The sequence below is a fragment of the Bradyrhizobium sp. SZCCHNR1098 genome, assembly GCF_032489375.1.
In the GTDB taxonomy this organism is placed as follows: domain Bacteria; phylum Pseudomonadota; class Alphaproteobacteria; order Rhizobiales; family Xanthobacteraceae; genus Bradyrhizobium.
In genome coordinates, this window is record NZ_JAUEXY010000003.1 from 398,998 (window position 1) to 496,556 (window position 97,559).

At 64.8% G+C, this 97,559-nt stretch carries 76 protein-coding genes, 4 tRNA genes and 1 pseudogene (1 of these 81 running past the window's edge); 50 read left to right on the top strand and 31 right to left on the bottom strand.

What is annotated here, in order from left to right:
* The 4 genes from folE to QX135_RS09980 all read left to right on the top strand — a co-directional run.
* A protein-coding gene (gene folE / locus QX135_RS09965; RefSeq protein WP_315737519.1) for a GTP cyclohydrolase I FolE crosses the window boundary here: on the top strand, nt 1–429 show its 3' portion. It extends 279 nt beyond the left edge of the window; 429 of the gene's 708 nt are visible here — the last part of the coding sequence; its start codon lies off the left edge, out of view; it ends in the stop codon at nt 427–429.
* 29 nt (nt 430–458) lie between these two features.
* Nucleotides 459–887 (top strand): phosphoribosyl-AMP cyclohydrolase, encoded by a 429-nt coding sequence (hisI, locus tag QX135_RS09970; protein ID WP_315737520.1) that lies wholly within the window; start codon nt 459–461, stop codon nt 885–887.
* 149 nt (nt 888–1,036) lie between these two features.
* On the top strand, nt 1,037–2,068 hold the full coding sequence (locus tag QX135_RS09975) for a lytic transglycosylase domain-containing protein (RefSeq protein ID WP_316176453.1): 1,032 nt from the start codon (nt 1,037–1,039) through the stop codon (nt 2,066–2,068).
* 290 nt (nt 2,069–2,358) lie between these two features.
* Nucleotides 2,359–3,534: a DUF2336 domain-containing protein gene (locus tag QX135_RS09980; protein ID WP_315754071.1), complete on the top strand. Its 1,176-nt coding sequence runs from the start codon at nt 2,359–2,361 to the stop codon at nt 3,532–3,534.
* 171 nt (nt 3,535–3,705) lie between these two features.
* On the opposite strand, the gene QX135_RS09985 is transcribed toward QX135_RS09980, so the two are convergent.
* From QX135_RS09985 to QX135_RS10005, 5 genes are all read right to left on the bottom strand, one after another.
* The gene (locus QX135_RS09985) at nt 3,706–4,290 is read right to left on the bottom strand and encodes an Hpt domain-containing protein (RefSeq protein ID WP_315754073.1); all 585 of its coding nucleotides are present in this window, start codon (nt 4,288–4,290) and stop codon (nt 3,706–3,708) included.
* A 124-nt stretch (nt 4,291–4,414) separates the two neighbouring features.
* Nucleotides 4,415–4,960 carry a response regulator gene (locus QX135_RS09990; protein WP_172107934.1) on the bottom strand — a complete coding sequence of 182 codons (546 nt, stop codon included), beginning with the start codon at nt 4,958–4,960 and terminating at the stop codon, nt 4,415–4,417.
* A gap of 124 nt (nt 4,961–5,084) precedes the next feature.
* On the bottom strand, nt 5,085–5,864 hold the full coding sequence (locus QX135_RS09995) for an NAD kinase (protein WP_315776673.1): 780 nt from the start codon (nt 5,862–5,864) through the stop codon (nt 5,085–5,087).
* Nucleotides 5,865–6,025: 161 nt separating this feature from the next.
* Entirely contained in the window at nt 6,026–8,173 is a 2,148-nt protein-coding gene (locus QX135_RS10000) for an adenylate/guanylate cyclase domain-containing protein (protein WP_316176452.1), read from the bottom strand.
* A gap of 18 nt (nt 8,174–8,191) precedes the next feature.
* Complete coding sequence (locus QX135_RS10005) at nt 8,192–8,875, bottom strand: hypothetical protein (RefSeq protein ID WP_315811522.1); 684 nt, start codon at nt 8,873–8,875, stop codon at nt 8,192–8,194.
* 251 nt (nt 8,876–9,126) lie between these two features.
* On the opposite strand from QX135_RS10005, the gene QX135_RS10010 reads away from it, so the two are divergent.
* Nucleotides 9,127–10,719: a S10 family serine carboxypeptidase-like protein gene (locus QX135_RS10010; RefSeq protein WP_315780750.1), complete on the top strand. Its 1,593-nt coding sequence runs from the start codon at nt 9,127–9,129 to the stop codon at nt 10,717–10,719.
* Between the two features lie 17 nt (nt 10,720–10,736).
* On the opposite strand, the gene QX135_RS10015 is transcribed toward QX135_RS10010, so the two are convergent.
* Both QX135_RS10015 and QX135_RS10020 read right to left on the bottom strand, forming a co-directional pair.
* Nucleotides 10,737–12,125 carry a serine hydrolase domain-containing protein gene (locus tag QX135_RS10015; RefSeq protein WP_315780751.1) on the bottom strand — a complete coding sequence of 463 codons (1,389 nt, stop codon included), beginning with the start codon at nt 12,123–12,125 and terminating at the stop codon, nt 10,737–10,739.
* A gap of 144 nt (nt 12,126–12,269) precedes the next feature.
* On the bottom strand, nt 12,270–12,815 hold the full coding sequence (locus QX135_RS10020) for a tetratricopeptide repeat protein (RefSeq protein ID WP_315737528.1): 546 nt from the start codon (nt 12,813–12,815) through the stop codon (nt 12,270–12,272).
* Nucleotides 12,816–13,105: 290 nt separating this feature from the next.
* Here QX135_RS10020 and QX135_RS10025 point away from each other — a divergent pair, with 290 nt between their 5' ends.
* The 4 genes from QX135_RS10025 (at nt 13,106) to QX135_RS10040 (ending at nt 15,513) form a co-directional block, all read left to right on the top strand.
* The gene (locus QX135_RS10025; protein WP_315771107.1) at nt 13,106–13,447 is read left to right on the top strand and encodes a hypothetical protein; all 342 of its coding nucleotides are present in this window, start codon (nt 13,106–13,108) and stop codon (nt 13,445–13,447) included.
* Between the two features lie 162 nt (nt 13,448–13,609).
* Nucleotides 13,610–14,056, top strand: a complete 447-nt coding sequence (locus tag QX135_RS10030) for a hypothetical protein (protein WP_315776666.1) — start codon at nt 13,610–13,612, stop codon at nt 14,054–14,056.
* Nucleotides 14,057–14,339: 283 nt separating this feature from the next.
* A complete protein-coding gene (locus QX135_RS10035) occupies nt 14,340–15,053 on the top strand; it encodes a porin family protein (protein ID WP_315771111.1) in 714 nt (237 codons plus the stop codon).
* Between the two features lie 220 nt (nt 15,054–15,273).
* Entirely contained in the window at nt 15,274–15,513 is a 240-nt protein-coding gene (locus QX135_RS10040) for a DUF6719 family protein (protein WP_316176451.1), read from the top strand.
* A 170-nt stretch (nt 15,514–15,683) separates the two neighbouring features.
* Here QX135_RS10040 and QX135_RS10045 read toward each other — a convergent pair whose 3' ends face one another.
* Nucleotides 15,684–15,929: a hypothetical protein gene (locus QX135_RS10045; protein WP_315714645.1), complete on the bottom strand. Its 246-nt coding sequence runs from the start codon at nt 15,927–15,929 to the stop codon at nt 15,684–15,686.
* 169 nt (nt 15,930–16,098) lie between these two features.
* Here QX135_RS10045 and QX135_RS10050 point away from each other — a divergent pair, with 169 nt between their 5' ends.
* The gene (locus QX135_RS10050; protein WP_316176450.1) at nt 16,099–16,218 is read left to right on the top strand and encodes a glucose transporter; all 120 of its coding nucleotides are present in this window, start codon (nt 16,099–16,101) and stop codon (nt 16,216–16,218) included.
* A gap of 72 nt (nt 16,219–16,290) precedes the next feature.
* On the opposite strand, the gene QX135_RS10055 is transcribed toward QX135_RS10050, so the two are convergent.
* Nucleotides 16,291–16,803, bottom strand: a complete 513-nt coding sequence (locus tag QX135_RS10055; RefSeq protein WP_315737534.1) for a hypothetical protein — start codon at nt 16,801–16,803, stop codon at nt 16,291–16,293.
* A gap of 294 nt (nt 16,804–17,097) precedes the next feature.
* Here QX135_RS10055 and QX135_RS10060 point away from each other — a divergent pair, with 294 nt between their 5' ends.
* The 3 genes from QX135_RS10060 (at nt 17,098) to QX135_RS10070 (ending at nt 19,302) form a co-directional block, all read left to right on the top strand.
* The gene (locus QX135_RS10060) at nt 17,098–17,712 is read left to right on the top strand and encodes a TetR/AcrR family transcriptional regulator (protein WP_316176449.1); all 615 of its coding nucleotides are present in this window, start codon (nt 17,098–17,100) and stop codon (nt 17,710–17,712) included.
* A gap of 158 nt (nt 17,713–17,870) precedes the next feature.
* Nucleotides 17,871–18,533, top strand: a complete 663-nt coding sequence (locus tag QX135_RS10065; RefSeq protein WP_315811517.1) for a DUF3313 domain-containing protein — start codon at nt 17,871–17,873, stop codon at nt 18,531–18,533.
* A gap of 172 nt (nt 18,534–18,705) precedes the next feature.
* The gene (locus tag QX135_RS10070) at nt 18,706–19,302 is read left to right on the top strand and encodes a DUF2147 domain-containing protein (RefSeq protein WP_316176448.1); all 597 of its coding nucleotides are present in this window, start codon (nt 18,706–18,708) and stop codon (nt 19,300–19,302) included.
* 49 nt (nt 19,303–19,351) lie between these two features.
* Here the strand turns inward: QX135_RS10070 and QX135_RS10075 are convergent.
* Both QX135_RS10075 and QX135_RS10080 read right to left on the bottom strand, forming a co-directional pair.
* A tRNA-Thr gene (locus QX135_RS10075) sits at nt 19,352–19,426 on the bottom strand.
* A 194-nt stretch (nt 19,427–19,620) separates the two neighbouring features.
* On the bottom strand, nt 19,621–20,118 hold the full coding sequence (locus QX135_RS10080; protein WP_316176447.1) for a hypothetical protein: 498 nt from the start codon (nt 20,116–20,118) through the stop codon (nt 19,621–19,623).
* Between the two features lie 363 nt (nt 20,119–20,481).
* Between QX135_RS10080 and QX135_RS10085 the strand changes: the two genes are divergently transcribed.
* Entirely contained in the window at nt 20,482–20,943 is a 462-nt protein-coding gene (locus tag QX135_RS10085; RefSeq protein ID WP_316176446.1) for a hypothetical protein, read from the top strand.
* 57 nt (nt 20,944–21,000) lie between these two features.
* Nucleotides 21,001–21,513: a hypothetical protein gene (locus QX135_RS10090; RefSeq protein WP_316176445.1), complete on the top strand. Its 513-nt coding sequence runs from the start codon at nt 21,001–21,003 to the stop codon at nt 21,511–21,513.
* Between the two features lie 57 nt (nt 21,514–21,570).
* Here QX135_RS10090 and rlmB read toward each other — a convergent pair whose 3' ends face one another.
* Nucleotides 21,571–22,401: a 23S rRNA (guanosine(2251)-2'-O)-methyltransferase RlmB gene (gene rlmB / locus QX135_RS10095; RefSeq protein WP_316176444.1), complete on the bottom strand. Its 831-nt coding sequence runs from the start codon at nt 22,399–22,401 to the stop codon at nt 21,571–21,573.
* A 216-nt stretch (nt 22,402–22,617) separates the two neighbouring features.
* Here rlmB and QX135_RS10100 point away from each other — a divergent pair.
* From QX135_RS10100 to QX135_RS10130, 7 genes are all read left to right on the top strand, one after another.
* Nucleotides 22,618–22,703: transfer RNA gene (locus tag QX135_RS10100), tRNA-Tyr, on the top strand.
* Between the two features lie 471 nt (nt 22,704–23,174).
* A complete protein-coding gene (locus tag QX135_RS10105; RefSeq protein ID WP_316176443.1) occupies nt 23,175–24,704 on the top strand; it encodes a TolC family outer membrane protein in 1,530 nt (509 codons plus the stop codon).
* Between the two features lie 251 nt (nt 24,705–24,955).
* Nucleotides 24,956–27,151 carry a type I secretion system permease/ATPase gene (locus QX135_RS10110; RefSeq protein WP_316177230.1) on the top strand — a complete coding sequence of 732 codons (2,196 nt, stop codon included), beginning with the start codon at nt 24,956–24,958 and terminating at the stop codon, nt 27,149–27,151.
* A 1-nt stretch (nt 27,152) separates the two neighbouring features.
* A complete protein-coding gene (locus QX135_RS10115; RefSeq protein WP_315737542.1) occupies nt 27,153–28,487 on the top strand; it encodes an HlyD family type I secretion periplasmic adaptor subunit in 1,335 nt (444 codons plus the stop codon).
* Nucleotides 28,488–28,942: 455 nt separating this feature from the next.
* Entirely contained in the window at nt 28,943–29,779 is an 837-nt protein-coding gene (locus QX135_RS10120; protein WP_316176442.1) for a transglutaminase-like cysteine peptidase, read from the top strand.
* Between the two features lie 80 nt (nt 29,780–29,859).
* Nucleotides 29,860–30,210, top strand: a complete 351-nt coding sequence (locus tag QX135_RS10125; RefSeq protein ID WP_316176441.1) for a hypothetical protein — start codon at nt 29,860–29,862, stop codon at nt 30,208–30,210.
* Nucleotides 30,211–30,621: 411 nt separating this feature from the next.
* Nucleotides 30,622–45,660 carry a VCBS domain-containing protein gene (locus QX135_RS10130; protein WP_316234059.1) on the top strand — a complete coding sequence of 5,013 codons (15,039 nt, stop codon included), beginning with the start codon at nt 30,622–30,624 and terminating at the stop codon, nt 45,658–45,660.
* A gap of 88 nt (nt 45,661–45,748) precedes the next feature.
* Here the strand turns inward: QX135_RS10130 and QX135_RS10135 are convergent, their stop codons facing one another.
* The gene (locus QX135_RS10135; RefSeq protein ID WP_316176439.1) at nt 45,749–46,219 is read right to left on the bottom strand and encodes a hypothetical protein; all 471 of its coding nucleotides are present in this window, start codon (nt 46,217–46,219) and stop codon (nt 45,749–45,751) included.
* Nucleotides 46,220–46,453: 234 nt separating this feature from the next.
* On the opposite strand from QX135_RS10135, the gene QX135_RS10140 reads away from it, so the two are divergent.
* A complete protein-coding gene (locus tag QX135_RS10140; RefSeq protein ID WP_316176438.1) occupies nt 46,454–48,352 on the top strand; it encodes an acyltransferase family protein in 1,899 nt (632 codons plus the stop codon).
* Between the two features lie 6 nt (nt 48,353–48,358).
* Here QX135_RS10140 and QX135_RS10145 read toward each other — a convergent pair whose 3' ends face one another.
* Nucleotides 48,359–50,248, bottom strand: a complete 1,890-nt coding sequence (locus tag QX135_RS10145) for an acyltransferase family protein (RefSeq protein ID WP_316176437.1) — start codon at nt 50,246–50,248, stop codon at nt 48,359–48,361.
* A gap of 372 nt (nt 50,249–50,620) precedes the next feature.
* On the opposite strand from QX135_RS10145, the gene QX135_RS10150 reads away from it, so the two are divergent.
* The 3 genes from QX135_RS10150 to QX135_RS10160 all read left to right on the top strand — a co-directional run bounded on the left by QX135_RS10150 (nt 50,621) and on the right by QX135_RS10160 (nt 52,702).
* On the top strand, nt 50,621–51,427 hold the full coding sequence (locus QX135_RS10150) for a hypothetical protein (protein WP_316176436.1): 807 nt from the start codon (nt 50,621–50,623) through the stop codon (nt 51,425–51,427).
* Between the two features lie 158 nt (nt 51,428–51,585).
* Complete coding sequence (locus QX135_RS10155) at nt 51,586–52,206, top strand: TMEM175 family protein (RefSeq protein WP_315754120.1); 621 nt, start codon at nt 51,586–51,588, stop codon at nt 52,204–52,206.
* A gap of 422 nt (nt 52,207–52,628) precedes the next feature.
* Nucleotides 52,629–52,702, top strand: a tRNA-Gly gene (locus QX135_RS10160).
* Between the two features lie 49 nt (nt 52,703–52,751).
* On the opposite strand, the gene QX135_RS10165 is transcribed toward QX135_RS10160, so the two are convergent.
* Nucleotides 52,752–53,075, bottom strand: a complete 324-nt coding sequence (locus QX135_RS10165; protein WP_316176435.1) for a hypothetical protein — start codon at nt 53,073–53,075, stop codon at nt 52,752–52,754.
* An 83-nt stretch (nt 53,076–53,158) separates the two neighbouring features.
* Complete coding sequence (locus tag QX135_RS10170; RefSeq protein ID WP_316176434.1) at nt 53,159–54,115, bottom strand: LysR family transcriptional regulator; 957 nt, start codon at nt 54,113–54,115, stop codon at nt 53,159–53,161.
* A 108-nt stretch (nt 54,116–54,223) separates the two neighbouring features.
* On the opposite strand from QX135_RS10170, the gene QX135_RS10175 reads away from it, so the two are divergent.
* The 8 genes from QX135_RS10175 to QX135_RS10210 all read left to right on the top strand — a co-directional run bounded on the left by QX135_RS10175 (nt 54,224) and on the right by QX135_RS10210 (nt 63,448).
* The gene (locus tag QX135_RS10175; protein WP_316176433.1) at nt 54,224–55,105 is read left to right on the top strand and encodes an NAD(P)-dependent oxidoreductase; all 882 of its coding nucleotides are present in this window, start codon (nt 54,224–54,226) and stop codon (nt 55,103–55,105) included.
* Nucleotides 55,106–55,115: 10 nt separating this feature from the next.
* Complete coding sequence (locus QX135_RS10180) at nt 55,116–56,645, top strand: aldehyde dehydrogenase family protein (protein ID WP_316176432.1); 1,530 nt, start codon at nt 55,116–55,118, stop codon at nt 56,643–56,645.
* Nucleotides 56,646–56,720: 75 nt separating this feature from the next.
* Nucleotides 56,721–57,677, top strand: coding sequence for an N-carbamoyl-D-amino-acid hydrolase (locus QX135_RS10185; protein WP_316176431.1), 957 nt, complete (start codon nt 56,721–56,723; stop codon nt 57,675–57,677).
* 303 nt (nt 57,678–57,980) lie between these two features.
* Nucleotides 57,981–59,582, top strand: a complete 1,602-nt coding sequence (locus QX135_RS10190) for an ABC transporter substrate-binding protein (protein ID WP_316176430.1) — start codon at nt 57,981–57,983, stop codon at nt 59,580–59,582.
* 15 nt (nt 59,583–59,597) lie between these two features.
* A complete protein-coding gene (locus QX135_RS10195) occupies nt 59,598–60,539 on the top strand; it encodes an ABC transporter permease (protein ID WP_315754136.1) in 942 nt (313 codons plus the stop codon).
* Nucleotides 60,536–61,453: an ABC transporter permease gene (locus QX135_RS10200; protein ID WP_316176429.1), complete on the top strand. Its 918-nt coding sequence runs from the start codon at nt 60,536–60,538 to the stop codon at nt 61,451–61,453. The genes QX135_RS10195 and QX135_RS10200 overlap by 4 nt, the downstream gene beginning before the upstream one ends.
* Before the next feature lie 34 nt (nt 61,454–61,487).
* Nucleotides 61,488–62,477: an ABC transporter ATP-binding protein gene (locus QX135_RS10205; protein ID WP_316177228.1), complete on the top strand. Its 990-nt coding sequence runs from the start codon at nt 61,488–61,490 to the stop codon at nt 62,475–62,477.
* Nucleotides 62,474–63,448, top strand: coding sequence for an oligopeptide/dipeptide ABC transporter ATP-binding protein (locus QX135_RS10210; RefSeq protein ID WP_315737560.1), 975 nt, complete (start codon nt 62,474–62,476; stop codon nt 63,446–63,448). Before QX135_RS10205 ends, QX135_RS10210 begins: the two co-directional genes overlap by 4 nt.
* Before the next feature lie 983 nt (nt 63,449–64,431).
* Here the strand turns inward: QX135_RS10210 and QX135_RS10215 are convergent.
* The gene (locus QX135_RS10215; RefSeq protein ID WP_315737561.1) at nt 64,432–64,806 is read right to left on the bottom strand and encodes a hypothetical protein; all 375 of its coding nucleotides are present in this window, start codon (nt 64,804–64,806) and stop codon (nt 64,432–64,434) included.
* Between the two features lie 665 nt (nt 64,807–65,471).
* Between QX135_RS10215 and QX135_RS10220 the strand changes: the two genes are divergently transcribed.
* The 4 genes from QX135_RS10220 (at nt 65,472) to QX135_RS10235 (ending at nt 70,494) form a co-directional block, all read left to right on the top strand.
* On the top strand, nt 65,472–66,464 hold the full coding sequence (locus tag QX135_RS10220) for an AraC family transcriptional regulator (protein WP_315771134.1): 993 nt from the start codon (nt 65,472–65,474) through the stop codon (nt 66,462–66,464).
* A gap of 257 nt (nt 66,465–66,721) precedes the next feature.
* Nucleotides 66,722–67,633 carry an AraC family transcriptional regulator gene (locus QX135_RS10225; RefSeq protein WP_315771135.1) on the top strand — a complete coding sequence of 304 codons (912 nt, stop codon included), beginning with the start codon at nt 66,722–66,724 and terminating at the stop codon, nt 67,631–67,633.
* 505 nt (nt 67,634–68,138) lie between these two features.
* Nucleotides 68,139–68,510, top strand: coding sequence for a tRNA-binding protein (locus QX135_RS10230; protein ID WP_315737564.1), 372 nt, complete (start codon nt 68,139–68,141; stop codon nt 68,508–68,510).
* Nucleotides 68,511–68,532: 22 nt separating this feature from the next.
* Nucleotides 68,533–70,494, top strand: a complete 1,962-nt coding sequence (locus QX135_RS10235; RefSeq protein WP_316176427.1) for an alpha amylase C-terminal domain-containing protein — start codon at nt 68,533–68,535, stop codon at nt 70,492–70,494.
* Between the two features lie 323 nt (nt 70,495–70,817).
* Here QX135_RS10235 and QX135_RS10240 read toward each other — a convergent pair whose 3' ends face one another.
* Both QX135_RS10240 and QX135_RS10245 read right to left on the bottom strand, forming a co-directional pair.
* On the bottom strand, nt 70,818–71,750 hold the full coding sequence (locus QX135_RS10240; protein ID WP_315771138.1) for a sugar kinase: 933 nt from the start codon (nt 71,748–71,750) through the stop codon (nt 70,818–70,820).
* On the bottom strand, nt 71,737–72,774 hold the full coding sequence (locus QX135_RS10245; RefSeq protein ID WP_316176426.1) for an SPFH domain-containing protein: 1,038 nt from the start codon (nt 72,772–72,774) through the stop codon (nt 71,737–71,739). Before QX135_RS10245 ends, QX135_RS10240 begins: the two co-directional genes overlap by 14 nt.
* A 119-nt stretch (nt 72,775–72,893) precedes the next feature.
* Here QX135_RS10245 and QX135_RS10250 point away from each other — a divergent pair, with 119 nt between their 5' ends.
* Nucleotides 72,894–73,643: an NUDIX hydrolase gene (locus QX135_RS10250; RefSeq protein ID WP_315737568.1), complete on the top strand. Its 750-nt coding sequence runs from the start codon at nt 72,894–72,896 to the stop codon at nt 73,641–73,643.
* Between the two features lie 72 nt (nt 73,644–73,715).
* Here QX135_RS10250 and QX135_RS10255 read toward each other — a convergent pair whose 3' ends face one another.
* Complete coding sequence (locus QX135_RS10255) at nt 73,716–74,261, bottom strand: hypothetical protein (protein WP_316176425.1); 546 nt, start codon at nt 74,259–74,261, stop codon at nt 73,716–73,718.
* 329 nt (nt 74,262–74,590) lie between these two features.
* Here QX135_RS10255 and QX135_RS10260 point away from each other — a divergent pair, with 329 nt between their 5' ends.
* Nucleotides 74,591–75,817: a CaiB/BaiF CoA-transferase family protein gene (locus QX135_RS10260; protein WP_316176424.1), complete on the top strand. Its 1,227-nt coding sequence runs from the start codon at nt 74,591–74,593 to the stop codon at nt 75,815–75,817.
* Nucleotides 75,818–75,939: 122 nt separating this feature from the next.
* On the opposite strand, the gene QX135_RS10265 is transcribed toward QX135_RS10260, so the two are convergent.
* Both QX135_RS10265 and QX135_RS10270 read right to left on the bottom strand, forming a co-directional pair.
* A complete protein-coding gene (locus QX135_RS10265; RefSeq protein ID WP_315737571.1) occupies nt 75,940–76,185 on the bottom strand; it encodes a hypothetical protein in 246 nt (81 codons plus the stop codon).
* Between the two features lie 37 nt (nt 76,186–76,222).
* Nucleotides 76,223–76,894 carry a TetR/AcrR family transcriptional regulator gene (locus QX135_RS10270; RefSeq protein WP_315754162.1) on the bottom strand — a complete coding sequence of 224 codons (672 nt, stop codon included), beginning with the start codon at nt 76,892–76,894 and terminating at the stop codon, nt 76,223–76,225.
* Nucleotides 76,895–77,126: 232 nt separating this feature from the next.
* On the opposite strand from QX135_RS10270, the gene QX135_RS10275 reads away from it, so the two are divergent.
* Both QX135_RS10275 and QX135_RS10280 read left to right on the top strand, forming a co-directional pair.
* Complete coding sequence (locus QX135_RS10275) at nt 77,127–78,362, top strand: acyl-CoA dehydrogenase family protein (RefSeq protein WP_315737573.1); 1,236 nt, start codon at nt 77,127–77,129, stop codon at nt 78,360–78,362.
* Nucleotides 78,363–78,640: 278 nt separating this feature from the next.
* Nucleotides 78,641–79,699, top strand: a complete 1,059-nt coding sequence (locus QX135_RS10280; protein ID WP_316176423.1) for a phosphotransferase family protein — start codon at nt 78,641–78,643, stop codon at nt 79,697–79,699.
* Between the two features lie 157 nt (nt 79,700–79,856).
* Here QX135_RS10280 and QX135_RS10285 read toward each other — a convergent pair whose 3' ends face one another.
* Nucleotides 79,857–80,135 carry a hypothetical protein gene (locus QX135_RS10285; RefSeq protein ID WP_315780803.1) on the bottom strand — a complete coding sequence of 93 codons (279 nt, stop codon included), beginning with the start codon at nt 80,133–80,135 and terminating at the stop codon, nt 79,857–79,859.
* Between the two features lie 347 nt (nt 80,136–80,482).
* Here QX135_RS10285 and QX135_RS10290 point away from each other — a divergent pair, with 347 nt between their 5' ends.
* Nucleotides 80,483–80,839, top strand: coding sequence for an NIPSNAP family protein (locus QX135_RS10290; protein ID WP_315780804.1), 357 nt, complete (start codon nt 80,483–80,485; stop codon nt 80,837–80,839).
* Nucleotides 80,840–81,811: 972 nt separating this feature from the next.
* On the opposite strand, the gene QX135_RS10295 is transcribed toward QX135_RS10290, so the two are convergent.
* Nucleotides 81,812–82,597 carry an SDR family oxidoreductase gene (locus QX135_RS10295; RefSeq protein ID WP_316182695.1) on the bottom strand — a complete coding sequence of 262 codons (786 nt, stop codon included), beginning with the start codon at nt 82,595–82,597 and terminating at the stop codon, nt 81,812–81,814.
* A 146-nt stretch (nt 82,598–82,743) separates the two neighbouring features.
* Here QX135_RS10295 and QX135_RS10300 point away from each other — a divergent pair, with 146 nt between their 5' ends.
* Together QX135_RS10300 and QX135_RS10305 are read left to right on the top strand one after the other, a co-directional pair.
* The gene (locus QX135_RS10300) at nt 82,744–83,451 is read left to right on the top strand and encodes a histidine phosphatase family protein (RefSeq protein WP_315737580.1); all 708 of its coding nucleotides are present in this window, start codon (nt 82,744–82,746) and stop codon (nt 83,449–83,451) included.
* A gap of 150 nt (nt 83,452–83,601) precedes the next feature.
* On the top strand, nt 83,602–84,369 hold the full coding sequence (locus QX135_RS10305) for an SDR family oxidoreductase (RefSeq protein WP_316182692.1): 768 nt from the start codon (nt 83,602–83,604) through the stop codon (nt 84,367–84,369).
* A gap of 183 nt (nt 84,370–84,552) precedes the next feature.
* On the opposite strand, the gene QX135_RS10310 is transcribed toward QX135_RS10305, so the two are convergent.
* On the bottom strand, nt 84,553–85,788 hold the full coding sequence (locus tag QX135_RS10310) for a serine hydrolase domain-containing protein (RefSeq protein WP_316182691.1): 1,236 nt from the start codon (nt 85,786–85,788) through the stop codon (nt 84,553–84,555).
* Between the two features lie 150 nt (nt 85,789–85,938).
* On the opposite strand from QX135_RS10310, the gene QX135_RS10315 reads away from it, so the two are divergent.
* The 3 genes from QX135_RS10315 (at nt 85,939) to QX135_RS10325 (ending at nt 87,816) form a co-directional block, all read left to right on the top strand.
* Nucleotides 85,939–86,014: transfer RNA gene (locus tag QX135_RS10315), tRNA-Trp, on the top strand.
* 75 nt (nt 86,015–86,089) lie between these two features.
* Entirely contained in the window at nt 86,090–87,340 is a 1,251-nt protein-coding gene (locus QX135_RS10320) for a phage integrase N-terminal SAM-like domain-containing protein (protein ID WP_316182690.1), read from the top strand.
* Nucleotides 87,259–87,816 (top strand): hypothetical protein, encoded by a 558-nt coding sequence (locus QX135_RS10325; RefSeq protein ID WP_316182688.1) that lies wholly within the window; start codon nt 87,259–87,261, stop codon nt 87,814–87,816. Before QX135_RS10320 ends, QX135_RS10325 begins: the two co-directional genes overlap by 82 nt.
* Nucleotides 87,817–88,442: 626 nt before the next feature.
* On the opposite strand, the gene QX135_RS10330 is transcribed toward QX135_RS10325, so the two are convergent.
* Complete coding sequence (locus QX135_RS10330) at nt 88,443–91,847, bottom strand: phage tail tape measure protein (protein WP_316234060.1); 3,405 nt, start codon at nt 91,845–91,847, stop codon at nt 88,443–88,445.
* Between the two features lie 762 nt (nt 91,848–92,609).
* Between QX135_RS10330 and QX135_RS10335 the strand changes: the two genes are divergently transcribed.
* The gene (locus QX135_RS10335) at nt 92,610–93,236 is read left to right on the top strand and encodes a recombinase family protein (protein WP_316182699.1); all 627 of its coding nucleotides are present in this window, start codon (nt 92,610–92,612) and stop codon (nt 93,234–93,236) included.
* A 409-nt stretch (nt 93,237–93,645) separates the two neighbouring features.
* Here QX135_RS10335 and QX135_RS10340 read toward each other — a convergent pair whose 3' ends face one another.
* The 5 genes from QX135_RS10340 to QX135_RS32435 form a co-directional block, all read right to left on the bottom strand.
* On the bottom strand, nt 93,646–93,906 hold the full coding sequence (locus QX135_RS10340) for a hypothetical protein (RefSeq protein ID WP_316182700.1): 261 nt from the start codon (nt 93,904–93,906) through the stop codon (nt 93,646–93,648).
* Between the two features lies 1 nt (nt 93,907).
* A complete protein-coding gene (locus QX135_RS10345) occupies nt 93,908–94,309 on the bottom strand; it encodes a hypothetical protein (RefSeq protein WP_316182702.1) in 402 nt (133 codons plus the stop codon).
* The gene (locus QX135_RS10350) at nt 94,306–94,497 is read right to left on the bottom strand and encodes a hypothetical protein (protein ID WP_316182704.1); all 192 of its coding nucleotides are present in this window, start codon (nt 94,495–94,497) and stop codon (nt 94,306–94,308) included. The genes QX135_RS10345 and QX135_RS10350 overlap by 4 nt, the downstream gene beginning before the upstream one ends.
* 490 nt (nt 94,498–94,987) lie before the next feature.
* Nucleotides 94,988–96,067: a hypothetical protein gene (locus tag QX135_RS10355; protein ID WP_316234061.1), complete on the bottom strand. Its 1,080-nt coding sequence runs from the start codon at nt 96,065–96,067 to the stop codon at nt 94,988–94,990.
* A 28-nt stretch (nt 96,068–96,095) separates the two neighbouring features.
* On the bottom strand, nt 96,096–96,278 hold the full coding sequence (locus QX135_RS32435; protein ID WP_410053221.1) for a ribbon-helix-helix protein, CopG family: 183 nt from the start codon (nt 96,276–96,278) through the stop codon (nt 96,096–96,098).
* A gap of 593 nt (nt 96,279–96,871) precedes the next feature.
* Between QX135_RS32435 and QX135_RS32440 the strand changes: the two are divergent.
* Nucleotides 96,872–97,474: pseudogene (locus QX135_RS32440) on the top strand (AAA family ATPase).
* The last annotated feature ends 85 nt before the right edge of the window (nt 97,475–97,559 follow it).

Genomic DNA, 97,559 nt, shown 5'->3' on the forward strand with positions numbered 1-97,559 from the left:
CCGGCCGAGGTGCTCGACCGCACCTTCGGCGAGACCGCCGGCTATGACGACTTCGTGCTGATTCGCGACATCGAGTTCACGTCGCAATGCGAGCATCACATGATGCCCTTCTACGGTCGCGCGCATATCGCCTATACGCCGGTCGAGCGGGTGGTCGGCCTGTCCAAGCTGGCGCGCCTGACCGACATCTTCGCCCGCCGCCTGCAGACCCAGGAGCATCTGACCGCCCAGATCGCGGCTGCGATCGACGAGGTGCTGAAGCCGCGCGGCGTCGCCGTCATGATCGAGGCCGAGCACACCTGCATGTCGGTGCGGGGCGTCGCCAAGCACGGCGCCATCACCTTCACCAGCCGCTTCACCGGCATGTTCAGGGACAATCCGGCCGAGCAGTCGCGCTTCCTGTCCATGGTGCGGTCGCCGCAACGGTAAGCCTGCCAACCCGTTGAGCAGAGAGTTTCGTGTCTTCATCCTCAGTTGAGCGCGAGGAGGGCTTGGCCTTCCTGCCCAAGTTCGACGCGGCCGGCCTCGTCACCTGTGTGACGACCGATGCCGTGAGCGGCGACGTGCTGATGGTCGCCCACATGAACGAGGAGGCCCTGCGTAAGACGGTGGCGACCGGCGAAGCCTGGTATTTCAGCCGCTCGCGCAATGCGTTGTGGCGCAAGGGTGAGAGCTCGGGCCAGACCCAGCGCGTGGTCGAGATGCGCACCGATTGCGACCAGGACGCGGTCTGGCTGCGCGTCGAGCAGGCCGGCGCGGCGTGCCACACCGGCCGCCGTTCCTGCTTCTATCGCAAGGTCGAGCGATCGGATGACGGCAGTGGCGCGCGGCTCGTGTTCGTCGATGCCGACAGGCTGTTCGATCCCGCCGAGGTCTATCGCAAGTAGGCCAGCGACCTGCGTCCTGACGTGCCCGGTCGTTCATTGGCCCGGTCGGGCCCTGCGAATTAACCCGCCATTAACCATACCCGCCGCATTTTGCCGGACGTTTCCGGCGCGTTCGTCTGCCAGCGAATCTGCAAACAGCGGGTCTTCCCATGTCGGTCGACGCATCCAACTCCTCGTCCACCGGTTTCCTCGATGGCGTCCGGGCGAAGGTCGCCGGCGCGATCAAGCAGGCCGCTGACAGCGTCGGCACCAGCTTCGAATATCTGTTGTCGACCGCCAAGATGGAGTCGGACTTCAATCCGACCGCCGGCGCCTCGACGTCATCAGCGCGCGGGCTCTACCAGTTCATCGACCAGACCTGGCTCGGCACCGTGAAGGAAGCCGGCTCCGATCTCGGCTATGGCCAATATGCCGACGCGATCACCCGGACATCGTCGGGCGACTACACGGTCAGCGATCCCGGAATGCGGCAGGCGATCATGAAGCTGCGCGACGACCCGCAGGCGTCGTCCGCGATGGCCGCTGCGCTCACGCAATCGAACAGTTTCCAGCTCGCCGGCAAGATCGGCCGTCGGCCGACCGATGCCGAGCTCTACATGGCGCACTTCATGGGTGTCGGCGGCGCCGCAAAGCTGATCACCAGCACCCAGGAGACGCCGAATGCGTCGGCCGCGCGGATGTTTCCCAGCGCCGCCGCGGCCAACCGGCCGATCTTCTACGATCGCGACGGACAAGCCCGCAGCGTGTCCCAGGTTTATGCGGTGCTGAACACGCGCTATGCCGGCGCCGCCAACTCCTCGGCGACGCGCGGGGCGCTCGCCCTTTATGGAGGGGCATCGGCGAATGTCGCGGCCAATGCGGCCGGCGGTGGTGCGCTGCCGACGACGGACACCGCCACCTTCCTGTCGATGTTTCCGGATGCGCGCGGCTCGTCGCAAGCCGCATCTTTGACGACGGCCGACGCATCGGCCGCCAACCGGCCGGCGGACCCGATGTTTCGCTCGCTATTCCAGGTTGACGGCCAGTCGAGCCAGGCGGTCTCGCCGACCGTCCGCGAATTGTGGGGCCGCTCATCAGTCGCTAGCGCGGCCTCGCCGGAGGGCGGCGGTAACGATGGCGGCGGCAATGGCCAGCGCAGACTCGACCTGTTCAGCGATCCCCACGGCACCTTTTCGGGCTGATGTGCCGGCTAAGGCGGTCCGCACTCGTCGCTGAACCATTGATCAAAAAGAACTATTTTCGACCTTTCGCCACGGCTTGCACTGCCGGCGGCGGCCGCATTTCGCCCGTTGGACTACGGCCAAATGAGACATCCAGAGGTAGCATAATATAGTTTTGATTTACCTCCTTAACAAAACATCAACAAAACCAGCTACTTATGGTGAACGCTTTGTTAAGCGTCGTGGTTTATTTTCGGTGCTGTTGAGGCCCTCGTGGCCTTTGTCTGCAAGTTGCGTAAGCCGGAAAGACCATGATCGTTCGGCAGTTTCTCAGTTGGGTCAGAACCGCACCCGCCGGTGAGCGGGCAGAGGCCACCAGGGCGCTCGCGCGGGCGTGGTTGTTGTCGGATCTCTGCGATGAGGATCGCGGCGCCGCGGAGGGCGCGCTCCTCATGCTGCTGGACGATCCGTCGCCGTTGGTGCGTCAGGCCATGGCGGAGGTGTTCGCCCGCTCGGAGGAGGCGCCGGCCGCCATCGTCCAGGCGCTCGCCACGGACCAGGCTTCTGTCGCCGCCATCATCCTCGAACATTCGCCGCTGCTGATCGATGCCGACCTCGTCGACATCGTCGCGACCGGCAACTCCGACACACAATGCGCGATCGCGCGCCGCGTCGGCCTGCCGGCGCCGGTCTGCGCCGCGATCGCCGAAGTCGGCAGCGCCGCCGCCGCGCTCGAGCTGATCGAGAACGCCTATGCCGAGCTAGCGCCGTTCTCCTGGGACCGCATCGTCGAGCGCCACGGCCATCTCGCCGCCATCCGCGAAGCGATGCTGGTCCTGGACGACCTGCCGGCCGCGACGCGGGCGGCGCTGGTCGACAAGCTCTCCGAGACACTGGCGCAGTTCGTCGTCGCCAGGAATTGGCTCAGTGCCGACAAAGCAGGGCGCATCACCAATGAGGCGCGCGACCGCTCGACCATCACCATCGCGGCGCGGTCGCGCGGCGAGGAGCTGCGCGGGCTGGTCCAGCATCTGCGTGCAACCTCGCAACTCACCGCGGGCCTGATCCTGCGCGCACTTCTCTCCGGCAACGTCGAATTGTTCGAGATCGCTCTGTCGGAGCTCGCCGACATGCCGCGGGCCCGGGTGTCGGCGCTGCTCAACGATCGCGGCCGCGCCAGCCTGCAGGGGCTGCTGCGCAAGGCGGGCATTCCCGACACCACCTTCGAGGCCTTCAGCATCGCGCTCGAAGTCTGCCGCGAGAACGGATTTGCCGACACCTTGAGCGGAGCAGCGATCCTGCGCCGCAAGATGGTGGAGCGCGTGCTCACCCATTGCGCCACCGACCGTGATGCCGCCGAGCCGTTGCTGATCCTGCTGCGCCGCTTCGCCACCGAATCCGCCCGCGACGAGGCCCGCGAGTTCTGCGACGAGGTGATGGCGGAGGATTTCGTGGCCGGGCTGGAGTTTGGACTGATCGCGGCGTGAGCCGCGTCCGCTGCCGTAGGGTGGGCAAAGGCGCGTCGCAGATATCGCCACGTTCGAGCGCGCGGTGGCGCCGTGCCCACCGACTTGCCGCAGAGATTGCTGATCCATGGTGGGCACGCTGCCGCCGCTTTGCGGCGGCGGCTTTGCCCACCCTACGTGATCGCCATCCGATTACGGCTGATCGCTCGGCACCAGGCTCGGCGCCAGGATCGCTTCGAGATGCTCCGGCCGGTTGCGGTTGACCTGGAGCAGGTAGTCGTCGGCGACGCGGCGCAGCCGGCGGCTCAATTCGGCAGCGACGGTCGGGCTGTGGTACTTCGTATGATCATGCACGATCGCCTGAATGGCGTTGACGTGATGCTCGAACAGCTCGACGGGGACCTTTTCGAGATCGGGCGCGTGCTCGATGATCCGGCACAGGCTGTCGGCGACCTCGGCGGCGGCGGGATAGCCGAAGGTCGCGGCATCGCCCTTGATGTCGTGGGCGGCGCGGAACATTTCCTCGCAGGCGTCGTCGTCGAAGCCATTGTTCAGAACGGCACCGTAAGCCTTCGTCAGGCGATCGGCCTCGGTGTCCATCCACGACTTGAACTCGCCGGACAGCCCGGCAAGCGCGGCTTCCGCGCGCGCGATCGGATCGTCGAGATCCTTCTCCTCGGCGCGGCGCAGCACCTGCTTCAGCGGATTGGGCTGGGTGATGACGTGATGCGAGGCGTAGGTCTTGACCTGGATCGCCGGGGCCTTGTCTTTCGCCATCTCGATATCCCCTGATGATGCCGACCAACGCAAATCGACTCATTGCCCCGATTCATAGCCGAGGAACTGGGCGCTCTGGGCGTCGATCCCCGGATTGCGTTAACGCGGGCTCACTGCCGCGCTCCTAAACCGCGGAGCGCGCCTTATCCAGAAGTGACGGTTGCTGGAAGATCTCGGCCTCGCCGCCGATCCGGCGCTCCGGCCCGATATAAGCGGTGTTGGTGTTGCGGCGCCGGTCCGGACCGAAGTAGGTCTTGGTCTTGATGAACGGGCGCGGATTGGCGACCACGTTGAGGATGCGCTGATACAGGCCCTTCGCCGAGATCGGCTTGGCGAGGAATTCCGTCACGCCGGCATCGCGCGCGACGGTGACGCGGCGCTTCTCCGAATGTCCCGTCAGCATGATGATCGGTGCGTAGGGGTTGCCCTTGGCTTCGGGCTGCCGGATCATCTGCGCAAGCTCGAGCCCGTCGAAGATCGGCATCGCCCAGTCGGTGATGACGATGTCCGGGGAGAAATGAGTATACATCTCGAGTGCGGTCGCGCCGTCCTCGGCCTCGTTGACCTCGCGGGCGCCGAACGAATGCAGCAGCGTGCGCAGGATGCGGCGCATGTGCGGATTGTCGTCGCAGACGAGAAAGCGCAGCTTGTTGAAGTCGATGCGGTACATTTGGCCGGCCTGAAAGGATCACCGGTGATGGCGGTATACCCGCATTAACCATACGGAGCCGCGGGTTAACAAAGCGTTGCCCGGGGCGGCGAAGGAGGAAAAAGGCGCGGAAAAGCGCCCGATGTCAGTAGCCGAACTGCTCGCTCAGGATCCGCTCTTCCAGGCTGTGGCCGGCGTCGAACAGCATCCGCATCGAGATCGTCTTGTCGGAGAGCACCTCGACTCGCTGGACATTGCGGACCTCGTCATGATCCGCCACCGCCGCGACTGGGCGCTTGTCGCCTTCGAGCACCTCGATGATCACATAGGCCGTGTTCGGAAGCAGGGCGCCGCGCCAGCGCCGCGGCCGGAAGGCGCTGATCGGCGTCAGCGCCAGCAGGGCGGCGTTGATCGGCAGGATCGGGCCCTGCACCGAGAGATTATAGGCCGTGGAGCCGGCGGGCGTCGCCACCAGCACGCCGTCGGCGATCAGCTCCGGCATGCGCTCGCGCTCATCGATCAGGATGCGCAGCCGCGCGGTCTGTGCCGTCTGGCGAAACAGGTAGACCTCGTTGATGGCGTGGTGGATGTGAACGACGCCAGCGGCATCGGTCGCCCGCATCAGCAGCGGATGGATTACCGATTCCTGCGCCGCTTCGAGCCGCCCGTGCAGATCGATCGTGCTGAACTCGTTCATCAGGAAGCCGACCGTGCCGCGATGCATGCCGTAGATCGGCTTTCCCGAGCGCATGTGGTCGTGCAGCGTCTGCAGCATCAGGCCATCGCCGCCGAGCGCGACCACGACGTCCGCCAGGTCCGGATCGGAGTTGCCGTACAGCGCGGAGAGCTGCGCCAGTGCGGCCTGGGCTTCGGCACTCGGACTCGCGACGAAGGCGATCCGCTCATATCGCTTGGACGTGGTCATGCGTCGCAGGGCTCGCTGGTCGGTTGGCCGGTGACAGGCGCCGTGTCGTCTAGCCGACCTTGCCCGTGCTTGTCCATCGCGGCCGGTATCCCGGGGCAATGGGGCCGGGATGAGGCTGATATGGCCCGGAAGTGCGCGCACGCGCGGCCGTCATCGCCGCGTCATTTTTCCTGCAGGCTGCGCACGGGGTCCCAGGCCAAGGAGCCGGTCCCAAAGGTTGCTTTCACCCGCTCCGCGAAGAAGTGGCTTGGAGCATCGCTCGGTGCGCCCCGCGCGAAGCAGTCGACCGCTTGCGGCAGTTCGCCGGCGCGCCAATGCGCGAGGCCTGCGGCGTAGCCGGTGAGGAGAGCCTGTTCCTCCGGCGTGAGCTCGGCTGCGCGGCCATGCAGCTCGTAGATCTTCAACGACTGCTCGCGCCCCTTGACCCGGATGGTGTCGAGCTCGCGCCAGGCAAACTCGTTTCCGGCGAGCGTCACCGTGCTCTCGGAGGCAATGATCGTGGTGCCGTAGAACTTGTTGGCGCCCTCGAGCCGCGAGGCCACGTTCACGGCGTCGCTCATGACGGAATAGTTGAAGCGACGTTGTGAGCCGAAATTGCCGACCAGCGCGGCGCCGCTGTTGATGCCGATGCGCTGCGCCACCTTGATGCCCTGGAATGCCGTCGACATCAGGTTGAGCTCGGCGAGCTTCGCCTTGCAGTCGAGCGCCGCACGCGCCGCGCTGCGTGCATGGTCGGGATCGTCGAGCGGAGCGCCGAACACGGCGACCACGGAGTCGCCGATGTATTTGTCGACATAGCCGTCGTGGCTTTCGATGACGTCGGTCATGGCCGAGAGATATTCATTGGTGAGCGCCATGAGCTGCTCCGGCGTCATCTGCTCGGCGAGGCGCGAGAAGCCCTCGATGTCGGAGAAGAATACGGTGACCTCGCGGGTCTCGCCGCCGAGCTGCGGCAGCCGGCGCGAGGCCAGCATGCGGTCGATCTCGTGCGGTGCGAGATAATAGGCAAAGCTCTTCTGCAGCAGCCTCCGGTCCTTGTCGGTGACCATGAAGCGATAGCCGGTGGTCGCAGCCAGCGCGAGCACGCCGGCCGCGAGCGGCTCCACCAAGGGCAGCGCGTAGGCATGGTCGAAGAGGGCGGTGGCGAGCGCGGTGTAGAGCAGCGCGAGCCCTGCCAGGATGGCCGCTGCAGAGGCGGGGCGCAGCAATCGCGCGAGCAGCGCAGCCAACAGGGCGATGGTTGCGGCGATGGCGAAGATCGCTGGGCGTCCGAGCTCGGTGGCCGCGTCCTGCCGCACCAGATTGTTCACCGCCGTGGCGTGGATGTAGACGCCGGCAATGGTGCTGCGGGCGAACGTCTCGTTGATCCTGCGCTCGTCCAGCACGCAGCGCGGCCGGCGCGCGCCCTCGGCGCGGGTCGCGAAGCGCTTCGAGGTGAGCCGCCGATCCTCGATCCCGACGGTGCCAAGCAGGACGACCTTGCCGGCGAACTCGCGGCGGAAATAGTCCTTGTCGCCCTTGAGCGCGCAGGCGCGCAAATCGGCGAACGAGTACGTCGGGATGTCCTGGGCGCCGCCGGCGAAATTCAGGGTCATGGTGCCCGGCACGCTGCCGGGCACCTTGTACTCACCGAGTGTGACGCCATCAGCGGCAATGACCGGCGCGGTGCCGGTTGCGCGCCCCGCCAATTCCAGCGCCATGCTCGGAACTGCCTTGCCATCGACCGACAGCGTCAACGGATGGCGGCGGACGACATCATCGCTGTCGGTATAGGTGTTGAGCGGACGAAGGTTCTGCTGCTGGCGCACCGCGATGCGCTGGCCGGGCGCGGGCAGGATCGGCGGCTCGGCAAAAATCTCGCCCAGCACCACCTTGCCGCCGGCGGCCGCGGCAGCGAGCGCGCGCAGGAAGTCGCGATCGAAGCCGCGCGTCTTCTCGCCGAGAGTGCTGTCGCCGAGCGGAATCTCCGACTGCTCGATCGAAGTCTGGAACACGATGTCGAAGCCGACCACCTTGGCGCCGCCGTCGAGGACGGCCGTCAGCACGCGCCCGATCTCGCCGGTCCAGGTCAACAGCGGCGCGCCCTTGAAGGGGGGCGCCTGGTAGCTCTCCTCGTCGACCGCGATCACCACCGCCGGACTCGCTGCTGCATCGTGGCGGTTGCCGAAGGTCTCGAAGCGCAGCCATGTCAGCGCATCCAGCGACAGGCCGCGGCCGCGCTCGAAGAGGGGCGACACGAACAGGCCCGCGCACGCCAGCGCGATGGCGATGACGGCAAGCGCGTCGCGCGTCCGACGTCCGATCGCCACCGACGGGAGCCTTCGGTCTCAGTTGAACCGGATCAATCGCCCGACCGCAGGGCCTGGGCCCGCCTTGGCCTGTGCGTCGACCTTGAACACGATGCGCAAGTTGCTGAAGCTCGCGACATAGGTGCCGCCGGGAGTGAGCGGGTGACTGGTGCCGGCGAAATCGTAGAATCGTCCCTTGTATTGCCGGCCCGAGAGCTCGACCTGCTGGCGCTCGCCGGGCTGGTCGAGGCGTTCGACGGTCAGCGTGCCGCGCCCTTTGGCCTCGAAGATGGGCGACGCGCTGTAGATGATCGCTTGCGCCACCGGCGCGCTGTCCGGCCCGACGCTGCGCACGATCGTGGCCGCGACCTCGCTGGTCTCACGCGAGGTGGCCTGCGCATGGCTGGCGTCGCAATTGACGATGTCGCTCTTGAGCGTCGCGCCGTCGACCGTGCTTTCGCCGGGTCCGACGGTGACACTGCCGGAGCCGTTGACCGTCTCGCGCCGGCAGGATTTGAGGTAGCTCATCACCACGGCGCCATCCGGGCCGAGCTTGATCACCTGGCCGGGCGCGACATAGTCCATCAGCTCGGCGCCGGCCACATCCCCCTGGACGTCCTCGACCAGCGCCGCCGGCGGACCGGCCCAGGCCGCCGGCGGTCCAATCATGGCCGGTCCGGCGAGCCCGATGAGGGCTGCGATGATGAGCGTCGGCAACTTCATGATGAACTCCGTGATCGCAATCGGCGGCGCGCCTCTTGGCCCAAACCTGGGTGTCCCAGTGGTGGGACGCCGGAGGCGATGGAGAGGTTCGAGCCCATAACACACCTTACGAAGAACGGGCACTGCTCCGGATGTGACCTGGATCACGGAAGAGTTGGTTGAGCTTGGTCCCAAGCCGCGGTTCATGCGTTTGTAAAGCAAGCGATAAAGGGTAGCGCGTTGCGCCAATCCATCGTCCAGGGAGTGAGTTGATGGCAGGTTCGAGATCGTCCGTCGTGTGGTCCCGTGTGATGGCCCTGACCTTGACGGCGCTGCTCGCCGGCCAAGCCGTATACGCGCAGGACGCGCCGCCGGCGGCGCAGGACACCACGGCTCCCGGCGCGCACCGAACCGGATCGGCCGGCAATCGCGCCGCAAGCCCGCCGAGCTCGCCATCGGCAGCCGAGCAGCACAAGCTCCCGGCGGATTCCACCACGACCCAAAAGGTCGAGCTGCCCGATCGCACGCTGTCGTTCACGGCGACTGCCGGTTCGATCCGCCTGTTCGACGACAAGAGCGAGCCGCAGGCCGACATCGCCTACACCTCCTATCAGCTCGATGGTGCTGATCGCGCCAGCCGCCCGGTGACCTTCTTCTTCAACGGTGGGCCGGGTGCCTCGTCCGCCTATCTGCAGCTCGGCAATGCCGGTCCGTGGCGGATCGGAATCGATGCGGCCAGCGTGACGCCCTCGTCGAAGCCGGAGCTGATGCCCAATGCCGACACCTGGCTCGACTTTACCGATCTCGTGTTCATCGATCCTGTCGGGACCGGCTACAGCCGTTTCGTCGCGACCGGCGACGAGGTGCGCAAACGGTTCTTCTCGGTCGACGGCGACGTACGTTCGCTGTCGCTCGTGGTGCGTCGCTGGCTGGAGAAGCACGACCGGCTCGCCTCGCCCAAATTCATCACGGCCGAGAGCTATGGCGGCATTCGCGGTCCGAAGATCGTCAACAACCTTCAACATGACCAGGGGATCGGCGTCAGCGGCCTGATCCTGCTCTCACCACTGATGGACTTTCGCGATTATTCCGGCTCGAGCCTGATGCAATATGTCGCGAGCCTGCCAAGCTATGCCGCCGTCGCGAAGCAGATGAAGGGGCCGGTCACCCGCGCCGATCTTGCCGACGTCGAGCGCTACGCCAGCGGCGACTTCCTGCTCGACCTCGTCAAGGGCGAGGCCGATACGGAAGCGACCAACCGGCTCGCCGACAGGGTCGCGAGCCTCACCGGCATCGACCAGGCGGTCAGCCGCAGGCTGGCCGGCCGGTTCGACGTCTCGGAGTTTCGCCGCGAGTTCGACCGCAAGAACGGCCGCATCGCCGGACGCTATGACGGCTCGGTGCTGGGCATCGATCCCTATCCGGATTCGAGTCGCTCGCGCAGCTCCGATCCATCCGGGGATGTGCTGACCGCGCCGCTGACCAGTGCCGCGGTCGAGCTGACGACACGCAAGCTGAACTGGCACCCCGACGGCTCCTACGAGCTGTTGAGCGGGGCGGTGAACCGGTCATGGGATTTCGGAAAGGGCATCAGCCCGCCGGAGTCCACCGGCGAGCTCCGGCAGATCCTCGCGCTCGATCCCAAGCTCAAGCTCCTGGTCGGCCACGGTCTGTTCGATCTCGCCACGCCGTATTACGGCTCGAAGATCCTGCTCGACCAATTGCCGGCCTTCGCGCGACCGCCGCGGGTCAAGCTCGTGGTCTATCCGGGCGGGCACATGTTCTATTCCCGCGACGATGCGCGGAAAGCGTTCCGCGGCGAGGCCGAGGCGTTGATGAAGGAGGGCAGGGAGGAGGCCCGATGAGTGCAGCGACACCCGGGCTATGAGTCCTTCTTGCGCCGGCCCTTCGGATACTTCCGCTCCATCTCGGCCTTCACCACGCGCTCGGGCCGTATCCGCGCGCCGGCGAGCCAGATCTCGCTGACGCCGGACTTGGTGCGCACGCGCCGGACGGGCTCGCCGTGGCTCGCATAGCCGGTCGCCTGGACGATGCGGCCGGTGTCGCGGCCGGTCACCTCGATGCGGGCGGCATCGATGAACGGGTTGATGAAGACCGGATTGGCGACCATCACCTGCGCGCCGAAGGGGACGAGATCGACGGCGCCCCACAGCGTCCACCAGCGCCCGGTCCAGTCGCGCGTCTTGCGCGACGGCGCGCCATGGGTGGCGAAGGCCTGCAGGATGAACTTGACACCGTTGGCCCAGCCCGGCGCCCAGCCGTCGACGGCATTGGTCAGCACGGTGATCGTGATCTCGCGCGAGGGGATGACTGACGTCCGCGAGATGTAGCCCTGGAAGCCGCCGCCATGGCCGAACCAGTCGAAGCCGGCCGTCGTCCCGCTCATCAGGGCCAGGCCGTAATAGGCCTCTTCGATGTCCTGTGGGACGCGCCATTGCCTCCGGACCATCTCGCGGCGGCTCGCGACCGACAGCAGGCTCTTCTTTGCGTTCGGCGCGAGCTGGGCGAAGAAGCGGGCAGTGTCCGCGGCGGTCGCAACGATGCCGGCGGCCGCCATCATGGCGTGGGTCGGATTGTCGCCGGGAATCACGACTCGGCGGCCCACGGGCACGATGCGCGAATGCCCGCGCGCGAACGGGACACCCTTGCCGAGCAGCGTCATGTCGGGCGCGCTTTCGCGCAAGGCCAGCGGCGTCATGATCTCGCGCTGCAGCCAGGCCGGGTAGGGCTCGCCGGTGATCGCCTCGATGACCAGGCCGAGCAGGCCGTAGCCATGGTTGGAATATTTGAACCGGCTGTTGGGATCGATCGCCGGCGGCTGCTTCAGCTCGGCCAGCAGCTCGTCCTTGTCGAGATAGGATCGGCCGTCGGTGAACTGGCCGGAATCCTTGCCGTCGCGGATCAGGCCTGCCGTGTGCGACAGCAGCTGGTTCAATGTTGCTGCGGCGACATCCGGATGCAGATCCTTGACGTAGCCGCCGACCGGATCGTCCAGCTTCAACCGCTTCTGCTCGCGCAGGCGCATGATTCCGGCGGCGGTGAACGCCTTGGTGTGCGAGGCGATACGGAAGCGGTGCCGCGGCGTCAGCTTCTCGCCGCTGTCGAGATTGGCGTGGCCATAGGCCGCCTCCAGGACGATCTCACCGCGATGGGCAATCGCAAGGATGCAGCCGGGTTGCTCCGAAACGGCGACCTGAAAGGCCAGCCAATCCTTGATGTAATCGAGTGCTGCGCCCAGCCAGGACTCCACGAGGCAATCTCCCGTTCAAAAGACGTGATGAAAATGGACTGCACGACATCCCATCCATAGCGGACGAAGGGCAGCGGACAAAGAAAATGGCGCAACCCCTTCGGGTTGCGCCACTGTCGAGATCGGATCTGGTCCGATCGCGTCTTAGTAGACGAGGCCGGTGCCCGGCTGCTTCTCGAGCGCGTCGGCCAGCGAGCGATATTCGGCGCTGTTGGTGCCGGCGAGCTGCGCCACCTTGTCGAGGTGGTACTTGGCCTGCTCGCGGTTGCCCTGTTCGAGCTGCCACAGGCCGTAATACTGCCAGGTGCGCACGTGGTTCGGATCATCCGCCAGGGCCTGCTCGTAGTACTGCTTGGAGGCCTGGTAGTTGCCGAGCTTGCGGTAGGAGTAGCCGATCAGGTTGGCAACGTCGGCGACGTCCTCGCGGTTCAGCGCCTTGAGCTGCTGGATCGCGGTGGCGTAGTCGCCGCGATCGTAGATCGAGGTGTAGGCAGTGCGATAGGCCGCCAGGAACTTCGGATCTTCGATGCTCGAGCTCTTGTCCTTCTTCTTCTTGCCTGAATCCGACGCCGGCGGCGACGACGGGGTATCGCTGCCCGCGGCATAGGCCTTCGACAGAAGCAGCGGCCCGGAGGCCACGGCCATCGAGAACAGAGCCAGCGTGGCAATCCTGATCGCAGACTTTTTCATTCGTATCTCCCGAGTTGTCGATCCAACAGGTGACTGCGTACGGAGAAGAACTCCCGCAGCTGCGAAATATTCCCGGCCATTTGCGCGGATTTTGCGCCGCGATCGGTTCATTATACGGACGACATGATGACAGACCAGTCACCTCGATGACTATCCCTTCATGTCCATGAACTGAAAACACCACTTTACTTCAGGGGCGGTTCAGTGCCGGTTCCCTATCGTCGCCTTCATGATCACGAGCCCATCCAGACTGGATGGTGCCTCCAGATCTTCACATCACGGAGACGACCATGCTGAAGTCAATGTCTGTTGCTCTGCTCGCCGCGTCGATCCTGGCTGCGCCCGCGTTCGCTGCTGGTCCTGCAAAAACCGACACGTCCGCGAAGTCCAGCCAGACCACTGGCACCGCGAAGACCGATGTGAGCAAGACCGATGCGGCCAAGACCGACGCCACCAAGCCGGGCGCGACGCAGGCCGGCGACAAGGCCAACGAGATGAAGCCCACCGTCGGCAAGACGAAGACCAAGCCGCATGCCTCGCTTGTCCGCCACAAGCATCGCCACGTGGCGCATCTCAGCCATCACAACAAGGTGAGCTTCAAGCGCGTGACGCCGGCGACCCGCCGCGGCTGATCCGGCCAAGGTCACGCAGAGCCGATCTGGTCGTTGGCCGCCGGAGCGCGCCAGAGCGCTCCGGCGGCAGCGGCTTGACGAAGGCGTGAGCCGGGACGGATTTCCCGGCCTCCGGCTTTGAGCTAGAACGGCCGCGGGATTGGCTTTCAAGAGTTGGGCGCCTTGGGGATGGGGAGAACGAGCTGGTGGCCGGCAACCGCGCTGGCGCTGCTGTTGGCGGGGTGCGCCAGCGGAGGTCCCGCCGCGTTCATGAGCGAGGACAATCGCGGCATCTCCTACACCGGCGATCGTGGCGTCGGCAGCCAGCCGTTTCCGGCCAACCACCGCAGCGAGATCCTGTCCTATCTCAGGACCTACCTGAACAATCCGGTCGGGGTGCGCGACGGCGTCATGGCGGAGCCGGTGCAACGGACGGTCGGTGGCCGGCTGCGCTATGTGAGCTGCCTCCGCTATGCGGCGCGCGAGTCCGACGGCAGCTACCGTCCGGCGCAGGAGCGCGCGGCGGTGTTCGTCGACGGCCGGTTCGATCGTCTGGTCGAGGATGCAGGCGAGCTCTGTGCCGGGTCGACCTACGCGCCATTCCCGGAGCTTGCCGGCCTCACGCGTTAGGCCGCGACGTCTTCGGCCGCCTGCCACGTCGTCGCAGCACCTTGCCAAGCGGCTTGCCCGATCACAAATCGGGGATGGCCCGAACGCTTTGCTGCCTCGCGGCGACCAAATATCGGGCGCGGCGTCAGCTTCACGAAATATTCGGGAAGCCTATGGAACAAAAGGCCTTTGTTGCCCTCTGGTGACACCGCAGCAGCAATCACAGCTGTGTCACCGCCGCCGGGCAACCGAAATGCGGCCATGATGTTCGATAGATGTCGCAGACGAATAACGGGGACGTCCCATGAAGCGGTTTTTATTCAGTGCAGTGGCCCTGACCACATTGGCTGCCCCGGCTTTCGCCGCCGACATGCCTCCGCGCACCTACACCAAGGCGCCCGTCTACACGCCGCCCCAGGCGATCTACAACTGGACCGGCTTCTATCTCGGTGGTCACCTTGGTGGCGCCTTCGCGGGCAATAACAGCCTGGAAGGCAACAACGGCCGCTTCCTCGGCGGCGTGCAGGGCGGCTTCGACTACCAGTTTGCCCCGAACTGGGTGCTCGGCATCGAAGCCCAGTACAGCTGGATGGATCGCAATACGACCAATTTCGGCTTCCCGGGGGCTGCGGTCGTGACCTCGACCGGTGCCAACCAGCTCGGCTCGGTCACCGGCCGTCTGGGCTACACCTGGGGACCGGCCTTGCTCTATGCCAAGGGCGGCTACGCCTGGCGGGACGGTAACAATCTCGGGGTGAGCGTCGCCGGCGTGCCGACGGGCTTCACCACGTCGGGCAATACCAAGGATGGCTACACCGTCGGTGCCGGCCTCGAATACATGTTCGCACCGAACTGGTCGGCCAAGGCCGAGTATCAATATTACAATTTCGGCAATACGACCTTCACGGCTGGGCCGGCTCCGGTTGTGGGCAGCCGCTTCAACAGCGACGAGCATACGGTCAAGGTCGGCGTGAACTACCGCTTCGGCTGGGGCGGACCGGCCGCCAGCAAGTACTAAGCGAGGTCACCGAGCCCGCGGCCGGCGGCTTCCGGCGGGGACCGGATCGCGCCTCACTTCCAACACGCCCGCGCCATCTGGTGCGGGTGTATTGCTATCCGGCGGTTGGCCGTCGATGGTTTCGGGATCGCTCACGCAGTGCAAAAAAATTTTCAAACCTTCGTGAAACTTTCGCCATCAGTTGATATTATCAGTCCGCTGGTTTGATGGATCATCCCACATGCGTATCTTGGTGTCCGTGCTGTTGTTGTCGGCGGCTGTTTTGCCGTGCTCCGCCCAGACCGTTCTGAAGTCCGAACCGTTGATGCTGGCCCCCTACGAGGTGGCGCTGGTGCAAGCCGCGTCCTGCCCGTCGGGCAAGGTCCTGAAGGTGACCGGTGCGATCCGCGGTGTCAGCCGCAAGCGCGCCTGTGTCGCCCTTCCGGCCGAGACGGTATCGCTGGCGACGGCGACGCCCTGAGAACGGGCTTCATGGCGACCTTCCAGCGGCAGCTCCGGCTGCTCGCTGATCGCGGGTCTGTCTGTCGAAAGATCTTTGATGAAAGCAAGCCGTCCGCGGGAGCGGACGGGCATACCGGCGTGCATCTCTTCTGCCGCGTGTGACCCAAGGCGGGCTTTCGCCGCAGCCGGTCAGGATGCGAACGGGATGTTGAACTCCTGCTCGGCTTCGGCACGGTTCTGCCAGGGATCTTCCTCGGGCTCGGCGGCGCAGGGTCTGATCTCGTAATCATTGTCGAGCTGCAGATGCGCGGTCGATCGCGCATTGATCATCACGTCCACCACAAGCCCGCTCTGCCGCGCCAGCCGCCAGACATCCCCCTCGGTCGGATAGGCTTTGCTCAACTTGGCGTCGTTGCAAAATAGCGCGTAGGGCATTCCAAGCAGCTCCAGAGAAGCGAAGGATGAACCGAGAATGAACGGCACGTGTAGCGAGACACTGGCGCGCCTGGGGCAGGAAAGGGGCCTTTTCGGCGCGGCCGAGTCGTAAACGAGTCCTAAATTTTTGAAAAAAGAATCCGTGGGACTCCGGGGCTAGAATCGCCAGATGGTTAAGCTCATGGGAACCGATCTCCACATCTTTTGCGGGCGGATCCAGCTGACGCTCGCCTTTGGGCTGCTGCTCGCCTTCGTCGCCAATGTGGCGCTGCTGTGCGTCTGGCTGTGAGCGGGCGCGTCGATTGCGGGATTCGTTCTTCTGTGCACTCGCGGCCGTTGTGCACCTCTGGCGCGGCCGGCTTTAGTCCTCAGGGAGGGCGCTCCGTTCGGCCGATGCTTTCAGGCGCGCGAGTGTCGCGCTGAAATATTCCTGGCGCTCCCGGTTGAAGCGCTCCTGGTGGGCCCGGAAGCGAGCAACCCGGGCACGAATCTCTGCCTGCATGTCGCGCTGCAGATCGAGCTGCGAGGCGATGCTCGTGAAACGCTCCGGGGGGGCTGGGCTCAGGGCTGAGGACGAAGCCTCGGACGCGATGGAGTGGGGCGCACTCGGCCTTGCAGCCTCCGCGACCGCGCCGGGGATCTCGCCTTGCGCGTTGCCGCCGCGCCATGCCCCGATTTCGGCTCGGGCGGCGAGCACACGCTCCAAGGTGACATGCGTCGGTCGCTCGACCGCAGCCTGCTGCGGCGTAGCGGGGGTGTCGGCTGGAACGGCAGGCAGCTCGAACTGGGCGAAGTCGGCAGGCTTTCCGGTGACCGACTGCACGAAGGCCATGGTCTGCGCGATCAGTGCATCACGCTCTTCCTTCCACGTCATGACGCTTGTCCCCCGATGCCTCAATTGCAACAAAAGCGGCTGACGAAATCAAGTTGAAGACCAGTGACTTCTGGGGATAAGCAGGAGTTCTAGATGAGATGTGACAACAATGTTGCCACAGTCTGAACTCGTTTCGTCCCCCACCCGCGGAAGGTGATAGCAGAAATTCAATCCCGCGCAGATGGTTCCTGAGGCGCGGCGGTTTTTTCCGGAGCTCTTCTTGACAGAGGAGGGTGGCTCGCCCCTATGACGGAGCCGCCTCGGTGTCGGGGCATCTTCCTGCTCGCAACCTTCGTGCGCCGCCCGGGCACTTCGCAGTCTTCGATGGACAACCCTTCACGCTCCGAGCGGTCGCGCAAGGCCGCGCTCACCGCCGCCCTTACCATCATCGCCCGCGATGGTCCGGGGCGGCTGACGCTCGACGCGATCGCCCGCGAGAGCGGGCTGAGCAAGGGCGGGCTGATGCACCAGTTCCCCAACAAGGAAGCGGTGCTCAAGGCTCTGCTGGAACAGCAATTCCTGCATTTCGACGAATTCGCCAGCAGGTACAGGGCTGAAGGCGGCAAAGCGGCTGATCAGCCCGAGCTCGCGACGCAGATCGCGATCTCGCGGGAGCTGATCGCCCAGCAATATTCGGTGGCGCAGGCCATGCTCGGCGCGCTCGCCCAGGAGCCGGGATTGCTGGCCGATGCCCGTGCCAAGGATGCCGAGAGAGTAGCCGAGATCCGCGGCGAGGCCGAGGACGCCGATCTCGCGGTCCTAAGATGGGCGGCGGCCCGTGGGCTTGCGTTGATGACGATGCTGCGCGTCTCGCCGCTGGAGCAGCCGGACCTGGACCGCCTGTTTGCCCGCCTGCTCGACGACCGCCAATGGACGGGGTTCGAGCACCGCGTCCCGTCCGACCGCTGATCTGCCTCGAAAGCCGCTTCTTCGGCAGGCGCCGGGTCGCATCCCACCGAGACATTAACGCAATCTTCACCGAGCTTCTTTACAGACCGTCTGGTCGGTTTTATTGATTGGGCGCTGGTTGTGCTTCGCAACAAGCCGCGCAGGTGAGGAGAAAGGGAATGACGGTTCGACTCCGGGTGTCCGGCTTTGCGGCGATTGCCGCGGCGGGTCTTTGCGCCGGCTGCAATACGGTGACGCCGGTGGCTTATTCCGAGGTGGCCTCGGCGCGTTATCTGGCGCCGAATTCCGCCGATCCTTCGGGGCGGGTGCCGTACCGCTACGCGGTTGCCGCGGACTGGCGCAGCTATGACAAGGTGATGCTCGATCCGGTCGTGATCTATCGCGGCAGGGATCACCAGTTCGGCGACATGTCCGAGCAGGACAAGGCGAGGCTCGCCGCCTACATGCGGTCGCGCTTCCTGGAAAGTCTGTCGGCGCGCTTCCGGGTCGTGAGCCAGCGAGGGCCGGCCACGTTGCGCGTGCGGCTCACCCTGACCGGCGCCGTCGCCAACACGCCGGTGCTCGGCACCGCCTCGCGCTTTGATCTCGCCGGCGCCGTCTACAACGGTGTGCAGAGCGCCCGCGACGGCGAGGGGCTGCTGACCGGCTCGGTGTTCTACGCGGCCGAGATCTTCGATGCCGCGAGCGGGCGGCTGCTGAACGCTTTCGTCAGCAAGCAATATCCCTCTCCCTACGACATCAAGGCCAGCGTCGGCGCGCTCGCGGCCGCAGAAGCCGGGATCGACAAGGGGGCCGATGCCCTGGTCGCGCAGCTCCAGTGAGCGGGCAGTGCAGACGCATGCGAAGGGACCCCAGAAGGCGGCCCGCCGCGCAGCCGTCTTTCGCGTGCTTTCGCATCGAGGGCACCGGCAAATGTCCGGCAGCCATTGGCGACGTCAATCTCGCCGTACGAGCGCGTGGCTCGAGGCCGTGGAGACAACGGGGTCCCTGGACATGACATTGAGATTCGTTCTGCGCGTCGGCCTGCGCATCGTCGTCAGCCTGCTGCTGTCGATGGCGGAGGGCCGCGGTCACGCCGCTCCCATCAGCGATCCGCTCGGCACATGGTTGACCGAGGACGGCCGCGCCCGCGTCCGCATCGAGCGTTGTGGCGCCATGGCCGATCGCGTCTGCGGCTACATCGTCTGGATGAAAGAGACGGCGGATGCCAAGGGGCAGCCGTTCCGTGACGGGCTGAATCCGGATCCGGCCAGGCGCGGCCGTCTGCTGCTCGGCCACCAGATGCTGCTCGGCCTGAAGCTGAACGCCGACGGCCGTCACAGCGGCGAGGTCTACAACGCTGAGGACGGCAAGACCTATGCCGTCTCGATCTGGCGCGAGGGCCCGAAGATGCTGGCGGTCAAGGGCTGTCTGCTCGGGCTGTTCTGCGCGACGCAAGGCTGGGTGCTGGTGACGGATCAGGTGCCCGGCCAACTCATCGGAGCGACCGGCGAGGGCGGCGGGCCGTTGCCGGATCCAGAGTGGACTGCGCCCAAGCCGCCGTCGGCGACCGGCATCGCCAAGCCAGCGGTCAGGACGAGGGCGAATTGACGCCTAAGGCGATAGCGATTGCCGCAGCAAATCCCAACTTCACGGAAGCTGGTGCCGGCTGAGGGGATTGAACCCCCGACCTTCGGTTTACAAAACCGCTGCTCTACCGCTGAGCTAAGCCGGCGAATGCACATTTGGTGGCGAAGATCTCGTCCTCAGATTGGGACGAGGTCTCGCGAAGCGCGGTGTTCCTACCAGAGTTGATGCAGTCCGGCTACTCCCCGCGTGAGGGCCGCCTCTCCCATCAACCCAGCAAAAAGGGCGGCCGTTGGGCCGCCCCTGTCGGAGCCGATCATCGAAGCCGCTCCGGCGCGATCTTTACTGGCAGATGTGCATCAGCCCGTCGCTGCCCTTGAACATGGTGCCGGGGCGGCAGACCAGGCCGTTGCGGGTCGCGTAGCTGTTCCAGTCGCCATAGTAGCCGTTCGGGCCGCGATCATAGCTCGGTTGGCCGTAAGAGGGGCCGGGACTGTAGGCATAGGCATCCGCGGTCCGGAACGGCGCCGTGGCGATGGCGCCGGCGGTTCCGATGGCTGCGCCTGCGATGCCAGCAGCGGTGTCGACCGCTCCAGCGGCGACGTCAGCCGGCCAGAAGCCGCTGTTGCGGCGATCCCAGCCGTTGTTGTTCCATCCGGTATTCCACCCGGCATCGGTGCGCTGCTGCATCATCGCCCCGTCCTGGCGGGCCATGTGCCGATGCTGCATCATTCCTTCCTGCTGGCGGTTCATATGCCGGTGGTGCATGTCGCGCGCCATGGCCGGGCCGGCGAGCGCCGTTGCGAGTACAGCAGCCCCAAGAATAGCAAATCGTGTCATGGAATACTCCGTCGTTGCGCCACCACCTGCTAAGCGCAAGCTGGTCCCGTCGTTCCCGCCGCGCCGGGAATGTTTTGGAACGACATGAGGCCATTGCTTTGCGAGGCCGGAGCAGCGGTTGCGGTCCGGCTTGCTCCGACCCGAAGGCTGTTAGTCTCGCGGACAGGGCAGGCGGGGTTGATGCTGGCAGTATTGTCGCTCTCGGCTGATGATCAGCCATTAACCCTCGCGCTCGAACCCCACCGGGGCTTTAACCCGGAATGGTGGCTCGCGCGTTAGTCTTACCAGCAGATTGATGTGCGCGTTTAACCCATCGGGGCGCGCGTTGCGGTATTGGTAGGATGGCAACCGGGGCGTGAATTCATGCGTACTACAACGGCTCTTGTGATTCTGATTGGAGCGTCTTCCGCCGCGCTCGCCAGCGAAGGCTTCGAGATCGTCATTCCGCAGCGGCCCGGCGTGCCCGTCGTCATCAACGGCATCGATGCGTCCTACGCCGTCGTCGAAGGCCAGTACGGTCTTGGCAGGGGCAACTACATGCAGCCGACGATCTATGGCGGCCGGCCGGTCGAGCCCGAGCCCCATGTCGGCCATTACTATCCGACCCTCGGAGCGAGGCCTGGCTATGGCCGCATGGAGATCGAGCCGCCGGCCGATCGCAAGCTGCCGAAGCCGGCCGAGAGCTATTCGCGCTCATGGGGTGCCCAGTCGCAGATGCAGCCGCCGGAGCCGGCGGTGCCGATGTATCCGCCTGCCGTCATCCTGGCTCCGCCTGATGGCGGCCCGCGCGGGTATTCTAATTCACCGCCGGCCTACCGCCGCTAGCGAGCAGCTCGCCATCAACAGTCAAATCAAGCAAAAATAGATCAACAGGAGAGAGTTATGCGTGGAATAATTTCAGGACTTGTCGCCATTGCCGGTCTGGCCGTCGCTGGCAGCGCGCCGGCCGCCGCCTGCGGCGCCTCCGCCTGCGCGCCGTGCGGCTACGCCACGCCGTGCGCGCCGCAGGTCGCCTATCAGCCGACGGTCACTTATCAGCCGACCGTGACCTACCAGCCCACGGTGACGTATCAGCCGCAATACTTCTATCAGCCCGGCTACACCTATGGTCACGGCTGCGGCGCCTGCGGCGCGAGCTATGAGCGGCTGCCCGAGCCGACGCGGCAGTACTACTATGTCAACCAGGGTCCGACCTACAGCGGTCCCGGCGCCTTCGCGCCGTATCCGGCCTATGAGGAGCAGGCGCTCCCGGTCTATCGCTATCACCACCGCCGGCATGCTTATGAGGCGACCCGCGTCGCCCCCGAAGTGGTATATGCCCAGCCCCGCCACGCCTATCGCTGGGGCGCCTCGCCTTATTATCACGGCCAGCGCGTGCTGCGCCGCTACTACTGATCAGCCGCACCTTCGTTCACGCCAGCGCCCGCGCGCCGCATGCGCGCGGGCGCTTCGTCATTTCGGCATCAATCCGATGCGGGTCGCGCCGACATAGAGTGCGAGCACGGCGGCATTGGAGACGTTGAGGCTCTTGATGGCGCCGGGCATGTCGAGCCGTGCCACGACGCTGCAGGTCTCGCGCGTCAACTGCCGCAGGCCCTTGCCCTCGGCGCCCAGCACCAGCGCGAGCGGCTCGCGCAAGGCGACCGCCGCGATGTCCTCCTCGCCCGCGCTGTCCAGCCCCACTGTCTGAAAGCCGCGCTCACTCAGCCGCGTCAGCGCGCGGGCGAGGTTCTGCACCGTGACGATCGGCACCAGCTCCAGCGCGCCGGAGGCGGACTTGGCCAGCACGCCGGTGGCCTCGGGGCTGTGGCGCCCGGTGGTGACGACGGCCTTCACGCCGAACGCCGCCGCCGAGCGCAGGATGGCGCCGACATTGTGCGGATCGGTGATCTGGTCGAGCACCAGGATCAGCCCCTCGGCCGCGAGCGTGTCGATGTCCGGCGAGGGCAGGGGATCGGCCTCCGCCAACAGGCCCTGGTGCACAGCGTCCGGACCGAGCCGCTGGTCGATCTGGCTGGGACGCACGATCTCGGGCGTCACCCTTGTCTCGATCCGCTCGTCGGCGAGCCGGCGGGCAGCGTTCTCGGTCAGGTAAAGCTTGCGAATCCTCCGCTTCGGATTGGCCAGCGCCAGGGTCACGGTGTGCCAGCCATAGAGAATGACGGGGCCATCCGAGTCCTGACCGCGCTCCCGCCACGGCTGGGGGCGCTCGAATCCGCGCGGTTTGCCGGAGAATTTACCGCCCGGACGGCGAAAAGGTGGCTTTCGGTCGCGTTCGCTCATGGCCCGAGCTTCTGTCACGGCCTGCGGATTCTGGCAATTTGGCACCGCTGAGACGGGAAAATTCGTCGTCCCTTGGTTGACTTCGAGGGGCGGGTTCGATCATAACGACCCCGGCCGCGCGCGCCCACTCATCCGGGCCCCGCGGTCTTACCGTCTCCATGGCGCTGATGGTCCCGACGCTGCTGTTCCGCGGCCGGCCCGAATTGCCGTCGATACGGGGGAGTGTCCCGAGTGGCAAAGGGAGCTGACTGTAAATCAGCCGCCTCATGGCTTCGCAGGTTCGAGTCCTGCCTCCCCCACCAACTTACTGCCTCTCAGCTCCGTGAGATTTTGCAAGGATCGGGGACCCCCTGGGCATTGCCGCCGCATTCCCTGCAGACGGAGCGGTGGGCTACTGATCGCTTGTTGCCGGTCCGCCCTCGCGGGGTGACGTTCCGGTTGCCACAGCCGAGTTAATGCCGCGAGAGCGATCGATATATTGAAGCAATCACGGAAAACGCGACATTCTCTGTCGCGAGATTTTCTTTATGAAAGAAAAATAGCTGGCTTTAAATCAACCGCGTCGGCTTCGCGTCATCCCCATCGCATTGATTTTTCTTCAGAATCATGAATCCTTCGCCTCGAAGAATATGGCGGAGCGTAGCTATTCTGCCACAACCGGGCGGTTTTTCGTCGCAACTGTGGCGAGTCGCGTTGCGAGCTGATCTCACGTTTGTTATCGGTTCCATATGTTCAAGAGCATATATACACCGATTTTGATATGTGTTGTGGGAATGAGCTTTAGCCCGGCATTGGGCGCTGAGCCGTTCACCATCCAGGACGCCATCAACCAGGCGGTGAAGACCAATCCCGGTGTCGGGGAGGCCGCCGCCAGTCGGCGGGCCACCGAAGCCGAGCTTCGCCAGTCCCAGGGGACGCTGCTGCCGCAGGTCCGGCTCGATGCGAGCGCCGGGCCCGAGATGCTCAAGCAGTATGTTTCACCGGCGCCGGCCAATAATGGCCGCTACCTGCGCGGCCGCGAGGCCGGCGTGGTGGTCCGTCAGTTGCTGTTCGATGGCTTTTCCTCGATCAATGAAGTGTGGCGCCAGGCCGCGCGGGTCGATGCCGCCGCGTACCGCGTGCTGGAGCGAACCGAGCTGATCGGTCTCGATGCCGCCGAGGCCTATGTCGACGTGGTGCGCTACTCCAGGCTGGTCGCGCTGGCCGAGAAGAACCTCAAGGTTCATCTCGAGCTGCGCAGGAACGTGCTGGCCCGTTTCCAGGGCGGCCGGGCCGGCGAGGGCGACACCCAGCAGGCCGAGGAGCGGGTCGCTGCAGCGCAGGCCGTGCTCGAAGAATTCCGTCTCAGCCTGGAAGTGGCGCGGGCGAAGTACCGCAAGGTCATCGGCGTCGAGCCCTATAACCTGCGTTTCCCGGGCCGGCTGTCCGACATGCCGAGAGACAAGGCGGAATCGCTCGACATCGCCTACAAGTTCAATCCGACCCTGCGCGCCGCCGCGGCGGATGTGACGGCTGCCAAGCGGGGCTTCGATGCGACGACCGGCACCTTCCTGCCGACGCTTTCGCTCGAAGGCCGCGCGACGACCGGCAAGGAATCGATCACCTACACCAATCGCTACGACGAGGTCAGCGGCAAGGTCGTTGCGTCCTGGGATATCTTCAACGGCGGTCAGAACAGCTGGCGCCGTGAGGAAGCCGCGCAGCGGATGATCCAGGAGCAGCAGAAGCACGCTCGGCTGCAGCGCGATGCGCTGGAGTCGATCGACAAGGCCTGGGCGGCCCGGATCATCACCGCCGATCGCGTCGCCGCCCTCGTGCGCGATGTCGAAGCAGCCCGTCGCACCTTCGTCGCCTACAACAAGGAATACGAACTCGGCCAGCGCACGCTGATCGATCTCCTGAACTCGCAGAACCAGTACTTCAATGCCAACGTGTCGCTGGTGTCGGCGCGCGGTGTGGTTGTGTTCGCTGACTATCAGCTGCTCGCCGCGATGGGCCAGATGCTCAACTACCTGAAGACCGGGCATCCTCCGGAGACCGAGCCGGTGGACACGCCGAGCGGCTTCATCGGCTATAGCTTGGCGCCTGTTCGGCTGAGCGCGCCTGCGCCCGGACCGCAGCCGCTGAACTCCGCCGGTCCGGTGCCGATGTTCGGCCTGCATGCTGGTACGCCGAAGCATCCTGCGCCGATTACCTTTGGCGATCGGTGGGCCTCGAGCGATCCTGAGGATACGACACTGTTCGTCGCGTCCGGAAAGTACGGCGGATTCGCTCAGAGCCCCAACGGGCGCGCGCCGAAATAGGTGAGACTAACAAAGCCGGTGCATGTCGCGCCGGCTTTTCACCATACGCATTTACTTTGCGCCGAGATTGTCGAGAAGCACCTGTAAAAATCTTGAAAAAGCCAGGTGCGAGCCAAAGAATTGGGCTAAGGCAAATTATTAGCAAGAAGCAATGGGTGCAGGTCCGCGCTGCTCGGTGGGCCAGATGGGTTTTCGAGGCGTCGTTGAATATTCGTCCGACAAGGTTCGAGCTCGAAGAGACGGCCCACGTGATGCCGCAGATGAGCGCAGCCGCAGCAGCAACTGATCCTCTCAGCGACAGTCTGCTTTACCTCGCAGCTCATCATGGCCGCGCATTGAGCCGCAGCGCGCTGCTATCCGGACTGCCGCTCGACAGCGGCGTGCTCAGCATCGCGCTCTACGAGCGCGCCGCGCAGCGGGCCGGGCTCGAGGCGCAACTGGTCGAACGGCCGCTGAGCGAGATCCCCGCGCTGGTGCTGCCTTGCGTGCTGATGTTTCACGACGGCACCACGCGCATCCTGCTGACGATCGACGAGGCCGCCGGCCGCCTCACCATCGTCGATCCCTCGCGTCGTGAACAGCCGGCGATCGAGCGCTTCGAGGCGGTCGCGGCGCGATATGTCGGCTTCGCCTATCTGGTGCGGCCCGCCACAGTCGCCGATCCGCGCGTGGCGGCAGCCGGCGAGGTGCCGAAGACGCACTGGTTCTGGTCGGTGGTCAGCCGCTTCGGCGCCAATTACGGCCATGTCGCGATCGCCGCGTTCATCGTCAACATCCTGGCGCTGGCCGCGCCGCTGTTCACGATGAGCGTCTACGACCGCGTGATCCCGAACGGCGCGATCCCCTCATTGGTCGCACTCGGCATCGGCCTTCTCCTCGCCATCGGATTCGACTTCCTGCTCAAGGTGGTGCGCAGCCGCATCATCGACATGACAGGCAAGAAGATCGACGTGGTGCTTGCCGCCAACATCTTCGAGCACGTGATGTCGCTGAAGATGGACAAGCGGCCGCCGTCGGTCGGCATCCTCGCCAACCAGCTGCGCGACTTTGATTCGGTTCGCGAGTTCTTCACCTCCGGCACCGTGGTGTCGGCGACCGACATGCTGTTCGCGGTCGTGTTCATCATCGTGCTGTTCATCATCGCGGGTCCCATCGCCTGGATTCCGCTGCTGATGCTGCCGGTGATGATCGCCGTCGGGCTGCTGATCCAGCGGCCGCTCGAACGCGCGATGCGGCAGATGCAGGCGCAGTCCGCCGCGCGTCACGGCATTCTGGTGGAATCGCTGAACGGAATGGAGACGGTCCGCGCGGTGGCCGGCGAGAGCCGGGTGCAGACGGTGTGGGAGCGCTCGGTGGCGGCGCAGGCGCGCTCCAGCGAGGACGTCCAGTTCTGGGCGTCGATGGCCATGACCGCGGCGAGCGTCGCCAGCCAGTTCTGCAGCCTGCTGCTGGTCGTGGTCGGCGTGTTCCTGATCCTCGACGGCAAGCTCTCGGTCGGCGCGCTGGTGGCGGCCAACATGCTGTCGGGTCGCGTGCTCGGTCCGATCGCAGGCATCGCCGGCCTGATGACGCGCTTCACACAGACGACGTCGGCGCTGCGCTCGATCGACCGGCTGATGTCCCTGGACCGTGAGCGTCCGCCGGAAAAGATCTACGTCGCGCGTGAGATCAACCAGGGCCGCATCCAGTTCAAGAACGTCAGCTTCTCCTATCCGGGAAGCCAGACCAAGGCGCTCGACAACGTCTCCTTCGATATCAAGCCGGGCGAGAAGATCGGCATCATCGGTCGGGTCGGCTCGGGCAAGACCACCGTCGGCCGCCTCGCCACTGCGTTCTATCCGCCGACCGAAGGCAGCATCCTGATCGACGGGATCGACATCCAGCAGTACGACCCGGCCGATCTGCGCGCCGGCATCGGCTTCGTGCTGCAGGACACCGACCTGTTCTACGGCAAGCTGCGCGACAACATCACGCTCGGCCGTCCGGCGGCGACCGATGAGGAGGTGCTCGAGGCAGCGCGGCTCGCCGGCGTCGAAACCTTCATCGCCGGCCACCCGCAGGGCTATGAGATGATGATCGCCGAAGGCGGCCGCAGCCTGTCGGGCGGGCAGAAGCAGGCGATCGGGCTTGCGCGCGTCCTGATCCGCAAGCCGCGCGTGCTGTTCCTCGACGAGCCGACTGCGCATTTCGACGTCCGCAGCGAGGGCGAATTCCTCGAGCGCCTGAAGGTCCTGGCCAAGGGCGATAAGGCGGGCGAGATGTCCATCATCGTCTCGACCCACCGGCCTTCGTTGTTGTCGCTGGTCGACCGCATCCTGGTGTTCGACTCCGGCAAGATCGTCGCCGACGGTCCGACCGCGCAGATCCTCACCATGCTGCGTCCGCAGCAGTCCGCGGCGGCGCCGGCCGCGAGCCCCGCGATGAAGCCGGTCCAGGGGACGCGGTGACATGGCGCTCAGCGATTTCGCGTTCTCCAACGACATCAGGGCTGCCGTCGAACTGCGCACGCCGAAGACGGCGCGGATGCTGCTGCTGGCCTCGCTCGGCCTGTTCTTCACCTTCCTGATCTGGGCGCATTTCGCCGTGCTCGATGAGGTCAAGCGCGGCAATGGCAAGGTCGTGCCGTCGCGCCAGACCCAGGTGGTTCAATCGCTGGAAGGCGGCATCATCGCCGATCTCCTAGTGCAGGAAGGCGCAATCGTCGAAAAGGATCAGCCCCTGGCGCGGATCGAGGACACCAATTTTGCGTCGCAGTTCGGCGAGATCCGCGAGCGCCGCGGCGCGATGGCGGCGCGGGTGATCCGGCTGGCGGCGGAAACCGAGGGCCGCAGCCCGGTCGAGTTTCCCGAGGAGCTCGTCGCGGACGCCCCGCGCGCGGTGCAGACCGAGCGCGCCGTGTTCGACGCCCATGCGCGCAAGCTCGCGCAGGACATCGACGTCGTGCAGCAGCAGGAGCAGCAGAAGAGCAAGGAGATCGACGAGCTCAGGGCCACCGAGAAGCGCTTCTCGGAGACGTTGGCACTGCTCAATCGCGAATTGGGGCTGACCCGCAAGCTGTTCGACCAGAAGGTGGTGCCGGAGATCGAGATGCTCCGCGCCGACCGCCAGGCCACCGACATGCGGGGGCAGCTCGCGGTGGTGCAGGCGAGCATCGTGAAGACCGAGGCCGCCGTGCAGGAGGCGCGCGCGCGCCGGCTCAACATCGTCACGGCGTTTCGCGCCCAGGCCGAGGACGATCTCGCCAAGTCGCGCGGCGATCTCGCCGTGCTCGACGAGAACATCAAGTCGGCCCAGGACCGGGTGCGGCGGACCGAACTGCGCTCGCCCGTGCGCGGCATAGTCAACAGGCTCAACGTCACCACCATCGGCGCCGTGGTCGCGCCAGGCGCCAGCCTGATGGAGATCACGCCGCTCGATGACACGCTGCTGGTCGAAGGCCGCATCCGTCCGCAGGACATCGCCTTCATCCGTCCCAACCACGAGGCGGTGGTCAAGCTCAGCGCCTATGATTCCTCGGTGTACGGCTCCTTGCACGGGCGCGTCGAGCGCATAAGCGCCGATACCATCACCGACGAGAAGGGCGACAAGAACGAGCGTGGCGAGACCTTCTATCGGGTGATGGTGCGCACCGAGAAGAACCACCTCGGCACCGCCCAGCAGCCGCTTCCGATCATCCCGGGCATGGTCGCGACCGTCGAGATCCTGACGGGCAAGAAATCGGTGCTGGACTATCTGGTCAAGCCTGCCCGCATGCTGCGCGACGAGGCGCTGCGCGAGCGCTGAGCGCAGGCGCGGCCAGCTCGTGTGAGTGCAGCGATACCCGGTTCTCCGCGAAAAGTATGTGAGATCCCAGAAGTCGCTGCGCTGATCCGCGGCTGAGCGAGCCGGCCTGCGTTACCAAATTCTGAATCGTTCAAATGCGACGCGATTTGGTCGGCCGCGATTAGTCGCGTTCGCAGCTTGGCCGCGAACATCACCGCGGTTTAACCGGCCCGAAGCCGCGCCGGCCCTATCCCTGATCCGACAACAACCGGGACAGGGATCGACGCGATGACGTCGGCCGATGCCCCGGAGCATACGGGGCGTCACTGATGTTGCGGATCGATCGGCCGCGGGCTCTCCCGCGCGCGCTGGGGCTTGCGCTTGTGTTGTCGGTCGTGGCCGGTTGTGCCGGCGCTGCGTTTGCCGAGACTTCAAATCGTAGATCTCCGCAGGGCACTGCGGATAGCGCGCTGCCGGTGCCGCCGCCCGTCCGTTTCTTCACCATCAATGCCGTGCTCGCCAAGCACGACGGCCTGCGTCGCGCGGCCTCCGGGCCTGTGGAAGTGGCATCGACCGACCCGGCCGGCCGCGCCGGATCAGTCAGCGACGCCCCGCAGGGGCCGGCGGTCGCTAATCCCAGCGACGAGCCGTTCGGCCTGATGACGTTCCGCGCACCCGAAGGCGTGCTGTGGGTGAAATGGCGCGGCATCCAGGCTGCGATGGCGAGCGAGCGGATGTCGACCGACCGCTGCAACGGCGATGACGCGCGTTGCTCGGCGTCGGAGCGCTTCTTCGTTGCGCTGATGCGGTCGGCGGCTGCCGCCAGCGCAGGTCGTGCACGCGCGGAAATCATCAATCGCGGCGTCAACCAGGCGGTGCGCTACGTCAGCGACGATCAGCAACACGGCCTGCCGGACGTCTGGAGTTCGCCACTGCAGACCTTGCGCAGCGGCCTCGGTGACTGCGAGGACTACGCGATCGCGAAATACGCGTTGTTGCTGGCGGCGGGAACGCCGGAATCCGATCTCAAGCTGCTGCTGGTCCGGGACCTCGCCGTAAGGCAGGATCACGCCGTCGTCGCAGTCCGGCTCGAGGGCAAGTGGTTCGTGCTCGACAATCGGCGGGCCGCTCTGATGGAAGGACGAGATCTGCAGTCCTTCATGCCGCTGTTTGCAATCGATCACCGCGGCGTCAGCCTGTTCGCGGCGCCCTATGCCGAGCGGCCGCACCACGAAAGCGAGAGCGACGTCACGCCGGCGGCCGAAGCCGACATCGGCGGCGGCCGTGATCCGGGCCGGCCGTTGCTGCTCTGAATGTCGCAGCCGAACGACTTGTAGCCGGCGCCGTTTGCGGTCTTAATGCACGCTGGGAAGCTGGCGAGCAGGGGGCCGCGGTGAATATCAAGCAAGTCATGGTTTGCGGGGCAGTGGTCCTGTCGGCGATCGGTGGGATGATCGGCAGCGCGCGGGCCGACGCCGTGGTGCTGCCGGGCGCGGCGTTTGCGATCGCCTGCGAGAATGGCGGCAGTTACGTGCTGCGCTCTCGTCCCGTGCTCGCGCCGGGCGAGATCGTCACCGCGCAACTCTACCTCCATCCTCGCCACGCGATTCCGGTCCGTCTCGTTCCGATGGGCGACGGCTATCGCTACGCGGGCCGCGGCGTGTGGCTCGATGGCATCGGTGACCAGGCGCTGTTGTATTTGCGCAAATATGAACCGGTCGCCTGCGTGGTCAGCCGCATCTGAGGCATTCTGCCGCTGCACAACCTCTTTCAAGAATAGGCTCCGCCTTTCGCAAATAATTCGCGAGAGGCGGAGTTCCATTTCGGCCATTTCATGGCGCTCAGCTCATATTCACGACAGCGTGCGTGGTGTTCCGCAAGTATTGCGCGCGGAACAACTGCGGATCAGTAGTAATTCTCCAGGCCAAAACCCGATTTAATCTTGTCTTTCCGGCTGCGCCATGCGTAGCGCGGAAGCATAGGCGCGGACTAATTTACCTTCATAAATGCCGCTGCACTTGACTGCATTTACCCAAAGTCCCTAAAGTCTGATTAACAAGAACCGGTAATATTGACCCGTATTCTCGTTTAATAATAGTTTAACGATAGAAATGGGAGCGCCACCAAAGCGCCCCATATTTGGAGGTTTTGGCGCATGAATGCTCCTGTCCTGCTGGCCCAGTTGACCGGCACGTCCTCGCAGCCATCCAGCGCCTCTGCAAAGCACCTCAAGATCGGCAAACCGCCGGGCAACCAAGCCATTACGGTTCACCTCGACGGTCAGAGCCAGATCGATTTCAGCGACATCGCCAGCGAGCGGCTGACCTTCGTCAAGATCGGCAACCGCCTCATCATCCTGTTCGACAATCAGTCGACGGTGTCCATCGACCCGGTTTTCGATACCAACGGCGCCGCGCTGAAGGACGTCAGCTTCGAGGTCGGCCCCGACCGAATCATCAATGGCGATCAGTTCGCCGAGCTGTTTCCCATCACCACCGACCAGTCGGTGCTGCCCGCCGCGGGAACGCCCGGTGCGCCGGGCGTGCCTGCCGGAGCGAACTTCGGGACGTTCAAGATCGATGCGCTGATCGGCGGCACGCCGCTTGGGCTGCTGGGAGCCGAGGACACCACCACCAAATTCGGCGACAATCCGGTCACGCCGAATCCGACGCCGATTGCCGGCGTCGCCGACAGCGTGGTGCTCAATGAGGACGGCCTGTCCGAAGGCCGGCCCGGCGGCAGCGGCGACATCGGCGGCGTGGCGACGAGCTTTACCGGTTCGCTGAACGTCGACTTCGGCACCGACGTGATCGGCCGCGCCTTTGCGTTTGCGGCGTCACAGCCTGGTCTTGCCGGGCTGACGTCCGGCGGCCAGGAGGTGCATTTTGCGATCACCACCGTCAACGGCCAGCCGGAGCTGATCGGCTATATCGGCAGTGATCCCTCGATCGTCGCCAACCAGGTCTTCACCGTCACGCTCGACGCCAACGCGACGATCGCGGGGACCTATACGGTCACGCTGCTGCAGCCGCTCGATCATCCGGTCTTCGGGACCGAAGACACGCTGAACCTCACCATCAACGTCATCGCCATCGACGGCAGCGGCGACACCGCGCCGGTGACGATCGTGATCGGCGTCAACGACGATTCGCCGGTCGCCGGCACCGTCGAGGCGATCAATGTCGCCGAGCACACCGGCGGCGCCAGTGAAGGCGGCGGCGAGAGCGAGCCCGTCGCCAAGGTCGTGGGCGGCGACGGCTTCGAGCCGACCACGGCGAGCGTGGATCTCCACATCGGCTGGGGCGCCGACAACGGCAACAGCAAGGTCGATGGCGGCTCCAACGGGACCGTGGTCGACGGCGACCGCTCGCTGGTGTTCGACGCGTCCGAGATCGCGACCTTGCAGGCGCTGGGCCTGACCTCGAACGGCGAGGCCATCTCCTACACGCTGTCGGCTAACGGCACCGAGATCATCGCGACCGCAGGTGAGGGTGAGGGCGCGCGCACCATCTTCACCGTGTCGCTGTCCGACACCGGCTCCGGCAGCGCCACCTTCACCCTGTCCGACAATATCGACCACAACGGCGCCAACGACGCGTCGCTGCCGCTGACCTTCAAGGTGGTCGCGACCGACGCCGACGGCGACCCCGTCAACAGCGCCTTCACCGTCAATGTCGCCGATGACGGCCCGAGCTTCGGCGAGAAGCCGAGCTATTCGGTGGTCGACGAAGACGGTCTCGGCAATGCCGGCAACAGCTACGCCGATGGCAGCGACGCCTATGGCGAAGACCTGACGGTCACCGATACGCTCGGAATCCGCTGGGGCTCCGACGACGCCAACAACAATGTCGACGGCGGCATCAACGCAACGCCGGTCAACGGCGACCGCGCCGTCACCTTCGCCGCAAACGTGGTGGCCTCGCTCGAGGCGCAGGATCTGACCTCCGACGGCTTTGCCCTGCGCTACGAAGTGTCGGGGAACGGCACCGTGCTGACCGCCTATCGCTATGATGCCGCGCACGAGACCTATGTCGATGCCAACGGCAAGCCGCTGGAAGGCGAGGGGCTGTCGGGCGCCGTGGTGTTCACGGTGTCGCTGTCCGACCAGGGTCATGGCTCCTATACCTTCGCGCTGTCGGGCAACCTGGATCACCCGGTGCACGGCACCGAGGATGACATCACCCTCAACATCGGTTTCGTCGCCACCGATTCCGATGGCGATGCGATCACCGACACCTTCACGGTGAAGGTCAATGACGACGCCCCGAGCTTCGGCGAGAAGCCGAGCTATTCGGTGGTCGACGAGGACGGCCTCGGCAACGCCGGCAACAGCTACAAGGATGACGGCGACGCCTATGGCGAAGACCTGAAGGTCACCGATACGCTCGGCATTCGCTGGGGCGCCGACAGCGCCAACAGCCATGTCGATGGCGGCATCGATGGCACGCCGGTCAACGGCGACCGCGCCGTGACCTTCGCGGCCGACGTGGTCGCGACGCTCGACGCCCAGAATCTCGCCTCGAACGGCTTCGGTCTCACCTACGTCGTGTCCGACAACGGAACGCTGCTCACGGCCTATCGCTACGACGCCGAGCATGAGACCTATGTCGGCGCCGACGGCAAGCCGACGGATTCGGCCCACGCGACGGTGTTCACCGTGGCGCTGTCCGATCAGGATCACGGCTCCTACACGTTCGAGCTGAAGGGCAATCTCGATCACCCGGTGCACGGCACCGAGGACGACATCACGCTCAACATCGGCTTCGTCGCCACGGATTCCGACGGTGACGCGGTGACCGACAGCTTCACCCTGAAAGTCAACGACGACGCGCCGGTGTTCGGCGATGCGCCGAGCGCCGGTGTGGTCGACGAGGACGGCCTCGGCAATGCCGGCGACAGCTACGTGGAAGGCAGCGACGTCGCCGGCGCCGATCTGACGGTGACCAAGACGCTCGCCATCCTGTGGGGCGCCGATAGCGCCAACAGCCATGTCGACGGCGGCATTGATGGCGCGTCGGTCAAGGGCGATCGCGCCGTCACTTTCGCCGCGGACACGGTTCCCTCGCTCGAGGAGCTGGGGCTGACGTCGAACGGGATTGCGCTGAGCTATCAGGTCTCCGAGAACGGCACGCTGCTGACCGCCTATCGCTACGATGCCGCCCACGAGACCTATGTCGACGCGAACGGCAAGCCGACGGAGGACCTCGCCAGCGCCACGGTGTTCACCGTCTCGCTGTCGGATCTGGACAACGGCTCCTACACCTTCAACCTTACCGGCAATCTCGACCATTCGGTCCACGGCAGCGAGGATAATCAAGGGCTGTATTTCGGCTTCGTTGCCACCGATTCCGACGGCGACGCAATCCACGGCAGCTTCAATGTCGAGGTCAATGACGACGCCCCGGTGTTTGGCGAGCGCGTCAGCTACTCCGTGGTCGACGAGGATGGTCTCGGCAATCCCGGCAATTCCTACGCGGATGGCAACGACGCTGCGGGCGCCAATCTGACGGTGACCGACTTTCTCGGCATCCGTTGGGGCGCCGGCAGCGCCAACAGCCATGTCGACGGCGGCATCAACGGTGCGCCGGTCAACGGCGACCGCGCCGTCACCTTCGCCGTCGACGTGGTCTCGACGCTTACCGCCCAGCATCTGACGTCGAACGGCGTCGCGCTGACCTACACCGTGTCCGCCGGCGGCACGATGCTGACCGCCTACCGCTACGATGAAGCGCATCACACCTACGTCGACGGCGAGGGCCATGCCACCGGTGATCCGGCCACGGCTGCGGTGTTCACGGTGTCGCTGTCCGACCAGGGGCAGGGGTCCTACAGCTTCACGCTGATCGACAACGTCGATCATCCGGCCCACAACACCGAGGACGACGTCACGCTCACCCTCGGCTTCGTCGCCACGGATTCGGATGGCGATGCGGTCTCCGACACCTTCAAGGTCAAGATCAACGACGACGCGCCAGTGCTGAACCGGGAGATGGCCACCGGCGTGGTCGATGAGGACGGGCTAGCCACCGGGCTCGCCGGCGGACCTGGCGATGTTCCCGGCCAGAACACGGTCGCAACGGGCGATCTCGGCATCTCCTGGGGCAGCGACAGCGCCAACAATCTCGGCAATGTCGGGATCACCGGTGCGTCATCGGTGAACGGCGACCGCGCCGTCACCTTCGCATCCGACGCCACCACGACGCTCGCCGCGCAGCACCTGACCTCGAACGGCGTCGCGTTGACCTACGGCGTCAGCGAAGGCGGCACGTTGATCACGGCCTACCGCTTCGACGGACAGCACTACATCGACGGCAACGGCAACTGGACCAGCAACAAGGCCAATGCCGCCGTGTTCACTGTGAAGCTGTCCGACCTCGATTCCGGGTCCTACAGCTTCACGCTGCTCGACAATCTCGACCACCCGGTGCCCAACACCGAGGACAGCATCGCGCTGACGTTGAAATACGTCGCCACCGATTCCGACGGCGATCAGGTCAGCGGCACGTTCAAGGTCAGCGTCAACGACGACAGCCCGGAGGCGCATACCGGGGCGGCCAAGAGCATCAGCGAAGCCGATCTCAACTCCGGTGGCGGCGATTGCGGCCCCGATTTCGGCGGCCACGATGGCGGCAGCCGCGATCCCCAGGTGACCGGCGCGCTCAACATCAAATGGGGTGCCGACAACAACGACAGCGGCGCCGCCGATCGCTCGGTCCGCTTCGCCAACACGTCCAACGCTGCCGCCGACGTCCATGTGACCAACGGCAGCGATGTCGGCCTCAGCGGCCTGACCTCGGACGGTCAGCAGGTGAAATACGCCTTCGATCATGGCGTGCTGGTCGGCTACACCGGCAACAGCCTCAATTTCGGGCAGCGCGTGTTCGAAGTCTCGCTCGATGACGACGGTACCGGCACCTACACCTTCAAGCTGCTCGGCAATCTCGATCATCCGGCCGGGCAGGGCAGCAACGTCGTCAAGCTGACGTTCGACTACACCGCGACCGATTCCGACGGCGATTCGAGCAGCAGCACGTTCACCGTCACCGTGGTCGACGACGTCCCGACGATCGGGCACGCCGAGAGCGAGACCGTCAGCGAAGCCAACCTTCCGACCGATCTCTACGACGTCCTGTTCCCGGATTCGCCGTACTCCACCGTGCAGACCGGCCGCCTCGCGATTTCCTGGGGCGCCGACGACAATGATTCCGGCGCGACCAACAACCGCTCGGTGGCGTTCTTCGACACGACCGCACCGGAAGGGCTGACGTCCAACGGCTATGCGATCAGCTATGTGGTCTCGTCCGACGGCACCACGCTGAGCGCGGTCACCACCGATCACCGCACCGTTTTCACCGTCACGCTGAGCGATGACGGCGACGGCAGCTACAAGTTCACGCTGCTCGACAACCTCGACCATGGCAAGTCGGGCACCGACAGCCTGGCGCTGAGCTTCGGCTTCAAGGCCACCGATTCCGACGGCGACAGCTCCGCGAGCAGCTTCACGGTGGCGGTGACCGACGACGTGCCGACCGTCGGCTGCGCCGAGGACGAGACCGTCAGCGAGGCCAGCCTGCCGACCGACGGCTACGACACCAGCCATCCGGATGCATCGAACTCGACGGTCCAGACCGGCAGCCTCGACATTTCCTGGGGGGCCGACGACAACAATACGGGCGTGGGGCACAACCGCGCGGTGGCCTTCACCACTGCCGCCGGCGCCACGGGCCTGACCTCCGACGGCTCGGCGATCAGCTACACGATCTCCAGCGACGGCACCTTGCTGACGGCCGTCACCGCGGATCACCGCACCGTCTTCACCATCCAGTTGTCCGACAGCGGTGATGGCAGCTACAAGTTCACGCTGTACGACAACATCGACCACCCGGCGTCCGGCCAGAACGACGACAGCCTGCCGCTGACGTTCGGCTTCAAGGCCACGGATTCCGACGGCGACAGCGTCACCAGCAGCTTCAAGGTCACGGTGCTCGACACCACGCCGGTCGCTGCGGCCGGCGACGCCAAGACCGTCGATGAGGACGATCTGCCGGGCGGCACCGATGCCTCCAAGGAGCCGACCGCGGTCAGCGGCGACCTCAACATCAGCTGGGGCTCCGACGACAGCAACAAGACCTCGGGCGGCGGGCTCGGCGACCGCTCGGTCACCTTCCGCTACACGAGCGCGGGCGCGAATGTCGACGCCGAGGACAGTTCGGGCCGCAATCTGACGCTGACGTCGGATGGCCAGACGGTGAAGTACACCTTCGAGAACGGCGTGCTCGTCGGCTACACCGGCGGCGATCTCGCCCACGGCGCCCGCGTGTTCGAAGTGTCGCTGAGCGACCAGAACGACGGCTCCTACAACTTCAAGCTGCTCGGCACTCTGGACCATCCCGCCGGCAGCGGCGAGAACATCGTCAAGCTGTCGTTCAGCTTCACGGCGACTGATGGCGACGGCGACACGTCCAGCAACAGCTTCGTCGTCTCGGTCAAGGACGACGTGCCGGTGCTCGGTTCGCCGACCGCCGCGACGCTGACCGAGAACGCCACCGGCTCTGCTGGCGCGGAGGTGTTTCAGACCCAGACCGCGGCCGATGTCGCGCTCAACATCAATTGGGGTGCCGACGACAGCAATTCGGGCGCGGCCAATCGCAGCGTCGCATTCGATAGCGCGATCCATACCGGCGACGTGGTCAAGACCGCCGGCGCAGGCAGCCCGACGCTGACGTCGAACGGCACGGCGGTGCAGTTCATCCGCGTGTCGGACACCGAGATCTGGGGCGTCGCCAACGACAATGGCGGCCAGCTCACGACGAATGACCGCAAGGTGTTCCACATCACGCTGTCCGACGATGGCTCCGGCAGCTACACCTTCGAGCTCCTGGACAATGTCGATCACGTCGGCTCGGGCCAGACCAATGCACTGTCGCTGAAGCTCGGCTTCACCGCGACCGATGCCGATGGCGATACCGCCTCCGGCGGCAACTTCACCGTTACCATCAATGACGACAACGGCCGGCCCGCGATCGGCACGTCTGATGCCGGGACCGTCGACGAGGATGGGCTTTCCGGCGGCAACACCGGAGCGGCCACCGGCGACGTCGCCGGTGCCAATGTCGCGGCCAACGGCTCGCTGGCGATCTCCTGGGGCGCCGACGACAACAACAGCGGCGGCGTGAACCGCGCGGTCGCGTTCAGCGGCATCACCAACGGCCAGAGCGCCACGTCGGACGCGGGCGCGCTGACGGTCGAGGGCGTCCAGGTGAAGCTCTGGGTCGTCGGCAATACGGTCTATGGTTACACCGGCAGCAATCCGACCAACGGCAACCCGCCGTCGGTGGCCAGCCAGGTGTTCAAGGTCTCGCTCGATGATTCCGGTGCAGGCAGCTACAGCTTCACGCTGCTGAAGCACGTCGATCATCCGGCCGGCCAGAACGAGAACGACGTCAAGCTGACCTTCAGCTTCACCGCCACCGATGCGGATGGCGATAGCGCCAGCTCGTCATTCGCGGTGACGATCGACGACGATACCCCCGTTGCGACCGCGACGGTGTTGAGAGCCGCGGTCTACGAGAGCGAGCTGCCGAACGGAACGGTGGTGACCGCGACCGGCAACCATGGCGGCGACCTCAACGGCGACGGCAACGGCAACGATTCCTACTTCACCGGCAATCTGAGCTCGCTGGTGTCGTTCGGCGCCGACAAGCCCGGCACCTATACGGTCGAGAAGACCAACCTCGCGCCCGAGCTGCTGTCGCTGACGTCGGGCGGCGTGGCGCTGACCTACAGCATGGGGGTCGACAACACGCTGATCGCCAAGGCTGGCAGCGTCACGATCTTCGAATTCCAGGTCGATGCCAACACCGGCCAGTATTCGTTCCGTCTGAAGGGCGCGCTGGACCACGTCGGCACCGGCCATGACAACACGCTGACGCTCGACCTGTCGACGGCGGTGACCGCCACCGATTCCGACGGCGATTCCGTTGCGCTGCACGATCAGATCATCATCACCGTCAACGATGACAGCCCGCAGTCGCAGGACGTCGACACCGTCGCGATCTCGGAGGCAGCCGGCAGCGTCTCGACCGGCGCGGTCGATCTGCGCATCACCTATGGGGCCGATGGCGACAGCCCCGGGCCGTCGGTGACGTTCTTCGGCGCGTCGCCGGTGCGCGTCTACGATGCAGCCGACCACCAGCTCTCCGGACTGACATCGCTCGGCTTCGGCCTGACCTATGTGATGTCGGCGGATCACACGACGCTGACCGCCTATCGCATGAGCGGTGGCAGCTACATCGGCCAGAATGGTCTGGTGACCGGCAACGCGGCTGATGCCGCGGTCTTCACGGTGACGCTGTCGGAGGCCGGCACCGGCTCCTACAACTTCACCTTGCTACAGCCGCTCGATCACCCCGCGCCGATCGGGACCTCGAGCGCCGCCGACCAGTATCTCGACCTCAATTTCGCCTTCGCGGTCGAGGACCGCGATCACGACGTCTTCACCAACAATTTCACCGTCCGGGTCGATGCCGCCGGCACCGTGACCACGACGCGTTATGACGCGCCGAATTCGCCGGTGTTCGTCAATCTCGGCGACAGCGCGGCGACGGTCGTCGGCGAGACGGTCGGGGCTCACAGCGTGACCGACCGCGCCGCGGTGACCGACAAGGTGGTCGGCATCGACAAGCTCGGCGGCGTGACCGAGGCCCACGCCTCAAATGGCGACGACATTCTGGTCGGCGGCAACGGCGTGGGCGGCGATGCCCTGTTTGGCGGCGCCGGCAACGACATCATCATCGGCGGAGGAGGTGGCGACCGGCTGTTCGGCGGCGCTGGCAACGACACCTTCCTCTACACGGTGGGCGACGGCAGCGACGTCATCGACGGCGGCTCGGAGTCTGGCACGACCTTTCCGAACTACGACGTACTCGCGATCACGGGCGATGGAAATGCGCGCAACTTCACCATCGGTAAGACCTCGACCGGTACCGAGATCAATCCGACGCTGAACGATCCGTCCGCTAGCAACGCCACCGACATTCTGGTGCGCTATGACGGTCCGAACGGCGCGACGATCCGCGCCGACGAGATCGAGCGCATCACCATCACCGGCGGCACCGCCAGCGACTCGGTGACGATCACCGATATCAGCGGCACGGCGATCGCGCCGTCGACCATCGTGTTCAACGGCGGCTCCGGCAACGACACGCTGGATCTCGTTCGGTTTGCCGGCAACACCAGCGTTGTGTCCGACGGCGGCTCTGACAGCGACACGGTGAAGTTCGGCTTCAAGTTCGCCGAGGCGACCTACACCAAGGTGTTCGCGACGGACGGCGTGACGCTGATCGGCGTGCAGGTCACCCACAACGGCCTGACCGATACGTTCACGAATTACGAGAGCTTTGCCTTCACCGACGGCACCCGTTCGCTCGCGGGTGTCTTCAACACGCCGCCGGTGGCTCATGACGACGCGGTCCAGGCGAGTGAGGATAGCCCGCTCACCGTCAACGCGCTGCTCAGCCTGCTCAACAACGACACCGACGTCGACAACAACACCTTAACCGTCACCGGCGTGTCGAACGCGACGCACGGCACCGTTTCGCTCTCCAACGGCAATCCGGTGTTCACGCCGGACAAGAACTTCTCGGGCGTCGCCGGCTTCGATTACACGGTCAGCGACGGCGATGGCGGGACCGCGACCGCGCACGTCACGGTCGACGTCGCACCGAAGGCCGACGCGCTGACGCTGGGCTTCATGGATCTCGGCCCGGCCTCGGGTGCCGAGGACACCACGATCAACCTGAAGCTCATCAGTGCCGCCGTCACCGATACCGACGGCTCCGAAAGCCTGCGGCTGCTGATTTCGGGCTATCCGGCCGGTGCGACCTTCTCGGTCGGCCATGCCGGAACCGGCGCTGACGCCGGCAAGTGGGTGATCGATAGCGCCGCCGCGATCGCCGCGTTCGACAGCCACCCGCTGCAGATCACGCCGCCCGCGAACTACAACGGCACGTTCTCGTTGTCGGTGGTCGCGGAGGTCACCGACCAGGCTACGTTGTCGGACGGCAACGTCCACACCGACGTCGTCAACACCGCACTGCAGACGATCGATGTCACGGTGACCCCGGTCAACGACGCGCCGCAGATCCATGCGCCGACGCAGGTGACGACGAACGAGGATACGCCATTCGCCTTCACCGGCGCGAACGCGTTCTCCTTCTCCGATGCGGACGGCGATGTCGTCGAGTCCGTGAGGTTCGACATCTCCGGCGGCACGTTCGCGATCCCGTCTCTCGGCGTCTACAACGCCAGCCAGACGCTCGCGATGAGCGGGTTCAAGATCAGCGATCTGAACGCCATTCTGGCGTCGGCGGTGTTCACGCCATCAGCCGATAACGATGCGACGGGATCGGTCACGATCACCATCAACGACAACGGCAATGTCGGCGGTGGCAATCTGAGCGCGACGCAGACGATCACGATCAACATCAACCCGATCGAGGATGCTCCCACGGCCGTGGATGACACGGCCAGTGTGAACGAGGACACGACGTTGACCGTGTCCGATCCGACGCAGGGCGTTCTGCACAACGACCGCGACCCGGACACCGGCGACACGTTGAGCGTGGTGGCGGGCGACTTCGCGACGGCCAAGGGCGGCACGATTCACTTCAATGCCGACGGCACCTATGTCTACAAGCCTAAGGCCGACTTCTATGGCGCGGATACCGTGGATTACACGGTGCGTGATGCGGCCGGACAGACGGACATCGGCACGCTGACGGTCAACGTGGTGCCGGTCAACGATGCACCGGAGATCCATGCCCCGACGCACGTGACCGCCGATGAAGGCGCGTCGTTCGCTTTCACTGGCGCGAACGCGATCACCTTCTCCGACGCGGACGGCAATGTCGTCGAGTCCGTGAGGTTCGACATCTCCGGCGGCACGCTGTCCATTCCGTCGCTCGGCGTCTTCAACGCCGAGCAGACGCTCGCGATGAGCGGGTTCAAGATCAACGATCTGAATACCTATCTGGCATCGGCGGTGTTCACGCCGAACAGCGACCAGCCGGGGTCGGTCACGATCACCATCAACGACAACGGCAATGTCGGCGGCGGCAATCTGAGTGCCACCCAGACGGTCAGCGTCGAGGTCATCCCCGCCAACCACCCGCCGGTGGCGAACTCCGACACCCATGCGGTGCTCGAGGATGACACGCTCAACGTCTCAGTTGCGAATGGCGTCATCCGCGGCTCGACCGGCGGCTCGGTGGCCGACACCGACGTCGACAACCCCGTCAGCTCGCTCGTCGTGTCCGGCGCCGTGGCCGGCACCGGCAGCGTGACGCAGGGGGCGGGCGTCGGCACCTCGATCGAGGGCGCCTACGGCCATCTGACGCTGAATTCGGACGGCTCCTACACCTATGTCGCCGACAAGGCCGATGCGCTGGCGGCGGGCGTGCCCGCGGTGGACACCTTCACCTATACCGACAAGGATCCGTCGGGCGCGGTGTCGAACACGGCGACGCTCAAGATCACGGTCACCGGCGTCAACGACGCGGCCGTGATCAGCGGCGACGCCACCGGCACCATCGCCGAGGAGGGCGGCATCGCCAACAGCCAGAGCAGCCCGCTCTACGGCATCGCCCGCGGCGACCTCAATGCGACCGACGTCGACGGGCACAACGATGTGTGGCAGGCGACGTCCTCGAACACGGCCAACGGCTACGGCTGGTACGATATCGGCAGCGATGGCAGGTGGACCTACGGCATCTATAACAACGACCCGAGAATCCAGGCGCTGAAGGAAGGCGAAACCACGCTGACCGACAGCTTCACGGTCTACACGGAGGACGGCACCGCCAAGACGGTGACGATCCAGATCCTCGGCAACAATGATGCGCCGGTCCTGCAGAACGCGCTGACCGACCGCAGCTCGGCGGAGGATCAGCCGTTCAGCTTCACCATCCCGTCGAACACGTTTGCCGATGTTGATGGCCGCTTCGATGGCACCGCGAACCCGCTGACGCTGTCGGCGAACCTCAGCGACGGCAGCAACCTGCCGACGTGGTTGCACTTCGACGCCACGACCGGCACCTTCAGCGGCACCCCGCCGGCCAATTTCGCGGGCACGGTCAACGTCACGGTCTACGCCAGCGACGGCGAATATGCCGTCTCGGACGCCTTCACGCTGACCATCACGCCGGTCAATGACGGCGCTGCGAGCGTGACGGTGTCGGGCACGGCGACGCAGGGCCAGACGCTGACCGCCAATCTCGGCAGCGATCCGGATGGCGCCGCGTCGAACGTCGTCTATCACTGGCTGCGGGACGGCGCCGTCATCAACGGCGCAACCGGCTCGACCTACACGCTGGGGTCCAACGACGTCGGCCACAAGATCTCGGCCAACGTCACCTATACCGACGGCCAGGGCTTTGCCGAGAACGTGACCAGCGGCCAGACCGGCTCGGTCACGGCGCCGAACCACGCGCCGACCTTCGGAGCCGGAACGACCACGGCAGGCGTCACCGAGGACGCCTCCTATGCGGCGCCGAGCGGCAACCTGATCCAGAACGGCTCGTTCGGCTACTACAACGGCAACTTCTACACGCTGGATGCGTGGACGGTCGGGGGCGCCCATGCCGTCACCGTCGTGGGCGGCCGCACCGACGGCGGCTCGGCCGATTTCTACGGCGCATCGAGCTCGATGAGCCAGACCATCAGCACCGTCGTCGGCATGACCTATACCGTCGACTTCTACGTGATGACCTACGGTACGGCCGTGACATCGGGTGTCGACGGAACGACCCTTCTGACGACCAGCGCCTGGAACTTTGGCTGGACGGAGCAGACCTACCAGTTCACGGCGACCTCGACGTCGACGACGATCAAGTTCGCGAGCGCAGGTGGTGCCGTCATCGACGACATCTCGGTGCAACCCAGCACGGTCGTGACACCGGGCGTGGAGCGGGCATCCGGCGCGATCGCCTTCACCGACGTGGACGGCGATGCCCAGACCGTGACCTACACGACACCGGCCGGCAGCAACTACTACGGCTCGTTCAACGCCACGGTCGACAATACCGGCCACAAGGTGAACTGGACGTTCACCGTCAATGACGCCGACATCCAGTCGCTGCGCGCCGGCGACCATATCGATCAGACCTACACGGTGAAGATCGATGACGGTCACGGCGGGACGACGACGCAGACCGTCACCGTCACGGTGAACGGCGTCAACGATGCGGCGTCGATCGCGGGCACGGCAAGCGGGACGGTCAAGGAGGACGGCACGCTGACGGCCGGCGGGACCCTGACGGTTACCGACGTCGATAGTGGGGAAGCCCAGTTCCAGACGCCCGCTTCACTGGCGGGGACGTATGGCACCTTCACCTTCAACGCGGTGACCGGGGCCTGGGGCTATACGCTGAACAATTCGGCCGCCAACGTCCAGGCGCTCAACAATGGCGACGTCAAGCACGACACGCTGACCGTGAAGTCGGTCGACGGCACGGCCAGCCAGGTCATCGACGTGACCATCAACGGCACGAACGAGCCGGCGCCGTTGGCCGTCGTGGACACCACGAGCGCCGACGGACGCTATGCGCTGTCGCAGAACACCGACTCGCCGAACGTGATCAGCCTGAATGCGGCAACGCTGTTCTCAGGTGGAACGGGGACGGTCACCTACACCTACAGCCTCGTCTACAGCTCGACCGGCGACGACAGCTGGATCCATCGGACCGGAAACCAGTTCACCGGCGATCCGAACAACAGCGATGCGGGCCTGTACGTCTACAAGGTGACGGCGACCGATTCGGTGTCGTCTGTGTCGACCTATCTCGCCTTCAACGCGCTCGACAATGGTGCGCTCAATCTCACCATCAACTCGCTGTCGGACAAGTCGTGGGTGGTCGGCTCGGCACCGTGGCTGTCCGGCTACAGTGCCAACGACGGCGACGCGATCGCCGCCACTGTCGACAACCCGCTCGAGGCCAATGCCAACAACGGCTACGACGTGATGATCGGGTCGAGCGGCGGCAACAACTTCAACGGCGGCGCCGACGATGACGGCATCTACGGCCTCGGCGGCAACGACACGCTGCTCGGCGGCGCCGGCAACGACTACATCAACGGCGGCGCCGGCAACGACTCCATCCGGGGCGGCATCGGCAACGACGTCACCATCGGCGGCTCCGGCAACGACGCCTTCTATTGGGGCGTCAACGACGGCGTCGACACGGTCGACGGCGGCATCGGCACCGACACGTTCGTCATCGAGGGGACGTCGTCGCAGGATCTGATCTATGTCACGGTTGCCGGCGGCGTGATCACCGACGTCAACGGAACCAAGCTCAGCAATATCGAGGCCGTGACCGCCGATCTCGGCAGCAGCAGCGATACGCTGACCTACATCACCAGCGAGGACGTGACGGTCAATCTCGGCGCCGGCACGGCCACCGGCTTCAGCTCGATCGCCAATATCGAGCGCGTGACCGGCGGCTCGGGCGACGACATCCTGATCGGCAGCAACGTTGCCAACACGATCAATGGCGGCGATGGCGACGACATCATCCGCGGCGGTGGCGGCAACGACACCATCGATGGCGGCGTCGGCATCGACCTGCTCGACTTCTCGGATGCCACGGCCGGTTTTACGTTGACGCTGACTCAGAGCTCGACCGCAACGAATGTGTCCATTCCTGGTCTCGGCACGGACAGCTACAAGAATATGGAAGGAGTGATCGGTTCGAACTACAATGATACGATCAATGGGTCGGGCAGCGCTGACGTTCTCATCGGCGGCGCCGGCTCCGACCAGCTCACGGGCAACGGCGGGTCCGACACGTTCAAGTGGAACGCCGGCGATCTCGCCGGCGGCGGGCTCGACACCATCCTGGATTTCCAGACCGGGACCTCCGGCGACGTCATCGACCTCTCGGGCCTCTTGGCCAGCGTGTCCGGCAACCATGCCGACGCGGTGCGCTTCGTCGACAGCGGCGGGCACACCAGCCTGGCCTCGGCCAACGGCAGTGGCGTTCTGAACAACGGCGACCTGACGCTGCAGATCAACGCCGGCTCCGGCTGGACCAACGTCGCGACGATCAAGGACACCGGCGGCAACCTCACGGCCGGCGACGACGTGATCAAGATGATCATCGACAACAGCCACGCCCAGACGCAGGTCCACGTCTGACCCGGCCGGCTTGGGACAAGCAGAAGCAAAGGGCCGCCCATGAGGTGGCCCTTTTCTCATGGAGGCGGCGTCGCCGATGCGCTGCGGCTCAGATCTTCTGCCCCGCCGGCCCGACGCCGACGTTGATCATGATCCGCTGCACTTCGGTGCGGCCCTGCGGGAACTTGACCTCGAGCGTCACCGTGTCGGTGCCGGCGAAGTCGGCCCTCGACTGATAGAAGGCGATGAAGCCCGGCACCTCCAGGGCGAGGCACTGCTTGTAGTTGGTCGCGCTGACCTTGCCGCGCTTGATCGTGACGGTGCCGTTGCCCGGCGCCGTCAGCAGACGGATGGAGGGAAGGGGGCCGGACGAGCAGTCGGGCTGGACGTTGAGATAGATCCCGACCTGGATCGGCTTGCCGGCGACGCCCTTGGCGTTGCGTTCGACCGTGGTCTGAGCGGGACCGGGCGCGGGAGCAGGCGTCTGGGCTTGCGCCGCGGCTGCGGTGGCTGCCGCCAGCAGCGCCGAGACGGCTATTCCCGCGAACGCTGCCCGCCATTCTCCTCGCAACAGTTTCATCACCGTCCTCAGCCCCGCATGGTCCCTCAGCGCCGCCAGATTGCCGTATTCGAGCTGATCGTTCAACGGATTGCCGAACTTGCGGCCGACTTCAGCAAACTTCCTTCACGTCCGCCACGGCATCGCCGGCGCGGTGTCATCGGATGGGTCCGATGACGTCATGACTGTTTCCCGCTGTTGCCATTCGTGTCTGCGCAACTCGTCCGCCTCGAGGAATGCGCGGAGTGGACGACATTGGAACGCAGTCATCGGGCTGACATCGATGCCCTTCGGGCGATCGCTGTCGTCATCGTCATTCTCTTTCATCTGAAGATCACGGGTTTCGAGGCCGGCTATGCCGGCGTCGACATCTTCTTCGTCATCTCCGGCTATCTCATCACCGGGCAGATCCTGCGCGACGTCGCTGCGCAGCGCTTCTCGCTGTCGGACTTCTATCTGCGGCGGGCGCGGCGCATCCTGCCGGCGCTGGTCACGACGACAGCGGCGACGTTCGCGGTCGGCTGGCTGTTTCTGTCGCCGGAAGCCCTGCGCCAGCTCGCCAAGGAGGCGACGCACGGGCTGCTCTCGATCGCCAACATCCAGTATTGGCGCGAGGCCAGCGCCTATTTCGCACCGAGCGCGGATCAGTTGCCGCTGCTGCATTTGTGGTCGCTGTCTGCGGAGGTCCAATTCTACGCGCTGGCGCCGCTGCTCCTGATGTGGGTCGGTACGCGTCGGCATGTGTTCCGTGCCATTGCGGCGATCGGGTTGTTGTCCTTTGCCGCGGCCGCACTCTGGTTGCCGCGCGACCCAGAGGCCGTGTTCTTCCTGACGCCGTTCCGGGTGTTCGAATTCGCGCTCGGCGCGCTCGCCATTCCGCTCGAGGCCCGCCTGGCAGCGTCGCCGCGCGCACGCCTGCTCGCCGCCGCCTGTGGCGATGTCGTCCTGGCCGGCAGCCTCCTCGTGATCGGCCGCTATCAGTCCCTTGCGGGCGTCGCCGCGCTGCTGCCCTGCATCGCCACCGCTGTCATCATCGCGGCCAACGCGCCGACATCGCTGGTGATGGTCCGCCCGGTTCGCGTCGTCGGCGCCGCCTCCTATTCGCTGTATCTCGTGCACTGGCCAGTGATCTTCTTCGTCCGTTTCATCTTTGGCGATGCGGCGCAGACCGCGGCGGGACAGGCGGCGCAGCTCGCGCTGATGGCGGTGCTGACCACGCTGATGTTCGTCATCGTCGAGCGGCCGCTGCGGCGGCTGCCGTGGCCGAGGGGCGCGCAGGTGGCGAGCTTTGCGACCGTGCTCATCGTGGGTGCCGCGCTCACCCATGTGACGTTCCGTGCCAACGGCGTCGTGTCGCGGCTGCCGGACGACCAGCTCGCGCTGTTCCAGCTGCAGGGCTTCGGCCTCAACAAATGCGGCCGCACCTTCGGCCGTCTCTGCGCGTTCGGCGATCTCGACGGCACGCGCGGCGTCGAGCTGCTCGGCGATTCCTATGTCCAGCAATATGTCGCCGCGCTCGATGCGACGCTGAAGGCGCGCGGCATGATCGGGCACGTCTCCACCATGAGCGGATGTCCCACGCTCGCCGGGCTCACCGCGGAGGGACCGCGCGCCCAGGTCTGCGCCGAGCTGCGCGACAGCGAGCTGCCGCGGATCCGGCAGTCGCAGGCCGATTTCGTGGTGATCGGGCAGGCGTGGCAGCATTATCTCGATCTCGGCGATGGGCCGGCAGCGCAGGCCCGCAACGCCGCGGTCGCCGCTCATCTTGCCGAGACGATCCGTCTGCTCGACCGGCCGGGCCGGCATTTCCTCGTCGTCGGCGGCCAGGTCCGTCCGGTGAATTGCGCCTTCGATCAGCTACGCATGCTGCCGGGGCCGCGCTGGCATGCGCCCGCCAAGCCGTGCGATGCCGTGCCGAAGAGCGAGGCGGTGGCGACCAACCGCATCATCGATGCCGTCCTGTCGGAGGCGATCAGGCCGTTGGCCAAGGTGACGCTGCTCAGGCCCTCGGAGGTCTATTGCGACCAGGATTGCCCGGTCGTGGAGGGGGGCGTGTGGCTGTTCCAGGATGCCGGCCATTTCACCGTGGCAGGGGCCCAGCGCATGGGCGAGCGCGCCGCGCCGGTGTTCGCGAGGTTCCTGTCGGACGATTAGGTGGCGCTATTCGCTATCGGTTGCGGCGCTTGCGGCCGCGGCCAATGCCGGCGACGCCGCGACGATCCGTGCGCCTGCGAGCTCCGAGCCCTGCGCCGTGAGGTGACCGTCGTCCCAGGCGAGCGGCGCGCCGTCGGAGGTCTGGAGCACGCAATCTCCTGCCGGACACAGCAGCGCGAGCAGCGAAACGTATTCGGTCTGCGCCACGTCCGTCAGCAGCGTGCGCATGAAGTCGTCGACCTCGCCGAGCAGATCCAGCATGTGCCCGTCGGTACCGACGCCGAACCGCTTCGCCGCGATCAGCAGATGCGGCAGCGGACGATCGAATTGCGGGCTCGGCCCGACCACCACCACCTTGCTGCCGGTGTCCGCAATCGCCTTGATCGTGGCGAGCAGGCTCGCCTGTGCGGCCGGCGTCGTCGCGGTGCGCGTCCAATTGCCCGAGAGCACGACGATGTCGGGCGTGAGCTCGCGCACCAGCCGAGGCAGCCGGCGGTTGAAATTCGTGCAGGCGGCGGACTGGCCCGCTTCGGCGTGAGGGACGCATTGCGCAAGGCTGGCGCGCAGTAGCGAGGCCTGGGGCATGGCTCGCGTCAGGCCATGGATGAGGTGAGCGGCGTGACTGTCGCCCCACACTAGGATGCGCGGGCGCGCGCCTTTGGCAAGGCATGACGGCTGCAGCGCCTCGAACGTCTGGCCCGGATCGAGGAAGCAGGTGCCGCTCTCATAGACGGACTTATGATCGTAGCTGATGAATTCCGCTATCGCCCGCTCCCGCGGCGAGAAGCGGGCGGGAAAGCCGGCAAGTCCGATGATCGAGAGTGAGGCCAGCAGCACGACCGATGCGCTCGCGACCAGCGCGCGCGCCGTGATCGGCGACTGCGCGCGCCTCGCCGGCTGCTCGATCAGATAGAAGCTCGTCAGCGCCAGCACGGTGCAGGCTCCGAGCAGCGCCAGCTTGTCCGCGATCGAGCTCGGCGGACCCCAGACGGCCGTCGCCAGCGAGACGACGGGCCAGTGCCAGAGATAGAGCGAGTAGGACCACAGCCCGATCGCGATCATCGGTTTGACCGCGGTCAGCACGGCCTTGCTCGGGGTCGGATTGGCCCAGATCACGGCGGCGGCGCCGAGGCACGGCAGCAGCGCGGCCGTGCCGGGATAGGGCGTGTGCGGCGAGAACAGGTTGACGGCGGCGGCGAGTGCGATCCAGCCCAGTGCTGCCACCGCAATCCTGAGCCGTTGGCTTTGCGGCGCCGGCAGGGCTTCCACGGCCAGCAGCGCGCCTAGCGCGAGCTCCCAGACCCGGGCCGGCAACAAAAAGAACGCGGCGGCGGGTTGCAGCCGGGTCTGGATCACACAGAGCAGGAACGAGGTCGCGCAGACCGCGGCGAAGCTCGCAAGCATCAGCGACCGCCGCAGCGCGAAGGCGGCGAGCGCCAGCGTGGGGAACAGCAGATAGTACTGCTCCTCGACCCCGAGCGACCAGGTGTGCAGCAGCGGCTTGGTGATGGCGGCGGCGTCGAAATAGCCCTGCTGCGACCACAGCAGGATGTTGGAGCAGAAGACGAGGACGGCCAACGCTTGGTGCGCCACGGACACTGCATCTCGCGGCAACAGGATCACGCTGGCGCCGAGCAGGGTGACGCACAGCATCGCGAGGGCGGCGGGCAGGATGCGCCGGGCACGGCGCCGGTAGAACGCCGCGAACGAGAACGTTCCGGTCCGCGCCTCCGCATGAATGATCCGCGTGATGAGGAAGCCCGAGATGACGAAGAAGATGTCGACGCCGACATAGCCGCTGCGAAACGGCGAGATGTCGTAGTGGAACGCGATCACCGAGATCACTGCGAAGCCGCGCAGGCAGTCGATGTCGGGACGATAGTCGGTTGCGCTCAAGGGGGCTGTCCGGACGCTCGCATCTGGCGGCGGCCGTCAATGCCCGACGGTCACCGCACGCGGGCGACCCTGTTAGGCTCCGATTGCAACCGCATTGAGGGATTCCTGCGGCACGGTTGATCGTGCAAACAGGACACAATGCCATCGAATTGACATCGCAGCGGGAATCCGCGACGTGCCTTCACAGACTTGCCTCAATGGCGTGATGGCCTTGTCGGAGTTCATGCGTCGAGCGAGCGTGTCATGCGTACATTGGGGCGGAAGGCCGGCCGGGCCGGATTGTTGTGCGGCGTTGTTCTATTTCAGATTGTAGTTGGCGGTTCGCTTGCGCGAAGCGCCGAGCCGGGCGGCTCCTCACCATCCGCAGGCGAGGTGGCCAAGGATCAGGGCAAGGACAGCGGGCCGTTCGGCGGATGCGAGCCGATCGGGTTGACGGCGTCGGGCGAGCTGGTGTTCCCGCTGGAATGCAAGAAGCTGATCAAGAAGCCGGCCGAGGCGCCCGTTGCCGAGGACAAGATCCCTGCAGACGACAAGACCGCGTCGGTCAATCCCGGACCGTCCGTTCCGAGCCAGGCTGCCAGCGCCGACATTTCGGCCGGTCCCGAGGTCAAGCCTGCCGCGGCTGCGGAGGCGGCAGCGACGACATCCACCGCCTCGGCTGAGCCGAAGCAGGCCGCAGTTACGGACAAGCAGGATGCGGCTCCGAAGGCCGCCGCAGCAGAGCCAGTCGCCAGCAAGCCGTCCCTGACCAAGCCGTCCGTGAAATCGCCGTCGACGGCGGCAGCAGCGACCAAGCCGTCCTCTGCCAAGCCGTCCTCTGCCAAGCCGTCCTCCGCCAAGACGGCCGCGGCCAATCCGCCCGCGACGACGCCATCCCCAGCCAGGGCCTCATCGGGCAAGCCGTCATCCGGCAAGGCGGCCCAGGCGCAGGCCGTTGTGGTCGCCGTCAGGGATGCAGCGGTCAAGGATGGCGGCAGGACATCGCGCATGGTCGCCAGCCGGCCGATGATCGTGATGGCGAGGCCTGCGGCCGCAACCCCGACCGCGGCCCGGCTGCATCCGGAGGACAAGCCACGGCTGCGCACAGCGGGTGTGCCGGCCTGCGTCCAGTTCCGCAGCTACAACCCGGCGACGCGCAGCTATCGCGGCTTCGATGGCCATATCTATGCGTGCCGGTGAGGGCTGACGCTCGATCGCCGGTTGTGGTCTGGAGGGTGGCGAGTGACGTGACCGCTGCCGCCCAAGGGCGGCAGCGAGGTCGGGCGGTGCGGCGCCGGAGCTGCTATAGAACGTGAGTCTTCATCTCCGTTCCCCGCCGCGGTCGCTTCCGATTCGACATGACAGAGCCTCAGTCCCACCTGTTCGAGATGCGCCGGCTGGAATCGCTGTCCAACACCATCTTCGGTGTGGCGATGACGCTTCTCGCCTACGACCTGCCGAAGCCCAATTTCGCGCATATGCCCGGCTGGATCGACTTGGCGCATACCTATTCCGGCCGTCTCGCCGGGCTGGTCCTCAGCTTCATCATCGCCGGCGTGTTCTGGATCAGCCACCACCGGCGGCTGGCCCGGCAGCCGTTCGCGGGCCGGCCCGTGGTCATCCTGAATCTGTTCTTCCTGTTGTCGATCGTGCTGCTGCCGGTGACCAACGGGCTCTACGGCGGCTACAGGCTGAGCAGCGCGGTGGCCGTCCTCTATGGCTTGCATCTGACGATCATTGCGTCGCTGAACGCCGCGCTGTGGTGGCTCGCGCTTCCAAGCGGCCGCCATGCCGAGATCGCCGGCGCGATCTTTCCCGTCATCGTGTTCGTGCCGGGCATCGTGATCGCAGCGCTTGCACCGGAGTATGTGCAGTATTTCTGGATGCTCGGCTTCGGCGGCTTCCTGGCGCGGCGGTTCATCCGCAGTGAGCCGGCGCCCCCGGCACCGTCCGCCGGGGAACGGGCGGAGGTGCCATAAAAAACGCGGCGAGCCGTAAGACCCGCCGCGCTTCCGTTCTTGAACTCGCTGGTCCAGGGCCGAGACCGCCCCGTTGCCAAGCCGCGATGGCGCAATCCGCTGACGAATCACGCCCTCAAACGTCGCTCATGAAGAGCCGCTCAGCGGGCGATCCCAGCGAGGTGACAGCGCTTGGTGAAAGACACTGGATCACCTCCTTTCGTTGTTGATGGTCACGCCAATATAGGACGGTCCGGCCGGCGAGGGTAGGGGGCAGATTACGGAACCGGGCCGCCGCCGGCGTGCCGCGCCGCGGTCTCGGTGTCGTGCGCTGCCATCGCTTCGGTCCGTTCCATCAGGCCCGATCCGGGACCCATCCGCTTCGAAACCCCGCCCCGAAGAGGTTGAGACCCGCCGCGGACCATGTTAGGGAACGCCCTGATGCGGGTGTAGCTCAATGGTAGAGCAGCAGCCTTCCAAGCTGAATACGAGGGTTCGATTCCCTTCACCCGCTCCAGCGCCCTTCTGCCGAAAATCTGTTGCAGCGGTCCGGTCGGGGCGGCTGACTAGTCGCAATGGATCTGATTGCCCATCCGCCGGCACGTCCTGCCGTCGCTGAAGTAGGTCGTGCTTCCGATCGTATGCGCCGACGTGCCGTCGCTGTAGTAGGTGTGATTGCCGATCTGCTGCGAGCTACTGCCGTCGTTGTTGTAGGTGAAGCGCCCGATCTGCTGTGACGAGGAGCCGTCGTTCCAATAGGTGTTGTTGCCGATCCGCTGCCCCGAGGTCCCGTCGTCGCACAGGATCTGGTTGCCGATGAACTGGCAGGTCTCGGCCTGGGCCGCTGTCGCCGCCCACAGGCCGAACGCGATCGCGAGAACGTTGCGCATGAGGTCGATTCCCGAGGTTGCAACATCCAATCGCAACCCACGTGCGAGCGCAACGGAAAACGATCCGCGGTGATCTGCGCGGATCAACGTCCGGCGCCGCGCGTCCTGGTCTTGCCGGCGGCTCCGCCGACCCGGAACGCCCGCATCTGACCACTCAGGAAGCGCAGCAGGTGACCGGCGGCATGCGGCAGCTCGCGGCCGCGCCGGGTGATGACGCAGGCTTCGCTTGAGGCCAGCAGGCGGTTGTCGACCGGCACGGCAGCGAGTGAGCCGTCGGCAAGATCGGCGGCGATCGAGAAGGCGGGCAAGAGCGTCAGGCCGAGGCCGCTCCTGACGAAGTGGCGGAGCACGTTGATGGAGCTGGTGGTCAGCTTCGGCGACAGAGCGATGCGTTCGGCCGCCTCCGCCATCGCCACGATCTGGCGCGTGCCGTAGCTCGGATGCATCAGTCCGAGCGGGTGGTCGGCGAGCTCGCGCAGGCGCAAGGGACGGCCGAGCCGCGCCAGCGCGTGATCCGGCGGCATGATCGCGCACAGCGGCTGCCGGCTCGCGGTGGCGATCCGGATGCGGGGATCGGCGCCCGGATTGAACACCAGCCCGATGTGATGGCGATCCTCGGCAACGGCATTGACGACCTCGTTGGTGCCGGCGAGATCGAACGCCATGGTGAGGTCGGGATGGCGCTGCCAGAACCGGCCGAGCGGGCCGGACATCAGGTCGCTGACGAAACCCTCGCCGAGCACGATGTCGACATGGCCGCGCTTGAGGCCCTGCAATTCGCGAAGCTTGGCGACGGTGTCGGTCTGGTCGGCCTGCCATTGTCGGAAGCGCTCGACCAGCAGCGCGCCGGCCTCGGTGGCGCGGATGCCGCGGCTGAGCCGCTCGAGCAGGGTCAGGCCGAGCTCCTTCTCCAGCAGTGCGATCTGCCGGCTGATCACCGACGCGTTGACGTCGAGCGCTTCCGCGGCGGCGCGCACCGAGCCGAGGCGGATCGCCTCGTGCAGATAGTGCAGGCGGTGGTGATCGAGCAGGGCGGACATGGCTTCGGAAACTGTTGACCTCAGGGCAACACTAGCGGCGGAGGGCGCTGATGTCTGCCCCGGAATCGTGCGGCTACGCTGCCGAGGCAAATCCTGGCAGGAGGCCTCGTGACCCCGATCGGCATCATCGGACTTGGCAAGATGGGGCGCGGCATGGCGCTGACGCTGAACGGTGCCGGCTTTGCCGTCACCGGCTATGACGCGCTCGCCGCGACGCGCGCGGCGCTGGCGGCCGAGGGCATCGCGATTGCCGACGGCATTGGCGGCGTGATCGCCGCCGCCGACATCGTCATCCTGTCGCTGCCGACCGCCGGCATCGTCGCCGATGTCGTGGAGGGCGCCGGCGGCATCCTCGCGCAGGCCAGGCCCGGCGTCGTCATCGTCGACACCTCGACCTCGCATCCCGAGACCTCGCGCCGGCTCGCAGCCCTTCTCAAGGCGCGCGGCATGGGCTTCGTCGATGCGCCCGTCAGCGGCGGACCGAAGGGCGCGGCGAGCGGCACGATGACCATGGTGATCGGCGCCGACGACGCGGATCTGGCGCGTGTGATGCCGGTGCTGGATCGCATGAGCGCCAAGCGCGTCCATGTCGGCGGCGTCGGCGCCGGCAACGTCGCCAAGATCGTCAACAATCTCCTCTGCGCCGCGCACCTGCTCACCGCCGCGGAGGCGCTGCGCATCGCCGATGCGGCGGGCGTCGATGCCGAGCGGCTGCTGGAAGGTCTGAATGCCGGCTCGGGCCGCTCCGGCGTCACGCTCGTCAACGTGCCCAATTGGATTCTCAACGGCGCCTTCGATTCCGGCTTCACCATGCAGCTGATGCGCAAGGACGTCAGGCTCGCGGCGCAGCTCATCGGTGAGCTCGGACTGTCGCTGCCGATGGCCGCCGACACCGCGCGCATCTGGGCGGACAGCGCCGCCAGCATTGCCGACACTGATGATTTCAACCGCATCGTCGAGCTGCAGCTCGGTTCGATGGCGAAGCCGTGAGCCTGCCGCCATGACCCATTTCATCGATCCCCGCCTGCGCGCCGCGACGCTACCGTTCTGGCCTGACTTGGAGGCCGTTGGCTCCCATGTCGGCGGTGACCTCATCGTCGGCGATGGCGCGACGGTCTCGGTGAATGATCCGGCCACCGGCAGATTGCTGTTCACCTATGCCGATGCCGGCGCCGATGTGGCGGCCAAGGCGGCGGCAGCTGCTGTGGCGGGGCAGGCGGAGTGGGCGAATCTGACCGCCGCGGGCCGCGGCCGCGTGATGCAGGCGGTGGCACGGGCGATCCTCGCAGCGGCCGAGCCGCTGGCGCATCTGGAATCACTGTCAGCCGGCAAGCCGATCCGCGACACCAGGGGCGAGGTCGCCAAGGTCGCGGAGATGTTCGAGTACTATGCCGGCTGGGCCGACAAATTCCACGGCGACGTCATCCCGGTGCCTTCGAGCCATCTCAACTACACGCGTCGCGAGCCGATGGGCGTGGCGCTGCAGATCACGCCGTGGAACGCGCCAATCTTCACCGCGGGATGGCAGATCGCACCGGCGATCAGCATGGGCAATGCGGTGCTGCTCAAGCCGTCGGAGCTGACGCCGCTGACCTCGCTGGCGCTCGCATTCATCGCCGAACGCGCGGGCCTGCCGAAGGGCGTCGTCAACGTGCTCGCCGGCTTCGGCCACACCACGGGCCAGGCGGCGCTGGCGCAGCCTGCGGTCAAGAAGGTCGTGTTCGTCGGTTCGGTACCGACCGGGCGGCTGATCGGCGAGGCTGCGGCGCGCAGGCTGTTGCCGTCGGTGCTCGAGCTCGGCGGCAAGTCCGCCAACATCGTGTTCGCCGATGCCGATCTCGAACGCGCCGCCGTCGGCGCGCAGGCCGCGATCTTCGGCGGCGCCGGACAGAGCTGCGTCGCCGGCTCCAGGCTGCTGGTGCAGGGCGCGGTCTATGACCGCTTCGTCGATCTGGTCGCGAAAGGCGCGGCGAAGATCAGATGCGGCGATCCGCTGTCGGCGGACACCGAGATCGGTCCGATCAACAACGCCAGGCAATATGATCACGTGCTGTCGTTGATCCGCGAAGGCGCGGCGGAGGGGGCCGAGATCGTCGCTGGCGCAAATGGCGTGGCGCAGGACGGCGGATATTTCGTCAAGCCGACCGTGCTCAAGAACGTCACCAACGCCATGGGCATCGCGCGCAAGGAGGTGTTCGGTCCGGTCGTCGCCGCGATCCGCTTCGACACCGAGGCGGAGGCGATCGTGATCGCCAATGACAGCGAGTTCGGCCTCGCGGGCGCGGTGTGGACCAGGGATGTCGCGCGCGCGCATCGCGTCGCAGCACAGGTCAAGGCCGGGACGTTCTGGATCAACGCCTACAAGACCATCAACGTCGCCTCGCCGTTCGGCGGCTACAACAACAGCGGCCATGGCCGCTCCTCCGGCGTCGAGGCGCTCTACGAATACACGCAGGTGAAGAGCGTGTGGGTCGAGACCGCGGCCGAGCCGGCCGTGGCGTTCGGCTACGCGCCGGGCTTGCGCGATTGAGCGGGCATGGCATGATCGGTGCAAGAGCTGCGCGCCACGGAACGATCACTTAGTTCCGAAATAAGGAACGGAAACATGCCGCGCTTCGTCAACGTCGCCATTGGTCAGCTCGGCCCGATTGCCAAGAGCGAAACACGGACCGCGGTGGTTGCGCGACTGATGGCGTTGATGCGGCAGGCGCACGCCAATGGCTGCGACCTGATCGTTTATCCCGAGCTGGCGCTGACGACGTTCTTCCCGCGCTGGTACATGGCCGATCAGGCCGAGATCGACCTCTATTTCGAGCGCGAGATGCCGGGGCCGGAGACGCAGGCCTTGTTCGCGCTCGCAAAGGATCTGCGCATCGGCTTCTGCCTGGGTTATGCCGAGCTGACGGTCGAAGACGACATCGTGCACCGCTACAACACGGCCATTCTCGTCGACAAGACCGGCGCGATCGTCTCGAAATACCGCAAGGTGCATCTGCCGGGACATGCCGAGCACGAGCCGTGGCGCAAGTTCCAACATCTGGAAAAGCGCTATTTCGAGCCGGGCAAAAGTTTCGGCGTCGCCAGCGCCTTTGGCGGCGTGATCGGCATGGCGATCTGCAACGACCGCCGCTGGCCCGAGACCTATCGCGTGATGGGGCTGCAGGGCGTCGAGATGGTGCTGATCGGCTACAACACGCCGGTGCACAATCCGCCCGCACCGGAGCATGACGACCTTTCGCTGTTCCACAACCGCCTCGTGATGCAGTCCGGTGCCTATCAGAACGGCACCTGGGTCATCGGCGTCGCCAAGGGCGGCATCGAGGAGGGCATCGACCACATCGCCGGCAGCTGCATCATCGCACCCTCGGGCGAGATCGTGGCGGCCTGCGCCACCAAGGGCGACGAGATCGCGCTGGCGCGCTGTGACCTCGATTTGTGCAGATCCTATAAGCAGACGATCTTCAATTTCGACGTCCACCGCCAGCCGCAAGCCTATGGCATGATCGTCGAACGCAAGGGCGAGCGGCTGATGGCGGATGGCTCGCCGGTGCGCAAGCCGTGATGCGGCCAGCTGGCACACTGCGTAGGGTGGGCAAAGGCGCAGCCGTGCTGTTTCCAAATGTGAGACCGCAATGGCGCCGTGCCCACCGTCTTGCGGCGGAGTGTGCGGCGCGATGGTGGGCACGGCGCCACGGTGACCTCGGACGCGGAGAGATTATCGCATCGCCTTTGCCCACCCTACGGCACCTGCGCGCTTGCGCCTCATGCCTCATTTGCGTTCAAATGAATCCCCTTCGCGCGCATGGCATGGGCCTTGCTTACAATTTCGGCAATTGAACTCAGGCAAGTTGCATCAGGAGAGAACATGGATCGCAGAACGGTATTGAAGGGTTTGGCGGGCGCGGGTGGCTTGGCGCTGACGGGGTTTGCGGCGCCGGCGATCGCACAAGGCGCTGCCGCACGCACCTTGCGTTTTGTTCCACAGGCCAATCTCGCCAATTTCGATCCGATCTGGGGCACGCAATATGTCGTGCGCAACGCGGCCGCGATGGTGTGGGATACGCTGTACGGCATCGACGACCAGTTCGTGCCGCAGCGCCAGATGGTGGAATCCGAGCAGGTGTCCGACGACGGCCTGACCTGGACCTTCAAGCTGCGTCCTGGCCTGAAATTCCACGACGGCGAGCCGGTGCTCGCCAAGGACGTCGTCGCCAGCCTCACGCGCTGGTCGGCGCGCGATCCGATGGGGCTGATGCTGAAGGCGCTGCAGAACGAGCTCACGGCCGTCGACGACAAGACCTTCAAATGGGTGTTGAAGCAGCCCTATCCGAAGATGCTGTTCGCGCTCGGCAAGGGCAATGCGCCCTGCGCCTTCATCATGCCCGAGCGCATTGCGCAGACCGACCCGTTCAAGCAGATGGCGGAATATGTCGGCTCTGGCCCGTTCAAGTTCGTCAAGGGCGAGTGGGTGCCGGGCGCCAAGGCCGTGTTCGAGAAGTTCACCGACTACGTGCCGCGCCAGGAGAAGCCGGTTTGGCTCGCCGGCGGCAAGCAGGTGCTGGTCGATCGCGTCGAATGGGTGATCATGCCGGATCCCGCGACCGCGGCCGCCGCGTTGCAGAACGGCGAGGTCGACTGGTGGGAGAACCCGATCACCGATCTCGTGCCGGTGCTGAAGGGCAACAAGAACATCGGCGTCGACATCGGCGATCCCCTGGGCAATGTCGGCTCGTTCCGCATGAACCACCTGCATGCGCCGTTCAACAACGTGAAGGCGCGCCAGGCGATCCTGATGGCGATGAGCCAGGAAGATTATATGCGCGCGCTGGTCGGCGACGACAACGCGCTGTGGAAGCCGCTGCCCGGATTCTTCACGCCGGACACGCCGCTCTATACCGAGGCGGGCGGCGACATCCTCAAAGGCAAGCGCGATTTCGCGGCGGCCAAGAAGCTGCTCGAGGAGGCCGGCTATAAGGGTGAGCCGATCACCTGCGTCGTCGCGCAGGACCAGCCGATCACCAAGGCGTTCGGCGACGTTACCGCCGATCTCCTGAAGAAGCTCGGCATGACCGTCGACTTCGTCGCCACCGATTGGGGCACCGTCGGCGCCCGCCGCGCGCAGAAGACGCCGCCTTCGCAAGGCGGCTGGCACATGTTCCACACCTGGCACGCAGGCGCCGACTGCATCAACCCGGCCGCCTACACCGCGCTGCGCGCCAATGGCGACAAGGCCTGGTTCGGCTGGCCGACCAGCGAGCCCGTGGAAAAGGAGATCACCAACTGGTTCGCCGCCAAGTCGCTCGACGAGGAGAAGGCGGTTGCCGCGCGCATCAACAAGGCCGCGCTCGACGACGTCGTGTTCGCGCCGACCGGCTTCTTCCTCGGCTACACCGCGTGGCGCAAGAACGTCTCCGGCGTGACCAAGGGGCCGATCCCGCTGTTCTGGGGCGTGTCGAAGACGGCGTAAAGCGAAAGACGTCTCATGCTCGCTTATGCGCTCCGACGAGTCCTGTCGACGCTGCCGGTGATGGCGATCGTCGCGCTGTTCGTCTTCAGCCTGCTGTACATCGCGCCGGGCGATCCGGCCGTTGTCATTGCAGGCGACCAGGCGAGTCCGGCCGACGTCGAGCGCATCCGCGCCAATCTCGGACTGGACCAGCCATTTCTGGTCCAGTTCGGCAGTTGGGTGTGGCGTCTGCTGCACTTCGATCTGGGCACCTCGATCTTCACCAACCTGCCGGTGTCGGCCCTGATCGCCCAGCGGATCGAGCCGACCTTGTCACTGATGATGGTGACGCTGGTCCTCACCATCATCGTCGCGGTGCCGCTCGGCGTCATCGCGGCGTGGAAGGCAGGGACCTGGATCGACCGCATCATCATGGCCTTTGCCGTGTTCGGCTTCTCGGTGCCGGTGTTCGTGGTCGGCTACATCCTGGCCTATGTGTTCGCGCTGAAGTTCGACTGGCTTCCGGTGCAGGGCTACACGCCGCTGGCCCAAGGCGTCTGGCCGTGGCTGCAGAACCTGATCCTGCCCGCGGTCGCGCTCGGCTGCGTCTACATCGCGCTGATCGCGCGCATCACCCGCGCCGCCATGCTCGAGGTGCTGCAGCAGGACTATATCCGCACCGCCCGCGCCAAGGGGCTGGGGCAGGGCGGCATCCTGTTCATTCATGCGCTGAAGAATGCCGCGGTGCCGATCGTCACCGTGGTCGGCATCGGCATTGCGCTTCTGATCGGCGGCGCCGTCGTCACCGAGAGCGTGTTTGCGATTCCCGGATTGGGCCGGCTCACCATCGATGCCATCCTGCGCCGTGACTACCCGGTGATCCAGGGCATCGTGCTGCTGTTCAGCTTCGTCTACGTGCTCGTCAATCTCCTGATCGACATCACCTACACCCTGGTCGACCCGAGGATCCGCTATTGACCGCCACGACATCCATTTCGCCGCCGCCGGGCCTCGTCGTCGCGCCCGTTCTGCCGGACCTGATGGTCGCGCCGAAGATCCGGCGCGGCGCCATCGGCTTCCTGCGCAACCATCCGACGGTGGCGATCGGCGGCGCGCTGCTGCTCTTGCTCGTCATCATCGGCGTGTTCGCGCCGTTCCTCTTCACCGTCGATCCCACCGCGATCGCGCCGGCCAAGCGCACGCGGCTGCCGTCGGCGGATTTCTGGTTTGGCACCGATGCGCTCGGCCGCGACATCTATTCGCGCGTGCTCTACGGCACCCGCGTCTCGCTGACGGTTGGCCTCGCGGTGGCGCTTGGCGCCTCCTTGATCGGGCTCACCATCGGCCTCGTCGCCGGCTTCGTGCGCTGGGCCGACGGCGTGCTGATGCGCTGCATGGACGGGCTGATGTCGATCCCGCCGATCTTGCTGGCGGTGGCGCTGATGGCGCTGACGCGCGGCAGCGTCGGCAACGTCATCCTCGCCATCACCATCGCCGAGATCCCGCGCGTGGCGCGGCTGGTGCGCGGCGTCGTGCTGTCGTTGCGAGAGCAGCCCTATGTCGATGGCGCCGTCGCCTCGGGCACGCGCACGCCGATGGTCATCCTGCGCCACATCCTGCCGAACACGACCGCGCCGATGCTGGTGCAGGCGACCTACATCTGCGCCAGCGCCATGATCACCGAGGCGATCCTCTCCTTCATCGGCGCCGGCACGCCGCCGACCATCCCGTCCTGGGGCAACATCATGGCCGAGGGCCGCGCGCTGTGGCAGGTCAAGCCCTACATCGTGTTCTTCCCGGCGGCGTTCCTGTCGGTCACCGTGCTCGCGGTGAACCTGGTCGGCGACGGCCTGCGCGACGCGCTCGACCCGCGCATGGCGAAGAACCCATGAGCAGCGCAGTCAGAGATCGCCGGGAGCTCAAATGATGCCATTGCTCGAGGTCGAGAACCTGCAGGTGCATTTCCGCACGCCCACCGGCATCAACCGCGCCGTCGACGGCGTGTCGTTCCACGTCAATCCCGGCGAGACGCTCGCCATCGTCGGCGAATCCGGCTGCGGCAAATCCGTCACCTCGATGTCGATGATGCGGCTGATCCCGGAGCCGCCCGGCAAGATCGCCGGCTCCATCCGCCTCGAGGGCCGCGAGATCCTGACGCTCTCCGACCGCGAAATGCGCAGCCTTCGCGGCAACGACATCTCGATGATCTTCCAGGAGCCGATGACCAGCCTCAACCCTGTGCTCACCGTCGGCCGCCAGATCGGCGAGACCTTGCGGCTGCATCAGGGGCTCGACCAGGCGCAGGCGGAAGCGCGCGCGGTGGAGATGCTGACCCTGGTCGGCATCCCTGAGCCGGCACGGCGCGTGCGCGAATATCCGCACCAGCTGTCGGGCGGCATGCGCCAGCGTGTGATGATCGCGATGGCGCTGGCCTGCAATCCAAAGCTCCTGATCGCGGACGAGCCGACCACCGCGCTCGACGTCACCATCCAGGCGCAGATCCTCAAGCTGATGCTGGAACTGAAGCAGCGCGTCGGCGCCGCGATCATCCTGATCACCCATGATCTCGGCGTCGTCGCCGAGGTCGCCGAGCGGGTGATGGTGATGTATGCCGGCCGCAAGGTCGAAGAAGCGCCGGTGAGGGAGCTGTTCCGCAGCCCCCGCCATCCCTACACGCAGGGCCTGCTAGGCGCGCTGCCCAAGCTCGGCTCGTCGCTATCGGGCGAGATCAAGCGGCTCGCGGAGATTCCCGGCCAGGTGCCGGACCTCAAGCAGCGCATCGAGGGCTGCGTGTTCGCCGGCCGCTGCGCGCTCGCCACCGATGTGTGCCGGCAATATGCGCCGGGGCTGGAGCAGAAGGCGCCGCACCACATCGCTGCCTGTCACTTCGCCGCCAAGGAGCAGGCCGCCGCATGAGCGCTCCGTTGCTGCAGGTCAACGACCTCAAGAAGCATTTTCCGATCCGCAGCGGCCTGTTCGGCCGAGCCAAGAGCCGGGTGCACGCCGTCGACGGCGTGTCGTTCGAGATCGCGCGCGGCGAGACCCTGTCGCTGGTCGGCGAATCCGGCTGCGGCAAGTCGACCGTCGGCCGCGCCATCCTGCGGCTGTTCGACATCACGGCCGGACAGATCGTGCTCGACGGCCTGCGCATCGACGATCTCGGCCCGCACCGCCTGCGCGAGATGCGCCGCCGCGTGCAGGTCGTGTTCCAGGATCCGTTCTCCAGCCTCAATCCGCGGATGCGCATCCGCGACATCCTCGCCGAGCCGATCAACAATTTCGGCCTCGCCAAGACTGCGGCCGAGCGCGATGCGCGCATTGCCGAGCTGATGGAGATCGTCCGGCTGCCGCGCGACGCCGTGAACCGCCGCCCGCACGAATTCTCCGGCGGCCAGCGCCAGCGCATCGGCATTGCACGCGCGCTCGCCGCCAAGCCCGACCTGATCGTTTGTGACGAGGCGGTGTCGGCGCTCGACGTCTCCGTCAAGGCGCAGATCGTCAACCTGCTGCAGGATTTGCAGCGCGAGTTCGGCCTCGCGCTCCTCTTCATCAGCCACGACCTCGCCATCGTCGAGCACATGACGCACCGCGTCGCCGTGATGTATCTCGGCCGCATCGTCGAGCTCGCCCCGCGCCGCCAGATCTTCGCGTCCCCCGGCCATCCCTACACCAGGGCGCTTCTCTCAGCCGTCCCAATTCCCGAGCCCGGCGCCGAGCGCACCCCGATCATTCTCAAGGGCGATGTTCCCAGCCCCGTCAACCCGCCCAAGGGCTGCCGCTTCAACACCCGCTGCCCGCTCGCATTCGACCGCTGCCGAGTGGAGGCGCCCGAGCTGCGTCTGAAGGGCGAGGACCAGTGGGTGGCGTGCCATCTGGAGAATGTGTAGTTGTAGTCGTGTAGGCGCTACGCGGCGAAAGCCGCGCAGCGACGTGCCCACCGCCCGGTGCGAATGACAGCTTGATGCACGGGACCGTCGCGCCAATCGTCGTTGCAAGCGCAGCGAAGCAATCCAGAATCGTTCCGCGGCGGCAGTCTGGATTGCTTCATTGCGCTCGCCATGACGGGGGAGAGATGGTGCGCTTCTCGCGCGGATCTGGCGGATCTGTCTGGGTGCGGCGCGTAGCCCGCATGAGCGATAGCCGGCGCGCGGGACGCGCGTCGGCGCCAGCGACATGCGGGGTCTCACGTGCCGTGTCGGTGAACCCGGATGTCGCTGCGCTCATCCGGGCTACGTGACGACTGATCCGCGTCTCCGCTCTCCCGCCAACCTCCGTTGTCGTCCCGAGCAAGCCACGACGGCGCGAAGCGGCGGCGGGGCGCCGACCCGGGACCTATACTCCGCAAAGGCCATTGGGCTGCGGACGTCGAGCCATCTCATGTCACCAATCCCCCGTGGTTATGGGTCCCTGCGTACGCCGGGAAGACAGCGGAGTTTTGGGAGGCTGCGAGACTCTGCGGCGAGCGGCCGCGATGCGCGTGGGGAACCCTGGGACCCATCGGCCGCACCGGCCTCGTCAATCGACGGCACGCGGCCCCGTCTCCAGCGGTGGAAGGCGGCATCGCTGCGCCGCGTGCCGGCGCTGCACCCCATGTTTGAGGAACGGTACCACAGCCGTGCCCGGTTCCGACCAGCCGTCGGCTCACCGGGGTACGGCCTCGGCCGCTTTAGGCTGCAAGCGATCGACTGAATTTCGTCCAATAGAACGTCGCAAAGCGCGATCTGCGACAACAGGGTGGCCTCTGTCGATTGGAGCGACGTCGGCCGATCGAGGCGCAGCTTTGCTGCGCGGAGTCTACTTAGCGATTTCAATACAGCCTGATTGGACAGGTCGCCGCTTCGAATATCGGTCATTTTTTTCTGCACCACGACTACACCAGACCCGTCGCATCAGGACCGATTTGGTTCAAAGCAATCGGTATGCCACGAAGGGGGCCGGGAGCGGACAACGCGACCTTGCGGATCCCTTCGGCGTCTGCAAAGCAGCGCCCAGGGACATCAATTGGCGGTTTGCAGTCGGTTCCGAATTTAGAACCTGGCACGTTGAGTTGACGATTTGCGTGCCTGATTGGCAACTTATCGCTTTTGGTCGAGCGATTGGCGACCTGCTGATAACGTATTGCAGTCGTGCCAGACTGGAAGATGATCGCTGTGCCCGGCGAGGGGATGACTTGGTGCACTGCCACTGAACTGGTAATCCCTACAAGATAAGTAATAGAATGCAACGTGACCGTCTTGATAAGCATGATAAGGACTCACTTCATATCGCCTCATATCGACAGGCGTGTGGACGTTGCCAGGCTCGCGTTGTGACAAGGTCATAAGTTCATCGCTTCGGTGACCTGCTTCGCAATATCGAGTATCTCAAGCGCCCAGCGTCGACGGTTGGGGGCGCTTGTCTTGATCACCTGATCCCCATTCCCTCAAAGCCGTCGAGCGGCACGCGAACGACGCCCGCTCAGGCTTGAGAGCCAATCATGAGGACTGTGTCCCATAGGAAACGTGAGACACTGGCGGTGTGTCAGTGGGCAGGATGATCACCGCCTCGTCCAGCACGGACCTCATGAGTTCCACGTCGTCGGGCTGAAATACTGGTCCCGTGCCGCCACGTTCGTCTCCTCTCTTGCGGCCGCAGAGAAGACCTGCGGCCTGTTCATCTCAACGAGATTGAAGCGCGTCGCGCAGCGATTTTGAAGTCATTCTCAAGTCCAGTCTCTGCAAACTTTGCTCAGAATTAGCTGCATCACTAGCCAATTACCCTTTCGAATTAACATGTGAGAAACGGGAACCTGATGGAACTGAGGCGCCTGCCGCCTGACGAAAGTGTTCGGAGGTTGACTTGGATCAGCCCGGAAGACGTACGCTCCAATATTTTGGCAAAAGCCATATAAGAGTGGGGACCGATCCTCCGATGAACCTCGACCGATCCGTGAGCCTGCTGAGCCGCGCTCCCGTCATTCGTACAGACGATCCGGAGGCGATGGAGCACGCGTTGCGTACGGTGTACGGGGCAACTGGATTCGCAGTCTCCAACGCAGATGGCTTCCAGGGGGTGGGCAACTACCTTCAGCTTGCGAGCATCGGCCTCGGCTTTTGTGCATATGGCGGCGCAAGGTCAGTCGTCGAGTTCCCGGAGAGCGACTTCGCGCGCCTGCAAATTGCCCTCAAAGGCAGCGCTGTGACCATTCTAAATGGCACGGCGATCGCGGTAACCGAGCGGCAGTCCTGCATAGTTGCGCCGGGCGAGCCCAACAAGATTGTGTTCGAGCCAGGTTATGAGCAGCTCATTCTTCGAATAAGCGCGAGGGCGTTGGAGCAGACATTGACGACGCTGCTCGGCGCAAAGCCAGCCGGTGTCCTCAAGTTTGATCCCATAGCGGCTGCGGTGCAGCCGAACGCTCTGGTTTTGCGCGATCTGGCGATGTTTCTCGCTCATCAGTTGGATGCGACGGCGACAGAGCTGCCACGCACGGTGCTCGTCGAACTGGAGCAGGCTCTCATCGTTTCCTTCCTGTCGGCTCACCGCCACAATTTCAGCGAGCTGTTGGAGCGAGCCGAAAAGGACGTCGCGCCGCAGATCGTTCGGCTGACCGAAGAGTATATCGAGGCCTCTTGGGGGCGCGCCATCACGATCGAGGAGCTGGCATCGCAGACAGGCGTCAGCATCCGCGCGCTCTCTGCTGCGTTTAAGAAGAGCCGCGGATACTCGCCGACGGCGTTTGCAAAAACGGTGCGATTGCGACAGGCAAAACAGATGCTCTCGGGGCCAGATCAGCGCACCTCCGTCTCTGCAGTCGCCTTCAATTGCGGCTTCGGAAATCTCGGACACTTCGCAAGAGACTATCGCGACATGTTCGGTGAGCTTCCATCCGAAACTCTGTCGCGCGGGCGGCGCGCCGCCTAGCTCGCCTGATAGAAGCGTCGGCCAGGACCATTCCCAAGAGCGCTGGGGCAGCAGCAAAGGTCGCTCAGAAACTGGAACCTCAAGCTATATCGGCGATGAAGGGAGCTGCGGCACCTCGCCGCTGACCGGGTTTTTCCCAGGTTTGAGTCCGGTCAAACCTGAGATACCATCCTTCGATGAACTTGGACCGATCCGTAAGCCTCCTGAGCCGCGCTCCCGTCATTCGTACAGACGATCCGGAGGCGATGGAGCACGCGTTGCGTACGGTCTACGGGGCAACTGGCTTCGCAGTCACCAAGGCAGATGGCTTCCTGGGGGTGGGCAACTACCTTCAGCTTACGAATATCGGCCTGGGCTTTTGTGCATATGGCGGGGCGAGGGCGGTCGTCAAGTTCCCGGAGAGCGACTTCGCGCGCCTGCAAATTGGCCTCAAAGGCAGCGCTTTGACCATTCTGAATCGCACGGCGATCGCGATAACCGAGCGGCAGTCCTGCATAGTTGCGCCTGGCGAACCCAACAGGATTGTGTTCGAGCCAGGTTATGAGCAGCTCATTCTTCGAATAAGCGCGAGGGCGTTGGAGCAGACATTGACGACGCTGCTCGGTGCAAAGCCAGCCGGTGTCCTCAAGTTTGATCCCATAGCGGCTGCGGTGCAGCCGAACGCTCTGGTCTTGCGCGATCTGGCGATGTTCCTCGCTCATCAGTTGGATGCGGCGGCGACAGAGCTGCCACGCACGGTGCTCGTTGAACTGGAGCAGGCTCTCATCGTTTCCTTCCTGTCGGCTCACCGCCACAATTTCAGCGAGCTGTTGGAGAGAGCCGAAAAGGACGTCGTGCCGCGGATCGTCCGGCTGGCCGAAGAGTATATCGAGGCCTCTTGGGACCGCGCCATCACGATCGAGGCGCTGGCATCACAGACAGGCGTCAGCATCCGCGCGCTCTATACAGCTTTCAAGAAGAGCCGCGGATACTCGCCGATGGCGTTTGCGAAAACGGTGCGATTGCGACGGGCAAAGCAGATGCTCTCGGGGGCAGATCAGCGCACCTCCGTCTCTGCAGTCGCCTTCAATTGCGGCTTCGGAAATCTCGGACACTTCGCAAGAGACTATCGCGACATGTTCGGTGAGCTTCCATCCGAAACTCTGTCGCGCGGGCGGCGCGCCGCCTAGCTCGCCTGACAGAAGCGCCGGCCAGGACCATTCCCAAGAGCGCCGGGGCCGGCAACGCGCGGTGGGCAGGTTGTGCCCGGCGAAGCTTGCTGATGATGTCCAGTAGTCGCAGCCAGGCTGGGCCTCCGTGCTGTGTCTGGAGGCAAAGCGACCGAACTGCGACAATACGGGCGACGTGTCATAATCATTGCGCTCGGCGGCGGACATGCTGCAGGGCGGGTCAAGGCGTGCACGCGACGATTCGCCGGATAGCGACATTCCATGGCGATTCACGCACCTCCCGCTCGGCGATGCGGGGCAGCGGCACCCCCGCTTGCCCAGCCTGCGATTGAAGGCTTCGCACCCTGCGACCGGCCTGCCACACCAATACAGCCAATCGTCCATATGCCGTGCCGTCGCCGGGCGGGTGCATTGTCAGGAGCCCTTATGGCGATTAAAGATTCCGACCCAGACCGCGTCGGCACCGCAAGCCTTCCCGCGCGGTCATGCGTTCGATGAGGCCGCCATGCATCTTGCCCATGATCCCACAGCGCCGGCGGCAGCAGGGATCAGCTTCGACCAGTTCTTGGTCGTCGACATCCGCGTCGGCACCATCGTCGCGGCCGAGCCCTATCCGGAGGCGCGCAAACCGTCGCTGAAGCTGACGATCGATTTCGGGCCCGGCATCGGCACCAGGCGCTCCAGCGCCCAGATCGCCACGCTCTACGATCCAGCCACCCTGATCGGCCGCCAGGTCGCCGGCGTCGTCAATTTCCCGCCGCGCCAGATCGGCAAGTTCATGTCCGAGGTGCTGACGCTCGGCTTCCCGGACGAGGCCGGCAACGTCGTGCTGTTCCAGCCGGACAAGCCCGTGCCGAATGGCGCGCGGCTGTTCTGAGCGCCGGGGAGAGCCGACCATCATGGATATGCTGCTCGAACCTGTTACGCTGCCGCCATTCCCCGAAGGATTGAGGATTTCGCTGCGGCAGATGCATCTTCTCCAGGCTCCCATGGGCGGCACCCTGGTGACCGGCGGCGCTACCTTCCGCGTGTTCGCGCCGCATGCCAAGGCGGTCTACGTCTCCGGCCCGTTCAACGACTGGGCGCAGGACGCGAGCTGCCGCCTGGCGCCGATCGGCAACGGCCATTGGGCGATCTTCATCCCCGGCCTGAAGGACGGCGACGCCTACATGTACTTCGTCGAAGGCGAGGGCACCTCGGGTTACAAGCGCGATCCGCATGCGCGGCTCTTGACCGTCGATCCGCCGTTCCCGCAATCGCATTCGGTGCTGCGTAATCCCAACGCGTTTCCCTGGCACGACACCGCGTTCACACCGCCGCCTTATAGCGAGCTCGTGATCTACCAGCTCCACGTCGGCACCTTCGACATGAAGGCGGGCAATCCCGACGGCTGCTTCTTCGACGTGATCGAGCGCGTGCCGCACCTGGCGAAGCTCGGCATCAACGCCATCGAGCTGCTGCCGGTGCAGGAATTCCCGACCATGTTCAGCATGGGCTACAACGGCACCGACCTGTTCAGCCCGGAAACCGACTATGGCGAGGCCGAGGAGGCGCATCTCGCCGCCTATGTCGCCCGCACCAATGAGATCCTGGTCGCGGCTGGCGCGGCGCCTTACGCCGGCGTCGACACCGTGCGTCATTGCGACGACCAACTGCGCGCCTTGATCGACGTCTGTCATGTCCATGGCATCGCGGTGCTGTTCGACGTCGTCTACAACCACGCCGGCGGCGGTTTTGACGAGAACAGCATCTGGTTCTTCGACCGTCAGGCCTATGGCGATCCCAACCGCAGCCTGTACTTCACCGACCAGGGCTGGGCCGGCGGCCAGGTGTTCGCCTATTGGAACGCCGACGTTCGGCAGTACCTCGTCGACAATGCCGTGATGCTGTACCGCGAGTACCACGCCGACGGCCTGCGCTTCGACGAGGTCAGCGTGATGGACCGCTTCGGCGGCTGGGCGACCTGCCAGCAGCTCACCGAGGCGCTGCGCGCCGAGAAGCCCGACGCGTTCCAGATCGCCGAATATTGGCCGGTGAACCCGTGGGTGGTGCGGGACATCGCACAAGGTGGCGCCGGCTTCGACGCGACCTGGAGCGACGGCCTGCGCCTTGCTGTGCGCGGCGCCATCGCCAGCGCGGCCGGAGGCGCCGGCGCTGCCGTTGCGATGCAGCCGATCGCCGCGGCGATCGCCGATCTCAGCCTCGACAAGCGCTGGCGCGCGGTGAACTCGATCGAGAACCACGACATCGTCTATGCCGGCCGCGAGCCGCGCATCCCGCGCCTCGCCGATCCCGTCGACAGCCGCTGCTGGTATGCGCGCAGCCGCAGCCGCGTCGCCACGGGCCTGTTGCTGACCGCGCCGGGCATCCCGATGCTGTTCATGGGCCAGGAACTGTTCGAGGACAGACCATGGAGCGACACGCCGAACCCCGACACAACGATCAGTTGGGCGCTGCTTGACGGCGAGGACAAGATCACCGCCGATGCGATGCGCTTTACCAGCGAACTGATCGCGATCCGCCGCACCCATCCGGCGCTGACCGCCGAAGGCTGCGCCATCGTCCACGTCCATGACGGCAACCGCGTGCTCGCCTTTCACCGCTGGGATGGCCAGGGCGACGACGACGTCGTAATCGTGAGCCTGAGCGAGACGCCATGGCGCGACTACGCCATCGGCTTTCCGGCGGCCGGGCAGTGGAAAGAGGTGTTCAACAGCGACGTCTACGACAATTGGGTCAATCCGGGCGTGGTCGGCAACAATGGCGCTGTGATCGCAGGCGGCCCGGCGCTGCACAGCCAGCCGTGCTCGGCGATGGTGACGATCCCGGCGAACGGCGTGCTGGTGTTTGCGCGGGCGTAACGGCCGTAGGGTGGGCAAGGGCGCAGCCGTGCTCTGTCCACGACCCAGATCGGGATTGCGCCGTGCGCACCATCTTCGCCGTAGAGCTCGCCGATCCACGATGGGCACGCTGCCGCCTTCGGCGGCCGCTTTGCTCACCCTACGGCCGCGCGCCCGCAGCGACGACATGTGGAAGATGGACGCTTGGTCTTTCCTCCGTCATTGCGAGCGAAGCGACGCAATCCAGAATCTTTCCGCAGAGACAGTCTGGATTGCTTCGCTGCGCTCGCAATGACGCGGCAAGAGCACGTTACGCTGCCAACCACGCGACCTGCGGGACCGAACTACACGATCAGCCGGCCGTGCCGCTCCGCGATTCCGATCACCGCCTCGGTCCCGGCATTGAAGTCGAGATGGTCGGCCTCGATGCCGTCGGAGAAGATGACGCCGTTCTCGGGCATCAGCGAGCGCAGCCGCAAGGTCTCCGCGCCCACGAGGCCGCCGCAGACCAGCGAGGTCTGTGAGGTCTTGCTCGGGAACGGCTCGCGCACGGCGAAACGCAAGCTTCGGGCGTCCCAGGGCAGGGGGGTGTAGTCGCCGCCCGTCGTGCGGCCACCGAAGCTGCCGGCGATGGCGAGCGCGCCGGTGACGATGCTCTTGAACCAGGCGGTCGAGCCGAGCCCCGTTGCCACGATCAGACCGCTGGAGGACTGCCGCTCATGGCTGTCGCGCGTCGCGATCTCGTAACGGGCCGAGACATGGGTGCGCGCGCCGATGAAGAGGTCGTTGACGGCGTGCAGCACCTGGCCGTCGGCGAGGCTTGCGCGTGCCATGGTCACCGCCTTGGCGGCGCGCTTGTCGGCGGCGACCTCGGGCAGCAGGCTCGCGAGGTTCTCCGGCGCGAACGGCAGCAGCACGCCGTCATGCCGGGCCGCGTCCGGGTTGAGGCCGAGCAACGGCTGGCCGTCGAGATATTTCATCGTGTTGGCGACGAGGCCGTCCGGGCCGAGCGCCGCGACGATGTCGGCCGGGCCGAACAGGAAGTTCGGCAGGAAGCTGCGGTCGACGATCTGGTAGCGGCCCCAGCGTTCCAGCGTCTGGACGCTGGTCAAGCGCGCGGCCTGGTAGGCCGCGTGCTCGCGCTCATAGTCGGAGAAGTCGGCGCCGAGATGCTCGACATAGAAGCGGGCCTGGTCCGCGGTGAGGAACCTTGCGATCAGCTCCTCGAGCCGCGTCCTTCGCGTGACCAGCACCACCTTGCGGTCATTGCCGGACACGGGCAGCCTCCGCGGGTTTCTGCATCAGGCTGTTCAGCAGCTCGGGCGAGACGTTGAGCTGCCCGATCTTCTCGGCCTTCTCGGCGAGACCCGAAAACGCCTGTGCGATCAACTGGCCCGGCTGCATGCCGGTGGCGGCCAGCGCCTGGATCACGCGGGTGTCGACGCCCTCGAAGATCTTCATCAGCGCGCCGACGCGATAGGCCTCGGCATCGGCCAAGGTGCGGGTATTGGCCGCGTTCAGCGCCACGAAATCCTTGCGCCTCGCCTCCAGCCCGATGTCGGCGACCATGCCGGCCTCGCGCAGCTCGTTCTTCTTCGCCGCGACGCTGGCCTCCGCGTCCATCTGCGTCTCGCGGATCGAGCGCTTCTTCTGTTCGACCGCAATCTCGGTATCGAGTTCGCTCTCGCGGATCGCCCGCTCGCGCTCCACGGCAAAGTTGCGCCGCGCGAAGATCGCTTCATCGGCGGTCTTCAGAATCGCCTCGCGCGCTTCGGCCTCGAGCGCCTTGGCGGTCTCCGGCGTCGGCTTCACCGCGCGCACGGCGACGCCGAGGATCTCCAGCCCCAGCGCATCGATGTCGGCGCGGCTCTTCAGTCCCTCCGCAATCGCCTCGGCAATGCGGTCGGAGGCGCGCAGTGCCTCCTTCAGGGTCATGTCCTTGACCGCCTGCTGTGCCAGCACCTCGACCGCGCCGAGCACGCGCTGCGGCAGCTCCTCCGGGTCGTCCGACTCGTACGTCTTGCCGTCGCGCTTGAGGGTGAAGTTCAGCATCGCCGCTGCCTTCCTCGGCTCACCGATGCGGTAGGTGACCTGGCCCTGGATCGTCAGCGTCTGAAAGTCGCGGGCGATCTGCTGGAAGATGAAGGCGGCGTCGCGGCTGCCGATGGGGATCGCGACCAGCGAGGTCGCGGGCCCGTAATAGAAGGTGGAGAGCCCGGCGCCTTCCTCGACCACGGCGCCGGCGCGGTATTTGAGGAGGTAGGTGGTGGGTTGGGCCTTGATGAAGCGAATGCCGAACATGGCGGCCTCCTGACGTCTGATGGCATAAGTGTGTTACGCCAACTAAGTAAGTTGGACAGTACAACTAAGCGTGCTAGTGTCAAGGGGCAAAATTCGGCAAGGCGGTCAAGGGGGGCGGCATGGCGGGACGGCAAGAACCAGGCGGCGGCGCGGGCGAGATCGGGCGAGGCGGGGCCGGGCTTAATTTCCCGCGCCCGTTGACAACGGTCGACGTCGTCATCTTCACGATCCGCCTGGAGGCGCTGCACGTGCTGCTGGTGCGCCGCGGTCACGGCGAGGGTGAGCCGTTCCCGGACGCTTTCGCGCTGCCGGGCGGCTTCGTCGATGTCGACACGGATCGCGATCTCGAAGCCTGCGCCCGGCGCAAGCTCGTGGAGAAGACCGGCGTCGTCAGCCCGTATCTGGAGCAACTCGGCAGCTGGGGCAGCGCGAACCGCGATCCCCGCGGCTGGTCGGCGACCCACGCGTATTTTGCGCTGGTCCCGGCGTCAGCGGCGGAGACGGCGCTCGCCGCGGACGCGCAATGGTTTCCGCTCGACGGGACCGGCGTGAAGCCGAAGCTCGCTTTCGATCATGCGGAGATCCTGCGCGCTGCGGTGCAACGACTGCGCAACAAGGTCGAGTACACCTCGCTGCCGGCCTATCTGATGCCCGAGGAATTCACCTTGCCCGAACTGCAGCGGACCTACGAGGTCGTGCTGGATCGTGCGCTGGAAAAGAGCGCGTTCCGGACCCGCATGCTGTCGGCCGACCTCATCGAACCGATCGCCAAGATGCGCAAGGGGCCGAACCGGCCGGCGCAGCTCTACCGCCTGAAAAAGACGGCTGCGCCGGTGTATTTCGCGCGGACGTTCAATGCGCCGGAGTGACGCCGCCGGTTTCTCCACGTAGCCCGCATGAGCGCTGCGATAGACCGCAGGCACAAAGGTGAGACCGCCGGATCATGCCGAGAAGTCGACCACCAGCGACTTGCTGGACGAGCTCGACGAGCTGGTGCCGCTGGCGCTGTAGGACGAGGTCTTGCTGCTGTTCGAGCTCTGCAACGCCTCGAGCAGCTTCTTCAACAGCTCCTCGACCTGGGACGAAGACGACGAGGAGGAGCTGCTCGACGTGGTGTCGCTGCTGGCATCGTCGCTCGGGGCCGGCGGCGGACCGCCGGCGCCGCCGCCGGAGAACGCATTGGCGAATACGTTCTTCAATTCGGTCGCCTGGTCGGAGGTGAGCTTGCCGCTGTCGACCTCGCTCTGGATGAGATCGTCAATCTTCGACTGCATCTCCTCGGGCGAGGGCGGCGTGCTGGAGGTCGACGACGAGGACGAGCTGTTGCCGCCGCTCTTCAATGCGGAGTCGATGTCGTCGAGCGCCGACGACAAGGCGGTCTGGTCGGTCGAGCTGACCTTGCCGGCCGAGACTTCCTTGGTGAGCTCCTGCTTGAGCAGGTCGAGCGGCGAAAAGCCGCTCATTGAGGAGGCAGAGATCGACGTCATGGTGTGCTCCGGGTAAGACATCAAACCTGTCTCCAGCTGTGGTTGTAACGCTTAACGGCTCCTTGTTCCCTGTGTCCGGATGTGTCTGGACTCCCGTCGCACACAAAACGAAGCAAGAAAGTCGGCGCGTGCCCCGGGTGATTGCGGGCGCATTCCCATGGGAGCTACCGGTTCGGTGAGCGTCGCGAATCCGGGTGACATCCTGTGCCGGGCAAGGCCGCATGCCGCCAGCGCAGTGCTCCGGGGCACGAAATGGTGTATCCGCGGGTGACAGGCGGTGCCTCGCAGAGCAAATCCGCCACAAGGAATAAATCTCCCGGAGGAACTCCATGTCGGCCCTGCCGCTTTCTGGCATCAAGATTCTCGATCTGACGCGCGTGCTCGCCGGACCTCTGTCCGCACAGATGCTGGCCGATCTCGGCGCCGAGGTGATCAAGATCGAGCGGCCTGGCACGGGAGACGACGCGCGCGCCTTCGGCCCGCCCTACCTCAAGGACCCCGAGGGCAAGGCCAACAATAACAACTCCTTCTACATCTGCGCCAACCGCAACAAGAAGTCCGTCACGGTCAACATCGCCTCGCCGGAGGGGCAGGAGATCATCCGCGCGCTCGCCAAGGACTGCGACGTCTTCATGGAGAACTACAAGGTCGGCGATCTCAAGCGCTATGGCCTCGACTATGAGGCGATCCGCGCCGTCAATCCGGACGTCATTTATTGCTCCGTCACCGGCTTCGGCCAGACCGGGCCGTATGCCCCGCGCGCCGGCTACGACGCGATCTTCCAGGCCATGGGCGGGCTGATGAGCGTCACCGGCCACATGGACGGCGAGCCGGGGGCGGGGCCGATGAAGGTCGGCCCCTCGATCGTCGATTACATGACCGGCATGAATACCTCGATCGGCATCCTCTCGGCGCTCTATCATCGCGACGTCAATGGCGGTGGTGGCCAGCACATCGACGTCTGCCTGTTCGACACCGTGATCGCCTCGCTGTCGCACTACGCCCAGATCTTCCTGGTCAACGGCAAGTCGCCGCCGCGCCGCGGCACCTGGGGCAATGGCGGCATGCCGGCCGGCGTGTTCCGCTGCACCGACGGCGAATTGATGCTGGTGGTCGGCAACGACGCGCAATTCGCGCGCACCTGCGCCGTGTTAGGGGCGCCGGAGCTCGCCACCGATCCGAAATTCGTCAAGAACAACGACCGCGTCGTTAATGGCAAGGAGATTATGGCGATCTTTGCCGGCCTGTTCCTGAAGAACTCGGTGGCGCATTGGCTGGAAGATCTGGAGAAGGCCGGCGTACCCTGTGGCCCCGTCAACGATTTTGCCCACGTCTTCGCCGATCCGCATGTGCGCTCGCGCGGCATGGAGGTGAAGGTCGGGCACCCGTTCGAGCCGCAGCTGTCGCTGATCCGCAACGCACTGACCTTCTCGGGCACGCCGATCAGCGAGTATCGCGCGCCGCCGCTGCTCGGTGAGCACACGACGGACGTTCTGGCGCAGCTCGGCTACGACGAGACGAAGATCGCGGTGTTGAAGCAGCAGGGCGTGGTGTAGCCGCGTAGCCGGCATGAGCGAAAGCGACATGCGGGATCGCCACTACCGCCGGTGAGGACCCCGGATGTCGCTGCGCTCATCCGGGCCGCAGTTTGAAGCAGAGGACGTGGTGTAGCGTACGATCAGTGGGCGTGGCGGTGATGCCGGTGCCGCTTCGCCTTCCACGGAGAATAAGAGTGCGGCGCTTCGAACAACGGGGCCCGCGGCGGCGCGCCCAGCTGCTGCCGCGATTCCTGCAGGCGGCGCTGATAGCCCGGCGAGTTCATGATGCTGGCGGCGGCGCCACGGGCCAGCACCGGCTCGCTGGCGGTCACCATCGCGAGCGCCGTGGCGGCGACGGCCATGATCAATCGCAGGCGCTGCGTCATCAGGCGAGCTTCCTTCTCATCCAGCGGAGCACGAGGTCTAGCGCGCCTCGCGCGCTGCGACCTTGGCCTGTGACTTTGCCGCCGGCACGCGCGTCGTCAAGCCGAGCACGGCACCGCGCACCACCCGCGCGATCACATCCTCGACATCGTCGAGGTCGCATCGGCCGTCGGAGAGCTTGGTCAGCCGCTCGCTCTCGCGGATGGTGTGATGCGCCATGGCGAGCGCAAAATGCAGGCCCCAGAACAGGTCGACCTCGGAGCTCTCCGGCAAAGCGCGCTTCATCGCCGCGGCGAACTTCCGCAGATGGTCGATTTCCTTGTTCTTGATGCGGCGGATTGGCGGCACCGATTCGATCGAGGCGCGGATCATGAATTGCGCCACCGCCGAACGCTGGTTCTCCGGCCCCAGGCAGCCGCGCAGGATCGGGCCGACCAGCGCGCGCAGGATGTCGCTGATGTCGGCGCGGCCGCCGCCCGCATCCTCCGCTGCGCGCAATTCGCGCAGCCGCTCGCGGTTGAGCGCGATCGAGCGGGTCACGAACAGTTCGGCGATCAGCTCGTCCTTGGAGCCGAAATGATAGTTCACCGCGGCGAGGTTGACGTTCGCCTCCGCCACGATGTCGCGCAAGGTCACGTCGGAGAAGCCGCGCTCGGCATAGAGCCGCTCGGCGGCGATCAGGATCGCAGTCCGGGTCTGGTCGGTCGCCATGCTGGTCCTCCCGAACGACGAAGCGGGGTGGGCAGTTGCGTTTCAAACAATTGTATGAAACTATTGTTTGAGACGGCCGGAATGTCAATCGCGGTGCTTCCGCGGGACGAGATTTCGGCGCTGCAGCGACGGTTCGCGCGGTCGTGTCGCGCAAGATCACACTTGCACGGACGCATCCGGCGGGCCGACACTGCGAGCAAAACAATCTCGAGGAAACCCTGAGGAGAGTCCCATGGACTTCACGATGTCGGCGAAGCAGCAGGAATGGCTGGAGCGCGTGCGCAGCTTCATGACCAAGCATGTCCGCCCGGCGGTGCCGATCTACAAGCAGCAGGACGCCGAGGGCGATCGCTGGAAGGTGATCCCGATCCTGGAGGACCTCAAGGCCAAGGCCAAGGCCGAAGGCCTGTGGAACATGTTCATGCCGCCGTCGGAGCACGAGGACGACGAGTTCCGTGGTGCGGGCCTGACCAATCTCGAATATGCGCTGCTGTCCGAGGAGATGGGCCGCATCTCCTGGGCCTCGGAGGTGTTCAACTGCTCGGCGCCGGACACCGGCAACATGGAGGTGTTCATCCGCTACGGCTCCAAGGAGCAGAAGCGCAAATGGCTGCGCCCGCTGATGGACGGCGAGATCCGCTCGGCCTTCCTGATGACGGAGCCCGCGGTGGCCTCGTCCGATGCCACCAACATCGAAACCCGCATTACGCGTGACGGCGATCATTACGTCATCAACGGCCGCAAATGGTGGTCGTCGGGCGTCGGCGATCCCCGCTGCAAGATCGCGATCCTGATGGGCAAGACCGATCCGTCGGCCGCCAAGCATCAGCAGCAGTCGCAGATCCTGGTGCCGCTCGACACCCCCGGCATCAAGGTCGAGAAGATGCTGCCGGTGTTCGGCTTCGACGACGCGCCGCACGGCCACGCCCAGGTGCTGCTCGAGAACGTCCGGGTGCCCAAAGAGAACATCCTGCTCGGCGAGGGCCGCGGCTTCGAGATTGCGCAAGGGAGGCTCGGTCCGGGCCGCATCCATCACTGCATGCGCACCATCGGCAAGGCCGAGGAGTCGCTGGAGAAGATGGTGCGCCGGCTGATGACGCGCCAGGCCTTCGGCAAGAAGATCATCGAGCATTCGGTGTGGGAGCAGCGCATCGGCGAGGCCCGCACCAACATCGAGATGACGCGCCTGCTGTGTCTCAAGGCCGCCGACATGATGGACAAGGTCGGCAACAAGACCGCGCAGGGCGAGATCGCGATGATCAAGGTCGCTGCCCCCAACATGGCGCTGAAGATCATCGACGACGCCATCCAGGCGTTCGGCGGCGCCGGCGTGTCAGATGATGCGGGTCTCGCCAAGGACTACGCCAACATCCGCACGCTCCGTCTTGCCGACGGCCCCGACGAGGTGCACAACCGCGCCATCGCCCGGCTCGAGATGAAGAAATACGCCAACGAGCCCCGGCACTGACGTGATCTTGTAGGGTGGGCAAAGCGTCGGCCCGGGCGCGAAAGCGCGCGGGCAGGCGCGTGCCCACCATTCCAGTCTCCGAGAAAAGCGGTGGGCACGCTTCGCTTTGCCCACCCTACGAATTCTAATGCCGAGCGGTGACGCACCACTTGCGTCATTCCGGGGCGACGCGCAGCGTCGAACCCGGAATCCAGAGATGGGTCCGCCAAGATAAAGATTCCGGGTTCAGCCCTGCGGGCTGCCCCGGAATGACGAACACGTGAGAAGGGAGCCTCGTCGTGGCTGACGGCGTCAAGAAGGACGAAGAATTCTCCGGCACCAAGCCGGTCGAGGAGCGGCATCGCTTCGACGAGGCCAAGCTCGCGGCGTGGATGGCCGAGCATGTCGAGGGCTATGCCGGCCCGCTCACCGTCGAGCAGTTCAAGGGCGGCCAGTCCAATCCGACCTATCGGCTGAACACGCCGGCGCGCTCCTACGTGCTCAGGCGCAAGCCGTTCGGCAAGCTCTTGCCGTCAGCGCACGCGGTCGATCGCGAATTCCGCGTCATCGCCGCGCTCGGCAAGCAGGGCTTTCCCGTCGCCAAGGCCTACGCGCTGTGCAACGACGACAGCGTCATTGGAGCTGCCTTCTACATCATGTCGATGGAGGAGGGCCGGGTGTTCTGGGATCCGACCCTGCCGCATGTCGCAGCGCCTGAGCGGCGCGCGATCTTCACCAGCAAGATCGAGACGCTGGCGAAGTTGCACACCTACGATCCCGCCGCAATCGGCCTCGCCGACTTCGGCAAGCCCGGCAATTACTTTGCGCGTCAGGTCGACCGCTGGACCAAGCAGTATCGTGCGTCCGAGACCGAGCATCTGCCGGAAATGGAGAAGCTGATCGAGTGGCTGCCGCGCACCTTGCCGGCGCAGCAGCGCGTCTCGATCGTGCATGGCGACTACCGGCTCGACAACATGATCTTCCACGCGACCGAGCCGCGCGTCATCGCGGTGCTCGACTGGGAGCTGTCGACGCTCGGGGATCCCATGGCGGACTTCACCTATCTGCTGATGCAGTGGATCATGCCGGGCCTCGACGGCGTCGACCTCAAGGCCAAGAACATCCCGACCATGGAGGAGGCGGCCGCGATCTATTGCGGCGTCACCGGCGTGAAGCTGCCGGACCTCAACTGGTACTTCGCCTACAACCTGTTCCGGCTCGCCGGCATTTTGCAGGGGATCATCGGCCGCATCCGCGACGGCACCGCTGCCAACGACAAGGCGATCGAGTCGGTCAAGCGCATGGTGCCGATGACCAAGCAGGCCTGGGCCTATGCACAGAAGGCGGGGGCAGCGTAAGGCGCGGGCGGTTCGGCAGCCCGCATGAGCGCAGCGACATGCGGGCCAGCACTCCTGCCGGTGAAGACTCCGGATGTCGCTTCCGCCTTCGCCCGTTGGGCTTCGGCGGACGAACCGCTCATCCAGGCTACACAGCGACCACCCACCAGCTTCGGGCTCAGCGGCCGCCGCCGCCACCACCGCCCCCGCCGCCGCCTCCGGCCGCGGTCATGGCGCTGCTGTAGCGCGGGTCGGTCTGCTTCATGTAGGTCGGCGAGGTGTCGGAGGTGCGGTGCCGCGAGGGCTGCGGCAGCAGCTCATAGGTTCCGCAGGAGCCCCAAGAGCTCAGCTCGCAAGGCGGCAAATTGAGCTGACGTGCATGGGCGCCGGTCGCCCCCGCGCCGGCCGCAATGGCCCCGATCGTGGTGAGCAGCCGCAGTTTCGACATCCTCGACATCTGATCCATCCTTCGGTTTTGCGAAGCCGAAATGGTCCGCTTGCGAGGTTCGACGGCGCCTCGGAGCAGCCGGTTCGAAGATGCGACCGGAAAAAACGCGGCTAGCGGCGACCTCCTCGCTTGAACCCGAACGCCGCTCACGGCGACGTTGCGCTTTCCGTAGCCCCCATGAGCGCGAGCGACATGCGGGGACACACGAGCTGCACGCGAGACCCCGGGTGTCGCTTGCGCTCATCCGGGCTACGCCTTCGTACCCGCGACGATGGCGCCGACCGCCGCGCGACCATGATGTGACGCGCCTTGCTGCTTGGCGTGCAACGCCCATATCCACGTGAAGGAGAGCCGTCATGATCCATCAGCTTCGCATCTACGAAATCTTCGAGCACAACAAGGCGGCGTTTCATGCCCGTTTTCGCGATCACGCCGCCCGCATCATGCGCATGCGCCATGGCTTCCAGATCGTCGCGATGTGGGAGAGCCGGTTCGGCGAGCGGACCGAGTTCGTCTACGTTCTGGAATGGCCGGACGAGGCCACCAAGATAGCGGGGTGGGCAGCCTTCATGGCGGATGCGGAATGGTCCGAGATCAAGCGCATCACCCATGCCGAGCATGGTCTGATGGTCGGCCAGATTGAGGATCGCCTGCTGACGTCGGTCGACTACTCGCCGGCTGTCCGGCGAAGCCTGTTGCCGCCGGATCGATGATCCCAGGTAGGCGCCGGCGGTGCCCGCCGGGCAACTCGGATGCGCGACGTCAGGGCGGAGCGATGATGAGTGCGATCCGACGATGTGAAAGGGCTGCGCCTACAAAGAAAGTTTGTGTGGTTCTTCAGCGCGATGAGCGCCGTCGTCGGCCCATGCTTAAATTTTTCACTTTCGCTTTTTCGGAATTTGTGATTTGATTGCCGCTATCCCGCCTCAACGAGAGGGGCGTTGCGCGCGATCGTCACGACACGCGAGGCGGGGAGGCGGTGGCCGCGGAGATGCCGCAGCGTAGTTTGCTACGCGGACGAACGGCAGTTCGCGGACGTGAAGTCGCAGCGTGCTGGCACCCCGATGCTGGTGCTACGTTCGCGACGGCGCTTGCGCGCCGCGCGGGCAATGGTGGCCAACAAGCCCGGCGCACCAGGCAGACTGCGTATAAGCGTGAAGACCATCGCGCAGGGAAGGCCGGGCGTTATCCGGCTGCACCTGTGGTACCTGCCGCCTGCATTTTTTCTCGCAGGCGGGCCGCAGGCGTCAGCCGACGCCTGGCCTTCCCTGCGCCCTCGATGCGAGAGGGCGGTGAAATTCGGGATCACTCGGGCGCGAAGGCGTCGCGGGAAGAATTTTGCATGATTGCACGCGGTCATCATGATTGAACTCCGTCGCTGCGCTCGCAATGACGGCTGCAGAAAGGAACGTCGCCTGACGGACAGCCGGCAGCCACGTTGCTCGCGCGATTCCGCGGCATGGGTTCCCGCGTTCGCGGGAACGACAGCGGAGTGTGTTGCGCGCAGCTGTGCTGAACGGGCCGCAGTAGCGCGGCAACAACAGCTGTCGTCCCGGCGGACGCCGGGACCCATACCGCGTGATCTGGCGAGGGACGTCGCTGTCAGTTGCGGGCTTCATTCCGGCCAGGGGATATGGGTCCCGGCGTTCTCCGGGAGGACACCGGTGTTTGGCGCGGCAACCCGGCTAAATCGGTTTCCCCGCATACGGCATCGACGCCGTGAGGCCGCCATCGACCGGAAACGCCTGGCCGTTGACATACGACGCCTCGTCGCTGGCAAGGAACAGGGCCATGGCGGCGATCTCGTGCGGCTGGCCGGCGCGCTTCAGCGGATTGAGCTGGCCGATCTTGCCTTCGGTGCCGCGCTCCTTGGCGCCGTCGAAGATCGGCTTGGTCATGCCGGTCTCGATCAGGCCGGGACAGACCGCATTGATGCGCACGCCGGTGCCGGACAGCGAATAGGCGGTGGTCTGCACCAGGCTGATGACGCCGGCCTTGCTTGCGGCATAGGGATGGCCCGAGGCGCCCGACTTCAGGCCCGCAACGGAGGCCGTGCAGACGATGGCGCCGCGCTGCTGCCGCACCATGTGCGGCATCGCGTGTTTGACCGCGAGGAACGGGCCGATCAGGTTGATGCGCAGGATCTCCTGCCAGTGCTCGACGGTCTGCTCGGCGATCGGGATCAAGCCGCCGGAGATTCCGGCATTGGCCCAGATGACGTCGAGCTTGCCGTAGGTCGCAACGGCGCGATCGATGAAGCCGCTGACGTCGGCCTCGGAGCCGGCGTCGGCCATCACGGCGTCCGCGATGCCGCCCTGCTGCTTGACGAGCTCGACGGTCTCCTTGACGCCTTCGCTGCGGTCGACCGCGATCAGCCGCGCGCCTTCCCTGGTGAACATCAGCGATGCGGCGCGGCCGATGCCGCTGCCGGCGCCGGTGATGATGACGGATTTGCCTTCGAGGCGGCCCATGTTTCCTCCTGCTTCAATTGTAATCAGTTGCGTGCCGCGCAACGGAATTCAAACGCCGTTTCAAACGTGCTGAGATCGCCAAGCGGCTTGAGACGATCTAGGCCTTCACGTACAGCGAGAGACGAGCGGAGGGAAGGGTTTGAGCGATGTCGGCTGATGGAACGAAACCTTCTGTCGTCACCACGCGCTGGTGGTGGGTGCGTCACGCGCCGGTGCGCAGCGACGGCGGCAACATCTATGGCCAGTCCGACATCGCCTGCGATACCTCCGATCGCGAGGTGTTCGAGGCGGTCGCGAAAATCCTGCCGCGCAGCGCGGTGTGGTATGCGAGCAGTCTGATGCGCACGCATCAGACTGCGGAGGCGATCTGGGCCGCCGGATTCCCGCGTCCCGCAGCGATGATCAGGGAGACCGCTTTTGCCGAGCAGCATCTCGGGCAATGGCAGGGCATGAACCGCGCCGCGTTCCTGGCGAGCCGGCCGGCGGGCAGCCACTGGTTCGCCGACATCGATGAGCCGGCGCCGGGCGGCGAGAGCTACATGGATCTGTACACCCGCGTGACAGCGGCGATTGCGCGCATCACGGTTTCGGAAGCCGGCCGCGACGTCATCGCCGTCGGCCATGGCGGCACCATCAAGGCGGCTGTTGGCCTGGCGCTCGGCGGCCTGGTCGAGAAGGGGCTGGCCTTCGACATCGACAATTGCTCGGTGACCCGGCTCGACCACATCGTGGCCGGCGAGACCAGCACATGGCGCCTGCCAATGGTCAATCAGCAGCCGTGGATCGCGGATGCAAGGCACAAGGCGATGCATCAGCCGGCCGGGCCGGAGCTGACGACGAGCAAGCTGGCGTGAGGCGTCCCGTAGCCCGGATGAGCGCAGCGACATGCGGGTTCACCGGGACAGCACGTGAGACCCCGGATGTCGCTGCGCTCATCCGGGCTACGGGACTTACAATGAGCCGTCGGAGCCGACGACATTCCAACAAGCCAAGGAGGACTCCCAATGACCCTGTTCGACATGACCGGCAAGGTCGCTGTCATCACCGGATCGACCCGTGGCATCGGGCTCGCCATTGCCGAACGCATGGCCGAGCACGGCGCCAAGGTGGTGATCTCTTCGCGCAAGGCGGATGTCTGCGATGCTGTCGCCAAGGAGCTCAATGAGCGATTTGGAGCGGGTACCGCGGCCGCGGTCGCCGCCAACATCTCCAGCAAGGAGAACCTGCAGAACCTCGTCGACGAGGCCAACCGCATCTACGGCAAGATCGACGTGCTGGTCTGCAACGCCGCGTCGAACCCGTATTACGGGCCGCTGGCCGGCATCTCCGACGATCAGTTCCGGAAGATTCTCGACAACAACATCGTGGCCAACAACTGGCTGATCAGCATGGTCGTGCCGCAGATGATCGCGCGCAAGGACGGCTCGATCATCATCGTCTCCTCGATCGGCGGCCTGAAGGGCTCGACCATCCTCGGTGCCTACGCGATCTCCAAGGCCGCCGACATGCAGCTCGCGCGCAACCTCGCCTGCGAATACGGCCCGCACAATGTGCGCGTGAACTGCATCGCGCCCGGCCTGATCAAAACCGACTTTGCCAAAGCGCTGTGGGACAATCCGGAGAACCTGAAGGCCTCGACCGCCCGCTCGCCGCTGCTCCGCATCGGCATCCCCGACGAAATCGCCGGCGCCGCCGTCTTCCTGGGCTCCGCCGCGGGCAACTTCATGACCGGCCAGACCATGGTGATCGACGGCGGCGCGACGATCAGTTGAGGGGGACATACGGGTGTGGTGCGCGATGATGCCGCCACACTCGCAACTGTCGTCCCGGCGAACGCCGGGACCCATAACCACCGGCCGCCATGAGGCAGGCAACTGGCAGTGATGACCTTCGAAAGATCACGCGGTATGGGTCCGGACGTTCGCCGGGGCGACAGCATTTGCTGGGCGCCGCCCTCACTCCACCGCCGCGTACACCACGTCGCGCACCAGCGTGCGCAGATAGTCCCGCTGTCCGGGGGCCTGGGCCATGAACACGCAGAACAGCTCCTCCTTCGGATCGATCCAGAAGAACGTGCCGGCGATGCCGCTCCAGAAGAAGGTGCCGGGCGAGCCGGGGAAGGGCGCGATGCCGGCCTCGCGGCGCACCGCGAAGCCGAGGCCGAAGCCGTGACCGGGCGACAGCAGCGTGCCCTGCGTCTTCACATGTGGACCGAGATGGTCGGAGGCCATCAGCTCCAGCGTCTTGCGGCCGACCAGCCGGGTGCCGTCGAGGCTGCCCTTGCCGAGCAGCATCGCGCAGAACCGGGCGTAGTCCATGGTGGTCGCGACCAGGCCGCCGCCGCCGGATTCCATCAGCGGCTGTTCGGTCATCTTGAACAGGTTGACGGCCTCGCCGGTCCACGGGTCCTTGGCGAACGGCTCGGCCAGCCGGCCAGCATTCGCCTCGGCGGTGGAGAAGCCGGTCTCCTTCATGCAGAGCGGCTCGAGGATGCGCTCGGAGAGGAAGGGGCCGAGCGTCTGGCCCGAGACGACCTCGATGATGCGTCCGAGGATGTCGGTCGAGCGGCTGTAGTTGAACTCGGCGCCCGGCTGGCAGATCAGCGGCAGGCCGGCGACGATCGTCGCGTGCTCGGCATTGGTGATCTTGCGGCTGCGCACCCGCGATTGCTGGTAGAGCCGGTGCACCGGCCCGGTGCCGGTGTGCTCATACGCCAGGCCCGAGGTGTGGCGCAGCAGGTCCTGGACCGTCATCGGCTGGGCGATCGGCACCAGCTCCAGCTTGCCGCCGGTCTCGACGCCCACTTTCTGCTCGCCGAATTCCGGGATGAACTTGGCGACCGGGTCGGACAGCAGCAGCTCGCCGTCCTCGACCAGCATCATGATCCCGAGCGAGACGATCGGCTTGGTCATCGAGAAGATGCGGAAGATCGAATCCGGCCGCATCGGCGTGTCGGCGTCGGGCGCTTGCCGGCCGATGGCGTCGAACCAGCCGATCCGGCCGCGGCGGCCGACCAGCAGGGTGGCGCCGGGGATGGTTCCCTTGTCGGCCTCGCGCTTGAACGCATCCGAAGCTCGCTGCAGCCCCGCCTGGGACAGGCCCAGCGCCTCGGGGCGGTCATCCGGCAGCGGCGGCGTCAGCGAGCGGAGCGCGGAAAGGTGCGCGCTGGATGCGGCAGTCGGCGGGGTCATGGGCTCTCCCTGAAGTCCTGTTGTCGGTTTGCATCAAGTCTGGCGCGGAAGTTGTGGTCTGACCAGTCGATTTGCCCCATTGCACCCTTGCATTCGGGGGGAGGTCTATGCTTCAAAGCGCGCGAACCGGCGACACTGTCCCGGCTCGCTAGGAGTGTAGCTCAATTGGTAGAGCACCGGTCTCCAAAACCGGGGGTTGGGAGTTCGAGCCTCTCCACTCCTGCCAGCTAAGTGCTTGAAATCCTTAAATTCTGGGCTATTTGTTTGATAAACCGGTGCACAAAACCGGTGTACATCGATCATGAGCCTCAGAAAGACCTACGTGGCCAAGCGCGCTGATTCCACGAAAGCCCAATTTCGCATGCGGGTACCGACCCGGGTCTTGGACCGGGTCCGGGGACGGCGCGTCATCCTGCCGCTCGGCGACCTCACGGTCACCACGACCTTGAGTAATGTCGTCAGTTTCTCGCTCCGGACGGACGACCAGAAGCTGACCCAGCGCCGCGAGCGGGCCGCGCGGGAGGCTCTCCAGAACATTTTTGATGCCGCCGAGCAGGGGCCGCAGCGTCTCGATCATCGGCAACTCGTCGCGCTCTCGGGCGACGTTTACCGGCTGTATGTCGAAATCTACGAGCGGGATCCCGGCACGACCTTCCAATGGGCCGCTCACAAGGCATTTCATCGTGCCGCGATGGAAGGGCGAATCAATGCGTTTCCGGTGGTCCCCGGCCAGGTCGATCGAGGCGAGATCGCCCAGGCCGCAGCCGCCTTTGGTGACGATCTCACCGCGGGGGTGAACGCTCTGCCGCCCGGCGAGCCGCACGAGGCGCTGGAAGCGCGCTTTGGCCTGCTCGCGGATTGGGTGCTCGCTGAACGTGGCCTTGAGCTGGATCCTGAAACTCGCCGGCAGTTCATGGTTCAGGTCGGGTCTGCGTCCATCGACGCCGGCTGGCGCCTGAAACGCGCTGCGGCAGGCGATTACACCCCCGATCCCAAAGCTCAACGCTTTCCTCCCTTCGAAGCTGGGAGTGCCACTGTGACTCTCCAATCGTTGCTTGACGGATGGTGGACGGAGGCAGTCGCCGTTGGCCGCAAGCGATCAACCCATGAGGCCTACTTGGGCACGATCCAGACATTGGCGACATTCCTGAAGCATGACGATGCTTGCCGGATCACCGAGGCCGACATTCTGAGGTTCAAGGCACACCGGCTCACGGAAGTGAGTCCGAAGACGGTGAGGGACAAGGACTTGGCCGGACTCAAGAGCCTGTTTAGATGGGGTGTATCCAATCGCAAGTTGATGTCCAACCCGGCTGAGAATGTCACGGTGCTCCGCGGCAAGCGGCGTCGCTCACGATCACCACCCGGTCGTTCAACTATCGTCCTGAAGGAAATGAGCGCACAAACTCGGTGGCAGCCAAGCGGTGGTTGCCATGGCTCTGCGCCTACACCGGTGCCAGGATCGGCGAGTTGGCGCAGCTTCGGAAGCAGGACGTATTCCAAGAAGCGGGAGCGTGGTGTCTGCGGATCACGCCAGAAGCCGGAACGGTAAAGACCGATCAGGCCCGCGTCGTCCCGATTCACCGACATCTGGTAGAGCAGGGCTTTCTACGGTTCGTGACCGAGCGCGGCGATGGTCCTCTTTTCGCGGACAAGACGCGCAACGATGGCATGCCCGTCGGCGCAGAAAGCTTGGTTAACCGCCTGAGGGACTGGATCCGCGAGATCGTGCCTGATCTAAATGTCGCTCCCAACCATGCCTGGCGACACCGCGTAAAGACGCAGTTCCGCGATCTTCGTATCGAGCAGCGGGTCGCAGACGTCATTCAAGGTTGGTCGGAGGAAGATGCGAACAACGCCGGCAGCAGCTACGGCGAGGTCAGCCTGAAGGCGAAGATCGACGCCATAGCTGCCATTCCATGCTACGAACTCCAGCGGGTCACCACATCTGGGACTCATCTGCTCGGACACGACACTACATCCGCCAGAATCAATGCCGACGAGTCTCAGCGGTCTAACCTGTCGTGATTGACGACGGCTCTACAATGGGGTGCGGAACTTTGGGCGGCGCGTTTTACCAGAGTTCTTGCGCCGCTCACTTGCTCTTGGATGAAGATGGGCGGGGTTTCCCCTTCGTCTTACGTTCAACTCTACGATTTTGTATCAACAGTCTCAGTCGTTCCTGCGGGGAAAGACCTCCATCTTCCTCGGATGACCCTGACTGAGATCTCAGCAGGGCCAACGAGATGTTTAAGTGCGTTTGTGGCTGAGCTTGGCGCCGGCACAGCTGTCTCATAGCCTCTATATCGGCCAAGGTTGTGTACTGCTTGTTCGCGATCATCTCGTAAGCTAACCGGCCGCGCGATATTTCTCGTCGCAGGCTTGCCAGCTTTATCGATCCGTCCGGAAAAGCGAGCCGAGCGGCGACAGTCAACCGTAGGGGAGTGTTGCGACCAACGCTGCTCGCGTCGGGTAGATGTAGCTCTTTTTTCGACATTGTTGTTCCTCTCGTAGGCTCCACGGTGAAACCACCGATGCTTTTCAGATCGCGGCGATGGTCGGTTCCGTCGCTAGTCTACGAGAGATTGGGTCGCCTGCCTATTTGCATTGATGCAAATCCGAAGCAGACGGTCCGAATTGGACCGTCCTCGGCGTCACGTGTATTCAGTCTCACGGTCGTGAGCACGCCAGTTCATCGACTCATCGATGCGTCGCTGTACCAGGGTCGCCAGCGCTTCCGGATTGTGCGAACCGCCGTTGATGTGGATCGCGACATTTCCGGGGACCGAGCGGGCATCCCCTCCGCCGGCTCCAGAAGTCGTTGTTGGAGGTACGTTCTTCACCGAATCTGCCGGAGCAGGAACCTTGTCTAACCAAGGCTTCTTTCCGGTCCATTCGAAGTGCATGGGATCGCGGTAGCGCCGCGACCAATCGCCTCCCCACGACAGGCCGTACTTAGCAGCCATGTCGCGAACGTTCGCCGGCATGTCAGTGCCGCCGTACTGCGGGTTAGCTGCCGGGTTGATATCGATCGCATTGCCGTAGGCATGCTGAGACCAACCGGATGCGCCCTTCTTCTTGCGCGGGCTGTATCCTCCTAGCGACTTGATCTTGTAGCCCGAGGATTCGAGGTCATCGACAAATCCTTTGAAGGACTCGGCCGCAGCGGCGTTGACCGTGAACCTCTTGCCGGTGGCAGTGACGATTGAAACTTGGTTTTCGCCAATACCGCCATACTGACCGTGCATGAAGTTGGCTGCACCCTTAATCCCGAGCTTCTCAGCCAAGCCGGCCGAAGCGCCGGGCGCAATGTTGGAGCTACCAGACTGGCCTTCAGCCATCTGGCTCATGAATTTGCCCACACCGCCGACCCAATGCTTATTCAGTCCATTCGGATCGTTCGCGGCTCCAATCGGCGCGTAGATATGGCCCATACGACCGAGATCGCCACCAGCCCTGGACCAGTTTCTGGCGACAATCGATGCCGTCTTCTCAATACCGGCTTCGAGGCTACCAAACCGCATCTTGCCGGCCGACGTCATGAGACCACCGGGGTTGTTCCATTTCAGGTTCTTACCCTGACCAGTCTCATGGGCCATGATGCCCGCCAAAAGCGCGGGACTGATGCCGTTCGCCTTCGCTGCGAATACGACCTGATCGTACTTGTCTGCCATCGCAGTGCCGGCGAACACCCGGGCGAATGCCGACCTGTTTAGGCCGTTTGCCATGCTGCCACCCGTTCCGGAGAACGAAGGCACTCGATCGCGGCGGATTTTGCCGCCAGACCCAACACCAAAATTCGGCAGGATGTTGCCGGGCGTGCTCTTAAACAGAGCAGTGGGGCCGGCGCCAACAAGTGCCGGCTGGATTGGAACGGCCGATACACCCGAACTACCTGAGAGGAGCGAAGAACGCTCCACGATGGCACCATACTTTGTAAGCTGATCCTTCAACTCATCGACGGCAGAGGGCGTTCTGCGGCGGCCGGAAAAATCGGTCGGTGTACCATTGTTGTCCTTGCCCTGTTCTTTCCTAAGGCGCTTCTCTCTTTCCTTTTTGAACTCCTCTTGCAGCGCCTTGAAATCTTCGGGGCTGTTGTTCGACCTGCCATCGCCGTAGAGCAGCATGCCGAGCCAGCCGGTCAATGGGGCGGCTACACGTCCGGCCACCTTTGGGGCTGCTTTCTTGATGAACTCCTTACCAGGAACCAAGCTGGCGATCCATTCGACCCACTTGCCGATGCGCCATAGGAACGCGGTAACGGCTCCGAGCACAGTAACGAGCGGCGCGAGGAAGCGAAGCACCAACGTGAAGCCGAGTAGTTCGGTCGCGAACTTCGCCATGGCCTTTGTGTCCCCGACGTTGACGCCGGAAATCTTCGCGATGCTGGTAAAAGCGTCTTTCATGACGGACCAGACGGCCTTGATGCCTTCGGCAATGCCCTGGCCTATCTCGCTGTACTTCTTAGCATCGCCTGCCGACGCACCGCCGAACGCATCATCAAGCAGTTGTGTCCATGAACCGTATCCGAGTCCGGTCCGGATGCCAGCAACGAAGCTCCGGACGTTCTCGGTCAGGCGGCTGTAGTCGAATGCATTGCTGAAATCGCGGAACCAGTCGCTGATTTCTTCGAACGCATCGGTGAAGCCGCTCCCGATGTGCTCGAATGCCAGCGCGAAGCTCTGAACGATGCTGTTCCATCGACCTTGGAGCGAGTTGGTTTTGAATTTCGACGCTTCAGCGATCTTGTATGTCTTTTGTTCAACGGCTTTCCGGGTTGAGATGATCTGATCGACGGCGTTCCCGATCTGTAAGATTTCATCGTCCCAAGACTCGCCTCCAAGTAGCCGAGCAACATGGGTTCTCTTCTGGTCAGAAAGCGACTTCATGCGCTTGAACATGTCGATTAGAAGATTCATGGGATCGTCCGCGGCACGTCGCGACATTGCAGACTTGCTGCCAAGCCCGAGGAGTCTCGCTGCTTGATCAAGATCCTTCGCCTTCTGCCCTCGCGCTGTGCTACCGCCGACCAAGGTCGAAATCAGGTTGCTGATCGCATTGCCGGCCTTACTAGGTTGCACGCCGCTGGAAACGGCGACGGAGAGCAGCGTTGCAAGGTCACGTTCGTTGAGCTTGCTCATCGAAAGCGCAGCATTGCCCTTTTTGAAGCCCTGGACAATTTCATCAGGATCGGCGGCCGTTTCTGCGGCGGCTACGCCGATCGCGTTCATCATGGCGAGAACGCGCCTCGGATCGACGTTCCTGACATCTCCGCCGAAGATGGTGGCCACCTTGCCGCTGAGCTTGATCAGCTGATTGACGTCCAACTCAAGCGCAGACGTCGCCTCTAGCGCGCCCTGCGTGATCTGGCGAGCAGCGCCCCTGCCGAATCCCGCTTTCAACGACTCGGTGAAGCTGTCGATGATCTTGCTGGCGGACTCGCCGAACTTGATCGAAGACTTGTTGATCCAGTCCCTTCGCTCGCTCTTGATCTCATCGCGGCTAAGGTCACCGAAGATCGAGGCCTTCACCTCGCTCAGATCAGATTGCATGCGGCGCTTGAGTGCCGCTCCGATGCCGCCGGCTGTGGCTACGCCACCGATCGCGAGTTGACGCGCAGTCGGTCCGGGAATGCGGCCAACACCACCATATCCAAATCGGCCGCCACCACGTCCGGCCGATCGTTCGGCCCTGCGCTCTGCAGCAGCGCGACGCTCGACCTGACGCAGATAGCCGGCTTCCATCCGCTCAAGTGACTGAAACATGCGGCGCGTATCGCTGACACGCTGGTCCGCCGCCTTGCGCCAGTCGTCAGACATGGAGCGGGCGGCGGACTTTCCGGTGTTCGTGAGGCCTCGCATTTGTTGCGCCGCTGCCTGCGCTGCTCGGTTAAAGGCGTCCATTGGCGACAAGCCGGCGCGTCCCACGCCGGAAAGCTGATTGTTGATCCGCTTGGCGATGTGTTCGAACTGCTTAAAGTCCGCGATCACTCGCTTGAGGACCGGAGACATTTCGTTGACGGCCGTCAGGCGGGCGTGAAGGTCCAGGTTTTCTGCCATATGTTTTTCTTGCTTGTGTTGCGCCCAGGTAGTTGGGCGATAAGGGGCCTTTGGAGAGGTCGCCACCGAAAACGGATCGAAACGGGCCGCCCGCTTTTTCGGGTGTGACAGGTAGCGGGGCGTAAATCGTCTTTTCGAAAATCGATCGACCTTGCCATCGAAAATGCCGGCGGCATGTCGTCACAAAAAACTCTGCTCAGCCCCCGTCGTTTCCAGTGCTGGGAAACGGGTTGGACACGTGAGTGGCATTGGTGGCGAAGGCGGCGGATCACATCATCCGAGCGACGCAGGATGCAAAACCCGGTGGGTACGAAACGAAGAAAGTTGCGGAGGCAGACCGACGACTGACACGGCACCGAGGCGAGGGTCAGCCACCATGCCGAGACCGCGTATCACCCGGTTAGCAGGCAGGAACAGCGCACGGGCCGGCCTAATCATAATCACGGACACCCCCGGACCGACGCGAGCCACTGGATCACGGCGCGGCCTGCCAGTCGCGGCGCAGCGCATGGCAAGCCCTCCCCCCTATCGAAGGAGCGCAGTGGTGCTGCCGAGCAGCACCAACCCTGCTAGGCGTCGCACCGGCCGAGAGCTGAGGAAAGCAGCCGGACGGTTGCCGGAGCCGCCCGATATGGCCGAAGGCTGGTTCAAATAGGGTATATGCCAAGGGCACTAGCCCAATGGGCCTTTAAATAAATTATTGAACCAGTCTAACGGAACTGATATTAGGGAACCAGTCTAACGAAACTGATGGGGTCTTCAATGTTCGTTCGCACCTACCTTCGCGCCAGCACTCAAGATCAGGATGCCAACCGAGCGGAAGACGATCTGAAGAACTTCGCCAAAGATCGCGGGCTCAAGATCGCTGCGTGGTATCGCGAGAACGAGTCCGGCACGAAGCTCGACCGACCGGAACTGTTCAAGCTTCTCTCTGACGCTCAGGAAGGCGACGTGCTTCTGATTGAGCAAGTGGATCGGCTGAGCCGACTGGACGAGTCCGATTGGAAGAAACTCCGGGCCATGATCGATGCCAAGGGCGTTCGCATAGTCGCTCTTGATCTGCCGACTTCGCACCAATTCATAGGCGGCGACGCGGACAGCTTCACTGGCCGGGTCCTAGCGGCTGTGAACGGCATGGTGCTCGATATTCTGGCCGCGACTGCGCGGAAAGATTACGAAGACAGACGCCGTCGCCAGGCGCAAGGGATCGCCAAGGCCAAGACGGAAGGGAAGTTTAAGGGACGCCCTGAGAACGTCGACAGGAATGCTGGTATTGAGGGTATGCTCAAATCCGGCATGTCTTGGAGCGACATCGAAGCTGCTGCGGGATGCGGCCGGGCTACAATCGCTAAGATCTCTAGGCGAATGAAGGATCAGGCAGCCACTTGAGAACCCTGCTAGATCAGCGGAACGCAGCGCAGGCGCCACCACTACGGAAGGTCCCGGCCGGACACGTTCTGCCGGGGATCACGGGATAGGCGCGCGGCGTGCCCCGGTGCAGCGCCACGCAGAAGGCACCTAGACCTACCTATCCGGTAGGGCAGCTACCAGTTCGCGGGATGCGGTCTCGGCCATCGTGAGTCGGCGTCGGGTACGGCCCCGCCGTTGCCGTGCCTATCAACATGGCGAGGGAGAGCATTGCCGCAATCGGTTTCATCTTTCCTCCGGTGTCACCGGGCGGATGGGGCGGAGGCGCAGCGACGACAGCCCCCGCGCTTGAGAGTCGCGAGTGTCCTCAATCACCTACGCCTCCAGAGAACGACGGTCCCCGGAGACCGCCGTCAGTTCAGCTTGCTCGTCAGGTAGCCGCCTCCGCTTCGATCTCTGCCAGCTTCGTCAATGCTGCATCTAGCGCGGCTTGCTCTGCGGCGGTGTCCCTGACACGGTTCAGCGCCCCGCGAGCGGCCTCAACTTCCTGCTGTGCCGCTGCAAGGGACCGACGCCGGTCAAAGTCCTCAATAGCCTGAGCCCGCAGCTTCCGAACATCGGACGGCACGTTTTGAACCACGTCAGCGACGGCGTGAACTGATCGTGATCTGCGGAATGTGTGTTTCGTCATCTTACTTTCCTAAGCGGCGGGCTGCCGCAACTTCGTCCATGTGTTTCCGAGTGACGCTACCGGCGGCATAGCGCTCGCGAACCGCGTTCCAATCATCCGGCAGTGTGGCCTTACGGCGCGTAGTTGCAACTTCCCGGCGCATTGCCTCGGTTAAAGTCAGATTGCCGGGCGGTGTGGCTTCGGGCTCTGCATCAAGGGGTGGGAAAGCCGTTGGTATGGCTGCTCGCAGCGCACTGACGTAGTTGGAAGGTGAGAGCACGCCTTTGCCAGGAAGGCTGATGTAGCCCTGTTCAGTCATGCTGCCGCCGGCCAAATCGATGGCCGATTGCATCACCGCGTCGGCAGTGACCGCGAAGCCAAGCTTGCGTGCCTCGACGACGATCAGTTTTTCCAGGTCGGTCATCGTGCGGCCTCTCGCTTCAAACGGTCGATCAAGGCGCGGCGCATCCACGAACTGCGGTTCGGTGCTGAGGGGTCGTCTTGGGACGCTGCTTTGTCAATTTCCTCCAAGAGGATCCTTGGAACCAGAAGGCTAATGTTCGCCATCGGCGAGGTGATGAGATCGGCGGCATCAAACTTGGTATGCGCCATAAGTGGTCTCCATGAAAAAGCCCGCGCGGCTTCCCGGCGGGCTAGGGTAATCAATCTGCAAACGAAAACGGCCACCTCAATGGGTGGCCGGCATCATGCGATATTCTGCTATCGTGCCCTAATCTGTACCAGATATACGCGATTTGTCAAGGCCAGCGCAAATGGCCGGCCATCGAGACGCTAAAATCAAATGGCCTTTTATGGGGTAGGCAATCGGGCAGGCGGCAGGCTGTAATGATGGTTGAGTGCAGTCCCCGGATCGAGTCTCAACCAGGGTTGACCGTAGTCGCGGGGCAGAGCCCGCCGGAGGGGCGCGACTACTCGCGCCACGCTCTCACTCTCATCAGCATGTCCGCCACGGCCCAGCCCGGGCCCTGGAGCGGGCTTAAGACTTGGCAAGCGGGCTAGTAGCGCTTTCCCACAGGCTGCCAGCCCGCAGGGCTCGCAACGACCCGCTACGGGGCTCGCTAGTTAGTCACCGTCTTTAAGGTCAAACCCATACATCGTCGGCGAGTTCGGGATCGCTGATCTCGCTTTCTGGCTGATCCTCCGCCCGATCGTCAGTACCGTCCTGCTGCCCTCTCGCCGGCTGGCAAAAGCGCTCGCACTGCGGATGATCTTCCTCACAGGTACAGTTGCCGGTAGTACAGGGAGCTCCGGCGAAATCATCATGAGGGACAAAAACCCTTCCACTCACGCAATCGGCGAACGAATGGACAGGGCCGGCCTCGTGGATGTTCATGAACATGAGCACGAAGCTGACTCTTCCGAATGCCTCGCTGAACGCCTTCCAATCATGGCTCGTTGCCGTACGGTCGACTCTGTCCTGGTAAAATAGCCGGCTTAAATAGTTAAACTGTTCCTTTTTCGACAGGCGATTGGACATCGATAGGTTCTCAGGATCCTCCAACTCAGCCGGCGCCGTCACGTCAGTGACGGTCCCCCCTTGAGGGGGCGGAGGGGGAGAGGTTGGACGTTTGTGTTTGGCATTCGGTTGGGCATTGCCTTGGACATTAGGCCTCTGCCTGAGAGGTGCACCTCCCTCTCCCTGAGAGGCGCTTGCCTCTGAGAGAGAGGCACATTCCTCTGACAGAGAGGCATTGGTGCCATCCTTCGACAGAGAGGCATCCTCTACCCGAGAGGTGTTACGGCGTACATTTCCTGCCTTCCAACGCGCTCGCTCAGCTCCGAGCGCGTCCAGGACCGATTCGACCTTCACCATGTTCGGTGTGTACCGATTGTTTCCGCTAGATCGGTCGATGTTCATCAAGCCGCTTTTTCTGATGACGCGATTGGTCTCGTAGATGAGCGACGAACTGAAGCCGTATACGGACATGAGGTATCGCTCCGGCGGGAAGGCGTATCCTTCATCCGGATTGAAATGGTCGGCGATCACGCCAGCAACCTTCTTCTGTGCGCTTGTGAAGTCCCTACTGAAATCGATCGCACGACGAACGCGGCTGATGTTGATCGGTATTTCGCGATTGCTTTTTTTTGATTGGTTCGGCATATTGCTTGTTGTTCGATCTTGGTGGGTTGGACAAAAGGTAGAACGGTTTTTGAAGCCCATGGCGCGGCCAACGCCATGGGCTTTCTAGTTAGTGGTCGCTTGGGGTGGTCTGTAGCCGTTGCAGACGCTCCTCTATGGCCTGCCTCACGAACTCCGACCTGCCCTGACGTAGTTTCAGGCGCGCCTCATCGAGCGCCCCCAGTTGGTGCGTTGACAACCTCAAGCCGATGTAGGGTCGTGCCGTGTCGGGATCATAAAAGAGATGGCTCATTGTTACTCCAAAACGAAAAACGCCCAGGCGGGATTGCCCAGGCGCGGACGGGGTGACGAAAAAGCCCCACTTCTGACGGGGCTTTCCTCTGCGAATGTATAACGATATAACGCTCCGGTAGCACAAACCGGGAACATTGTCAAATGTTTGCCTGCCCCGGCCGTATCAGCGATGGACGTCCAGCTCCTCAGAGCAGCCGAGCATTCCCGCCTTGATACTTGCGCGGTCGAGGGACCATGCACAACCCAACACTCGAACCACATGCAGCGCCGAGGGACTCATTTTGGCAAATCGGCAAACAGATCGACGAGTCCTGCGCGATGCAGATCGATCATGTCCGGGGAGGTCTTCGCTGACAGTGACGCCCGGTCCTTTCGACCAAGGAGTCAGACGAGCGACTAACCAGGGTGAACACACCAAAGCGATCTCCGTCCACCATTCAGTGGGCGAGGTCGGCTTCAATCGGAATCATGTAACGGCAAAGAAGACTTCAAATGTTTATCCCCCCGAAACCTGGCGAAAAGCCCGCGCCGAAGTGGAAAGACCCGATCTGCCTGACGGAGTTCGCGAAGCTCCAGCTCCCGCCGCGCAAGATGCTGCTGCATCCCATCCTGCCGGAGAAGGGGCTGGCGATACTTTTTGCTGGACGAGGAATCGGCAAGACACACGTCGCGCTCGGCATCGCTCATGCCGTGAGCTGCGGAGGAACGTTCCTGAGATGGGAGGCGTAGAAGCCCCAATCGGTTCTGTACGTTGATGGAGAAATGCCACAGCAGGCTCTCCAAGAGCGCATCAAGGCGCTGCAGGCGGGGAGCATCAAGTGCCCCGAACCAGACGCTTTCAGGTTCCTGTGCATGGATGCGCAGGAGCTTGGCCAGACCATCAACCTGGCAGACGGCAAGCATCAAAGGAAGCTGAACGGCTTCCTAAAGGATGTCTCGTTCCTCGTGCTCGACAACATGTCGACGCTGATGAATGGAGGGCCCGAGAATGATGCTGAGTCTTGGGACTCAATGCAGGCTTGGCTACTGCAACTGCGGCGCCGCGGATTGACGGTCTTGATCGTCCATCATGCTAGTCGAGGCGGCAACGCCAGAGGGACATCGAAGCGCGAGGACGTGTGGATACAGTCATTCAGCTCAGGCATCCGAGCGACTACAGTCCGGCTGATGGCGCCAGGTTCGAAGTGCATCTGACCAAGGCTTGAGCTGCTGCCGGTTTGATGGACACCGAGATTGGGTGTTTCATGAAGCCGGAGGTGGGCGATGAAGAGACGGAAGT

What these genes read in the sequence shown, in the direction of transcription:
- QX135_RS09975 (WP_316176453.1), top strand. Translation starts at nt 1,037, where the DNA reads ATGTCGGTCGACGCATCCAACTCCTCGTCCACCGGTTTCCTCGATGGC.
- QX135_RS09980 (WP_315754071.1), top strand. Translation starts at nt 2,359, where the DNA reads ATGATCGTTCGGCAGTTTCTCAGTTGGGTCAGAACCGCACCCGCCGGT.
- QX135_RS09985 (WP_315754073.1), bottom strand. Translation starts at nt 4,290, where the DNA reads ATGGCGAAAGACAAGGCCCCGGCGATCCAGGTCAAGACCTACGCCTCG.
- QX135_RS09990 (WP_172107934.1), bottom strand. Translation starts at nt 4,960, where the DNA reads ATGTACCGCATCGACTTCAACAAGCTGCGCTTTCTCGTCTGCGACGAC.
- QX135_RS09995 (WP_315776673.1), bottom strand. Translation starts at nt 5,864, where the DNA reads ATGACCACGTCCAAGCGATATGAGCGGATCGCCTTCGTCGCGAGTCCG.
- QX135_RS10005 (WP_315811522.1), bottom strand. Translation starts at nt 8,875, where the DNA reads ATGAAGTTGCCGACGCTCATCATCGCAGCCCTCATCGGGCTCGCCGGA.
- QX135_RS10010 (WP_315780750.1), top strand. Translation starts at nt 9,127, where the DNA reads ATGGCAGGTTCGAGATCGTCCGTCGTGTGGTCCCGTGTGATGGCCCTG.
- QX135_RS10020 (WP_315737528.1), bottom strand. Translation starts at nt 12,815, where the DNA reads ATGAAAAAGTCTGCGATCAGGATTGCCACGCTGGCTCTGTTCTCGATG.
- QX135_RS10025 (WP_315771107.1), top strand. Translation starts at nt 13,106, where the DNA reads ATGCTGAAGTCAATGTCTGTTGCTCTGCTCGCCGCGTCGATCCTGGCT.
- QX135_RS10035 (WP_315771111.1), top strand. Translation starts at nt 14,340, where the DNA reads ATGAAGCGGTTTTTATTCAGTGCAGTGGCCCTGACCACATTGGCTGCC.
- QX135_RS10040 (WP_316176451.1), top strand. Translation starts at nt 15,274, where the DNA reads ATGCGTATCTTGGTGTCCGTGCTGTTGTTGTCGGCGGCTGTTTTGCCG.
- QX135_RS10045 (WP_315714645.1), bottom strand. Translation starts at nt 15,929, where the DNA reads ATGCCCTACGCGCTATTTTGCAACGACGCCAAGTTGAGCAAAGCCTAT.
- QX135_RS10050 (WP_316176450.1), top strand. Translation starts at nt 16,099, where the DNA reads ATGGTTAAGCTCATGGGAACCGATCTCCACATCTTTTGCGGGCGGATC.
- QX135_RS10055 (WP_315737534.1), bottom strand. Translation starts at nt 16,803, where the DNA reads ATGACGTGGAAGGAAGAGCGTGATGCACTGATCGCGCAGACCATGGCC.
- QX135_RS10065 (WP_315811517.1), top strand. Translation starts at nt 17,871, where the DNA reads ATGACGGTTCGACTCCGGGTGTCCGGCTTTGCGGCGATTGCCGCGGCG.
- QX135_RS10070 (WP_316176448.1), top strand. Translation starts at nt 18,706, where the DNA reads ATGACATTGAGATTCGTTCTGCGCGTCGGCCTGCGCATCGTCGTCAGC.
- QX135_RS10080 (WP_316176447.1), bottom strand. Translation starts at nt 20,118, where the DNA reads ATGACACGATTTGCTATTCTTGGGGCTGCTGTACTCGCAACGGCGCTC.
- QX135_RS10085 (WP_316176446.1), top strand. Translation starts at nt 20,482, where the DNA reads ATGCGTACTACAACGGCTCTTGTGATTCTGATTGGAGCGTCTTCCGCC.
- QX135_RS10090 (WP_316176445.1), top strand. Translation starts at nt 21,001, where the DNA reads ATGCGTGGAATAATTTCAGGACTTGTCGCCATTGCCGGTCTGGCCGTC.
- rlmB (WP_316176444.1), bottom strand. Translation starts at nt 22,401, where the DNA reads ATGAGCGAACGCGACCGAAAGCCACCTTTTCGCCGTCCGGGCGGTAAA.
- QX135_RS10105 (WP_316176443.1), top strand. Translation starts at nt 23,175, where the DNA reads ATGAGCTTTAGCCCGGCATTGGGCGCTGAGCCGTTCACCATCCAGGAC.
- QX135_RS10110 (WP_316177230.1), top strand. Translation starts at nt 24,956, where the DNA reads ATGCCGCAGATGAGCGCAGCCGCAGCAGCAACTGATCCTCTCAGCGAC.
- QX135_RS10115 (WP_315737542.1), top strand. Translation starts at nt 27,153, where the DNA reads ATGGCGCTCAGCGATTTCGCGTTCTCCAACGACATCAGGGCTGCCGTC.
- QX135_RS10130 (WP_316234059.1), top strand. Translation starts at nt 30,622, where the DNA reads ATGAATGCTCCTGTCCTGCTGGCCCAGTTGACCGGCACGTCCTCGCAG.
- QX135_RS10135 (WP_316176439.1), bottom strand. Translation starts at nt 46,219, where the DNA reads ATGAAACTGTTGCGAGGAGAATGGCGGGCAGCGTTCGCGGGAATAGCC.
- QX135_RS10155 (WP_315754120.1), top strand. Translation starts at nt 51,586, where the DNA reads ATGACAGAGCCTCAGTCCCACCTGTTCGAGATGCGCCGGCTGGAATCG.
- QX135_RS10165 (WP_316176435.1), bottom strand. Translation starts at nt 53,075, where the DNA reads ATGCGCAACGTTCTCGCGATCGCGTTCGGCCTGTGGGCGGCGACAGCG.
- QX135_RS10170 (WP_316176434.1), bottom strand. Translation starts at nt 54,115, where the DNA reads ATGTCCGCCCTGCTCGATCACCACCGCCTGCACTATCTGCACGAGGCG.
- QX135_RS10180 (WP_316176432.1), top strand. Translation starts at nt 55,116, where the DNA reads ATGACCCATTTCATCGATCCCCGCCTGCGCGCCGCGACGCTACCGTTC.
- QX135_RS10185 (WP_316176431.1), top strand. Translation starts at nt 56,721, where the DNA reads ATGCCGCGCTTCGTCAACGTCGCCATTGGTCAGCTCGGCCCGATTGCC.
- QX135_RS10190 (WP_316176430.1), top strand. Translation starts at nt 57,981, where the DNA reads ATGGATCGCAGAACGGTATTGAAGGGTTTGGCGGGCGCGGGTGGCTTG.
- QX135_RS10195 (WP_315754136.1), top strand. Translation starts at nt 59,598, where the DNA reads ATGCTCGCTTATGCGCTCCGACGAGTCCTGTCGACGCTGCCGGTGATG.
- QX135_RS10205 (WP_316177228.1), top strand. Translation starts at nt 61,488, where the DNA reads ATGCCATTGCTCGAGGTCGAGAACCTGCAGGTGCATTTCCGCACGCCC.
- QX135_RS10210 (WP_315737560.1), top strand. Translation starts at nt 62,474, where the DNA reads ATGAGCGCTCCGTTGCTGCAGGTCAACGACCTCAAGAAGCATTTTCCG.
- QX135_RS10215 (WP_315737561.1), bottom strand. Translation starts at nt 64,806, where the DNA reads ATGCTTATCAAGACGGTCACGTTGCATTCTATTACTTATCTTGTAGGG.
- QX135_RS10220 (WP_315771134.1), top strand. Translation starts at nt 65,472, where the DNA reads ATGAACCTCGACCGATCCGTGAGCCTGCTGAGCCGCGCTCCCGTCATT.
- QX135_RS10230 (WP_315737564.1), top strand. Translation starts at nt 68,139, where the DNA reads ATGCATCTTGCCCATGATCCCACAGCGCCGGCGGCAGCAGGGATCAGC.
- QX135_RS10235 (WP_316176427.1), top strand. Translation starts at nt 68,533, where the DNA reads ATGGATATGCTGCTCGAACCTGTTACGCTGCCGCCATTCCCCGAAGGA.
- QX135_RS10245 (WP_316176426.1), bottom strand. Translation starts at nt 72,774, where the DNA reads ATGTTCGGCATTCGCTTCATCAAGGCCCAACCCACCACCTACCTCCTC.
- QX135_RS10250 (WP_315737568.1), top strand. Translation starts at nt 72,894, where the DNA reads ATGGCGGGACGGCAAGAACCAGGCGGCGGCGCGGGCGAGATCGGGCGA.
- QX135_RS10255 (WP_316176425.1), bottom strand. Translation starts at nt 74,261, where the DNA reads ATGACGTCGATCTCTGCCTCCTCAATGAGCGGCTTTTCGCCGCTCGAC.
- QX135_RS10260 (WP_316176424.1), top strand. Translation starts at nt 74,591, where the DNA reads ATGTCGGCCCTGCCGCTTTCTGGCATCAAGATTCTCGATCTGACGCGC.
- QX135_RS10265 (WP_315737571.1), bottom strand. Translation starts at nt 76,185, where the DNA reads ATGACGCAGCGCCTGCGATTGATCATGGCCGTCGCCGCCACGGCGCTC.
- QX135_RS10270 (WP_315754162.1), bottom strand. Translation starts at nt 76,894, where the DNA reads ATGGCGACCGACCAGACCCGGACTGCGATCCTGATCGCCGCCGAGCGG.
- QX135_RS10275 (WP_315737573.1), top strand. Translation starts at nt 77,127, where the DNA reads ATGGACTTCACGATGTCGGCGAAGCAGCAGGAATGGCTGGAGCGCGTG.
- QX135_RS10285 (WP_315780803.1), bottom strand. Translation starts at nt 80,135, where the DNA reads ATGTCGAGGATGTCGAAACTGCGGCTGCTCACCACGATCGGGGCCATT.
- QX135_RS10290 (WP_315780804.1), top strand. Translation starts at nt 80,483, where the DNA reads ATGATCCATCAGCTTCGCATCTACGAAATCTTCGAGCACAACAAGGCG.
- QX135_RS10295 (WP_316182695.1), bottom strand. Translation starts at nt 82,597, where the DNA reads ATGGGCCGCCTCGAAGGCAAATCCGTCATCATCACCGGCGCCGGCAGC.
- QX135_RS10300 (WP_315737580.1), top strand. Translation starts at nt 82,744, where the DNA reads ATGTCGGCTGATGGAACGAAACCTTCTGTCGTCACCACGCGCTGGTGG.
- QX135_RS10305 (WP_316182692.1), top strand. Translation starts at nt 83,602, where the DNA reads ATGACCCTGTTCGACATGACCGGCAAGGTCGCTGTCATCACCGGATCG.
- QX135_RS10310 (WP_316182691.1), bottom strand. Translation starts at nt 85,788, where the DNA reads ATGACCCCGCCGACTGCCGCATCCAGCGCGCACCTTTCCGCGCTCCGC.
- QX135_RS10320 (WP_316182690.1), top strand. Translation starts at nt 86,090, where the DNA reads ATGAGCCTCAGAAAGACCTACGTGGCCAAGCGCGCTGATTCCACGAAA.
- QX135_RS10330 (WP_316234060.1), bottom strand. Translation starts at nt 91,847, where the DNA reads ATGGCAGAAAACCTGGACCTTCACGCCCGCCTGACGGCCGTCAACGAA.
- QX135_RS10335 (WP_316182699.1), top strand. Translation starts at nt 92,610, where the DNA reads ATGTTCGTTCGCACCTACCTTCGCGCCAGCACTCAAGATCAGGATGCC.
- QX135_RS10340 (WP_316182700.1), bottom strand. Translation starts at nt 93,906, where the DNA reads ATGACGAAACACACATTCCGCAGATCACGATCAGTTCACGCCGTCGCT.
- QX135_RS10345 (WP_316182702.1), bottom strand. Translation starts at nt 94,309, where the DNA reads ATGACCGACCTGGAAAAACTGATCGTCGTCGAGGCACGCAAGCTTGGC.
- QX135_RS10350 (WP_316182704.1), bottom strand. Translation starts at nt 94,497, where the DNA reads ATGGCGCATACCAAGTTTGATGCCGCCGATCTCATCACCTCGCCGATG.
- QX135_RS10355 (WP_316234061.1), bottom strand. Translation starts at nt 96,067, where the DNA reads ATGGGCTTCAAAAACCGTTCTACCTTTTGTCCAACCCACCAAGATCGA.
- QX135_RS32435 (WP_410053221.1), bottom strand. Translation starts at nt 96,278, where the DNA reads ATGAGCCATCTCTTTTATGATCCCGACACGGCACGACCCTACATCGGC.